The 111,946-nt window shown below is 60.7% G+C and carries 111 protein-coding genes and 1 pseudogene (2 of these 112 only partly in view); 69 read left to right on the top strand and 43 right to left on the bottom strand.

The features are described 5' to 3' along the window. The 3 genes from rsxB to metG all read right to left on the bottom strand — a co-directional run. On the bottom strand, positions 1–274 hold the start of the coding sequence (rsxB, locus tag AC0IYH_RS20780) for an electron transport complex subunit RsxB (protein WP_471835990.1). 692 nt of this gene lie to the left of the window's left edge; only the first 274 of its 966 coding nucleotides appear in the window; the start codon lies at positions 272–274; its stop codon lies off the left edge, out of view. Then, the gene (locus tag AC0IYH_RS20775) at positions 271–540 is read right to left on the bottom strand and encodes a hypothetical protein (protein ID WP_471835988.1); all 270 of its coding nucleotides are present in this window, start codon (positions 538–540) and stop codon (positions 271–273) included. The genes rsxB and AC0IYH_RS20775 overlap by 4 nt, the downstream gene beginning before the upstream one ends. A gap of 103 nt (positions 541–643) precedes the next feature. Next, positions 644–2,695 (bottom strand): methionine--tRNA ligase, encoded by a 2,052-nt coding sequence (metG, locus tag AC0IYH_RS20770; protein ID WP_116628466.1) that lies wholly within the window; start codon positions 2,693–2,695, stop codon positions 644–646. Between the two features lie 172 nt (positions 2,696–2,867). Here metG and apbC point away from each other — a divergent pair, with 172 nt between their 5' ends. Continuing rightward, positions 2,868–3,962 (top strand): iron-sulfur cluster carrier protein ApbC, encoded by a 1,095-nt coding sequence (gene apbC, locus AC0IYH_RS20765; protein ID WP_471835986.1) that lies wholly within the window; start codon positions 2,868–2,870, stop codon positions 3,960–3,962. Between the two features lie 488 nt (positions 3,963–4,450). Here the strand turns inward: apbC and fdxA are convergent, their stop codons facing one another. Next, entirely contained in the window at positions 4,451–4,774 is a 324-nt protein-coding gene (fdxA, locus tag AC0IYH_RS20760; RefSeq protein ID WP_116628464.1) for a ferredoxin FdxA, read from the bottom strand. Positions 4,775–4,916: 142 nt separating this feature from the next. After that, a complete protein-coding gene (gene mutS / locus AC0IYH_RS20755; RefSeq protein WP_116628463.1) occupies positions 4,917–7,508 on the bottom strand; it encodes a DNA mismatch repair protein MutS in 2,592 nt (863 codons plus the stop codon). 394 nt (positions 7,509–7,902) lie between these two features. Here mutS and AC0IYH_RS20750 point away from each other — a divergent pair, with 394 nt between their 5' ends. The 24 genes from AC0IYH_RS20750 to recX all read left to right on the top strand — a co-directional run bounded on the left by AC0IYH_RS20750 (position 7,903) and on the right by recX (position 23,640). Beyond that, on the top strand, positions 7,903–8,637 hold the full coding sequence (locus AC0IYH_RS20750) for an XRE family transcriptional regulator (RefSeq protein WP_116628462.1): 735 nt from the start codon (positions 7,903–7,905) through the stop codon (positions 8,635–8,637). A gap of 149 nt (positions 8,638–8,786) precedes the next feature. Further along, on the top strand, positions 8,787–8,942 hold the full coding sequence (locus AC0IYH_RS20745; RefSeq protein WP_163821453.1) for a hypothetical protein: 156 nt from the start codon (positions 8,787–8,789) through the stop codon (positions 8,940–8,942). A 290-nt stretch (positions 8,943–9,232) separates the two neighbouring features. Then, positions 9,233–9,577, top strand: coding sequence for a phage holin family protein (locus AC0IYH_RS20740; RefSeq protein WP_471835984.1), 345 nt, complete (start codon positions 9,233–9,235; stop codon positions 9,575–9,577). 21 nt (positions 9,578–9,598) lie between these two features. Beyond that, positions 9,599–10,114: a hypothetical protein gene (locus AC0IYH_RS20735; protein WP_116628460.1), complete on the top strand. Its 516-nt coding sequence runs from the start codon at positions 9,599–9,601 to the stop codon at positions 10,112–10,114. A gap of 3 nt (positions 10,115–10,117) precedes the next feature. Beyond that, positions 10,118–10,729 carry a phage baseplate assembly protein V gene (locus AC0IYH_RS20730; protein WP_471835983.1) on the top strand — a complete coding sequence of 204 codons (612 nt, stop codon included), beginning with the start codon at positions 10,118–10,120 and terminating at the stop codon, positions 10,727–10,729. Positions 10,730–10,738: 9 nt separating this feature from the next. After that, positions 10,739–11,071 carry a phage baseplate protein gene (locus tag AC0IYH_RS20725; RefSeq protein ID WP_116628458.1) on the top strand — a complete coding sequence of 111 codons (333 nt, stop codon included), beginning with the start codon at positions 10,739–10,741 and terminating at the stop codon, positions 11,069–11,071. Beyond that, complete coding sequence (locus tag AC0IYH_RS20720) at positions 11,068–12,063, top strand: baseplate J/gp47 family protein (RefSeq protein WP_122774064.1); 996 nt, start codon at positions 11,068–11,070, stop codon at positions 12,061–12,063. Before AC0IYH_RS20725 ends, AC0IYH_RS20720 begins: the two co-directional genes overlap by 4 nt. Next, entirely contained in the window at positions 12,060–12,689 is a 630-nt protein-coding gene (locus tag AC0IYH_RS20715) for a phage tail protein I (protein ID WP_471835981.1), read from the top strand. The genes AC0IYH_RS20720 and AC0IYH_RS20715 overlap by 4 nt, the downstream gene beginning before the upstream one ends. Then, positions 12,690–14,105: a phage tail-collar fiber domain-containing protein gene (locus AC0IYH_RS20710; protein ID WP_471835979.1), complete on the top strand. Its 1,416-nt coding sequence runs from the start codon at positions 12,690–12,692 to the stop codon at positions 14,103–14,105. Between the two features lie 9 nt (positions 14,106–14,114). Further along, positions 14,115–14,546: a phage tail assembly chaperone gene (locus tag AC0IYH_RS20705; protein WP_471835977.1), complete on the top strand. Its 432-nt coding sequence runs from the start codon at positions 14,115–14,117 to the stop codon at positions 14,544–14,546. A gap of 71 nt (positions 14,547–14,617) precedes the next feature. Next, complete coding sequence (locus AC0IYH_RS20700) at positions 14,618–14,809, top strand: hypothetical protein (protein WP_122774061.1); 192 nt, start codon at positions 14,618–14,620, stop codon at positions 14,807–14,809. Positions 14,810–14,811: 2 nt separating this feature from the next. Next, complete coding sequence (locus tag AC0IYH_RS20695) at positions 14,812–15,978, top strand: phage tail sheath protein (protein WP_471835975.1); 1,167 nt, start codon at positions 14,812–14,814, stop codon at positions 15,976–15,978. Beyond that, entirely contained in the window at positions 15,978–16,484 is a 507-nt protein-coding gene (locus AC0IYH_RS20690) for a phage major tail tube protein (protein WP_116628451.1), read from the top strand. Before AC0IYH_RS20695 ends, AC0IYH_RS20690 begins: the two co-directional genes overlap by 1 nt. Positions 16,485–16,665: 181 nt before the next feature. Next, complete coding sequence (locus tag AC0IYH_RS20685) at positions 16,666–17,238, top strand: phage tail assembly protein (RefSeq protein WP_471835973.1); 573 nt, start codon at positions 16,666–16,668, stop codon at positions 17,236–17,238. Next, positions 17,235–17,360 (top strand): hypothetical protein, encoded by a 126-nt coding sequence (locus tag AC0IYH_RS20680; protein WP_277420878.1) that lies wholly within the window; start codon positions 17,235–17,237, stop codon positions 17,358–17,360. The genes AC0IYH_RS20685 and AC0IYH_RS20680 overlap by 4 nt, the downstream gene beginning before the upstream one ends. A 6-nt stretch (positions 17,361–17,366) precedes the next feature. Further along, a complete protein-coding gene (locus AC0IYH_RS20675) occupies positions 17,367–18,785 on the top strand; it encodes a tail tape measure protein (RefSeq protein WP_471835972.1) in 1,419 nt (472 codons plus the stop codon). Beyond that, positions 18,785–19,168, top strand: coding sequence for a phage tail protein (locus AC0IYH_RS20670; protein WP_471835970.1), 384 nt, complete (start codon positions 18,785–18,787; stop codon positions 19,166–19,168). Before AC0IYH_RS20675 ends, AC0IYH_RS20670 begins: the two co-directional genes overlap by 1 nt. Continuing rightward, positions 19,161–19,373 carry a tail protein X gene (locus AC0IYH_RS20665; RefSeq protein WP_116628447.1) on the top strand — a complete coding sequence of 71 codons (213 nt, stop codon included), beginning with the start codon at positions 19,161–19,163 and terminating at the stop codon, positions 19,371–19,373. The genes AC0IYH_RS20670 and AC0IYH_RS20665 overlap by 8 nt, the downstream gene beginning before the upstream one ends. Before the next feature lie 9 nt (positions 19,374–19,382). Beyond that, complete coding sequence (locus AC0IYH_RS20660) at positions 19,383–20,393, top strand: contractile injection system protein, VgrG/Pvc8 family (protein WP_122774057.1); 1,011 nt, start codon at positions 19,383–19,385, stop codon at positions 20,391–20,393. 21 nt (positions 20,394–20,414) lie between these two features. After that, complete coding sequence (locus AC0IYH_RS20655) at positions 20,415–20,975, top strand: glycoside hydrolase family 19 protein (protein WP_471835968.1); 561 nt, start codon at positions 20,415–20,417, stop codon at positions 20,973–20,975. After that, entirely contained in the window at positions 20,960–21,439 is a 480-nt protein-coding gene (locus AC0IYH_RS20650; RefSeq protein ID WP_471835966.1) for a lysis system i-spanin subunit Rz, read from the top strand. The genes AC0IYH_RS20655 and AC0IYH_RS20650 overlap by 16 nt, the downstream gene beginning before the upstream one ends. An 81-nt stretch (positions 21,440–21,520) precedes the next feature. After that, positions 21,521–22,021, top strand: coding sequence for a nicotinamide-nucleotide amidohydrolase family protein (locus tag AC0IYH_RS20645; protein ID WP_116628443.1), 501 nt, complete (start codon positions 21,521–21,523; stop codon positions 22,019–22,021). A gap of 84 nt (positions 22,022–22,105) precedes the next feature. Continuing rightward, on the top strand, positions 22,106–23,164 hold the full coding sequence (gene recA, locus AC0IYH_RS20640) for a recombinase RecA (protein WP_003189042.1): 1,059 nt from the start codon (positions 22,106–22,108) through the stop codon (positions 23,162–23,164). Positions 23,165–23,172: 8 nt separating this feature from the next. Continuing rightward, a complete protein-coding gene (gene recX, locus AC0IYH_RS20635) occupies positions 23,173–23,640 on the top strand; it encodes a recombination regulator RecX (RefSeq protein WP_116628442.1) in 468 nt (155 codons plus the stop codon). 138 nt (positions 23,641–23,778) lie between these two features. Here the strand turns inward: recX and AC0IYH_RS20630 are convergent, their stop codons facing one another. Both AC0IYH_RS20630 and AC0IYH_RS20625 read right to left on the bottom strand, forming a co-directional pair. Continuing rightward, positions 23,779–24,891 carry an LOG family protein gene (locus AC0IYH_RS20630; RefSeq protein ID WP_116628441.1) on the bottom strand — a complete coding sequence of 371 codons (1,113 nt, stop codon included), beginning with the start codon at positions 24,889–24,891 and terminating at the stop codon, positions 23,779–23,781. A gap of 294 nt (positions 24,892–25,185) precedes the next feature. Beyond that, a complete protein-coding gene (locus AC0IYH_RS20625) occupies positions 25,186–25,626 on the bottom strand; it encodes a PA3611 family quorum-sensing-regulated virulence factor (protein WP_116628440.1) in 441 nt (146 codons plus the stop codon). A gap of 179 nt (positions 25,627–25,805) precedes the next feature. Between AC0IYH_RS20625 and AC0IYH_RS20620 the strand changes: the two genes are divergently transcribed. From AC0IYH_RS20620 to AC0IYH_RS20610, 3 genes are all read left to right on the top strand, one after another. Beyond that, a complete protein-coding gene (locus AC0IYH_RS20620; protein ID WP_122774053.1) occupies positions 25,806–26,525 on the top strand; it encodes a tRNA-uridine aminocarboxypropyltransferase in 720 nt (239 codons plus the stop codon). A 139-nt stretch (positions 26,526–26,664) separates the two neighbouring features. Continuing rightward, entirely contained in the window at positions 26,665–27,315 is a 651-nt protein-coding gene (gene erdR, locus AC0IYH_RS20615; RefSeq protein WP_101267099.1) for a response regulator transcription factor ErdR, read from the top strand. Between the two features lie 75 nt (positions 27,316–27,390). Next, positions 27,391–27,753, top strand: coding sequence for a diacylglycerol kinase (locus AC0IYH_RS20610; protein WP_003172176.1), 363 nt, complete (start codon positions 27,391–27,393; stop codon positions 27,751–27,753). A 3-nt stretch (positions 27,754–27,756) separates the two neighbouring features. Here the strand turns inward: AC0IYH_RS20610 and AC0IYH_RS20605 are convergent, their stop codons facing one another. Further along, complete coding sequence (locus tag AC0IYH_RS20605; RefSeq protein ID WP_163821456.1) at positions 27,757–28,683, bottom strand: LysR family transcriptional regulator; 927 nt, start codon at positions 28,681–28,683, stop codon at positions 27,757–27,759. 124 nt (positions 28,684–28,807) lie between these two features. Here AC0IYH_RS20605 and fpr point away from each other — a divergent pair, with 124 nt between their 5' ends. Next, positions 28,808–29,587 (top strand): ferredoxin-NADP reductase, encoded by a 780-nt coding sequence (gene fpr, locus AC0IYH_RS20600; RefSeq protein WP_003231344.1) that lies wholly within the window; start codon positions 28,808–28,810, stop codon positions 29,585–29,587. A 56-nt stretch (positions 29,588–29,643) separates the two neighbouring features. Here fpr and tsaA read toward each other — a convergent pair whose 3' ends face one another. From tsaA to rimO, 5 genes are all read right to left on the bottom strand, one after another. Further along, positions 29,644–30,339, bottom strand: coding sequence for a tRNA (N6-threonylcarbamoyladenosine(37)-N6)-methyltransferase TrmO (gene tsaA / locus AC0IYH_RS20595; protein WP_122774052.1), 696 nt, complete (start codon positions 30,337–30,339; stop codon positions 29,644–29,646). 3 nt (positions 30,340–30,342) lie between these two features. Next, positions 30,343–30,804, bottom strand: a complete 462-nt coding sequence (locus tag AC0IYH_RS20590; protein ID WP_032893248.1) for a YehS family protein — start codon at positions 30,802–30,804, stop codon at positions 30,343–30,345. A 67-nt stretch (positions 30,805–30,871) separates the two neighbouring features. Then, a complete protein-coding gene (locus AC0IYH_RS20585) occupies positions 30,872–31,582 on the bottom strand; it encodes an rRNA pseudouridine synthase (RefSeq protein ID WP_471835961.1) in 711 nt (236 codons plus the stop codon). Positions 31,583–31,694: 112 nt separating this feature from the next. Continuing rightward, positions 31,695–32,171 (bottom strand): GNAT family N-acetyltransferase, encoded by a 477-nt coding sequence (locus AC0IYH_RS20580; protein ID WP_116628434.1) that lies wholly within the window; start codon positions 32,169–32,171, stop codon positions 31,695–31,697. A 97-nt stretch (positions 32,172–32,268) separates the two neighbouring features. After that, entirely contained in the window at positions 32,269–33,609 is a 1,341-nt protein-coding gene (gene rimO / locus AC0IYH_RS20575) for a 30S ribosomal protein S12 methylthiotransferase RimO (protein WP_471835959.1), read from the bottom strand. Positions 33,610–33,898: 289 nt separating this feature from the next. On the opposite strand from rimO, the gene AC0IYH_RS20570 reads away from it, so the two are divergent. From AC0IYH_RS20570 to AC0IYH_RS20560, 3 genes are all read left to right on the top strand, one after another. Further along, positions 33,899–35,800, top strand: a complete 1,902-nt coding sequence (locus AC0IYH_RS20570) for a potassium transporter Kup (RefSeq protein ID WP_116628427.1) — start codon at positions 33,899–33,901, stop codon at positions 35,798–35,800. A 126-nt stretch (positions 35,801–35,926) separates the two neighbouring features. Continuing rightward, entirely contained in the window at positions 35,927–37,033 is a 1,107-nt protein-coding gene (locus tag AC0IYH_RS20565) for an NADH:flavin oxidoreductase/NADH oxidase (RefSeq protein ID WP_471835957.1), read from the top strand. 247 nt (positions 37,034–37,280) lie between these two features. Beyond that, positions 37,281–37,466 carry a hypothetical protein gene (locus AC0IYH_RS20560; RefSeq protein WP_471835955.1) on the top strand — a complete coding sequence of 62 codons (186 nt, stop codon included), beginning with the start codon at positions 37,281–37,283 and terminating at the stop codon, positions 37,464–37,466. Positions 37,467–37,610: 144 nt separating this feature from the next. On the opposite strand, the gene AC0IYH_RS20555 is transcribed toward AC0IYH_RS20560, so the two are convergent. From AC0IYH_RS20555 to AC0IYH_RS20515, 9 genes are all read right to left on the bottom strand, one after another. Next, entirely contained in the window at positions 37,611–39,236 is a 1,626-nt protein-coding gene (locus AC0IYH_RS20555) for a glucan biosynthesis protein D (RefSeq protein ID WP_122774049.1), read from the bottom strand. 309 nt (positions 39,237–39,545) lie between these two features. After that, positions 39,546–41,408 (bottom strand): NAD(P)-binding protein, encoded by a 1,863-nt coding sequence (locus AC0IYH_RS20550; RefSeq protein ID WP_471835954.1) that lies wholly within the window; start codon positions 41,406–41,408, stop codon positions 39,546–39,548. Between the two features lie 63 nt (positions 41,409–41,471). After that, positions 41,472–42,896, bottom strand: coding sequence for a gamma-aminobutyraldehyde dehydrogenase (locus AC0IYH_RS20545; RefSeq protein WP_471835953.1), 1,425 nt, complete (start codon positions 42,894–42,896; stop codon positions 41,472–41,474). Between the two features lie 44 nt (positions 42,897–42,940). After that, complete coding sequence (locus tag AC0IYH_RS20540) at positions 42,941–43,750, bottom strand: ABC transporter permease (protein ID WP_025856826.1); 810 nt, start codon at positions 43,748–43,750, stop codon at positions 42,941–42,943. Beyond that, positions 43,740–44,669, bottom strand: a complete 930-nt coding sequence (locus AC0IYH_RS20535) for an ABC transporter permease (RefSeq protein WP_122774041.1) — start codon at positions 44,667–44,669, stop codon at positions 43,740–43,742. The genes AC0IYH_RS20540 and AC0IYH_RS20535 overlap by 11 nt, the downstream gene beginning before the upstream one ends. A gap of 1 nt (position 44,670) precedes the next feature. Next, entirely contained in the window at positions 44,671–45,705 is a 1,035-nt protein-coding gene (locus AC0IYH_RS20530; protein WP_122774039.1) for an ABC transporter ATP-binding protein, read from the bottom strand. A gap of 143 nt (positions 45,706–45,848) precedes the next feature. Further along, complete coding sequence (ydcS, locus tag AC0IYH_RS20525) at positions 45,849–47,000, bottom strand: putative ABC transporter substrate-binding protein YdcS (protein ID WP_122774037.1); 1,152 nt, start codon at positions 46,998–47,000, stop codon at positions 45,849–45,851. Positions 47,001–47,071: 71 nt separating this feature from the next. Then, positions 47,072–48,529 (bottom strand): gamma-aminobutyraldehyde dehydrogenase, encoded by a 1,458-nt coding sequence (locus AC0IYH_RS20520; protein ID WP_177411962.1) that lies wholly within the window; start codon positions 48,527–48,529, stop codon positions 47,072–47,074. A 132-nt stretch (positions 48,530–48,661) separates the two neighbouring features. Continuing rightward, positions 48,662–49,573: a LysR family transcriptional regulator gene (locus tag AC0IYH_RS20515; RefSeq protein ID WP_012722545.1), complete on the bottom strand. Its 912-nt coding sequence runs from the start codon at positions 49,571–49,573 to the stop codon at positions 48,662–48,664. Positions 49,574–49,740: 167 nt separating this feature from the next. On the opposite strand from AC0IYH_RS20515, the gene AC0IYH_RS20510 reads away from it, so the two are divergent. From AC0IYH_RS20510 to AC0IYH_RS20435, 16 genes are all read left to right on the top strand, one after another. Further along, positions 49,741–50,448 carry a tellurite resistance TerB family protein gene (locus tag AC0IYH_RS20510; RefSeq protein WP_116628418.1) on the top strand — a complete coding sequence of 236 codons (708 nt, stop codon included), beginning with the start codon at positions 49,741–49,743 and terminating at the stop codon, positions 50,446–50,448. Positions 50,449–50,620: 172 nt separating this feature from the next. After that, positions 50,621–52,243 carry a HAMP domain-containing methyl-accepting chemotaxis protein gene (locus AC0IYH_RS20505; protein ID WP_116628417.1) on the top strand — a complete coding sequence of 541 codons (1,623 nt, stop codon included), beginning with the start codon at positions 50,621–50,623 and terminating at the stop codon, positions 52,241–52,243. Further along, on the top strand, positions 52,243–52,755 hold the full coding sequence (locus AC0IYH_RS20500; protein ID WP_471835949.1) for a chemotaxis protein CheW: 513 nt from the start codon (positions 52,243–52,245) through the stop codon (positions 52,753–52,755). Before AC0IYH_RS20505 ends, AC0IYH_RS20500 begins: the two co-directional genes overlap by 1 nt. Next, positions 52,752–54,008 carry a CheR family methyltransferase gene (locus tag AC0IYH_RS20495; RefSeq protein ID WP_471835947.1) on the top strand — a complete coding sequence of 419 codons (1,257 nt, stop codon included), beginning with the start codon at positions 52,752–52,754 and terminating at the stop codon, positions 54,006–54,008. Before AC0IYH_RS20500 ends, AC0IYH_RS20495 begins: the two co-directional genes overlap by 4 nt. Further along, entirely contained in the window at positions 54,005–54,706 is a 702-nt protein-coding gene (locus AC0IYH_RS20490; protein WP_116628414.1) for a chemotaxis protein CheW, read from the top strand. The genes AC0IYH_RS20495 and AC0IYH_RS20490 overlap by 4 nt, the downstream gene beginning before the upstream one ends. Next, positions 54,703–56,973, top strand: a complete 2,271-nt coding sequence (locus tag AC0IYH_RS20485; RefSeq protein ID WP_471835945.1) for a response regulator — start codon at positions 54,703–54,705, stop codon at positions 56,971–56,973. The genes AC0IYH_RS20490 and AC0IYH_RS20485 overlap by 4 nt, the downstream gene beginning before the upstream one ends. Then, positions 56,970–57,980 carry a chemotaxis response regulator protein-glutamate methylesterase gene (gene cheB, locus AC0IYH_RS20480; RefSeq protein WP_122774022.1) on the top strand — a complete coding sequence of 337 codons (1,011 nt, stop codon included), beginning with the start codon at positions 56,970–56,972 and terminating at the stop codon, positions 57,978–57,980. Before AC0IYH_RS20485 ends, cheB begins: the two co-directional genes overlap by 4 nt. A 51-nt stretch (positions 57,981–58,031) precedes the next feature. Then, positions 58,032–59,033 carry a diguanylate cyclase gene (locus AC0IYH_RS20475; protein ID WP_122774020.1) on the top strand — a complete coding sequence of 334 codons (1,002 nt, stop codon included), beginning with the start codon at positions 58,032–58,034 and terminating at the stop codon, positions 59,031–59,033. A 917-nt stretch (positions 59,034–59,950) separates the two neighbouring features. Continuing rightward, positions 59,951–61,046, top strand: a protein-coding gene (gene prfB / locus AC0IYH_RS20470) for a peptide chain release factor 2 (RefSeq protein WP_101267159.1) whose coding sequence is annotated in 2 segments (ribosomal slippage) — positions 59,951–60,022 and positions 60,024–61,046 — 1,095 coding nt in all. Because the reading frame shifts where the segments join, the coding sequence is not laid out codon by codon here. A 63-nt stretch (positions 61,047–61,109) separates the two neighbouring features. Beyond that, positions 61,110–62,612 (top strand): lysine--tRNA ligase, encoded by a 1,503-nt coding sequence (gene lysS / locus AC0IYH_RS20465; protein ID WP_116628410.1) that lies wholly within the window; start codon positions 61,110–61,112, stop codon positions 62,610–62,612. A gap of 106 nt (positions 62,613–62,718) precedes the next feature. Then, positions 62,719–63,435 carry a TetR family transcriptional regulator gene (locus AC0IYH_RS20460; RefSeq protein WP_116628409.1) on the top strand — a complete coding sequence of 239 codons (717 nt, stop codon included), beginning with the start codon at positions 62,719–62,721 and terminating at the stop codon, positions 63,433–63,435. A gap of 16 nt (positions 63,436–63,451) precedes the next feature. Continuing rightward, the gene (locus tag AC0IYH_RS20455) at positions 63,452–64,000 is read left to right on the top strand and encodes a hypothetical protein (protein WP_471835942.1); all 549 of its coding nucleotides are present in this window, start codon (positions 63,452–63,454) and stop codon (positions 63,998–64,000) included. Positions 64,001–64,021: 21 nt separating this feature from the next. After that, positions 64,022–65,299 (top strand): flavohemoglobin expression-modulating QEGLA motif protein, encoded by a 1,278-nt coding sequence (locus AC0IYH_RS20450; protein WP_116628407.1) that lies wholly within the window; start codon positions 64,022–64,024, stop codon positions 65,297–65,299. A 188-nt stretch (positions 65,300–65,487) separates the two neighbouring features. After that, positions 65,488–66,390, top strand: a complete 903-nt coding sequence (locus AC0IYH_RS20445) for an alpha/beta hydrolase (protein ID WP_471835940.1) — start codon at positions 65,488–65,490, stop codon at positions 66,388–66,390. Next, entirely contained in the window at positions 66,387–66,713 is a 327-nt protein-coding gene (locus AC0IYH_RS20440; RefSeq protein WP_471835938.1) for a hypothetical protein, read from the top strand. The genes AC0IYH_RS20445 and AC0IYH_RS20440 overlap by 4 nt, the downstream gene beginning before the upstream one ends. A gap of 125 nt (positions 66,714–66,838) precedes the next feature. Beyond that, positions 66,839–67,090: a hypothetical protein gene (locus AC0IYH_RS20435; RefSeq protein ID WP_241092332.1), complete on the top strand. Its 252-nt coding sequence runs from the start codon at positions 66,839–66,841 to the stop codon at positions 67,088–67,090. 50 nt (positions 67,091–67,140) lie between these two features. Here the strand turns inward: AC0IYH_RS20435 and lptF are convergent, their stop codons facing one another. The 3 genes and pseudogenes from lptF to AC0IYH_RS20420 all read right to left on the bottom strand — a co-directional run. Then, complete coding sequence (gene lptF, locus AC0IYH_RS20430) at positions 67,141–67,926, bottom strand: lipotoxin F family OmpA-related lipoprotein LptF (RefSeq protein WP_116628404.1); 786 nt, start codon at positions 67,924–67,926, stop codon at positions 67,141–67,143. A 55-nt stretch (positions 67,927–67,981) separates the two neighbouring features. Further along, on the bottom strand, positions 67,982–68,407 hold the full coding sequence (locus tag AC0IYH_RS20425; protein ID WP_116628403.1) for a DUF4398 domain-containing protein: 426 nt from the start codon (positions 68,405–68,407) through the stop codon (positions 67,982–67,984). Between the two features lie 284 nt (positions 68,408–68,691). After that, positions 68,692–68,790, bottom strand: a pseudogene (locus AC0IYH_RS20420) (pilin assembly protein); the annotation flags it as partial. 231 nt (positions 68,791–69,021) lie between these two features. Between AC0IYH_RS20420 and AC0IYH_RS20415 the strand changes: the two are divergent. Both AC0IYH_RS20415 and AC0IYH_RS20410 read left to right on the top strand, forming a co-directional pair. After that, entirely contained in the window at positions 69,022–70,611 is a 1,590-nt protein-coding gene (locus AC0IYH_RS20415) for a hypothetical protein (RefSeq protein WP_471835935.1), read from the top strand. Positions 70,612–70,643: 32 nt separating this feature from the next. Beyond that, a complete protein-coding gene (locus tag AC0IYH_RS20410; RefSeq protein ID WP_471835934.1) occupies positions 70,644–72,413 on the top strand; it encodes a hypothetical protein in 1,770 nt (589 codons plus the stop codon). Between the two features lie 34 nt (positions 72,414–72,447). On the opposite strand, the gene AC0IYH_RS20405 is transcribed toward AC0IYH_RS20410, so the two are convergent. Both AC0IYH_RS20405 and AC0IYH_RS20400 read right to left on the bottom strand, forming a co-directional pair. Beyond that, complete coding sequence (locus AC0IYH_RS20405) at positions 72,448–72,768, bottom strand: hypothetical protein (protein ID WP_471835932.1); 321 nt, start codon at positions 72,766–72,768, stop codon at positions 72,448–72,450. Positions 72,769–72,856: 88 nt separating this feature from the next. Next, entirely contained in the window at positions 72,857–73,165 is a 309-nt protein-coding gene (locus tag AC0IYH_RS20400; RefSeq protein ID WP_471835930.1) for a hypothetical protein, read from the bottom strand. A 183-nt stretch (positions 73,166–73,348) separates the two neighbouring features. Between AC0IYH_RS20400 and ppc the strand changes: the two genes are divergently transcribed. The 7 genes from ppc to AC0IYH_RS20365 all read left to right on the top strand — a co-directional run bounded on the left by ppc (position 73,349) and on the right by AC0IYH_RS20365 (position 80,567). Further along, complete coding sequence (gene ppc / locus AC0IYH_RS20395) at positions 73,349–75,994, top strand: phosphoenolpyruvate carboxylase (RefSeq protein WP_471835929.1); 2,646 nt, start codon at positions 73,349–73,351, stop codon at positions 75,992–75,994. Positions 75,995–76,276: 282 nt separating this feature from the next. Beyond that, positions 76,277–76,924, top strand: coding sequence for an adenylate kinase (adk, locus tag AC0IYH_RS20390; RefSeq protein WP_116628400.1), 648 nt, complete (start codon positions 76,277–76,279; stop codon positions 76,922–76,924). An 89-nt stretch (positions 76,925–77,013) separates the two neighbouring features. After that, positions 77,014–77,700, top strand: a complete 687-nt coding sequence (gene tsaB / locus AC0IYH_RS20385; RefSeq protein ID WP_122774013.1) for a tRNA (adenosine(37)-N6)-threonylcarbamoyltransferase complex dimerization subunit type 1 TsaB — start codon at positions 77,014–77,016, stop codon at positions 77,698–77,700. Positions 77,701–77,859: 159 nt separating this feature from the next. After that, a complete protein-coding gene (locus AC0IYH_RS20380; RefSeq protein WP_116628398.1) occupies positions 77,860–78,150 on the top strand; it encodes a hypothetical protein in 291 nt (96 codons plus the stop codon). Beyond that, complete coding sequence (locus tag AC0IYH_RS20375; RefSeq protein WP_116628397.1) at positions 78,150–79,010, top strand: DUF72 domain-containing protein; 861 nt, start codon at positions 78,150–78,152, stop codon at positions 79,008–79,010. The genes AC0IYH_RS20380 and AC0IYH_RS20375 overlap by 1 nt, the downstream gene beginning before the upstream one ends. A gap of 27 nt (positions 79,011–79,037) precedes the next feature. Then, positions 79,038–79,865, top strand: a complete 828-nt coding sequence (locus AC0IYH_RS20370; protein ID WP_471835926.1) for an isocitrate lyase/PEP mutase family protein — start codon at positions 79,038–79,040, stop codon at positions 79,863–79,865. Positions 79,866–79,868: 3 nt separating this feature from the next. Beyond that, positions 79,869–80,567: an extensin-like domain-containing protein gene (locus AC0IYH_RS20365; protein WP_471835924.1), complete on the top strand. Its 699-nt coding sequence runs from the start codon at positions 79,869–79,871 to the stop codon at positions 80,565–80,567. A 3-nt stretch (positions 80,568–80,570) separates the two neighbouring features. Here AC0IYH_RS20365 and AC0IYH_RS20360 read toward each other — a convergent pair whose 3' ends face one another. Further along, the gene (locus AC0IYH_RS20360; RefSeq protein WP_116628394.1) at positions 80,571–81,191 is read right to left on the bottom strand and encodes an energy transducer TonB; all 621 of its coding nucleotides are present in this window, start codon (positions 81,189–81,191) and stop codon (positions 80,571–80,573) included. A 96-nt stretch (positions 81,192–81,287) separates the two neighbouring features. On the opposite strand from AC0IYH_RS20360, the gene AC0IYH_RS20355 reads away from it, so the two are divergent. Then, a complete protein-coding gene (locus AC0IYH_RS20355; protein WP_116628393.1) occupies positions 81,288–82,070 on the top strand; it encodes a class I SAM-dependent methyltransferase in 783 nt (260 codons plus the stop codon). A 3-nt stretch (positions 82,071–82,073) separates the two neighbouring features. On the opposite strand, the gene AC0IYH_RS20350 is transcribed toward AC0IYH_RS20355, so the two are convergent. Beyond that, on the bottom strand, positions 82,074–82,709 hold the full coding sequence (locus tag AC0IYH_RS20350) for a TetR/AcrR family transcriptional regulator (RefSeq protein ID WP_116628392.1): 636 nt from the start codon (positions 82,707–82,709) through the stop codon (positions 82,074–82,076). Positions 82,710–82,802: 93 nt separating this feature from the next. Between AC0IYH_RS20350 and AC0IYH_RS20345 the strand changes: the two genes are divergently transcribed. From AC0IYH_RS20345 to AC0IYH_RS20330, 4 genes are all read left to right on the top strand, one after another. After that, a complete protein-coding gene (locus AC0IYH_RS20345) occupies positions 82,803–83,903 on the top strand; it encodes an efflux RND transporter periplasmic adaptor subunit (protein WP_471835921.1) in 1,101 nt (366 codons plus the stop codon). A 6-nt stretch (positions 83,904–83,909) separates the two neighbouring features. Beyond that, on the top strand, positions 83,910–86,975 hold the full coding sequence (locus AC0IYH_RS20340; RefSeq protein WP_122774003.1) for an efflux RND transporter permease subunit: 3,066 nt from the start codon (positions 83,910–83,912) through the stop codon (positions 86,973–86,975). 2 nt (positions 86,976–86,977) lie between these two features. Continuing rightward, a complete protein-coding gene (locus AC0IYH_RS20335) occupies positions 86,978–87,571 on the top strand; it encodes a LysE family translocator (RefSeq protein ID WP_471835919.1) in 594 nt (197 codons plus the stop codon). A 145-nt stretch (positions 87,572–87,716) separates the two neighbouring features. Then, complete coding sequence (locus AC0IYH_RS20330) at positions 87,717–87,983, top strand: hypothetical protein (RefSeq protein WP_163821455.1); 267 nt, start codon at positions 87,717–87,719, stop codon at positions 87,981–87,983. A 58-nt stretch (positions 87,984–88,041) separates the two neighbouring features. On the opposite strand, the gene AC0IYH_RS20325 is transcribed toward AC0IYH_RS20330, so the two are convergent. Genes AC0IYH_RS20325 through plsB form a run of 3 tightly spaced genes read right to left on the bottom strand, consistent with a single transcriptional unit; the run spans position 88,042 to position 91,716 of the window. After that, positions 88,042–88,731 (bottom strand): DUF4197 domain-containing protein, encoded by a 690-nt coding sequence (locus tag AC0IYH_RS20325; protein WP_116628388.1) that lies wholly within the window; start codon positions 88,729–88,731, stop codon positions 88,042–88,044. Between the two features lie 27 nt (positions 88,732–88,758). Continuing rightward, on the bottom strand, positions 88,759–89,160 hold the full coding sequence (locus AC0IYH_RS20320) for a YbaY family lipoprotein (RefSeq protein ID WP_471835917.1): 402 nt from the start codon (positions 89,158–89,160) through the stop codon (positions 88,759–88,761). Between the two features lie 51 nt (positions 89,161–89,211). Next, entirely contained in the window at positions 89,212–91,716 is a 2,505-nt protein-coding gene (gene plsB / locus AC0IYH_RS20315) for a glycerol-3-phosphate 1-O-acyltransferase PlsB (RefSeq protein WP_116628386.1), read from the bottom strand. A 182-nt stretch (positions 91,717–91,898) separates the two neighbouring features. Between plsB and AC0IYH_RS20310 the strand changes: the two genes are divergently transcribed. Then, entirely contained in the window at positions 91,899–92,108 is a 210-nt protein-coding gene (locus AC0IYH_RS20310; protein ID WP_065886074.1) for a cold-shock protein, read from the top strand. A 69-nt stretch (positions 92,109–92,177) separates the two neighbouring features. On the opposite strand, the gene AC0IYH_RS20305 is transcribed toward AC0IYH_RS20310, so the two are convergent. The 4 genes from AC0IYH_RS20305 to AC0IYH_RS20290 all read right to left on the bottom strand — a co-directional run bounded on the left by AC0IYH_RS20305 (position 92,178) and on the right by AC0IYH_RS20290 (position 97,396). Further along, positions 92,178–92,555 carry a hypothetical protein gene (locus AC0IYH_RS20305; RefSeq protein ID WP_012722582.1) on the bottom strand — a complete coding sequence of 126 codons (378 nt, stop codon included), beginning with the start codon at positions 92,553–92,555 and terminating at the stop codon, positions 92,178–92,180. 50 nt (positions 92,556–92,605) lie between these two features. Next, the gene (locus tag AC0IYH_RS20300) at positions 92,606–93,415 is read right to left on the bottom strand and encodes a putative RNA methyltransferase (RefSeq protein WP_471835916.1); all 810 of its coding nucleotides are present in this window, start codon (positions 93,413–93,415) and stop codon (positions 92,606–92,608) included. Further along, positions 93,415–94,566 (bottom strand): succinyl-diaminopimelate desuccinylase, encoded by a 1,152-nt coding sequence (gene dapE / locus AC0IYH_RS20295; protein ID WP_471835915.1) that lies wholly within the window; start codon positions 94,564–94,566, stop codon positions 93,415–93,417. Before dapE ends, AC0IYH_RS20300 begins: the two co-directional genes overlap by 1 nt. A 238-nt stretch (positions 94,567–94,804) precedes the next feature. Next, positions 94,805–97,396, bottom strand: a complete 2,592-nt coding sequence (locus AC0IYH_RS20290) for a glycosyltransferase (protein ID WP_471835914.1) — start codon at positions 97,394–97,396, stop codon at positions 94,805–94,807. Positions 97,397–97,613: 217 nt separating this feature from the next. Between AC0IYH_RS20290 and tcdA the strand changes: the two genes are divergently transcribed. Next, positions 97,614–98,423 (top strand): tRNA cyclic N6-threonylcarbamoyladenosine(37) synthase TcdA, encoded by an 810-nt coding sequence (tcdA, locus tag AC0IYH_RS20285; protein WP_122773994.1) that lies wholly within the window; start codon positions 97,614–97,616, stop codon positions 98,421–98,423. 67 nt (positions 98,424–98,490) lie between these two features. Here tcdA and AC0IYH_RS20280 read toward each other — a convergent pair whose 3' ends face one another. The 4 genes from AC0IYH_RS20280 to AC0IYH_RS20265 form a co-directional block, all read right to left on the bottom strand. Then, the gene (locus AC0IYH_RS20280) at positions 98,491–98,934 is read right to left on the bottom strand and encodes a SufE family protein (protein WP_116628380.1); all 444 of its coding nucleotides are present in this window, start codon (positions 98,932–98,934) and stop codon (positions 98,491–98,493) included. Beyond that, positions 98,931–100,136 carry an aminotransferase class V-fold PLP-dependent enzyme gene (locus AC0IYH_RS20275; RefSeq protein ID WP_471835912.1) on the bottom strand — a complete coding sequence of 402 codons (1,206 nt, stop codon included), beginning with the start codon at positions 100,134–100,136 and terminating at the stop codon, positions 98,931–98,933. The genes AC0IYH_RS20280 and AC0IYH_RS20275 overlap by 4 nt, the downstream gene beginning before the upstream one ends. Positions 100,137–100,206: 70 nt before the next feature. Further along, on the bottom strand, positions 100,207–101,241 hold the full coding sequence (gene dapD, locus AC0IYH_RS20270) for a 2,3,4,5-tetrahydropyridine-2,6-dicarboxylate N-succinyltransferase (RefSeq protein ID WP_122773989.1): 1,035 nt from the start codon (positions 101,239–101,241) through the stop codon (positions 100,207–100,209). 32 nt (positions 101,242–101,273) lie between these two features. Beyond that, complete coding sequence (locus AC0IYH_RS20265) at positions 101,274–101,582, bottom strand: arsenate reductase (RefSeq protein ID WP_231982825.1); 309 nt, start codon at positions 101,580–101,582, stop codon at positions 101,274–101,276. A gap of 269 nt (positions 101,583–101,851) precedes the next feature. Between AC0IYH_RS20265 and AC0IYH_RS20260 the strand changes: the two genes are divergently transcribed. Continuing rightward, positions 101,852–103,495 (top strand): Na+/H+ antiporter, encoded by a 1,644-nt coding sequence (locus AC0IYH_RS20260; protein ID WP_471835911.1) that lies wholly within the window; start codon positions 101,852–101,854, stop codon positions 103,493–103,495. A 12-nt stretch (positions 103,496–103,507) separates the two neighbouring features. On the opposite strand, the gene dapC is transcribed toward AC0IYH_RS20260, so the two are convergent. The 3 genes from dapC to map all read right to left on the bottom strand — a co-directional run bounded on the left by dapC (position 103,508) and on the right by map (position 108,411). Continuing rightward, entirely contained in the window at positions 103,508–104,707 is a 1,200-nt protein-coding gene (gene dapC, locus AC0IYH_RS20255) for a succinyldiaminopimelate transaminase (protein ID WP_471835909.1), read from the bottom strand. Between the two features lie 156 nt (positions 104,708–104,863). Further along, complete coding sequence (locus AC0IYH_RS20250; protein ID WP_471835908.1) at positions 104,864–107,560, bottom strand: [protein-PII] uridylyltransferase; 2,697 nt, start codon at positions 107,558–107,560, stop codon at positions 104,864–104,866. 68 nt (positions 107,561–107,628) lie between these two features. Continuing rightward, entirely contained in the window at positions 107,629–108,411 is a 783-nt protein-coding gene (gene map, locus AC0IYH_RS20245; protein WP_122773984.1) for a type I methionyl aminopeptidase, read from the bottom strand. 387 nt (positions 108,412–108,798) lie between these two features. Between map and rpsB the strand changes: the two genes are divergently transcribed. The 4 genes from rpsB to frr all read left to right on the top strand — a co-directional run. After that, positions 108,799–109,536 carry a 30S ribosomal protein S2 gene (gene rpsB, locus AC0IYH_RS20240; RefSeq protein WP_003189158.1) on the top strand — a complete coding sequence of 246 codons (738 nt, stop codon included), beginning with the start codon at positions 108,799–108,801 and terminating at the stop codon, positions 109,534–109,536. Positions 109,537–109,727: 191 nt separating this feature from the next. Beyond that, complete coding sequence (tsf, locus tag AC0IYH_RS20235) at positions 109,728–110,591, top strand: translation elongation factor Ts (protein WP_017137141.1); 864 nt, start codon at positions 109,728–109,730, stop codon at positions 110,589–110,591. Between the two features lie 209 nt (positions 110,592–110,800). Beyond that, on the top strand, positions 110,801–111,544 hold the full coding sequence (pyrH, locus tag AC0IYH_RS20230) for a UMP kinase (RefSeq protein WP_003189161.1): 744 nt from the start codon (positions 110,801–110,803) through the stop codon (positions 111,542–111,544). Continuing rightward, positions 111,541–111,946, top strand: the 5' portion of a protein-coding gene (gene frr / locus AC0IYH_RS20225; RefSeq protein WP_116628371.1) for a ribosome recycling factor. It continues 152 nt past the right edge of the window; the window shows 406 of its 558 coding nt (coding positions 1–406); its start codon is at positions 111,541–111,543; its stop codon lies beyond the right edge, outside the window. The genes pyrH and frr overlap by 4 nt, the downstream gene beginning before the upstream one ends.

The following is a 111,946-nucleotide window of genomic DNA, read 5'->3' as shown; positions in this document are numbered from 1 at the left end:
GGCATGCCTGGATGCATTTGGTGCAACCGATGCATTCGGCCTCGCGGATATACGCAACCTGTGCCGGCGCCTCGCCCCGGCTGGTATCCAGGGCCAGCACCGGCACGTTCAGCAAGTGCGCGAGCCCAGCGATGGTCTCCTGCCCTCCCGGCGGGCACTTGTTGATCGCCTCGCCACGGGCAATACCCTCGGCGTAAGGCTTGCAGCCCGGGTGCCCGCACTTGCCGCATTGGGTCTGCGGCAGCAGTGCGTCGATATGTTGAATCAGGCTCATGCTTTGATCATTGCGTTGAAACCAAGAAAAGCCAGCAGCACCTGCAGGCCGCTGCCAAGACTCAGTGCGGTCATCTGGCTCAATGCCTGATTATCCTGAGTTCCCAGCAGCAACAACCACAGCCTTCCCACTGCATGGCCGGGCCCCAGGGCACGCACCCGTTGGCGAGCACGCGCGGCCAACATCGGGTCGACCGCCAGCGGCATCTGCAACACGAGGTTGCTGATCAAAGCGACGCTGAAGAGAGTGAGGACGATAGCGGTCATGGTCACGCCGGGTTAAGCGAACAGGGCCTGATTATCCGGCAAGCAAGAAGGGGGTACTAGCTGAAAAGCCCTGTCGCCGAAACGACAGGGCTATTTTACACGCTTACTTGATCCGCTGACCCGGCTTGGCGCCGCTGTCAGGGCTCAGCAGGTAGATCTCTTCGCCGCCAGGGCCGGCCGCCATCACCATGCCTTCGGAAATACCGAACTTCATTTTCCGTGGCTTGAGGTTGGCGATCATCATGGTCAGGCGCCCATCGAGCTTGGACGGGTCCGGATACGCGCTCTTGATCCCGGAGAACACGTTGCGTTGCTCGCCGCCCAGATCCAGGGTCAGGCGCAGCAGCTTGTCTGCGCCTTCCACCGCTTCGGCCTTGACGATCAGCGCGACGCGCAGGTCCACGGCAGCAAACGCGTCGAACTCGATTTCTGCAGAGATCGGGTCCTTGGCCAGCTCGCCATTGCCCGCTGGCGCAGCTGAACCGGTGTCGGTCTGGCTGGCGACCAGGTCTTCTTTCGAAGCGTCGGTCATGGCCTGGACTTTCACCGGGTCGATACGCGTCATCAGCGGCTTGAACTCGTTCAGCTGATGGTTGCTGAGCAGTGTGGCGTGGTCATTCCAGGTCAGCGGCGCAACGTTGAGGAACGCTTCGGCATCGGCGGCCAGCAACGGCAGCACCGGCTTGAGGAAGATCACCAACTGGCGGAACAGGTTGACGCCGGTGGCGCAGATCGCCTGGACTTCCGCCTGCTTGCCTTCCTGCTTGTTCAGCGACCACGGCGCCTTGTCGGCGATCCAGGCGTTGGCGCGGTCGGCCAGCCCCATGATCTCGCGCATGGCGCGGGAGAAGTCACGGGCTTCATAGGCGTCGGCAATGCTTGGCGCGGCGGCCAGGAAAGCCTCGGTCAGTTCTGGTGCAGCATTTTCTGCCACCAGCAGCCCGGCGTTGCCTTTTTGGATAAACCCGGCGCAACGGCTGGCGATGTTGACGACTTTGCCTACGAGGTCCGAGTTGACCTTCTGTACGAAGTCTTCCAGGTTCAGATCCAGGTCATCGACGCCACGGCCCAGCTTGGAGGCGTAGTAGTAGCGCAGGTATTCCGGCGACAGGTGGTCCAGGTAGGTGCGCGCCTTGATAAAGGTGCCACGGGACTTGGACATTTTCTGGCCGTTGACGGTGAGGTACCCGTGCACGGCGATGCCGGTTGGCTTGCGGTAGCCCGAACCTTCGAGCATCGCCGGCCAGAACAGCGCGTGGAAGTTGACGATGTCCTTGCCGATGAAGTGGTACAGCTCGGCAGTGGAATCCTTGTTCCAGAACGCGTCGAAGTCCAGCTCCGGCGTGCGGTCACACAGGTTCTTGAAGCTGGCCATGTAGCCGATCGGCGCGTCCAGCCACACGTAGAAATACTTGCCCGGCTCGCCCGGGATCTCGAAGCCGAAGTACGGCGCATCGCGGGAGATGTCCCACTGTTGCAGGCCGGCATCCAGCCACTCGGCGATCTTGTTGGCCACGGCGTCCTGCAGGGTGCCGCTGCGCGTCCAGGTTTGCAGCATCTGCTGGAAATCCGGGAGCTTGAAGAAGAAGTGCTGGGAATCCTTGAGCACCGGAGTGGCGCCGGAGATTGCCGACTTCGGGTCCTTCAAGTCAGTCGGTGCATAGGTTGCACCGCATTTTTCGCAGTTGTCGCCGTACTGGTCTTCGGTGCCGCATTTCGGGCAGGTGCCCTTGATGAAACGGTCGGCCAGGAACATTTTCTTTTCCGGGTCGAAGTACTGGGTGATCGAACGCTGGTCGATATGCCCGGCGTCCTTCAACCGCAGGTAGATCTGGCTCGACAGCTCGCGGTTTTCTTCGGAGTGGGTCGAGTGGAAGTTGTCGAAATCCACCAGGAACTCGGCAAAGTCGGCGCTGTGTTCAGCCTGCACATTGGCGATCAGTTGTTCCGGGGTGATGCCTTCCTTCTCGGCGCGCAGCATGATGGCCGAACCATGGGCGTCGTCCGCGCAGACATAAATGCATTGATTGCCGCGATGCTTCTGGAAGCGCACCCACATATCGGTCTGGATGTACTCAAGCATATGGCCAAGATGGATGGAACCATTGGCATAGGGCAGGGCGCTGGTGACGAGGATCTTGCGTGGCTCGGACATGGGGCTCGGCTACTTGATGAAACGGAGGTCGGCCACTATAAAGCGCCGGGGAATTTATTTCACCCCGTGGTGCTGTATCAGCATCTTCCAACGCTGCGAAAGCATGCCGCAACGCGGCTGGAACGGTTAGGATAGCCGCCTGTTTCAGTCAGTCTTTTTTCGGGAGTAGCCCATGAGCGCCGTCAATCGCGCAGCGGTGGAAGCCGTTCTTCGCCAGTACACCGACCCCTATTTGAACCAGGACCCGGTCAGTGCCGGCTGTGTACGCGCCATCGAGGTCCAGGGCGACCAGGTGTCGGTGCAGATGCAACTGGGCTATGCCGCCGGCTTGTTCAAGAGCGGTTGGGCGCAGATGCTGCAAATGGCCATCGAAGGCCTCGACGGCGTAGGTTCGGCCAAGGTCGACATTCAGTGCGTGATCGCACCGCACAAGGCCCAGGCGCAAATCCCCGGCCTTGCCAACGTCAAGAACGTGGTTGCCGTGGCGTCCGGCAAGGGTGGGGTGGGCAAATCCACCACCGCCGCCAACCTGGCCCTGGCGCTGGCCCGTGAAGGCGCGCGGGTGGGGATTCTCGACGCGGATATCTACGGACCCAGCCAAGGCGTGATGTTCGGCATCGCCGAAGGCACGCGGCCCAAGGTCAAGGACCAGAAGTGGTTCGTGCCGATCGAGTCCCTGGGCGTGGAAGTGATGTCCATGGCCTTTCTCACTGACGACAACACGCCGATGGTCTGGCGTGGGCCGATGGTGTCCGGCGCCTTGTTGCAACTGGTCACCCAGACCGCCTGGGGCGACCTGGATTACCTGGTGATCGACATGCCGCCAGGCACCGGCGATATCCAGTTGACCCTGGCGCAGAAAGTCCCGGTGGCCGGTTCGGTTATCGTGACCACGCCCCAAGACCTGGCGCTGCTCGATGCGCGCAAGGGCGTGGAGATGTTCCGCAAGGTCAACATCCCGGTGCTGGGCGTCGTGGAAAACATGGCGGTGCACATCTGCTCCAACTGTGGCCATGCCGAGCATCTGTTCGGTGAAGGCGGGGGCGAGAAGCTGGCGACCCAGTACGGCGTCGAAGTGTTGGCCTCGTTGCCGCTGTCGATGGCGATTCGTGAACAAGCCGACGGCGGCAAGCCCACGGTGGCGGCGGAGCCCGATGGCCAGATCGCGATGATCTATCAGGAGTTGGCCCGCCATGTTGGCGCGCGCATCGTCCTGCAGGAAGCCGCTGCGCCGGCGATGCCGACAATCACCGTCAGCGACGACTGATACGGCTGCAGGAAAACAAGCCTCGACAGTGTCGGGGCTTTTTCTTGTCAGGAAACGATCTCATTTACGCTTTACGTAATTGCGCGTGTAAGCATTTGCTTACTTTTTCGTAAGTGATTGGTTTTTTTACCCGGTGTGGACGTCCCAAACTGGCGAGAGCGTTTTCTAACTAATTGAAATATAACAATTATTTATATCGTTCTGATGGCCGATGTCTGGCTGGCGCGCCGTTGGATCCCATTGAACTTCCCTTGGAACTCTCTAACATCAGCCCTGTGTCCACGGATTGGCACAGCCATCAAGGAACGATGGTTTGAAGGAACGTCGCAGGATGCGATTCATCAGGATGATGAAAAGGAATACAGGGACTAGGGAAAAAATGTGGGCGGGTCATACCGCCCCTTTTTTCGCCTGCAGAAAAGTGAACGCCTGCCCCAAAACGCAAAAAAGGCCCGCAAGGGGCCTTTTTCATGAGGGCGGCGGCGCTGTTAGCGCACCAGGTCTTTAATCTTGCCTTTTACGCCATCAAATTCCGCTGCGTCTGGCAGCGAGTCTTTCTTCTCAGTGATGTTCGGCCAGATTTCCGCCAGCTCGACGTTCAACTGAATAAATTCCTGCATCTCTGCCGGGACTTCGTCCTCGGAGAAAATAGCGACGGCCGGGCATTCTGGTTCACACAGGGCGCAGTCAATGCACTCATCCGGGTGGATAACCAGGAAATTCGGGCCTTCGTAGAAGCAGTCCACCGGACACACTTCGACGCAGTCGGTGTACTTGCACTTGATGCAGTTGTCGGTAACGACGAAGGTCATTTCTAATTCTCTCCTCAGGCGGCGGCAGCGAAACCCTTTGTGGCAGGGCTCGCGAGGTTCGGGAGCGATAGTCTGCAGGCCAGGCTAAGAGCCTGCAGCATCCCAAACCGCGCGAGAGTCTACCAGCTTGCAAGCCTCTGCGTTATATCCGAACTTGCAGTGCATATAACATTTCGAGCGCTTTACGCGGGGTCAACCCGTCCAGGTCAAGCTTTGCCAGCTCATCCAGCACCGGATGGGGCAGGCTGGCAAACATATCGCTCTGGTGCGGCGCCGCCGGTTTGCTCGAAGCTTTGGCTGGGCTTGCGACCACGGTTTCGTGGGGCAGGGCCGTGGTTTCCAGGCGGCTGAGGTGCTCGCGGGCGCGGGTGATCACATCGTTCGGCACCCCGGCCAATTGCGCCACGGCCAGGCCGTAACTCTGGCTGGCAGGGCCGGGCAGTACGTGGTGCAGGAACACGATGCGTTCGTTGTGCTCGGTGGCGTTGAGGTGCACGTTGGCCACCAGCGGCTCGCTTTCCGGCAGTACCGTCAGCTCGAAGTAGTGGGTGGCAAACAGCGTATAGGCACGCAAGTGCGCCAGGCGCTCGGCCGCTGCCCAGGCCAGGGACAGCCCGTCGAAGGTGCTGGTGCCGCGACCGACTTCGTCCATCAGCACCAGGCTGCGGTCGGTGGCGTTGTGCAGGATGTTGGCGGTTTCGCTCATTTCCACCATAAAGGTCGAACGGCCGCCGGCCAGGTCATCGCTGGAACCGATCCGCGTGAAAATGCGGTCCACCAGCGACAATTCGCAACTGGCCGCCGGCACAAAGCTGCCGATATGCGCGAGCAAAACGATCAACGCGGTCTGACGCATGTAGGTGGATTTACCGCCCATGTTCGGACCGGTGATCACCAGCATGCGGGTATCGTCGTCCAGCGACAGGTCATTGGCCACGAACGGCGTGGTCAACACCTGCTCCACCACCGGGTGGCGGCCCTGCACGATGCGCATGCACGGCTCGCTGACAAACCGCGGGCAGTTCAAGTCAAGGTTCAGCGCGCGCTCGGCGAGGTTGCTCAGTACATCCAGTTCCGCCAGGGCGGCGGCGGTGTCCTGCAGCGGCGCCAGTTGGCTGATCAGGTCTTCGAGCAAGGCCTCATAGAGCATTTTTTCCCGCGCCAGGGCGCGGCTTTTGGCCGACAGCGCCTTGTCTTCGAACTCTTTGAGTTCCGGCGTGATAAAGCGCTCGGCACCTTTAAGGGTCTGGCGGCGCTGGTAATCAATAGGCGCCGACTCGGCCTGCTTGCTCGGCAACTCGATAAAGTAGCCATGCACACGGTTGTAGCCGACTTTCAGGTTGGCCAGGCCGGTGCGGGCTTTTTCGCGGGCTTCGAGGTCGATCAGGAATTGCCCGGCGTTTTCGCTCAGGGCCTGTAGTTCGTCCAGCTCGCTGTCGTAACCGGTCTTGAGTACGCCGCCGTCGCGGATGATCGCGGGCGGGTTGTCGATAATGGCTTTTTCCAGCAACGCCGCCAGTTCCGGGTAGGTGCCGGCGGTTTGCGCAAGCTGCTGCAGGTGCGGCGTGTCCAGTTCGGTCATCGCCACTTGCAGTTGCGGCAGCGCGCTCAAGGCATCGCGCAGACGCGCCAGGTCGCGGGGACGAGCATTGCGCAGGCCGATCCGCGCCAGGATGCGTTCGATATCGCCGATTTCTTTCAGTTGCGGTTGCAGCTTTTCAAAGCGATAGCCGTCGAGCAGGCAGGTAATCGAGGTTTGACGCGCTTGCAGCACCGTCAGATCGCGCAGCGGGCGATTCAGCCAGCGGGTCAGCAAGCGGCTGCCCATGGCGGTCTGGCAGCGGTCGACCACCGACTGCAACGTGTTGTCACGCCCGCCGGCCAGGTTGGTGTCCAGCTCCAGGTTGCGACGGCTCGCGCCATCAAGCACCACAGTGTCGTCCAGGCGCTCATGGCGCAGGCTGCGTAAATGCGGCAGGGCGGTGCGCTGGGTTTCCTTCGCATAGCTGAGCAGGCAACCGGCGGCGCCAATGGCCAGGGTCAGGGTTTCACAGCCGAAGCCTTTAAGGTCCTGCACCGAGAACTGCTGGCACAGACTTTTCAGCGCCGAATCCCGCTCGAAATCCCACGGTGCACGACGCTTGGTCCCACGGCGTTTTTCCGCCGGCAGATCCTTTGGCCAATCATCCGGAATCAACAACTCCACCGGATTGATGCGCTCCAGTTCCGCCAGCAGGTTCTCCCAGCCCTTGATCTCCAGCACGCTGAAATTGCCACTGGTGATATCCAGCACCGACAGCCCGAACAAGCGCTCATCACCCAACACAGCAGCGATCAAGTTATCGCGACGCTCATCCAGCAACGCCTCATCACTCACCGTGCCCGGCGTGATAATGCGCACCACCTGACGTTCCACCGGCCCTTTGCTGGTGGCCGGGTCGCCGATCTGCTCACAGATCACCACCGACTCGCCCAGCTTCACCAGCTTGACCAGGTAGCCTTCCAACGAATGGTAAGGAATCCCACACATCGGAATCGACTGCCCAGCCGACTGCCCACGCGCGGTCAGGGTGATATCCAGCAACTTGGCGGCCTTCTTCGCATCTTCATAGAAGATCTCGTAGAAGTCGCCCATGCGATAGAACATCAACTGATCAGGGTGCTGGTTTTTCAAGCGCCAGTACTGCTGCATCATCGGGGTGTGGGAGGACAGGTCGGAGGTGTTTTTACTCATCAGATAGTTAGCAAATTCGTTAAAAGGAGTGGGGCAAAGATGGGGCACTTGGCCCTGCTAATTTTGCGATGGCGGCAAGGTTAACACGCGAGGTTGGGAGGGCGCAGGTCACAAACGGCTAGGTAAAACCTAAAAAGGGCGCAGCGCCTAATGGCCACCACTCTTAAGGACGAGCACCACACTTGTGGCGAGGGAGCTTGCTCGCGCTGGACTGCGCATTAGTCCCATTTTTGGGGCCGCTTCGCGCCCCAGCGGGAGCAAGCTCCCTCGCCACGGGTTAGTGGTTGATCGCTCTGTCACGTGAGGCTCGGATGTATGAATGGTGCATGAAAAATGCATAGAAAATGCGAATCAGCATTTGCCAACCCCAAAATCCCCCGTCATTATCCCCGTTATGCAAAAACGCAACGTTTCAACCGTCTTAAGAGAACTGCTGGACCGCGACCGGATCTCCCCCACGGAGCTTCACCGGCGTACCGGCGTGCCTCAATCCACGTTGTCCCGGATCCTCAGCGGCAAGATCGTTGATCCGTCGGACAAGCACATTTCCCGCATCGCCGAGTACTTTCGGGTGAGCACCGACCAGCTGCGCGGCCGCGTGGCGGTGGGTGCTTTGCGCGATGACGGGCGTGACCCGATGCATTCGGAACTCAAGGACATAAGCCTGTGGGACGACGACACGCCCGTTAATGATGACGAGGTGTCGATCCCCTTTCTGCGCGAGGTTGAATTGGCTGCTGGATCAGGAAGATTCGTCATCGAGGAAAGCGAGAAGGCCAGCCTGCGGTTCGGCAAGCGCAGCCTGCGGCATAACGGTGTGCAGTTCGACCAGGCCAAGTGTGTGACGGTGCGCGGCAACAGCATGTTGCCGGTGCTGCGGGATGGCGCGACGGTTGGGGTCAACGCCGGCAAAAGCGCGATTGGCGATATCGTCGATGGCGACTTGTATGCCATCAATCACAACGGTCAGCTGCGAGTTAAACAGCTCTACCGCCTGCCTTCCGGGATTCGCCTGCGCAGTTTCAACCGTGATGAACACCCGGATGAAGACTACAGCTTCCAGGATATCCAGGATGAGCAGATCAGCATCCTTGGTCATGTGTTCTGGTGGGGCATGTACGCCCGTTAACCGCCCTGTGTAAGACAGAGCCCGCCAATGCGCGGGCTTTTTTTCGCCCTTAGAAAATCCCCAAAGCCTTGGCCTGCAAGGGCTTAAATGCATAAGCGCATTGAGCGCTTAAAAATAAATGCATTTATGCATTGACTGTATATGCATACATGCATATTCTCGATCTCAAGCCAGCCAACAAGGTGGTGGAGGCGGCAAGGATGCTGCCAGGAAAGACAAGGAAGGCACGCAACACCGGCAAGGACGCCATCCGAGCGATGGCAGGGACGCCAGGCAACACCGGCAAGGATGCCGACGCTCTTTAGTTTCAACACTTTGCAAGAACAGGCAGCGATGAACCGGCCTCAACGGTTCAGAGGGTTGGCAACTGACCCGGGTGTGCAGCGTAAAGCACCAGAAGCAGTTATCCGGCAGACAGGGATCGTGGTCGGAAAAACATCTTAGGAAAAATCCGTACCGCGCCAGTAGCGCCGAAGGATTGAGGACCGCATTACTGAAAAGCCCGGGCAGCCGGGCTTTTTGGAATGCCTACCTACACATGGATTTACCCAACCAGCCGGCAGGATGCCGGGAATGCTCAGCCAGGAGGCGTGACATGACAAACGAGCAGCAAGTGTTAGCGGAAATGCCTATCTGGCTGGTGATCGTACTGGCCCTGGTCGGCGGTGTATCCGGCGAAATGTGGCGCGCCGACAAGGAGGGCGCCCGCGGTTGGTCGCTGGTTCGGCGCCTGGCGCTGCGGTCTGGAGCGTGCATGGTCTGCGGAGTGTCGGCATTGATGCTGTGCTACGCCGCCGGTATGTCGATCTGGACCGCCGGCGCCATTGGCTGCCTCACCGCCATGGCCGGCGCGGATGTGGCCATCGGCCTTTATGAACGTTGGGCGGCTAAGCGCATCGGGGTCGATGAGGCCCCGACCTCGCGCCAGGATCAGCCGTAACCGCTGCAAGGATGCAACTCAATGACACTTATCGAAAAACCTTCCCAACTGCCCGAGGCAATAGGGGCGGCGCTGAAGGGCGCCTTCCCACAATTGCGTGTAGGCAATCACCAGGATTTCAGCGGCGCCGGCGATAAAACCGGCGTACTGATCAGCGTGGAGCGCAACGGCCCCGGCACTCGCTCTTTTGAAGGGCGCAAGGCACATGCCTTGTCGGTATCACTGCGGGTCACAGTCCCCAGTGAGGCTGCGCCCTTTGATGCCTGCGACCTGGCCAGCCAATTGATGGACCTTGCCCTGGATAACCGCTGGGGCCTGCCGCCCGATCAATGCGACCTGCCCACCACCATCGTCGCGGCGCCCTCGCCACTCACCAGCACCGAAACGGACTACGACACCTGGACGGTGTCCTTCACCCAAAACCTCTATATCGGCCCTCTGCTGCTCGAAGATCCTACGGGCATTCCGCTGTTTGCCCGCACCTGGGAAGTCGCAAATATCGACGACCCGGGCCAATATCGCCCGCTGCAGGAGTAGTCCATGTTCGACGCATTGCTACGCATGCAGCTGGGTCCGATTGTCGAGCGCCTGGCAGAAATGGAGGCCCAGCTCGAGGACCTGTATCGACGCGCCGAAAGCTTCTGCCGGATTGGCGTGTGCCAGGAGGTCGATGCCGCCAGCAATACCTGCAAGGTCAGCCACGGTGATTTGCTCAGCCCGGCCATTCGGTTTTTCAACCCCAGCGCCGGTGCACAAACTGAAACGCGCATTCCCTCAGTGGGCGAGCAGTGCCTGTTGCTCAACTACGGCGGTGGGGAAGGCGGAACGCAGTCTGTGGCTTTGTTCGGCCTCAACAGTAGTCTGTTTCCGCCGGTTTCCAGCGAAGCGTCGTTGACCCGACGTCGCCATCAGGACGGCACCCAAAGCGATTACGACGACGCCAGCCACCTCTTCAATTGGGTCAACGGCCCTACCACCGTCAGCGGCTCCCGTGAACAGGTCGACATCAAGGTCGGCGCCGCCAGCCTGACGCTGACCGCCCAGAGCATCACCCTGCAACTCGGCGCCACCGGCCTGCTGCTGGATGCCGCCGGCGTGCATTTGAGCGGCCCGGTGGTGGATCACCAAGGCCGCGTGATCAGCAGCGCATAAGGATTTGCCATGCTCGGAATCGATAGAAACACCGGGGCAGCCGTGGATGACTGGCTGCAATTCGTACAGCGCGCCACCCGAGCGCTGACCACCCCCGTGGGCACTCGCCAAAAGCGCCCGTTGTACGGCTCGAGTATCCCGCAATTGCTCGGCCAGAACCTTGGCGACGACCTGCTGATCCTCGCCCAAAGCCACGCTGCACAGGCGTTTTACAACGCGCAGAACGGCATCACCGACTTCCATCCCCAGGTCATCGTCGCCAGCCGCCAGGGCGCAGGTTTGTTGCTGCGGTTTGCCGGCACCTGGAAAAACCGCCAACAATCTTTCGAGGTCTCGACATGAGCATGCTGATCCCCGGCCAGAACCAACTGGCGGAACCGGCGATTATCGCGGTGGATGAGTTCGAGCCGTTGTTGGCCGAATTCAAGGCGTTTGTGGTCGATTACGTCGCCACCCGCGCGCCGCAAAACGCGGTAAAACTCAAGGCCAGCCTCGACAATGAAAGCGAGCTGCTGACCCTGGCCCTGGAAGCCTTTTGCGTGCGTCTGCAAACCCACGAACGCAAATACAATGCGCGCATCAAGCAGATGCTGGCGTGGTGGGCCACCGGCAGCAACCTGGATGCGCGCCTGGCGGACATGGGCCTGGAGCGCCAGGTGCTGGACCCCGGCGACCCGGCCGCCTTCCCGCCGGTGCCGCCGGTTCTGGAGAGTGACGATGATGCGCGTCTGCGTTACTACCTCGCGCCCCATGCGCCGGCGGCGGGCTCGCGCATGCAGTATCGCCGCGAGGTGTTCACCCTGGGCGAGCGGCCGTCGGTCAAAGTGCAAAGCGCCACTGCGGGCGTGGTCACCGTCAGTTACACCTTCGACCCGGACGGCTACGCAGCCCAGGTCAAGGACGGCAACGGACGGCGCACGGCACCTGGCGAAGTGATGGTGACCGTGTTGTCGAGGGAGGGCGATGGCAGTGCGTCCGCCGATTTGCTTGACGGCGTACGACGACATTTCGCACGGCCCGACGTACGACCGGAAACGGATCTGGTCACCGTCCAAGGCGCGCAAATTCAGCGTTACAAAATTCGCGTGGTGGCCAAGATCAATGCCGGCCCGGACTCCGGCCTGACCCAGGTGGCGGCGCAACAACTGCTGCAAACCTACGCCGACTCCTGCCATCGCCTGGAAGGGCGCGTTGACCCGAGCTGGATCGACTACGCGATCCACAGCGCCGGCGCCGCGCAACTGCAGATCCTCGAACCGTTGGCGCCGATTATCAGCACGGCGTTCCAGGCCCCGTATTGCACAGGCGTCGAGGTGGAGGTGCGCACGCTATGAGTGAACTCAAAAAAAGCCTGTTGCCCGCCAACAGCTCACCGCTGGAAAAGGCCCTGGACCTGGGTTTTGGCCATTTGCTGGACAGGGTCACGCCACCTTTCCCGCAATTGATGAATCCGGATCTGACACCGGCGGCGTTCCTGCCCTACCTGGCGGCGGACCGCGCGGTGAACGAATGGAGCACCACGGCCCCCGAGGCCGAAAAGCGCCTGACCGTCAAACTCGCCTGGCCTACCGCCCGCCAGGCCGGCACCCGCCAAGCTTTGGAAAATGCTGCCAAGGGCTTGCAACTGAGCCCCGAGGTGCGTGCCTGGTACGAACAGAAACCGCCGGGTGTGCCCTACAGCTTTGCCGTACGTGCCTGGACCGAATTGCCCTACAGCGAAACCGTCGACGCCCGACTCGACCGCCGCCTGGCCGACGCCAAAAGCGAGCGCGACATCCTCTCGATCTCCGTAGGCCTGAGCGCCTTCGGCCACCACAGCATCGGCGCCGCCACGCTGTGCGGCGAACTGACCACGATCTACCCCAACGTGCTGGCAGGGGTCGGGGCCACGGGCCGCGCCTTTATGGCGGCTGGCTTCTACACCGTCGAAACCACCACCCTTTATCCACAGGAGCACTAAATGGCTGACTATTACACCCTGCTCACCGACGCGGGGATCGCCTACGAAACCGCCTGCAAGGCCGCAGGCGTACCGATCAAACTCGCGCAAATTTCCGTCGGCGACGGCAACGGCGCCGTCTATAACCCCGACGCCAGCGCAAAAGCGCTGAAACGCGAAGTGTGGCGCGGGCCGTTGAACGCGTTGTTTCAAGATGAAAAAAACGCCAACTGGCTGATGGCCGAAGTCACCATCCCCTCTGATGTTGGCGGCTGGTATGTACGCGAGGCCGGGCTGTGGACAGACACCGGGATTTTGTATGCCGTGGTTAAGTACCCGGAGTCGTATAAGCCGGTGTTGGCGACGTCGGGGTCGGGGAAAGAGTTTTATATTCGCTCGATATTCGAGACGAGTAACGCCGCGATTGTGACGTTGTTGATCGATGACACGGTGGTGAAGGCGACTCGGGCTTGGGTGATGGATTATCTGGGCAAGGGGACGTATTCGAAGGCTGAGATTGAGGGGTTGATTGCCAAGGCTTCGGCGTTGCCGGTTGGGGTGATGGTGCCGTTTCCGCTGGGGAATGTGCCGCCGGGGTATTTGGAGGTGGATAACAGTCTGTTTAAGGATGATGTTTATCCGGATTTGGCTGCTTATCTGGCGAAGAAATTCAACTTGGCGGGTGATGCGGCGGGGTATACGCGGTTGCCTGAGTCGCGAGGGGAGTTCTTTCGTGGATGGGATCATGGGCGGGGTGTCGATGCTGGTCGGATGTTAGCGAGTTACCAAACTGACGCTTTCAAGAGCCACACCCATACACCACCAAACCAGACAGGCATCAACTCGGCGCAAGGCCCAGTCGGCGTTAAAGCAATCGGTGGCTCTAATTTCGATGCCCTTGCTAACGTCGGATTCACAGGCGATACCGAAACCCGCCCGCGAAATCTGGCAGTGATGTGGTGCATCAAAGCCTGGAACGCCCCCATTAATCAGGGAAGCATTGATATTGCCGCGCTGGCCGCATTGGCAGCTCAAGGCACGGAGATCAATCAAGGCACGGCCAAGATCGCAACACAGCCGATGACGGACGCGGGGCTTGATGACGCCACTATCGTAACGCCGAAGAAACTGCGCTTCGGCTTTCAGTTCATCAAGGGGGTCAATGGAGCGATTATTTTCCCAACCTGGTTAGGAGGATGGATTATCCAATGGGGATCCACCCCCGATATCCCTAACGCTACGGCGGCTACATTTAATTACACCGTACCTTTCCCAACGGCCGCGATCTGCCCAGGAGCTTTTCGTCGCGCCCAAGGTAACAACTCGGCCACCGTATCCACAACGCTAAGTCAGATCACTATCAACAACCGCCCGCACTACACGCCGGATACTTCGGGAACACCAAATCCTTACTATTTCTTTTGCTTCGGTTACTGAGGGGGCGTTATGCGTAAATACCTAGCTTTGAATGACGCTCGAGAAGTAATTGCGCACTTGATTGAGGGCGTGCATGAAATCCCATCACGCGCCGTCTTGATTGATGCCGAGCGCTGGTATGAAGTCACACAGAACATTGGCTATACATGGCACTTGAGCGATGACGGGGTGCTGTCCAAACAGCCCAAAATTATTCCTCTGGAGGACCCCGCAAGGTTCGAGCGTCAGAGGCGTGATGCTGAGTTGGCCGCTGTCATATGGTTACGCGAGCGCCACCGTGACCAGAAGGAAATTGGCTTTGATGCCGCGTTGTCCGATGCACAGTTCGAAGAGTTGTTGTTGTACATGCAATCTCTGCGCGACTGGCCGCAATCGCCGGATTTCCCGGATATTGAACATCGGCCCGTAGCCCCGGCCTGGATCGCCAACCAAACTGAATAACGCCCCGCACCGCCGGGGCGTTTTCATACCTGCCGCCTTGAGCGGTTTTTTTTCGCCTGGAGTTTACCCACATGCCCACCCGCCAAACCTACACCGTCCTCATCCCATTCCCCACCGGCGCCGGCCATTGGTCCTCCGCCGGCCAGCAACTGGACCTGCTGGACGTCGAAGCCTGCGCCCTGCGCACCGCCGGCCGCCTGGAACTCACCAGCGTCCTCAACTCCACCCCGGCCAAAAAGGCCACCACCAAGAAGGCTGACTAACCATGGCTGAGGTTTTGAACTTCGAGCACAACGGCATCACCGTGAATGCCACCGAATCCCCCGAGGCCATGGGTGGCCTGGGGGACAACGTGATCGGCCTGGTCGGCACTGCGCCGAATGCCCATGCGTCGATCCCGAAAAACGCGCCGTTTCGCATCAACAGCTTCACCACCCAGGCACTGCTGGACCCAACCGGTGCCGAGACCGGCACGCTGTTCCATGCGGTGTACCAGATCCTCAAAGTGGTGAAAGTGCCTGTCTACGTGGTGATCGTGGAAGAGGGCGCGACCCCGGCGGACACGCTCAACAATGTGATCGGTGGCGACGAGCCGATCACCGGCCGCAAATTGGGCCTGGCGGCGCTGGCCAGTGTGCCGGAAGACCTGACCATCATCGGCGCGCCGGGCTTCACCGGCGTCAAAGCCGTGGCCGGCGAATTCGCCGCCTTCGGCAAACGCATCAAGGCCCGTGTGGTGTTGGATGGCAAAGATGCAAGCGTCGCCGACCAAGTGACCTACAGCGGCGAGCTGGGCGGTGCCGACCTCGGTTTCGACCGCTGCCTGCTGGTGCACAACATGCCGTCGGTGTACTCCAAGGCGGCGAAGAAAAACGTGTTCCTGTCGCCATCGTCCCTGGCCATCGCCGCCTTGGCCAAGGTCAAGCAGTGGGAAAGCCCGGGTAATCAGGTGACGTTCGCCGAGGACGTTTCCCGCGTGGTTGAGTACAACATCCTCGACACCTCCACCGAAGGCGACCTGCTCAACCGCTACGGCGTGAGCTACTACGCGCGCACCATCCTCGGCGGTTTTTCACTGCTGGGTAACCGCTCCATCACCGGCAAGTTCATCAGCTATGTCGGCCTGGAAGATGCTATCAGCCGCAAGCTGGTCAAGGCCGGGCAGAAAGCCATGGCCAAGAACCTCACCAAATCCTTCATGGACCAGGAGGTCAAGCGCATCAACGACTGGCTGCAAACCCTGGTCGCCGACGAAACCATCCCCGGCGGTAGTGTGTACCTGCACCCGGAATTGAACAGTGTCGAGAAGTACAAGAACGGCACCTGGTACATCGTCATCGACTACGGCCGCTACGCGCCAAACGAACACATGATTTATCAACTCAACGCCCGTGATGAAATCATCGAGCAGTTCCTGGAGGACGTTCTCTAATGTTTACCAACCGAGTCAGACAGGCCATCGCGGCCACCCTTCAAGGCCTGCCGTTGTCGGCGACCGTGGAGGAATTCAATCCGCCGAAGATCGAGTTCGACATGGAGGCCATGTCCGGCGGGCGCTTTATTGCCGAGGAAATGGCCAAGAGCGGCAAGGTGCTGAGCGCCAAGCTGATCCTGCAAGGCGCCGGCGCGGAAGTCATGCTGGCCCTGGGCGTGCGCCTGGGCGACGACATCCTGCTGAACGTGCGTGAAGCCGGGCAGGACCAGGACGGCAAGACGTATTTCACCTACCACACCGTCGGCGGCAAGCTCAAATCCCTGGAGGAAGGGAAAGTGAAGATGGGCGAGAAGGCGCTCACCACGCTGGATCTGTCCTGCCGCACTTACAAACGTCAGGAAAACGGTATTGCGGTGATCGACATCGACGTACGCACCCAAAAGTTCGTGCTCAACGGCGTCGACATCCTCGGCGATGCCCGCCGCGCGGTGCTGATGCCCTAAGAACAACCGTGTTCTGAAGTGGGCACAGTCAATGTGGGAGCCGGGCTTGCCCGCGATGCAGGCGACTCGGTTTGTCAGTGTCACCGAGTTGATGCAATCGCAGGCAAGCCAGCTCCCACCCTGACCGCGTTCGCACCGGAACACTGCGACGCTTTTCAAACGTTATACAAGGAATTGCCCCATGGCCTGGATGCCGCCGCTGCACCGCCTGCTGTCCCCGATCACCGCCGACACCGGCGCTGCGATTGAGCAGGTGCAACTCAAACCGCTGTACTACGCCGCGCAAAAAGACGCGCTGGCCCGGGCCGGTGAGGACGAGGACGACCAGTTCTTCGAACTGGCCAAACTCGCCACCGGCCTGTCGGAAAAAGAACTCGACCAACTCAAGCGCCCGGACTACGTAACCATCGCCCAGTACGTACATGAGATGTCGACGCGTCCTACCTCATTCTTCCTCGGCGAACCCCAGCACCCCGCCCACGACCAGCCCGTGCAACTGTTGCTGCCCCTCGACGCGGCCGGCCGCAGCCACACCGAACTGCCGCTGGAAATGCCCGCCCTGCGCGCCACCAAAGTGATGAAAAAACTCGCCACCAATAAAGAGCGCGCCGAGTTCATCACCGCCCACTGCACCGGCCTGATGATCCCCGACCTCGCCGGCCTCACCGTGCCCGACTGGACCGCGCTGCAGGAGCGCATCGACGATTTTTTAAATCAACCGGCGGCCTTCTTTCGCAACGCGACATCGACGTGATCCTCGATGTGGTGCCGCTGGTTTACCGGGTAAATGAAGCGGAGATCCTCGACTGGGACGCCGCAAAAGCATTGCGCCGCTACGACATCGCGATCACTCGCCTTGGCGTTAAACAGGAGTAGAGCGGGATGCAAGAGACTCAATATGGGCTCAGGCAAGCTCAGGAAGACTATCGCTGGATGGTTGGCGAGGCGGATCTCGGCAATGTGCTGACACCGTTTTCCACAAGCGCCGTGGCACCTGTAAGTCTGGAGGCTGCATCGCAGCCGCAGTTGGAACTGCGCTCTGCGCTGGTCACGCTCAGTGTGGATATCAACGCCTTGGCCCAAGAGCAAGTGCGGCTGCGCGAAACGCTGGAGACGCTCAACAGCACGTTGCCCCTCGCTGGAAAAACGCTGGCAACCAAGACGGCCGATGTCGACGCTGGAACCTCGGGAAGCGATCAGGAAAAGCCTTGGAGCGACAAGGCCCAGGAGATGGGGAAGGATGCCGTTAAGTTTGTCGGCAAGGAAGTGCTCACCAGTTTATGGGATACGGCCAAGGAGCGAGTTTCAGGCAAGGCCCTCGATGCGGTGGCCGACAAGTTTCCAACTGCGGCTAAATGGCTTAAGGACGATAAAGCCAAGGCCGGTAACAAAGGTACGGAGTGTTGCTGCACGGGAGCGCTGCCTGCCGATATCCGTGGTTCACTGGGGACGGTGACGGCGCAGTTACCCGAGAATATCGGTGAGACCGTCAGGAGCGAAGGCAAAGCGCGACCCACAGGCAGACGTAACAAGACCCGCCAATCAAGAACACGCGTGGTCAAATCCAGCGTAGTCAGAAAATCAGCAGATCTTAAACCCCAACGTAATGCACCGGCAGCGCCACTACTCAATGCCATGGGCGTGCCGCCGCTGCCGTTCGACAGCAGCCGGGTGAGCCACGCCTCGACTCGTCTTCCCGGTAATGGGTTTGCCTCCTCGGCTGCGCCTACGCCTGCCCGCGCCTCGGCTCGTGGTACGAGCAAAGGCCTGGCGCAGGGATTGTCGGGTGTGTTGGGCAAACTGGAGTCCGCCGGTGCCCGCCGCCTTGGCCCGATGAAATATGTCGACACAGCCATGGATGTCGTCCAAGGCGTGCGCAACGGCGACGCCAAAGCCATCGGTTCTGGCCTCAGCACCGCCGGCGGTGCATGGGCGGGCGCCTCAGCGGGTGCAGCCGTCGGCACCCTGATCTTTCCAGGTGTCGGTACCGCTGTCGGCGGCGCAATCGGCGGCTTGCTGGGCAGTGAAGCAGGCTCATGGCTAGGTGACAAATTGTTCGGATCAAGTGATCTCCTGCCCGCGCCCAACGCCGTGAGCAAGCAGCTCAACAATGCCCGCACGGATAACGTGCAAGTCACTCTCGCCCCAAGCATCCAGATCACCGGCGTCAACCCGGCGGACTCGCAACAGGTCGTCAACCAGGTGATCCGGGCCCTGCAATTTCAATGCATGCCGATGGTCACCGACACTCTGGGGCTCCGGCGCAACGCGGCACTGGCCGATCCTTCAGGAGGTGATTGATGCGACAACAAATGGTATTGGGCGACTTTGTTTTTGGCTTGTCCCGAGGGTTTGCCTATGCCTCGCTGGTCCGCAACAGTGACGGTGGATGGACTGACCTGGCGATTATCGCCAGCAAGTCCCAATCACGGCAGAGCGGGCAGAAGCTGGAAAAACTCACGTTCACCGGCACGGCGATGTACGGCACTGGCATGCAACGCCTGGACGAATTGCGCGCCTTACAAAACAGACGGGCACCGCTGCCTCTGGTCGATGGTGTCGGCCGTAACTGGGGCTTGTGGCGGATCAATTCGGTGGTGGAAACGCAAAGCAACGTGATCGATGACGGCACCGCCATGGTCATGAGCTGGAGCCTTGAACTGGAGGAGTTTACCAATGCGTAGAGTGCGAAGTATTGCCGGTGATTCGGTCAACCTGCTGCTCTACCGCGAGCTCGGGCGTTGCGATGACGTAGCGGAGGAAACCCTCTGGGGGCTGAATCCAGCGCTTGCCGAATATGGCGCGGTGCTGCCGGCCGGTGTGTGGGTGATCGTGCCTGAGCTGCAAGCGCGGCCGAGTGCCGTGAAACCCGTTTTGGCCTGGGATTAAGGAGGCGGCATGGCACAGGGATTTACGCCTATCGTGGAGTTTTACGGCGCCAACGCGGCGCTGCTCAACCAACGCCTGATGCGCTGGAGCCACACCGATGCTACGGGTATTCAAGCCGACCGGCTGGAGCTGACCCTCAATATCGAAGGGCTGGAGGGCTTGCCCAGCTTGAGTGGCAAGATCGGTTTGCGCGTCGGATATCAGGAATCGGGTTTGGTGGAGAAGGGCGAGTTTGTTGTCAGCCAGCGAACCCCGGTGTTGTTTCCCATGCGCTTGATGATTGTGGCCACTGCGGCGCCCTTCAGCATGGTGGACGCCAGCGGCTATCGTCAGCGCCGATCCGCCAGCTATGGGCCCACTACCCTGGGGGCATTGTTTCGCCAACTGGTCAGCCGTCACGGTTTTTCGCCGCGTGTGGCGCCGGCGCTGGACGGGATAGAGATCGCGCATATCGACCAGTCCAATGAAAGTGACATGGCGTTCATCACCCGCCTCGCCCTGCGCTACAACGCGGTCACCAAGCCCTACAACGAGCTGTATGTGCTGGCGGAAGCCGGCAAGGTCAAGTCGCTTACCGACAAGCTATTGCCGGCGGTGCAGTTGTCCGTGACCCAGGACAATCGCCCCGGCGACCAAGCCTTTATCACCGCCACGCTTGACGAAAAATCCCGTTCGAAATACATGGGCAGTCGTGTCACCTGGTGGGATGCCGCAGCCTGCAAGCAGCGTGTCGTCCAGGTCGGGATTGCGCCGTTCAAAACCCTGCGCCAACGCTGCCAGAATGAAGCCGAAGCCCGCACCGTGGCCGAAGGAGAACTTCGCCGCGTGGGGCGCGAAGGGTTGAAGCTGGTGATCGATTGCCCAGGCAACCCGCTGCTGGCGGCCGAAGGGCTGCTGCTGCTCGATGAGACGTGGCCGTCATACATGCAGGGGCAATGGTCGATGACGCAAGTGGTTCATGTTGGCGACCCGGTGACGGGCTATCGCAGCACGATTACGGCGGGTGGGTTGTCGGCGTAAACACTTTCAAGAGTAAGACCCATGCTAATAACGCTGCCGCAACTGCTTCAAATCATGCCTGGCGCCCGCCTTAGAGCGGGCATTTTTTTGACCGCGCTAAATGCGGCGTTCGTTCGGTACGCGATCAACACCCCAATACGCACCGCCGCCTTCCTCGCCCAAATCGCCCATGAATCCGGCGAACTGCGCTACGTCCGCGAACTGGGCAGCGATCAATATCTGAGCAAATACGACACCGGCACCCTGGCCGCCCGCCTGGGTAACAGCCCCGAAGCGGACGGCGACGGGCAGCGGTACCGGGGCAGGGGGCTGATCCAGATTACCGGGCGTCGCAACTACCTGGCCTGCAGCCAGGCGTTGTTTGGTGACGATCGCCTGCTGCACCAGCCCGAACTGCTCGAGCAACCGCAATGGGCAGCGGAATCTGCCGCCTGGTTCTGGCAAAGCAACGGCCTGAATGAGCTGGCGGACAACGACCAGTTCACCCGCATTACGCGGCGTATCAACGGCGGGCTCAATGGCCTGGAAGAGCGCTTGCGCTTGTGGGCGCGGGCGAAGGCGGTGTTATGCGTTACCACGTGATCGCGGTATGCCTGCTCATGGCCGTGACTTGGCAGGTGCAGGCCTGGCGCTATGGCGCGCAGCTTGAGCGGCAATCGGCCCTGCAGGCGCAAGCGCTGAGCGAGCAACGCCAGCTGGCCTTGCGTCAACAGCAGGTCGAGCAGGACAAACGGCTGGCCCTGGAGCAACAGCTCAGCGCCAGCGATCAACAACACACTCGGGAGTTGAAAGATGCCCAACGTCATCAGGCTGCTCTGCGTGACCGGCTGGCTACTGCCGATGTGCGGTTGTCAGTCCTTCTCGACCCCGCCGGCGGCTGCCCAATGCCAACCGCTACCGCCACCGGCAGCGTGGTTCATGCAGCCGCGCGAGCCCGACTTGACCCGGCGCATGCTCAGCGAATTATCGGCATCACCGATGCCGGCGACGACGGACTGATCGCATTGCGTGCGTGCCAGGCCTACGTGCGTGCCGTCGCCCGTTAGCATCTTGTTCCAGTCTGGCGCTTGCGTGTGCGTTTTGCTCCTGTAGGGTAGGCGAACCCCTGCCCACGTCTGGAGACGACCGTGAAGGAAATCACTCAACTTGCCGCTGATCTGGGCCGCCGTCTACAGGTGCTCAATGCGCACGTCACCACCGCCGAATCCTGTACCGGCGGCGGTATTGCCGAAGCCATCACGCGGATTCCAGGGAGTTCGGCCTGGTTCGAGGCGGGGTATGTCACTTATTCCAATCGGCAGAAGACCCGCCAGTTGAATGTGCCGGAGGGGTTGTTCGCCAAGGTCGGCGCTGTCAGCCAGGAAGTGGTGGAGGCGATGGTGCGTGGCGCGCAGGAAAAAAGCCTGGCGCACTTTGCCGTGGCGGTCAGCGGTGTAGCCGGTCCGGATGGCGGTTCGCCGGACAAACCGGTGGGCACCGTGTGGCTTGCTTTCGGCGTTGGCGACGAGGTGACGGCCGAGCTTGCGCACTTCACTGGCAACCGTGATGAGGTCCGCCGACAAACGGTTAAGGCCGCGCTAGAGGGCTTGTTGCGACGAGCTGCAGCAGAAATAGAAAATCAGGGGTAGGCGATCTCCGATCTTTGTGGAACAATACTGTCTACTTATACAGGTGTTGGCCGCCCCGGCCTTATTGATTACGTGAGGACTTTAATGGACGACAACAAGAAGAAAGCCTTGGCTGCGGCCCTGGGTCAGATCGAACGTCAATTCGGCAAGGGTGCCGTAATGCGTATGGGCGATCACGACCGTCAGGCGATCCCGGCTATTTCCACTGGCTCTCTGGGTCTGGACATCGCGCTCGGCATTGGCGGCCTGCCAAAAGGCCGTATCGTTGAAATCTACGGTCCTGAATCTTCCGGTAAAACCACGCTGACCCTGTCGGTGATTGCCCAGGCACAAAAAATGGGCGCCACCTGCGCGTTCGTCGATGCCGAGCACGCCCTCGACCCTGAGTACGCCGGCAAGCTGGGCGTCAACGTTGACGACCTGCTGGTGTCCCAGCCGGACACCGGTGAGCAGGCCCTGGAAATCACCGACATGCTGGTGCGCTCCAACGCCATCGACGTGATCGTGGTCGACTCCGTGGCTGCCCTGGTACCGAAGGCTGAAATCGAAGGCGAAATGGGTGACATGCACGTGGGCCTGCAAGCCCGTCTGATGTCCCAGGCGCTGCGTAAAATCACCGGTAACATCAAGAACGCGAACTGCCTGGTGATCTTCATCAACCAGATCCGTATGAAGATCGGTGTGATGTTCGGTAGCCCGGAAACCACCACCGGTGGTAACGCGCTCAAGTTCTACGCTTCGGTCCGTCTGGACATCCGCCGTACCGGCGCAGTGAAGGAAGGTGACGAGGTTGTCGGTAGCGAAACCCGCGTTAAAGTCGTCAAGAACAAAGTGGCCCCGCCTTTCCGTCAGGCCGAGTTCCAGATTCTCTACGGCAAGGGTATCTACCTGAACGGCGAGATGATCGACCTGGGCGTGCTGCACGGCTTCGTCGAGAAGTCCGGTGCCTGGTATGCCTACAACGGCAGCAAGATCGGCCAAGGCAAGGCGAACTCGGCCAAGTTCCTGGCGGACAACCCGGATATCGCTGCCACGCTTGAGAAGCAGATTCGCGACAAGCTGCTGACCGCAGCCCCCGACGTGAAAGCTGCCGCCAACCGTGAACCGGTTGAAGAAGTTGAAGAAGCCGACACTGACATCTGAAGCAAACGATGACAGTTGTACTGGATACACTCGTCGCCGTTCGGCGCACTGCGATGGACCTGCTTGCTCGCCGCGAGCATGGTCGAGTCGAGCTGACGCGTAAACTGCGTCAGCGCGGCGCAGAGCCTGAGATGATCGACACGGCCCTCGACCGTTTGACGGAAGAGGGGCTGTTGTCGGAAGCCCGTTACCTCGAAAGTTTTGTCTCCTACCGAGCCCGTTCCGGCTATGGGCCCGCGCGAATTCGCGAGGAGTTGAGCCAGCGTGGTCTGCAGCGCGCCGATATCGACCTTGCCCTGCGTGAGTGCGGTATCAGCTGGCAGTCGCAGCTGGAAGATACCTGGCGTCGCAAGTTCTCTGGCCATCTGCCTATCGATGCCAAAGAGCGTGCGAAGCAGGGGCGCTTCTTGAGCTATCGCGGGTTTTCGATGGAGATGATCAGTCGCTTGTTCAGCGGTCGGAGTATGGACGACTGAATCACGGCGATTGGCGAGTTATTGTGGCGAGGGAGCTTGCTCCCGCCGAGCTGCGAAGCAGCCCCAAATTCCCAAATGCCTGACCACAAAAAAGACCCACTATGAAAATAGTGGGTCTTTTTTTTTGCCCTCAAAAAATCACGCCGGCTCTGGCGCCACCCGCTGCTGCGCCTTCCCCTGAGCCTGTGCCCAGTTCTCCGGCAAATTGATGTAGTCCACCAACTCTCGCAGTCGGCCCTGATCGCGCCCATTGAAGTTGAACACCAACCGCGTCAAATGGCTGAACCTCGGTTCATCATGTTCCTCTCCCGTATAGGCGAGCTGCTGGAAATCTCCACTCAATCGCAGGCTGGCGAACTCGCTTTGCAAATGGGCCAGCGCCCGGTCACTGAGCGGGTGATGCATGCGCACCACAAACTCGCGTTTCAACCAGCGCGTGGAATGGAAGTTGGCATAAAACTGATTGATCTCTTCCACCGCTTCTTCAGCGCTGTAGACCAACCGCACCAACTTGAGGTCGGTAGGCAGGATATAGCGATTGGCTTCCAGTTGGCTGCGGATAAAGTCCAGCGCGCCTTGCCAGAAACCGCCGCCGGGTGCATCCAGCAATACCACCGGCACCAGTGGGCTCTTGCCGGTCTGGATCAGGGTCAGTACCTCCAGGGCTTCATCCAGGGTGCCGAAACCGCCCGGGCATAACACCAGCGCGTCGGCTTCCTTGACGAAGAACAGCTTGCGGGTAAAGAAGAAGTGGAAGGACAGCAGGTTCTCGGTGCCATCAATGGTCGGGTTGGCGTGCTGTTCAAACGGCAGGGTGATGTTGAACCCGAGGCTGTGTTCCAGGCCGGCTCCTTCGTGGGCGGCCGCCATGATGCCGCCACCGCCGCCGGTGATTACCATCAGGTCAGACTGCGCCAACAGCGCGCCAACCTCGCGGGCCAAGGCGTACAGCGGGCTTTCTGCCGGCGTGCGTGCCGAGCCAAATACGGTGACCTTGCGTCGGCCCTTGAACTGTTCCAGCACGCGAAAAGCGTGGTCCAGTTCGCGGATGGCGCGCAGGGTGATTTTGGCGTTCCAGCGGTCACGGTCGTCCTGGGCCATGCGCAGCACGGTGAGGATCATGTCGCGATACAGGGGGATATTCGGGCTGCTGGGGGCGATCAGCTGGAGTTGAGCTTCGACCTGTTGCGTGAGGTCGGTCCCGTTTATTTCAAATTCATGGAGCAGGAGGTCATTCGATTCATCAGGCATTCAACTTCTCCTTCTTTACAGGGCCTGGGTAGCCGACAAGCGATCGTCGGGGCCACGACACTGCATGTGTCGTTGCATGCCGCAGGAGGGCATGCCTCTTTTGCCCTGAAATTGTTACAGAACAGCAGTGAAAACGACTGAGCGTGGACAGATGGGATGGCCTGATCATGGGCCGAAAAACCCTTGGCTGGCAACCGCTTATTCGTCACTCAGTGGGGAGTTTTGCTGCCTGCGGGGAGTTGAAGCGGGGGAGTGCGCGCCACCGGGCGGCAGCGCGCGAAGGTCAAGCTGCGCTTACTTTTTCTTCTTCGCCGCAGCCGGTGCCGGGCAGTCTGCTTCTACAAACTTGACCGACGCCACGGGGCGATTGGTCTTGTTCTCGGTGATTTCGTAGCGCATCACGGCGCCTTTGGCCATCAGCTCGCGATAACCCTTGTTCAGGCACACGCTTTGCCCCAGCTGGAAGTACACAGCTTTGGGGTTGGCACGCATCTGTTCGGCGCGATCAGGCATGACGCTCAGGTGGTCGATCAGTTGCATGCCTTCAACGGTGTAGGCCACTTCCAGGGTTTTCTCGTCGATTTCCCGGGGCAGGTCCTTGTTGCTTTCCGCCGCGACGCTTTGCAGCTTCCGGTTCATTTGGGCCTCCAGCAACGAGGCCGCCTGGGCGCCCACGGGCAGGACCAGCGCAAGCGCGACGGTTGGGACAACAAGGCGCAGCATGGAACGCAGCATGAAACTCTCCTGATTCGGTTACTGGTGCATAGACCAGCCACTGCGCTGTGCGTTCAGTGGCGCGCGATTATAGGTGACGCCTTGCCACTACAGCCAGGCGTATCGCTGGTAAACTGCGGCCACTTTTGTCTGCAACGAGTTTTTTCCGTGCTGATTTACCCCGCCCTGCGGCACCTGCGATGAGCCACGCCGTCTCCCGGCTGCGTACCCAGCGCCTGGCACGCGCCATTAAGCCCTTCGTCAATCGAGGTTCCCGTGCAGAGCGTTGCCCTGGCTGCCGGGTAATTCCCGAGTATTGCCTGTGTGCCTGGCGCCCCAAGGTCGAAGCCAGGTCGGCCATGTGCCTGCTGATGGCTGACGTCGAACCGATGAAACCCAGCAACACCGGCTGGCTGATCGCTGACGTGATCGACGACACCCACGCATTCGCCTGGGCGCGCACCGAAGTCGACCCGGATTTGCTCGCCTTGCTGGCTGACCCGCAATGGCAACCCTACATTGTATTCCCTGGCGAATTCGTGGCGCCTGAGCGAGTGGTCAGCGAGGTCAAGGTGGAGGAGGGCAAGCGCCCGCTGTTCATTCTGCTGGACGGCACCTGGAGCGAAGCGCGCAAGATGTTCCGCAAAAGCCCGTATCTGGAGCATCTGCCGGTATTGAGCCTGGCCCCCGAGCAGCTTTCGCGTTACAAACTGCGCCGCTCCAAGCGCGATGACCATTTCTGCACCGCCGAGGTCGCGGCCCTGTGCCTGGAACTGGCCGGCGATGGTGCCGCCAGCGAGGTGCTGGACGCCTACCTCGATGTTTTCAGCAGCCATTACCTGGGCGCCAAGTTCCTGTTGCCGCTGGACCCGACGGACGCTGTCCACACACGGCTTGCGCCCTATATCCCTGCGGTATAAACAGACGACGTTTGCATGATGGCACCGTATCCCTGCAACCCGCTAAAATGCCCACGGGCGTAGTGCTTGACCCCCCAGGCTGCGCTGGGCATGCTGGGCGCCGATCAGGGCACCCCTAAAAAACAGGATCATTTAATCAATGGCCACATACGAAATCCTGATAGCCGATGACCACCCGCTCTTTCGCAGCGCGCTGCATCAAGCCGTAACCCTGGGCCTTGGTCCGGATGTACGCCTGGTCGAAGTGGCCAGCATTGCCGAACTGGAAGCCCGCCTTACCGAAAAATCCGACTGGGACCTGGTGCTGCTCGACCTGAACATGCCCGGCGCCTATGGTTTCTCGGGGTTGGTGCTATTGCGTGGGCAATACCCGCAGATCCCGGTGGTTATGGTCTCGGCCCAGGAAGAAGCCGACGTGGTGGTGCGCTCCAAGGAGTTTGGCGCCAGCGGCTTCATTCCCAAGTCCAGCGCGATAGAAGATATCCAGAAGGCCGTACGCACGGTACTGGATGGCGACGTGTCCTGGCCGCCGCAGGCGTTTGAAGAAATCAACGTGTCCGACGAAGCCAAGGCCGCCCGTGATGGCCTTGCCAGCCTGACGCCCCAGCAGTTCCGGGTGCTCACCATGGTCTGCGAAGGGTTGTTGAACAAGCAGATTGCCTACGAGCTGAGCGTGTCGGAAGCGACCATCAAGGCCCATGTGACGGCGATCTTCCGCAAGCTGGGCGTGCGGACACGCACCCAGGCGGCGCTACTGTTGCAACAACTTGAGTCAATTTCGCAGCATTAAGCTGTCAGCGGTTCACGCTTTTTTGACTTGGCGTGAACTAGTTTCCCCACTCCTTCAGTTCAGTTGCCTACGTCTATGTCGCCTTTCAAGGGTCAAACCGGTATCAAACGTATTTTCAATGCAGGGGGTTACTCCCTGGATGGCCTGCGCGCGGCGTTCACGGGCGAGGCGGCCTTCCGTCAGTTGGTGTTGCTCAACGTTATCCTGATCCCGCTGAGCTTTTTCCTGAATGTCAGCCGGGTCGAGCGCGCGCTGCTGATCGCGGTATGCCTGTTGGCGCTGATCGTGGAGTTGCTCAATTCGGCGGTAGAAGCCGCCATTGACCGCATCTCCCTGGACCGCCACCCCCTGTCGAAAAACGCCAAGGACATGGGCAGCGCTGCGCAATTCGTGGCACTGACCATGATTACCCTGGTGTGGGCCGTGATCCTTATCTAAGGCTCAGGCAATGCTCGGCAGCACGATTTCATCGCTGCGCTGAACCCCCGCGGTAAAGGCGCGGCACAGTTCCAGGAACTCGCGCATCGCCGAGGTCTGGTACTTCTGTTTATGCCAGATGAAGTAGAACTGCCGGGCCAGGTCCAGGTCCGGGGTTTCCACCGGTACCAGGCTGCCGCGGCGGAACGCGTCGCGCAGCGCCAGCCGCGAGATGCAGCCAATCCCCAACCCCGACTCCACCGCCCGCTTGATCGCCTCGGTGTGTTCCAGTTCCAGGCGGATATTCAGCGAGCTACGGTGATGGCGCATGGCTTGGTCAAACGTCAGGCGCGTGCCCGAACCTTGTTCCCGCAGGATCCACGCTTCGTGGGTCAGCTCCTCCAGCGTCGCCACGCCGCGCTTGGCCAGGTGATGCTGCGGCGCGCAGAACACTACCAATTCATCCTCGACCCAGGTTTGCACCTCGATGTCCGGGTGGCTGCAGTCGCCTTCGATTAGACCCAGGTCAATTTCGTAGTGCGCAACCTGGTGCACGATATTGGCCGTGTTCTGCACATGCAGCTTCACCTGGCTCTCGGGATGTTGCTGCATGAAGCTGCCGATCAGCAAAGTGGCCAGGTAATTGCCGATGGTCAGCGTGGCACCCACCGCCAGGGAGCCGAAGCCGGACTTGCCGTTGAGCAGGTCTTCGATCTCCTTGGCCTGGTCCAGCAGCGCCACCGCTTGGGGCAATAGCTGATGGCCGAGGGCGTTGAGGCTCAGGCGTTTGCCGGCGCGGTCGAATAATTGGCAGCTGGATTGACGCTCCAGCTCGGTGATCGAGGTGCTGGCGGCGGATTGAGATAAGGCCAGAAGGCCAGCAGCGCGCGAGACGCTTTCCTGCTGGGCGACGGCGACGAAGACTTGCAGTTGACGGAGAGTAAATCGCATATCGATATAACCGATAACCCTTATCTTAATAATCCAGTTAACAGATATTGTCGCCGCCATTAGAATACTGTGCAATTGCGCATCTCATCTTTGGCGCAGACCCATTTCCAGGAGTTCCCCGTACATGAGCAACATGAACCACGAGCGTGTCCTCAGTGTTCATCACTGGAACGACACTCTGTTCAGCTTCAAGTGCACCCGCGATCCGGGCCTGCGCTTCGAGAACGGTCAGTTCGTGATGATCGGCCTGCAACAGCCTAACGGCCGCCCGCTCATGCGCGCCTACTCCATTGCCAGCCCGAACTGGGAAGAGCATCTGGAGTTCTTCAGCATCAAGGTGCCCGATGGCCCGCTGACTTCCCAATTGCAGCACTTGAAGGAAGGCGACGAGATCATCATCAGCAAAAAACCGACAGGCACCCTGGTGCTTGACGATTTGAAGCCGGGCAAACACCTGTACCTGCTCAGCACCGGTACTGGCCTTGCTCCGTTCATGAGCGTGATCCAGGACCCGGAAACCTACGAGCGTTTCGAAAAAGTGATCCTGTGCCACGGCGTGCGTTACGTCAACGAAGTCGCCTACCGCGAATTCATCACCGAGCACCTGCCGCAGAACGAGTTCTTCGGCGAGGCCCTGCGTGACAAGTTGATCTACTACCCGACCGTGACCCGCGAGCCGTTCGAAAACGAAGGCCGCCTGACCGACCTGATGCGCAGCGGCAAGCTGTTCACAGACATCGGCCTGCCTCCGATCAACCCCGAGGACGACCGCGCCATGCTGTGCGGCAGCCCAAGCATGTTGGACGAGACAAGCGAAGTGCTGAACAGCTTCGGCCTGAAAGTTTCGCCACGCATGCGTGAGCCGGGTGATTACCTGATCGAGCGTGCGTTCGTCGAAAAATAAACGCGGTCAAAAAAATGTGGGAGGTGGCTTGCCCCCTCCCACATTTTGTTTCCGGTTTATTCAGCTGGAAGGATTTCCAACACACAAATCATCCCAGCCTCTGGATAGTGCCAACGCACATCCACATCCCAAAACTGCGCACCATATTCCCGTTCCGGCCCAGGCGTCTGATACGCCGGCCGTGGGTCTTGCGCCAAACACTGCTCGATCAACGCCACCAACGGCTCGCCAAGGCGCTGGGCATGGTCTTGTGCCTGATGCAACGCAGTCTTTAACCACTGCACCGGAATCAGCTGTGGCGCGCCGCTGGCCATGCTGTTGGTGGCCGTGTCGATAATGTCGGCGTAGGGCACATACGGCTTGATATCCAGCACCGGCGTGCCATCGAGCAAATCAATCCCGGAAATCCACAGCCGCCCCGGCTCGACCTTGTCCAGCTTGACCACCGACTGGCCAATGCCATTGGGCCGATGAGTCGCGCGGGTGGCGAACACGCCCATGGACGTATTGCCGCCCAGGCGCGGCGGTCGCACTTTGAGGCGTGGCTTGTCTTCCAGGGCCTGGTGGAACAGAAACAGCAGCCACACATGGCTGACCTGCTCCAGGCCCTGCACCGCCTCACCCCCATCGAACGGTGCTACCAGCTCCAGCACACCACGGGCGGCCGGCGCCAGTTGCGGCTGGCGCGGGATGGCGAACTTCTCCTTGAAGCAGGAGCGCACGAAGCCGACGGGGGAGACGTTGTAGCTCATGGCTTACGCGCGAACCCGCAGGGTCAGGCCCTTGAGGAAGTTGCGCAGCAACTGGTCACCACAGGTGCGGTAGTTGGTGTGGCCGAACTTGCGGAACAGCGCGCTCAGCTCAGGCTTGGACACCGGGAACTCGGCCGCCTTGAGGATGGCGTGCATGTCGTCTTCCTTGAGTTCGAAGGCCACGCGCAGCTTTTTCAGGATGATGTTGTTGGTCACCGGGGTTTCGATCGGCTGCGGCGGGCGGCTTTCGTCCTTGCCACGCTTGAAGATCACCAGGCCATCGAGGAAATGCGCCATCACCTCGTCCGGGCAGAACACAAAGCCTTCTTCCTCGTCTTTCTTGAGGTAGGTCAGCAGGTCATCCTTGGTCACGTCCATGCCGCCGAGCTTGATGATCTCGACCATCTTGTTGTCGCTGATGTCGAGCATGTAGCGAACGCTGCGCAGTACGTCGTTGTGAATCATGGTGGGCAATCCTGGTATTCAACTGAGGACACCGCCCATCAGGCGGTGTCGAGAAAGGGGCAGCGGCTTAGAACTTCTCTTTGCCGGACAGGTAGCGCCATTGGCCGACCGGCACTTTGCCGATGGACACGCCGCCAATGCGAATGCGGCGGATGGCAATGACTTTCAAGCCAACGGCTTCGCAGAACAGTGCGATGACGCCGGGCTGGGGGTTTTTCAGCGCAAAGCGCAGACGGTTTTCGTTCTGCCAGCTGGCTTTTACCGCCGGCAGCTCTTTGCCTTTGTAAGTCAGGCCGTGGTTCAAGCGGTTGAGGCCATGGGCAACCATTTCACCTTCGACCTCTACCACGTATTCCTGCTCGATCTTGGCGGCATCGGCGGTCAACTTGCGCAGGATTTTCCAATCCTGGGTAAATACCAACAGGCCGCTGGCCTTGGCTTGCAGGTCGGCGCTGGCGGTCAGGCGCAGGAAATGCCCCTTGAGCGGGCGCTTGCTGAAGCGGTGTTCTTCGGAGAGGGTCTCGGCGCTGATCGACGCCATGGCCGTCTCGGCATCCACGCCAACCGGCGCGTGCAACAGGATGGTTACCGGCTCCGGCACGGTGGCCTTGGCGTCGGGGTCCAGTTCGACCTTTTGCGTGGTGACCTTGAACTGCGGCTCGTCGATCACTTCACCGTCCACCGAGACCCAGCCGCCTTCGATAAACAGCTCAGCCTCCCGACGGGAGCAGCCGACCAGTTCGATAAGGCGTTTGGAGAGGCGTATGGGGTCAGTCATGACAAGGGCCGTAACAAAAGGGGGCGGCTATTGTACCTTTGTGGGAGCGGGCTTGCTCGCGATAGGATCACCTCGGTCCCAATTAAAACCCAAATGCTCGTATCGCCGCGATCTAACTCAGACCTCCAGCGGCCTGCTGCACCTGGCGCAGACGCATATGCAGCAACGGATAAGGCTGCCCCAGCCCGTCATGCTCCGTGCGTCCGATCACTTCGAAGCCTTGCTTGAAATAGAACTCCAGCGCCTGCGGGTTTTGCTCATTCACATCCAGTCTTTCGGCGTTCAGGCACTCGATCGCGTAACGCAGCAATTGCCGGCCCAGGCCCAGGCCCCGGTGCTGCGGGTCGATGTACAACATCTCGACCTTGCCTGCGGCCACACCGGCAAACCCGGTAATGCGTTGGTGTGAGTCTTTGGTGCAAATCAGCATCACCGTGTCCAGATAGTGCGTCAGCAGCAGGTTCCTCAGCCGTTCGATGTAGCTGTCCGGTAGAAAATCATGGGTGGCCCGTACTGAGGCCTCCCAGAGCTCAGTCAATTTCTGATAATCGCTGGTGTTGGGTGTATGGATAACCGAATGCCGACGCATGCTCTCTGCCCTGCCTGATGATTGGCGATGGGCAAACGATAGACGTAAAAAAGCCCCAAATCTTGATCAGATCCAGGGCTTTTCAGAGGTACGGCAATCAGTCGCGCTTTTGCGCCCACAAGTCGTATTCGTCGGCGTCGGTCACGGTGCACCAGACCTTGTCGCCCGGCTTCAAGCCGCTGGCATCGTCGATAAACACGTTGCCGTCGATTTCCGGCGCGTCGAAGAAGCAGCGGCCAACCGCGCCTTGCTCGTCGACTTCATCGATCAACACTTCGATTTCCTTGCCGATGCGCAGTTGCAGGCGCGCCGAGCTGATCGCCTGTTGGTGCGCCATGAAACGCTCCCAACGGTCCTGCTTGACGTCGTCCGGCACCACGGCCAGGTCCAGCAGGTTGGCCGGGGCACCTTCCACTGGCGAGTACTGGAAGCAACCGACGCGGTCCAGCTGCGCTTCGGTCAGCCAGTCCAGCAGGTACTGGAAGTCTTCTTCGGTTTCGCCAGGGAAACCGACGATGAAGGTGGAACGGATGATCAGCTCCGGGCAGATCTCGCGCCAGTTCTTGATGCGCGCCAGGGTCTTGTCTTCGAAGGCCGGGCGTTTCATGGCCTTGAGCACTTTAGGGCTGGCGTGCTGGAACGGGATGTCCAGGTACGGCAGGATCTTGCCGGCGGCCATCAACGGGATCAGCTCGTCCACGTGCGGGTACGGGTAGACGTAGTGCAGGCGCACCCACACACCCAGGCTGCTGAGGGCTTCGCACAGCTCGGTCATGCGGGTTTTCACCGGCGCGCCGTTCCAGAAACCGGTGCGGTATTTCACGTCCACGCCATAGGCGCTGGTGTCCTGGGAGATCACCAACAGCTCCTTGACGCCGGATTTGACCAGGCGCTGGGCCTCGTCCAGCACATCACCGACCGGGCGGCTGACCAGCTTGCCGCGCATCGACGGGATGATGCAGAAGCTGCAGCTGTGGTTGCAGCCTTCGGAAATCTTCAGGTACGCATAGTGGCGCGGGGTCAGCTTGATGCCTTGCGGCGGCACCAGGTCGATCAGCGGGTTGTGATCCTGACGCGGCGGCACCACCTGGTGCACGGCATTCACCACCTGCTCGTACTGCTGCGGGCCGGTCACGGCCAGCACGCTTGGGTGCACCTTGCGGATATTGCCTTCTTCCACGCCCATGCAGCCGGTCACGATGACCTTGCCGTTTTCCTTGATTGCTTCGCCGATCACTTCCAGCGACTCTGCCTTGGCCGAGTCAATGAAGCCACAGGTGTTGACCACCACCACGTCAGCGTCCTGGTAGGTGGACACGACGTCATAGCCTTCCATACGCAGTTGCGTAAGGATGCGTTCGGAGTCGACCAGGGCCTTCGGGCAACCCAGGGAAACAAAGCCAACCTTGGGGTTGGCCTTTGCGATGGTGGTGGACATGTCTAACCTCGGTATTGAATGACGCCGCCAGTCGGGCACGACACGGCGGTAGACGGGCACTTGGTGTGCCTCTGATCAAAAAGTGCGCAATTCTAGCGACGGGCAGCGCACTTGACCAGCTTTATGCAGGGAAATGCGACGAGTGCTGCGCTATGCTTCGCGCCGTTGCCCACAGGTGAAACCCCGGGGTCAATAAAACGTCTGTTACGAGAAGTAAAACAGCGCATGCTAGGGTCAGCTTAGACGCGTTGTTTATAAAAGACCGCAGGTCAAAGGGCAGGAGTGGTTGATGGGTCACGCGAGTAGTCAGGCAGCAGGTGCCGAACAGTCCAATGCCAAGCCTATCGGCATGCTGGTGGCGGCGGTCGGGGTGGTTTATGGCGATATCGGCACCAGCCCGCTCTACACCCTTAAAGAGGTGTTCAACGGCGGTTATGGGGTGCAGGTCAACCATGACGGCGTATTGGGGATCCTGGCGCTGATTTTCTGGTCGCTGATCTGGGTGGTGTCGATCAAGTACATGCTGTTTGTGCTGCGCGCCGACAACCAGGGCGAGGGCGGCATCATGGCTCTGACGGCGCTGGCGCGACGGGCGGCGGGGGAGCGCAAGAAGTTGCGCAGTTTCCTGGTGGTCTGTGGCCTGTGCGGCGCGGCGCTGTTCTACGGCGACAGCATGATCACCCCGGCGATTTCCGTCTTGTCGGCCGTGGAAGGCCTGGAGCTGGCGTTCGACGGCCTGGAAAAATGGGTGGTGCCCATCGCCCTGGTGGTGCTGGTGGCGCTGTTCCTGATCCAGAAACACGGCACCGACCGCATCGGCAAGCTCTTCGGGCCGGTGATGGTCACCTGGTTTCTGGTGCTGGGCGGCCTCGGCGTGTATGGCATCACCCTGCATCCTGAAGTGCTCCAGGCGATGAACCCTATGTGGGCCGTGCGTTTCTTCGAAGCGCACCCCGGCATCGGCGTGGCGATTCTTGGCGCGGTGGTGCTGGCACTGACCGGCGCCGAAGCGCTGTATGCCGACATGGGCCACTTCGGCCGCAAACCCATCGCTCGCGCCTGGTTTATCCTGGTGCTGCCGGCGCTGGTGCTCAACTATTTCGGCCAGGGCGCCATGCTGCTGGGTGATCCGGAAGCCGCGCGCAACCCGTTCTACCTGCTGGCGCCGAGCTGGGCGCTGATCCCGCTGGTGGTGTTGTCCACCCTGGCCACGGTGATTGCGTCCCAGGCGGTGATTTCCGGTGCGTTCTCGTTGACGCGCCAGGCGATCCAGCTGGGTTACATCCCGCGCATGCACATCCAGCACACCTCCAGCGCCGAGCAGGGCCAGATCTACATTGGCGCGGTGAACTGGTCGCTGATGGTCGGCGTGATCCTGCTGGTGCTGGGCTTCGAGTCCTCCAATGCGCTGGCCTCGGCCTACGGCGTGGCGGTGACCGGCACCATGTTGATGACCACCATCCTGGTCTCGGCGGTGATGCTGCTGCTGTGGAAATGGCCACCGGTGCTGGCCGTGCCGGTGCTGGTCTGCTGCCTGTTGGTGGACGGCCTGTACTTTGCCGCCAACGTGCCGAAGATCATCCAGGGCGGCGCCTTCCCGGTGCTGGCCGGGATCGTGCTGTTTGTGCTGATGACCACCTGGAAACGCGGCAAGCAATTGCTGGTGGAACGCCTCGACGAGGGCGGCCTGCCGCTGCCGATCTTTATCAGCAGCATCCGCGTGCAGCCGCCTCATCGGGTGCAGGGTACCGCGGTATTCCTCACCGCGCGGCCCGACGCCGTTCCCCACGCGCTGTTGCACAACCTGCTGCATAACCAGGTGCTGCACGAGCAAGTGGTGTTGCTCACGGTGGTCTATGAAGACATCCCGCGCGTACCCGCCGCGCGGCGCTTCGAGGTGGATGCCTACGGTGAAGGGTTCTTCCGCGTAATCCTGCACTTCGGCTTTACCGATGAGCCGGACGTGCCCGAAGCCTTGAAGCTGTGCCATCTGGACGACCTGGATTTCAGCCCGATGCGCACCACCTACTTCCTCAGCCGCGAAACGGTGATCGCCTCGCGCATCAAGGGCATGGCGCGTTGGCGCGAAGGCCTGTTTGCGTTCATGTTGAAGAACGCCAACGGCAACCTGCGCTTCTTCAAGCTCCCGGTAAACCGGGTGATCGAGCTGGGTACCCAGGTCGAAATGTAAGCTGCTGCTGCACGGGAGCCGGCAATCGGCTCCCGCTTTGCGTCTGAACCCTGTGCAATCCACTGTTGTCGACTAGGCTCTAAGCACTGTTTGAATAGTGCCCACAGAACCCAGAAGAGGTGCGCCATGAGTCAGCTGCTCGAACCCTATACCCTGCGCCAATTGACCCTGCTCAACCGCATTGCAGTGTCGCCGATGTGCCAGTACTCCAGTGTCGATGGCCTGGCCAATGACTGGCACCTGGTCCACCTCGGCAGCCGCGCCGTCGGGGGCGCCGGCCTGATCTTCACCGAAGCCACCGCCGTGACCGCCGACGGCCGCATCACCGCCGAAGACCTCGGTTTGTGGAACGACGCACAGATCGAACCGCTGCAACGCATCACCCGCTTTATTGCCGCCCAGGGCGCGGTGGCGGGCATCCAGCTGGCCCACGCCGGGCGCAAGGCCAGCACCCATCGGCCGTGGCTCGGCAAGCACGGCAGCGTCAAGCCGGCCGATGGCGGCTGGGTGCCGGTAGGCCCATCGCCGATTGCCTTTGACCCGCAGCACACCCAGCCCAAGCCGCTGGACGAAGGGCAGATCCAGCAGGTGATCGCCGACTTTGTCGCCGCCGCCAAGCGCGCGTTGACCGCCGGTTTTGAAGTGGTGGAAATCCACGCCGCCCACGGTTACCTGCTGCATCAATTCCTTTCGCCCATCAGCAATCAGCGCCAGGACCAGTACGGCGGCTCCTTTGAAAACCGTATCCGCCTGGTGCTGCAAGTGACCGAGGCGGTGCGTGAGGTGTGGCCACAAGAGCTGCCGCTGTTTGTGCGGGTGTCGGCCACCGACTGGGTGGAGGATGGCTGGAACCCCGATGAAACCGTAGAACTGGCCCACCGCCTCAAGGCGCTGGGCGTGGACCTGATCGACGTGTCCTCGGGTGGCACCGCCGCCAACGCCGAAATCCCCACCGGCCCCGGCTACCAGACGCGCTTCGCCGAGCGTGTGCGCAAAGAGTCGGGCATCGCCACCGGCACCGTAGGGATGATTACCGAACCGGCCCAGGCCGAGCACATCCTGCGCACCTGCCAGGCCGACATCATCTTCCTCGCCCGTGAGCTGCTGCGTGACCCGTACTGGCCGCTGCATGCCGACGATGACCTGGGCGGGCGCAAGGCCACCTGGCCGGCGCAGTACCAGCGAGCGACTCATCGCGATCAACCGATTCATGAGTCTGACCTTAGGGATTGACGCCTACGGCCTATCAAAAACCCACCCTGATCCGGTGGGTTTTTTTATGGGTGATGCTGTGGGACAAGACTGTAGGTCTTTGTTACCTAATCAGTTTTTTAAGTGAATACTCTAAAAAAATCCCACGCGTGGTGAGATTGTTTCTACGCTTAGGGTAAGTCTGATTTCTGGCCCAGGGAGTCAGGATCTTCACGGGATGCAGGTGATGGGCACCAGGAGTTTTGATCGATATCAGGAGAAGCAGTCCATGGCCAAGTCATATGGTGTTGCGGGTGTGGTGGCGTCTTTTCTGGCGCGCAGCGGGGTCTTGCGGGGTAGCCGGTTGAGTTCGGATGAGGCCGAATTGCTCGCGCAGTATCGCGCCCTGACCGAGAGTGACCAGGTGGCGATGCGGTATCTGATTGGGGCGATGAAGAGTGTGTCGCGGTTCTAGAACCGATGCAGAACAAATGTGGGAGGGGCGGTGCGACGATTCGACTTGCCCCCGATAGCGGTGTGTCAGCCAGCACATCTGTCACTGGCCCACCGCCATCGGGAGCAAGCCCCCTCCCACACAAGCTCATTCCTACCTTTAGCGTCAGGTGTACTTACGCAGCTGCGGCGCAGGCGGGAAGTACTGGTACAACCAGGTCTCACTCAAGGTGCGGTCCTGGGTGCGGATAAACAGCCGCAGTTCCACCGGCTCCACGCTGTCGCTGGTCGGGTACCAGTCGAACAGGATGCGGTAGCCCTTGATGTTGTCGAGCACCAGCACGCTGAAGTCTTTGACTTCGCCGTGGGAGCAGGTCACCACCGGCTCGATCCCGGTGCCTTCCGGCAGGCGGTCCAGGCCGCCGCCCTTGAAGTCCACGGCAAAACGCCGTGCCCATACCTCAGGGTAATGCTCGCCCGGTGCCCAGCCTTCGGTGAAACCGCCCATGCCGGAACGGGTCGCGTCGACCTGCGCCAACGGCGTGCTCACCGGCGGCAGGGCGCTCCAGTAGAGCTTGTAGCCATAGTTGAGCGAGTCGCCGGCGGCCACCGGTTTTTTCGGGGTCCAGAAGGCCACGATGTTGTCCAGGGTTTCGCCGGTGGTGGGGATTTCCAGCAGGTCTATCGAGCCTTCGCCCCAGGCGGTGGTCGGTTCTACCCACAGGCTTGGGCGCTTGCTGTACCAGTCCACGGTGTCCTGGTAGCTGGCGAATTCATGGTCGGTCTGCACCAGGCCGAAGCCTTTCGGGTCGGTGTCGGCAAACGCGTTGAACTGCAGCTTGGCCGGGTTGTTCAGCGGGCGGCAGATCCACTCGCCGTTGCCGCGCCACATGGCCAGGCGGTCCGAGTCGTGGATTTGCGGATGGATGGTGTCGCACATGCGGCGCTCGTGGGTGCCGCAGCTGAACATGCTGGTCATCGGCGCGATGCCCAGTTGCTCGATGGTGGTACGCGCATTGATGTGGGCGTCGATGGCCATCACCACCTGGTTGGCCTGGCAGTCGATATCGAAGCGGTAGGCACCGGTGGCGCTCGGCGAGTCGAGCAAGGCGTAGACCACAAAGCGCGTGGCGTTCTTGTCCGGGGTTTCGAACCAGAACTGCGTGAAGTCGGGGAATTCCTCGCGCTTTTTCGCGTAGGTATCAATCGCCAGGCCACGTGCGGAAAGGCCGTACTGGCCGGTGGAATCCACCGCGCGGAAGTAGCTGGCGCCGAGAAACGACAGCACGTCGTGGCGGTCCAGTTCCGGCGCCTTGAACAGCTTGAAGCCGGAGAAACCCAGGTCGCCGGTCAGCTGTTTGGTGTCGACCGTGGTTTTTTCATAGTTGAACAGCGAAGGGCGGAAATGCACCTCGCGGGCTTCACGGGTCTTGGGGTCGACGCTGTGCATGCGCACCGGCGTCTTGAAACCCATGCCGACGTGGAAGAACTGCACGTCCAGCTGGCCGTTCAATTCCTTCCACAGCGAATGCTTGCCGTCGTAGCCGATGGCGTTGAAATTCTGTGGGGTCATGGTCGCCAAGGTTGGCGGCAACACCTGTTTGGTATCTTTGTACGCGGTGCCGGCGAGCTGCTTGGCCTGGGCTTTCAGCGCGTCAAAATCGAAGGCCACGGCCTTGCCATCGGCGGCACGGTTCCCGGCCCAGGCCTGCGCGGCGAGCAGGCCGCTGGCCGACAAACCGGTGTAAGCCGCAATGGCCATGGACGCTTTGAGTAAATTCCTGCGGTGCATAGAGACAACCTGTCGTGAGCAAATCCCGCGCCGTTCCTGGCACGTGCTGGATCAGAAATTACGGTTCGGACATGCCTTCGGCCAAACGCAACGGACATTAAACAGACGCCGGATAGCTTAAGCGGTTCGATGCTGTAGGAAAAATGATTGATAGCGGGGTGATGGCGTTGCAAATGCGACAAGACATTTCCGGGCCTGAGGATCAGCACTTTACTCAAGAATTATGAAGATCAAATGTGGGAGGGGCGGTGCGACGATTCGACTTGCCCCCTCCCACATTTGGTTTTGTATTGCCTGTTAAACCTTATTTCAGGCTACTTCACCCACTGCCCTGTAAGCCTCATCAATCGCTGCATGCGCATACGCACTCCAGGCCGCATCCGAGTTGGCGATGCTCACGTGCCCCACCGGCTTGCGCGCCAGGTTCATCAGCGCTTCGCTTTCGTCAGCATTATCAAACAGGCTGTTGGAAAAATACGCATAACCATGGGACCAGCGGTTCACGGTGATCCCGAGGATATCGGTTTCATGGTTGAACCCGCCCGGGCCGAGCATACGTTGCAGCTGGTCACGCAACTGCGCTTCAAGCTGCTCGAACGTCTGCCCATACAACTTGCCACGCCCGGCGCGGGCCTGGTCGCGGGCGTTCATGCCGCTGTTGGGGCTGGTGGGCACGTAGACCATGTGCAAGCCAATCGGCTGCGTCGGGTCGCGCGGGTGGTCGTAGCCGCCCATGCTCACCGGGTAGTCCAGCTTGATGCGGCTGTACGGCTGGGTGGCGGCGTAAATCTCATGCACCCCCAGTTTCTGGAACGACTGCCAGTTGCGGATCACCACCTTGGTGTACACCAGCGGGAATTTCACGTTCTGGCTCAACGCATGAGCCTGGGGCGCCGGCAGGTCTTTGAGCAGGTACGGGATCATCATGTTGTAGCAGGCGAGGATGCAGCGTTTGCCGCGCACTTGTGCGAGTTGCCCACCACGGCTGTAGCCGATGTGCACGCCGTCGCCCACATTGCGCACGCTGACCGCCGTGCTGTTCAAGCGCACGCGCACCGGGGCCTTGGGTTGGTCGAGCCTGGCATAGTCAAAGGCCGCCAGCACGATATCGTCCATGGTGTGCCCCGGCGCCACGCCCGGGACCAGGCTGCGCACCAGCAGGCGCGCGAGCGACGCGTTGCCATCCGGGAAGTGGTAGATGTAGGGCTCTTCCATTTCTGCAGCGGCCTCTTCGCTGATCGGCGCCAGGTTCATCCCGCCGAAGCCTGGGAAACCCACGCTGTAGGCATCGGAAGACGCCACCGCGTCAATGCTCAGGGCCATGAAGTCATTGGTGCGACTCTGGAAGTACTTCACCGCACCTTGCGACAACCCTACGTTTTTCAGCAGGAAATCGCGGTAGCTGGTGGCCGCCAGGTAGTCGGCCTTTTCCTCGGCGGTTTTACCGGGCAGGTAGTCCTTGGGCGCCATGTGCAGGTCGATCAACGCCTGGCGGTCGGCCGCTGGCAATGGGAAGTCATTGATAAAGTCGCTGATGGAGCGCGCATGCAACTGGTCCGGGGCGATGTCGTCGGCCACCATCGGCGTCGGGTCGCCGGTCACCAGTTTGTCTTCGCCGAAGTTTTCCTTGTCGAAAAACACCCCGCGCGACAGCCCCAGGCCGGGGTAGAACTGGCGGTCAAAGGCGGTCTCGAAACGCTTGATATTCACCCCGAGCTTTTTCAGCAGGCCGTTCACTTGCTTGCTGTACAGATGGTTTGGCGACTGGAATGCCTCGCTGCCGCCGTAGCCGATGATCATGCGGCCACCGGCCTGGAATTCATTGCGCTTGGCGTGGCCGCCGAAGTCGTCGTGGTTTTCCAGGATCAGGATCTTCGCCTTCGGGTGCTTCTCGCGGTAGAACCACGCCGCCGACAAACCGCTCAAGCCGCCGCCGACCACCACCAGGTCATAGTCCTCGGTGATCGGCAGCTTCTCGGTGTCGAAGACCTTCTTTTCCCACCCCATCTGGTGCGCCACTTCGAACGAGCCGACATGGCTGCCGCGCAGGCCGGTGAGGGCGGGTGGGTAGTAGCTGCCGTCGGGCGCGGCCTGGAGGATTTGCAGCGGGGTCATGCCGGCGGCGATAGTGATGGCGACGCCGTTGAGGAAGTCGCGGCGGGTGATGTCCATGGGGGATCCTGAATTATTGTTATAGGTTCCCGGCACCCAGGGCGGATGCCGGGATGTGCAGCCTCAGTGCTTGAACATCACATGCCGAACGGTGGTGTAGTCCTCCAGCCCGTACATGGACATATCCTTGCCATAGCCCGACAGTTTCTGACCGCCGTGGGGCATTTCGCTGACAAGCATGAAGTGCGTGTTCACCCAGGTGCAGCCGTACTGCAAGCGCGCGGCCAGGCGGTGGGCACGGCCTACATCGGCGGTCCATACGGACGAAGCCAGGCCGTAGTCCGAATCATTGGCCCAGCCGAGTACCTGTGCCTCGTCGTTGAACTTGGTCACCGACACCACCGGCCCGAACACTTCGCGGCGTACGATTTCGTCGTCTTGCTGCGCGTCGGCCAGTACGGTCGGTTCAAAGAAGAAGCCATTGCCTTCCACCGCTTTGCCACCCGTGACCAGGCGGATATGCGGCTGGGCCACTGCGCGTTCGACAAACCCGGCCACGCGGTCGCGGTGTTGTGCGGTGATCAGCGGGCCCAACTCGGTGGCGGGGTCATCCTGCAAGCCGTACTTGATGCTGGCCACGGCGGCGCCGAGCTTCTCGACAAACGCATCGTAGATATCTGCCTGGGCGTAAATGCGACACGCAGCGGTGCAGTCCTGGCCGGCGTTATAGAAGCCGAAGGTACGAATGCCTTCCACGGCCGCGTCGATATCCGCGTCGTTGAAGATGATCACCGGCGCCTTGCCGCCCAGTTCCATGTGCATGCGCTTCACGCTGTCGGCGGTGCTGGAGATGATATTCGCGCCGGTGGCGATGGAACCGGTCAGCGACACCATGCGTACTTTCGGGTGGTTCACCAACGGGCTGCCTACGGTTGGCCCACGCCCGAACACCAGGTTGAGTACACCGGCGGGGAAAATTTCCGATGCCAATTCGACCATGCGCAGCGCGGTCAGCGGGGTTTGCTCCGACGGCTTGAGCACCACGGTATTACCGGCGGCCAGGGCCGGGGCGATTTTCCAGGCGACCATCATCAGCGGGTAGTTCCACGGCGCGATGGAGGCGATCACACCCACCGGGTCGCGGCGAATCATCGACGTGTGGCCGGGCAGGTATTCACCGCCGGCCGAACCGCTCATGCAACGGCTGGCGCCGGCGAAGAAGCGGAACACATCGGCAATCGCCGGGATCTCGTCGTTCAGCGCGGCGCTGTAGGGCTTGCCGCAGTTGTCGGATTCAAGCTTGGCCAGCTCCTCGCCATGGGCTTCGATTGCGTCCGCGAGTTTGAGCAGCAGCAGCGAGCGATCCTTGGGCGCGGTTTGCGACCAGCTTTCAAACGCCGCGTCGGCGGCGCGCACGGCGGCGTCGACCTGGGCTTCGCTGGCTTCGTTGATTTCCACCAGCACGCGGCCGAGCGCCGGGTTGAATACGGCCTGGGCCGGGCCTTCGCCTTCGACCAGTTGGCCATTGATCAAGAGTTTGGTTTGCATGGTTCAGTCCTCCAGAAACAATTGTTCTTTCTTCAGTGACAAAGTTATTTACCGCCACTCCCCGCCACGCTTTCACCGCCGCGGGTCAGGTAATAGGCACCGAGAATCGGGAACATCGTCACCAGCATCACCAGCATCGCCACCACGTTGGTCACCGGCACATCCCGTGGGCGGCTGAGCTGGTTGAGCAGCCACAGCGGCAACGTGCGTTCGTGGCCGGCGGTGAAGGTGGTGACGATGATTTCGTCAAACGACAGCGCAAACGCCAGCATGCCGCCGGCCAGCAGCGCCGAGCCGAGGTTGGGCATGATGATGTAGCGGAAGGTCTGCCAGCCGTCGGCGCCCAGGTCCATCGAGGCTTCGATCAGGCTGTGGGAAGTACGGCGCAGGCGGGCGATCACGTTGTTGTAGACGATCACCACGCAGAACGTGGCGTGGCCGACGATGATGGTGAACATTCCAGGCTCGATGCCCAGGGTCTTGAAGGTCGCCAGCAGCGCGATACCGGTGATGATCCCCGGCAACGCAATCGGCAAGATCAACATCAGCGACACGCCTTGCTTGCCAAAGAACTCACGCCGATACAGCGCCGCCGAGGCCAGCGTGCCGAGCACCATGGCGATCAGCGTGGCAATGGCCGCAATCTGCAGCGACAGCTTGATCGCTTCAAGCACATCGGGCCGGGCGAAGGCCACGCTGAACCACTTCAGGGTGAAACCCTGGGGCGGAAAGCTGAACGCGGCTTCTTCGGTGTTGAAGGCGTAAAGGAAGATGATCAGGATCGGGAAGTGCAAAAACACCAACCCGCCCCAGGCTGCGATCTTCAGACCCAGCGATGATTTTTCAGAGTGCATCGAAGGCCCCCAGGCGTTTGACGATGGACAGGTAAACCGCGATCAGCACGATTGGCACCAGGGTGAACGCCGCGGCCATGGGCATGTTGCCGATGGCGCCTTGCTGCGCGTAGACCATGCCGCCGACGAAGTAGCCCGGCGGGCCCACCAGTTGCGGCACGATGAAATCGCCCAGGGTCAGCGAGAACGTAAAGATCGACCCGGCGGCAATCCCCGGAATCGACAGCGGCAGAATCACCTGCATAAAGGTCTGGCGCGGCTTGGCGCCCAGGTCGGCGGAGGCTTGCAGCAACGACGGCGGCAAACGCTCCAGCGATGCCTGGATCGGCAGGATCATGAACGGCAGCCAGATGTAGACGAACACCATGAAGCGCCCCAGGTGCGAGGTGCTCAAGGTGCTGCCGCCCACGCCGGGAATGCCCAGCACGAACTGCAACACCGGCTCCAGGCCCAGGTGCTGCACGAACCACTGCGCCACGCCGCCCTTGGCCAGCAGCAAGGTCCAGGCATAGGCCTTGACGATATAGCTGGCCCACATCGGCATCATCACCGCGATGTAGAAAAACGCCTTGGTCTTGCCCGTGGTGTAGCGCGCCATGTAGTAGGCGATGGGGAAGGCCACCACGGCGCTGGCGATCGACACCACAATCGCCATGCTCAGGGTGCGCAGGATGATGTCGAAGTTCGACGGCTGGAACAGCGCGGCGAAGTTGGCCAGGGTCAGGTCCGGGGTGACCGCCATGGTGAAGTCGTCGAAGGTATAGAAACCTTGCCACAGCAGGGTCAGCAGCGAGCCGAGGTAGATCGCGCCGAACCAGATCAGCGGCGGTATCAGCAGCATCGCCAGGTAGAGGTTGGGCTTCTTGTACAACAGGTTGGAAAACCTGCGCATCGGCGGTTGGGAAAGGGCCAGGCTCATGTCACACCTCGCCTGCGCTGTCGGTGAGGGTGGTCATGGCTTCGCGCGCCCAGCGTGCGGTGATCGGCTGGCCCACCGCATGGCCGCTGCTGATGTCCAGCCACTGGTTGTTGGCCTGGCTGATATTCAGCGCCTGGCCGTTGTCCAGTTTGAGTTCATAGCGGGTGGCGCTGCCCTGGTACTGGATGTCGTGCAGCACGCCGGTCACTTCCACTTGGTCGGCGCCCAGCGGGCCTTCGGCAAAACGTACGTGTTCCGGGCGAATCGAGAAGGGCTGCGGGCTGCCGCTGAGGCGTTGGGCCAGTTCGCCGCGAATCACATTGGAGGTGCCGACGAATTCGGCGACAAAGGCGGTGGCGGGCTTCATATATAAGTTGCGCGGCGTATCGACCTGCTCGATGCGGCCCTTGTTGAATACGGCCACGCGGTCGGACATCGACAGCGCTTCGGTCTGGTCGTGGGTCACGAAGATAAAGGTGATGCCGAGCTGGCGTTGCAGCTTTTTCAGCTCGCTTTGCATCTGCTCGCGCAGCTTCAGGTCGAGGGCGCCGAGGGGCTCATCCAGCAGCAACACGCGCGGGCGATTGACCAGCGCGCGGGCCAGGGCAACCCGTTGGCGTTGGCCGCCGGAAAGCTGCACCGGCTTGCGGTCGCCGTAGCCGCCGAGGGCGACCATGCCCAGCGCCTCTTCGGCGCGGTTGAGGCGTTCGGCCTTGCCCACGCCCTTGACCTTGAGGCCGTAGGCCACGTTGTCACGCACATTCATGTGGGGGAACAGCGCGTAATCCTGAAACACGGTGTTCACGTCGCGCTGGTACGGCGGCAAGCCGGCGGCTTCCTCGCCATGGATACGGATCGAGCCTGCGCTCGGTTGCTCGAACCCGGCGATCAGGCGCAGGCACGTGGTTTTGCCCGAGCCGGAAGGGCCGAGCATGGAAAAGAACTCGCCGTCCTGGATATCGATGGAAACCCGGTCAACGGCTTTCACTTCGCCGAACTGACGGGAAACGTGGGTGAATTGGACTGCAAGCGTCATGGTGCGGTGCTCCAAAAAGGCGCGGGTCGTCGCAGCGGCCCGGCCTGGACTTCTGAAAAATCAATACGTTACTGAGTTCGACTCGGACCAAATATGGGAGGGGGCAAGCCCCCTCCCACAGGGTTCTCTGTAGTCTGGGAGAGCTATCTGCCGCCCATAATCGCGATGTAATCCTGGGTCCAGCGGCTGTACGGCACGAACTTGCCGCCTTCAGCCTGCGGGGTTTTCCAGAAGGCGATCTTCTCGAACTGGTCGAACCCGTTGGTCTTGCAGCCTTCGGCGCCGAGCAATTCGCTTTCCTTACAGGCCGCAGGCACTGCCGGCAGCGAACCGAACCAGGCGGCGACGTCGCCCTGAACCTTCGGCTGCAGCGACCAGTCCATCCACTTGTAGGCGCAGTTGGGGTGCTTGGCCTCGCTGTGCAGCATGGTGGTGTCGGCCCAGCCGGTGGCGCCTTCTTTCGGGATAGTCGAGGCAATCGGCTGCTTCTCGTTGACCAGGCCGTTGACCTGGTACGGCCACGCGCTGGACGCCACCACGCCTTCGTTCTTGAAGTCACTCATTTGCACGGTGGTGTCGTGCCAGTAGCGGTGGATCAGCGGTTGCTGGGCGCGCAGCAGCTCAAGTACGGCCTTGTACTGGGTTTCGGTCAGCTCGTACGGGCTTTGAATGCCCAGTTCCGGCTTGGTGCTCTTGAGGTACAACGCCGCGTCGGCGATGTAGATCGGGCCGTCGTAGGCTTGTACGCGGCCTTTGTTCGGCTTGCCGTCGGGCAGGTTCTGCGGGTTGAACAACACGTCCCAGCTGGTGGGCGCGGTCTTGAACACGTTGGTGTTGTACATCAACACGTTCGGGCCCCACTGGTACGGGGTGCCGTAGGTTTGCTGGCCGACCACATACCACGGCGCATCTTTCAGGCGCGGGTCGATGTTCTTCCAGTTGGGGATCAACGCGGTGTTGATCGGCTGCACACGCTTGCCGACAATCAACCGCAGCGACGCATCGCCGGAGGCGGTGACCAGGTCATAGCCGCCCTTGGCCATCAGGCTGACCATTTCGTCAGACGTGGCGGCGGTTTTCACATTGACCTTGCAGCCGGTTTCCTTCTCGAAACCGCTGACCCAGTCGTAGGCCTTGTCGCTTTCGCCACGTTCGATATAGCCGGGCCAGGCGACGATATCCAGCTGGCCTTCACCGGCGCCCACCGCCTTGAGCGGTTCGGCGGCCTGAATGCTGACGCTGGCCAGCAGCGCGGTGGTCAAAGCGCTGAGCAATGCGGTCTTGTGCGCAGACATGGGGGTTCCCTCTTCTTTAATTATGGTCGGGGCAGTGTGTGAAGCCGTAACGCATGAGCTTAGTTGTTGTTTTAAAGATGCTGGCCGTGGCGCGCCATGATGTGACGCACCACGCTGTAGTCCTGTAGCGAGTCGCTGGACAGATCTTTCCCATACCCCGAGCGCTTCAAGCCGCCGTGGGGCATTTCGCTGACCAGCATGAAATGGCTGTTGATCCAGGTGCAGCCGTATTGCAGGCGCGCGGCCACTTGCATGGCCTTGTCCAGGTTCTGCGTCCACACCGAGGAGGCCAGGCCGTATTCGGAGTCGTTGGCCCAGTCCACCGCCTGTTCCAGTTCATCGAAGCGGGTCACGGTGACGACCGGGCCGAACACTTCGCGCTGCACGATTTCATCATTCTGTTTGCAGCCGGCGAGCAGGGTCGGCTGGTAATAGAAGCCGGCGCCGGAATGCACGGCGGCGCCGGTGACCCGTTCGATATGCGGCTGGCCGAGGGCGCGCTCGACAAAACTGGCGACGCGGTCGCGCTGGCGGGTGCTGATCAGCGGGCCGAGCTCGTTGTCGGCATCGCGCTTGCCGGCAAAACGCAGGCTGCTGACCGCCGCGCCCAGCTCGGCGACCAACTTGTCGTGAATGCCGGCCTGGGCGTAAATGCGGCAGGCGGCGGTGCAGTCCTGGCCGGCGTTGTAGTAGCCATAGGCGCGCACGCCGTCGACCACGGCTTGCAGGTCGGCGTCGTTGCAGACGATCACCGGCGCCTTGCCGCCGAGTTCCAGGTGCGTTCGTTTGAGGGTTTTGGCGGCGGCCTGGAGGATTTTTTGCCCGGTGACGATATCGCCGGTCAGCGACACCATGCGCACCTTGGCATGGCTGACCAGGTGGCTGCCGACGCCTTCACCGCCGCCACACAGGATGTTGATCACGCCGCGCGGTAACAAGTCTTTCAGCACTGGGGCCAAGGCGAGGATCGACAACGGCGTATGTTCCGACGGCTTGAACACCAGGGTATTACCGGCGGCCAGGGCCGGGGCGATTTTCCACGCGGCCATCATCAGCGGGTAATTCCACGGCGCAATCGAGGCCACTACTCCGATAGGGTCGCGCCGCACCATGCTGGTGTAGCCCGGCAGGTACTCACCGCTGAGCTGCCCGGTCTGGCAGCGCACGGCGCCGGCGAAGAAGCGGAACACGTCGACAGTGGCGCTCAAGTCATCCTGGCGCGCCAGATGCAGCGGCTTGCCGCAGTTCAGCGATTCCAGGCGGGCGAGGTAGTCGGCTTGTTTTTCGATGGCATCGGCGATGCCCAACAGGATGTTCGAGCGCTGCTGCGGGGTGGTCCGTGACCAGCCGGCAAACGCGCGATGGGCGGCGAGGATCGCGCTTTCGACCTGCTCGGTGCTGGCTTCGGCGATCTGGGTGAGTACTTCACCGGTTGCCGGGTTGAGGATCGGCTCGGCAAAACCCTGGCCCTGGACCAGTTCGCCGTCGATCAGCAACGCAGTGAGCAGCGGGGTGGGCGCGCCGGACATTTTTCGCGATCTCTTTTCTTGTGTGGCCATGGGCGTTCTCTTACAAGGCGCCTGACCTTCTCTTATGGATGAACTGAGAGTAGAGGTCGGGCGCGAGGTCAACAAATACTAAATACTGAATGCAGCATTCGATTAAATAGATGGCTTGCGTGGGTGCGGCTGTTCGCGGGCCACGGTCAGGAACGGGTCGACCAGTGCCGGGCGCGCGGTACCGCGGCGCCAGGCCAGGCCTACGTCGAGGGTCTGGCTGAGGTCGGCAATCGGCCGCGCTTCAATAATGTCGCCCTCCAGGGACCAGGGGCGGTAGGTCATGTCGGGTTGGATCGATACGCCCAGGCCCGCCGCCACCAGGCTTCGGACCGCTTCCGTTGATGCCGTGCGTAACGTGACACGCGGTTGTAGTCCCGCCCCGGCCCACAGGCGCTGGGCGTTGTGGCCCATTTCGTCGACGTTAAGCTGGATCAGCGGCTCGCGCGCCACGTCGGCGAGGTTGATGCTGTCGTGTTCCAGCAGCGGGTGTTGCGCCGGCAGCCACAGGCGGTGGGGCGAGTGAGTGAGGACTTCGGTCTGCAAGGCGTGGCGGTCTTCGAGGTTGGAGAGGATCAGCACGCCCACATCGATCTCGCCGCTGACCAGCAAATGCTCGATATACGGGCGCTCATCCTCCATCACGCGGATTTCCACATTGGGATAGGCACGCTGGAAGCGCGTGAGCAAATCCGCCAGGTAATAACCGGCCACCAGGCTGGTGACGCCGATGATCAACTGCCCGGCCACCTGGTCGGTGCTCTGTTGCAGGCTGCGCTTGGCGTTGTCGACGGTGGCCAGGATCAAGTGCGCCTGGCGCAGGAACTGGTGGCCCTGGTGGGTCAGGGTCATGCCCTTGGCATGGCGGTTGAACAGGTTGACGCCGATTTCCTGCTCCAATTGCTGGATCGCCAGGGTCAGCGTGGACTGGGAAATGAATGCGGTCTGCGCGGCGGCGGAGATCGAGCCGGTCTCGGCTACGGCGATGAAATGCCGGATTTGACGCAAGGTCATCATGCTGGAATTACCAGTGGGGTGTTTTTATAGATTTGTTCGAGTGTATATCGATTTAAGCGAAGGGCAGCGGAGTTACATCTGGAAGCACTCTAGATCGTGGTTTTTTGGCACTTAGTTTTACGCTGGGGGCCTATTGGTCCTACGAACCCAGTGTCTGGAGGCTACGAATGAATACCCGTGGATTGCTCGATCAGTTGCTTAAATCCGGTCAGGACATGCTGCAGAACAAGGCTGGTGGCCAGCGTAAAGGCGAAGACAAGGGCGCCCTTGGCGGTCTGCTCGGCGGCGGCGGCCTTGGCAGCCTGCTGGGCGGTGCGGGCGGCGGTGCGCTGGCGGCGGGCGCCATGGGCCTGCTGCTGGGCAATAAAAAGGCACGCAAATTCGGCGGCAAGGCGCTGACCTATGGCGGCCTGGCTGCATTGGGCGTCATCGCCTACAAAGCCTATGGCAACTGGCAGGCCAACCAGGCCAGCGCGCCCCAGGGCGAGCCGCAAACCATCGACCGCCTGCCGCCGGCGCAGGTTGAGCAACACAGCCAGGGCATCCTCAAGGCACTGGTAGCGGCGGCAAAAGCCGACGGGCATGTGGATGAGCGCGAGCGAGAGTTGATCGAGGGCGAGTTCACCAAGCTGGACAACGACCGCGAGCTGCAGCAATGGCTGCATGCCGAGCTGAACAAACCCCTGGACCCGGCCGATGTCGCCCGCGCCGCCAGCACGCCGGAACTGGCCGCCGAGATGTACATCGCCAGCGTGATGCTGGTGGATGAGGAAAACTTTATGGAGAAGTCCTATCTGGATGAGTTGGCGCGCCAACTCAAACTGGAGCCCGGCTTGAAGGCCGAGCTGGAAAAGCAGGTGCGCCTGAGCCAGTAATTACCGGTTTTACATAAATCCAATGTGGGAGGGGGCTTGCCCCCTCCCACTTTTAGTATGTGAACATTGAGCATTTTGCATTCTGTGAGCGCTACATCAAAACCCGTTGATTAATGAGGGCTTCTGCTCAGCTATACTCCCCTCCATTTGAATGGCACTTCGAGGAATTACTGTGAAGAACTGGACCTTGCGCCAACGGATCCTGGCTAGTTTTGCGGTCATTATCGCCATCATGCTGTTAATGGTTGTGGTCTCTTACTCACGGTTATTGAAAATCGAAACCAGCCAGGAAGCGGTGCGTGACGACGCAGTGCCCGGGGTTTACCTCAGTTCGATGATCCGCAGCGCATGGGTCGACAGTTACTTGCAGACCATCGATATCATTGGTCTGCGCGAGGATAAAACCTTCACCAATGCCGACAAGGCTGACTACCGTACCTTCGAAGCGCGCATTGAACAGCAGATGGCCAATTACGAAAGAACCGTGCGCACCCAGGCTGATCGCATGGAATTCGATAACTTCAAGGCCGCACACACCAACTACAACAAAGTCCTCGAGCAAGTGCTGGACCGCGTCCAGAACAACGACCTCCCCGCCGCGCGCGTGCTGCTTGAAGAGCAGCTGACGCCGATCTGGACCGAAGGTCGCATGAAGCTCAATGACATCATCACGGAGAACAAGAACGTCTCCGACCGTGCCACCGCGGCCATCGATGATGCCGTCTCCGCCGCTAAAATCAGTATGTTCGTGTCCCTCGCCGTGGCCATCCTCGCCGCCGGCCTGTGCGGGCTGCTGCTGATGCGCGCGATCATGGCGCCGATGCAGCGCATCGTTGAAATCCTCGACACCATGCGCACCGGTGACCTCAGCAAGCGCCTGAACCTTGCGCGCAAGGACGAGTTCAACGCGGTGGAAACCGGCTTCAACGACATGATGACCGAGCTCACCGCCCTGGTGTCCCAGGCCCAGCGTTCGTCGGTGCAGGTGACCACCTCGGTCACCGAGATTGCCGCCACCTCCAAGCAGCAACAGGCCACTGCCACCGAAACCGCCGCGACCACCACCGAAATCGGTGCCACCTCGCGAGAAATCGCCGCCACGTCCAAGGACCTGGTGCGCACCATGACCGAAGTGTCCACCGCCGCCGACCAGGCCTCGGTGGCCGCCGGCTCCGGCCAGCAAGGCCTGGCGCGCATGGAAGAAACCATGCACTCGGTGATGGGCGCTGCCGACCTGGTGAACGCCAAGCTGGCGATCCTCAATGAGAAGGCCGGCAACATCAACCAGGTGGTGGTGACCATCGTCAAGGTCGCCGACCAGACCAACCTGCTGTCGCTCAACGCGGCTATCGAGGCCGAGAAGGCCGGTGAATACGGGCGTGGCTTTGCCGTGGTCGCCACCGAAGTGCGGCGCCTGGCCGACCAGACCGCCGTGGCCACCTACGACATCGAGCAGATGGTCCGCGAGATCCAGTCGGCGGTGTCGGCGGGCGTGATGGGCATGGACAAGTTCTCCGAAGAAGTACGCCGCGGCATGTTCGAGGTGCAGCAGGTCGGCGAGCAGCTGTCGCAGATCATCCACCAGGTGCAGGCGCTGGCGCCGCGGGTGTTGATGGTCAACGAAGGCATGCAGGCCCAGGCCACAGGCGCCGAGCAGATCAACCACGCGCTGGTGCAGTTGGGCGATGCCAGCAGCCAGACGGTGGAGTCGCTGCGCCAGGCCAGCTTTGCCATTGATGAACTGAGCCAGGTTGCGGTCGGTCTGCGCAGCGGCGTGTCGCGTTTCAAAGTCTGATGAGCGACCTCGCGGCTAAACGCGGCGCCGTCCCGGCAGCGAAAAAGGCGTTGTTTCTGGTGTTCAGCATCGGCGCCGAACGCTTTGCCCTCAAGGCCACGGAAGTGGCCGAGGTGCTGCCGCGCCTGCCCCTCAAGCCTATCGCCCAGGCGCCGGTGTGGGTGGCGGGGATCTTCGCCCATCGCGGCGCGCTGGTGCCGGTCATTGACCTGAGCGCGCTGACCTTCGGCAAGCCGGCCCTGGCCCGTACCAGCACTCGGCTGGTGCTGGTCAATTACCAGCCGCAGCCGTGGGTGGAGGCGCGCTGGCTGGGGCTGATCCTGGAACAGGCCACCGACACCCTGCGCTGTGAGCTGGGCGAGTTCAAACCCTACGGCCTCGACAACCGCGCCGCGCCTTATTTGGGGTTGGTGCGCGAGGATGCCTTGGGGTTGATGCAGTGGATCGGCGTGAATGACCTGCTCACCGATGACGTGCGCGCCCTGTTGTTTGCTGCCGAGTTGAGCCTATGAGCAACGACCCACGCTTCTTTGCTTTCTTGAAGGAACGCATCGGCCTGGATGTGGCGTCGGTTGGCGAGGCGATCATCGAACGCGCCATACGCCAGCGCACCCAGGCCATCCAGGCAGCCACGGCGGACGCTTACTGGCAACACCTGCAAAGCTCCCAGGATGAGCAGCAGGCGCTGATCGAGGCGGTGATCGTCCCCGAAACCTGGTTTTTTCGTTACCCCGAATCCTTCGCGACCCTGGCCCGCCTGGCCACCGCGCGCCTGGTTGAGATCAAGCAGATGCGTGCGCTGCGCATCCTCAGCCTGCCGTGTTCTACCGGCGAAGAACCTTATTCGATTGCCATGGCGCTGCTGGATGCGGGCCTTGCGCCGCACCAGTTCAAGGTGCAGGGCATGGACGTCAGCCCGCTGTCGGTGGAACGCGCGCGGCGCGGGGTGTATGGCAAGAACTCGTTTCGCGGCGGCGATATCGCCTTTCGCGACCGCCATTTTATTGAGTACGGCGACGGCTTCCACATCGCCGACCGCGTGCGAGAGCAGGTGCGCCTGCAAGTCGGCAACCTGCTCGATCCGCGCCTGCTCGCCAGTGAAGCCGCCTATGATTTTGTGTTTTGCCGCAACCTGCTGATCTACTTTGACCAGCCGACCCAAAAGCAAGTCTTCGACGTACTCAAGGGCCTGACCCACGTGGACGGCGTGCTGTTTATCGGCCCGGCCGAGGGCAGCCTGTTGGGCCGCCATGGCATGCGTTCGATTGGTGTGCCGCAGTCGTTTGCCTTCAGCCGGCATGCCGAACCGCTGCCGCCTGAGCCGGTATTCGCGCCGCTGCCGCTGGTGCCGCCGCGCAGCGCCGCGCCGATTGCGCTCAAGCCAAGGCCCTTCAGCACGGCCAGCGCGCAGGTGGTGCCGATCAAGGTGCCAGCCTCCGACGCCGAGACCTTGCTCAGCCGCATCGCCACCCTGGCCAATGAAGGCAAAAGTGCCGAGGCCCGGGCTGCGTGCGAACAGTATTTGAACAACCACCCGCCGGCCGCCCAGGTGTTTTACTGGCTGGGGCTGCTCAGCGATGTGGCCGGCAGCGCCCTGGAAGCCCAGGGTTTTTACCGTAAAGCCTTGTACCTGGAACCCCAGCACGCGCAGGCCCTGATGCACCTGGCCGCCTTGCTCGAGGCCCAGGGCGACAGCGCGGGGGCGCGCCGCTTGCAGGCGCGGGCCGCGCGTAGCGAGCGAGCTGACAGTGAGCACAAACGATGAGTAGCCCCGACGCGCTCGACACCACCGGCCTCGACCTGACCCTGGCCGACACCCAAGCCATCGACGATTGCTGGAACCGCATCGGCATCCATGGCGACAAATCCTGCCCGCTGCTGGTGGACCATATCCACTGCCGCAACTGCTCGGTGTACTCCGCCGCCGCCACGCGCCTGCTGGACCGCTACGCGTTGCAGCAGGACGACCGTCGTCCGCAGGCCGCTGCCGAAATCAGCGAAGACGTGGTCACCCGCTCGCTGCTGATGTTCCGCCTCGGCGAAGAATGGCTGGGCATCGCCACCCGTTGCCTGGTGGAAGTCGCGCCGCTGCAGCCGATCCACTCGCTGCCGCACCAGCGCTCGCGGGCCTTGCTCGGCGTGGCGAATGTACGCGGCGCGCTGGTGGCGTGCCTGTCGCTGGTGGAACTGCTCGGCCTGGACAGCACCGGCAATGGCGCGACGGGCGGGCGGATCATGCCGCGCATGTTGATCATCGCCGCCCAGGACGGCCCGGTGGTGGTGCCGGTGGACGAGGTGGACGGCATCCATGCCATCGATGAACGCACGTTGAAGGCCGCATCGGCCTCCGGCACCCAGGCCAGCGGGCGTTTCACCCAGGGTGTATTGCAGTGGAAAGGCCGCAGCCTGCGTTGGCTGGACGAGGCGCAATTGTTGTCCGCCGTGACCCGGAGCCTCACATGACCCCCGACCAGATGCGCGATGCCTCGCTGCTGGAACTGTTCAGCCTGGAAGCCGACGCGCAGACCCAGGTATTGAGCGCCGGCCTGCTGGCCCTGGAGCGCAACCCGACCCAGGCCGACCAGCTCGAAGCCTGCATGCGCGCGGCCCACTCGCTCAAGGGCGCGGCGCGCATTGTCGGGGTGGACGCCGGGGTCAGCGTGTCCCATGTGATGGAGGATTGCCTGGTCAGCGCCCAGGAAGGCCGCCTGTACCTGCAACCCGAACATATCGACGCGCTGCTGCAAGGCACCGACCTGCTGATGCGCATCGCCACGCCGGGCAACGACGTGGGCCCGGCCGACATCGAGGCCTATGTGGCGCTGATGGAGCGCTTGCTCGATCCGTCGCAGCCCACCGCCAAGGTCGCGCCGCCCCCGCCAGCGCCTGCGCCGGTTATCGAAGCATTGCCACCGGAGCCCGAGCCTGCGCCGCCGGTTTCCAGCGAACTGCCGCGCCAGAACAAACGCATGACCGAAGGCGGCGAACGCGTGCTGCGGGTCACCGCCGAGCGCCTGAACAGCCTGCTCGACCTGTCGAGCAAATCCCTGGTCGAAACCCAGCGGCTCAAGCCGTACCTGGCCAGCCTGCAACGTCTCAAGCGCATTCAAAGCCAGAGCGTACGGGCCCTGGACACCTTGGACGGCCAACTCAAAACCCTGGACCTGAACCTCGAGGCCCAGGAAGCCCTGGCCGACACGCGCCGCCTGCTGGCCGAAGCCCAGGCCCTGCTGGCGGAAAAACACGCCGAGCTGGATGAGTTTGGCTGGCAGGCCGGGCAGCGTGCGCAGGTGCTCTACGACACCGCCCTGGCCTGCCGCATGCGCCCGTTTGCCGACGTGCTGGCCGGGCAGGTGCGCATGGTGCGCGACCTCGGCCGCAGCCTGGGCAAGCAGGTGCGCCTGGAAATCGAAGGCGAAAAAACCCAGGTCGACCGCGATGTGCTGGAAAAGCTCGAAGCGCCGCTCACCCATTTGCTGCGCAATGCCGTCGACCACGGCATCGAGATGCCCGAGCAGCGCGTGCTCGCCGGCAAACCCGCCGAAGGCCTGATCCGCCTGCGCGCCTCCCATCAGGCCGGTTTGCTGGTGCTGGAGTTGAGCGACGACGGCAATGGCGTCGACCTCGAGCGCCTGCGCGGCACCATCGTCGACCGGCATTTGTCACCGCTGGAAACCGCGCTGCGCCTGAGCGAGGAGGAACTGCTGACGTTCCTGTTCCTGCCGGGTTTCAGCCTGCGCGACAAGGTCACCGAAGTGTCCGGGCGCGGCGTCGGCCTGGATGCGGTGCAGCATATGGTCCGCCAACTGCGCGGCGCGGTGGTGCTGGAGCAGACGGCGGGGCAGGGCAGCCGCTTTCACCTGGAAGTGCCGCTGACCCTGTCGGTGGTGCGCAGCCTGGTGGTGGAAGTCGGCGAAGAAGCCTATGCGTTCCCGCTGGCGCATATAGAACGCATGTGCGACCTGGCGCCCGAGGACATCGTGCAACTGGAAGGCCGCCAGCATTTCTGGCATGAGGGCCGGCATGTCGGCCTGGTCGCCGCCAGCCAGCTGTTGCAGCGCCCGGCGGGGCAGAATGCTCAGGAAACCCTGAAAGTCGTGGTGATCCGCGAGCGCGATGCCGTGTACGGAATCGCCGTGGAGCGCTTTATCGGCGAACGCACTTTGGTGGTGTTGCCGCTGGATGATCGGCTGGGCAAGGTGCAGGATATTTCCGCCGGCGCCTTGCTCGATGATGGCTCGGTGGTGTTGATCGTCGATGTCGAAGACATGCTGCGTTCGGTGGATAAATTGCTCAACACCGGCCGCCTGGAACGCATCGCCCGGCGTAGCCAGCAGGCCACCGAAGCGCCGCGCAAACGGGTACTGGTGGTGGACGACTCGCTCACCGTGCGTGAGCTGCAGCGCAAATTGCTGCTCAATCGTGGTTATGAAGTGGCCGTGGCGGTCGATGGCATGGACGGCTGGAACGCCTTGCGTTCCGAAGACTTTGACCTGTTGATCACAGATATTGATATGCCCCGTATGGACGGTATTGAATTGGTCACACTCTTGCGCCGAGATACGCGCCTGCAATCGTTGCCGGTGATGGTGGTGTCCTACAAGGATCGCGAAGAAGATCGACGTCGTGGACTGGACGCCGGCGCCGACTATTATTTAGCCAAAGCCAGTTTCCATGACGACGCCCTGCTGGACGCCGTGATGGAACTGATTGGAGGCGCGCGGGCATGAGGATTGCGATCGTCAATGACATGCCCCTGGCGGTGGAGGCCCTGCGCCGCGCCTTGAGTTTCGAGCCTGCGCACGAACTAGTCTGGGTGGCCGGCAATGGCCTGGAAGCCGTGCAGCGCTGCGCCGAACTGACTCCGGACCTGATCCTGATGGACCTGATCATGCCGGTGATGGACGGCGTGGAGGCCACCCGCCAGATCATGGCCGAGACCCCGTGCGCGATCCTGCTGGTGACCGTCGACCGCCAGGCCAACATGAGCCGGGTGTTCGAAGCCATGGGCCATGGCGCCCTGGATGTGGTCGACACCCCGGCGCTGGGGGTGGGCAACCCCAAGGACGCGGCGGCGCCGCTGTTGCGCAAGATCCTCAATATCGGCTGGCTGATCGGCCAACGCGGCAGCCGTGTACGTACCGAAACCGCGCCCGAGCGCAACACCGGCAAACGCCAGAGCCTGGTGGCCATCGGCTCCTCGGCGGGCGGCCCGGCTGCCCTGGAAATCCTGCTCAAGGGTTTGCCCCGGGACTTTCCCGCCGCCATTGTGCTGGTGCAGCATGTGGACCAGGTGTTCGCCGCCGGCATGGCTGAATGGCTGAGCAGCGCCTCCGGCCTGCCGGTGCGCCTGGCCCGCGAAGGCGAGCCACCGCAAAGCGGCGTGGTGCTGCTGGCGGGCACCAACCACCACATTCGTCTATTGAAGGATGGCACGCTAGCCTATACCGCAGAGCCGGTGAACGAGATTTACCGGCCTTCGATCGACGTGTTTTTCGAAAGTGTGGCCAGCCACTGGAATGGCGATGCCGTCGGCGTACTGCTGACCGGCATGGGGCGCGACGGGGCCCAGGGCCTCAAGTTACTGCGTGAACAAGGTTATTTGACCATCGCCCAGGATCAGCAAAGCTCGGCGGTGTATGGCATGCCCAAAGCGGCGGCGGCGATTGATGCTGCTGTTGAAATTCGCCCACTGGATAGAATTGCGCCCCGATTGCTGGAGGTCTTCGCAAAATGATCATGACCTTCAGCGATGCTGGCTTGCAGGTAGTAATTCAGGTGACTGCACATGAATGATTTACAGATCGACGACATCAAGACCGACGAAAATGCCGCCATGGTGTTGCTGGTCGACGACCAGGCCATGATCGGCGAAGCGGTGCGACGCGGCCTGGCCCACGAAGAAAACATCGACTTCCACTTCTGCGCCGACCCGCACCAGGCGATTGCCCAGGCGATCCGCATCAAGCCCACGGTGATCCTGCAGGATTTGGTGATGCCCGGTCTTGATGGCCTGACGCTGGTGCGTGAATACCGCAACCATCCGGCCACGGCGAATATCCCGATCATTGTGCTATCGACCAAGGAAGACCCGCTGATCAAGAGCGCGGCGTTTTCGGCGGGGGCCAATGATTACCTGGTCAAGCTGCCGGACAACATCGAGCTGGTGGCGCGTATCCGCTATCACTCGCGCTCGTATATGACGCTGTTGCAGCGGGATGCGGCGTATCGGGCGTTGCGGGTCAGCCAGCAGCAATTGCTCGACACTAATTTGGTGCTGCAGCGCTTGATGAACTCTGATGGTTTGACCGGGCTGTCCAATCGCCGGCACTTTGATGAGTACCTAGAGCTGGAATGGCGACGTGCCATGCGCGATCAGACGCAGTTGTCGTTGTTGATGATTGATGTGGATTTCTTCAAGACCTACAACGACAGCTTTGGGCACGTTGAAGGGGATGAGGCGTTGCGCAAGGTGGCTGCGACTATTCGTGATGCCAGCAGCCGGCCATCGGATTTGCCGGCGCGTTATGGGGGAGAGGAGTTTGCCCTGGTGCTGCCCAACACGTCGCCCGGTGGTGCGCGGTTGGTGGCCGAGAAATTGCGCATGGCTGTGGCTGCGTTGAAGATTCCGCATATTGCGCCGGCTGAGGGGTCTAGCCTGACGATCAGCATCGGGTTGTCGACCATGACGCCGCAGCAGGGGACGGATTGTCGGCAGCTGATTCTGGCGGCGGACAAGGGGTTGTATATGGCCAAGCACAACGGGCGTAATCAGGTGGGTATCGAATAGCCTGAGGGTCGCTGCAGATCTAAATGTGGGAGGGGGCTTGCCTGGGTCTGAGTACATATCCGTTGTTTTTGTAACTGCGGCCTATGGTTCCGCTCTTACAGCGGGTCACTTTTGGCAAACGCCCCAAAAGTAACCAAAAGGTCTTCGCCCCAACACTCGGTGCCTCGCCTAGGCTCGGCATGCCCGAACGCAGGCTTGAATCCGTGGGCCGCCGCGATGGGCCCTCCTTGGCCCAGCGCGGCTAACCCGGCGTCCTGCCGGGTTACCCACGGATTCAAGCCTGCGTTCGGCCAGCGTGTTTGACGGGGCGATTCGAGATCAAAAGCCAAAGCGCGGCGGCCTTAGAGCCCGACCGGTATTGTATGTTGGAATTCGGTTAAAAATGTGGGAGGGGGCTTGCCCCCGATGAGGGTGTGTCAGTTGATAAATCCTTAGCTGACCCACTGCCATCGGGGGCAAGCCCCCTCCCACATTTTGATCTCCACAGGTCAGATGCACCGCAGCCGGCTTTTGATCTGCTTTGCTTTGGCTTTTGATTTTGATCTCAGGCGCCCCGTTAACCACGCTGGCCGAAAACAGGTAGTACGGAGCGGGTAAACCGGCAGGACGCCGGTTTAGCCGCGACGGGGCAGGGACGCCCCGTCGCGGCGGCCCGCTGCGTAGTACCTGTTTTCGGGCACACCGAGCCTAAGCGAGGTGCCGAGTGGTGGGGCAAGAGCCCTTTGCTTACTTTGGGGCTTTTCCAAAGTGAGTCGCCGTAAGGGCGAAACCATAGGTAGCCGTTACCAAAAAAAACGGATATGTACTCGGCGTTCGTAAACAGCGCCCCCGGCTTTTCGCCAAGCGGGCTGCCGCTCCCCCCCATTTGCCGTTATACTCGCCGGCTTTCAAAAGTTCGCCAACGAGTGCTGCCCGCCATGGAAATCAACCCGATCCTTAACACCATCAAGGACCTGTCCGAGCGCTCCGAAACTATTCGGGGGTATCTTTGACTACGATCAAAAGCATGAGCGTCTGACCGAAGTCAATCGCGAGCTTGAAGATCCGGCTGTCTGGAACAAACCTGAATACGCCCAAGAGCTGGGCCGCGAGCGTTCTGCGCTGGCGCAGATCGTCGACACCCTCGACGAGCTGAACACCGGCCTGGCCGACTGTCGTGACCTGCTGGACATGGCCGTCGAAGAAAACGACGAAGGCGCAGTGGGCGATGTCGTCGCCGAGCTGGCCCGTCTCGAGGAAAACCTCGCCAAACTCGAATTCCGCCGCATGTTCAGCCATGAAATGGACCCGAACAACGCCTACCTGGACATCCAGGCCGGCTCCGGCGGTACCGAAGCCCAGGATTGGGCCAACATCCTGTTGCGCATGTACCTGCGCTGGGCCGACAAACGCGGTTTCGACGCGACCATCATGGAGCTGTCCGCCGGTGAAGTCGCCGGTATCAAGGGCGCCACCGTGCATATCAAGGGTGAATACGCCTTTGGCTGGCTGCGTACGGAAATCGGCGTACACCGTCTGGTGCGCAAGAGCCCGTTCGACTCCGGCAACCGTCGCCACACCTCGTTCAGCGCGGTGTTCGTCTCGCCAGAAATCGACGACAAGGTCGAAATCGAGATCAACCCGGCCGACCTGCGTATCGACACCTACCGCTCCTCGGGTGCCGGTGGTCAGCACGTAAACACCACCGACTCGGCCGTACGTATCACCCACGTACCGACCAACACCGTGGTCAGCTGCCAGAACGAACGTTCCCAGCACGCCAACAAGGACACCGCCATGAAAATGCTGCGGGCCAAGTTGTACGAGCAGGAAATGCAGAAACGCAACGCCGCGTCCCAGGCGCTGGAAGACACCAAGTCGGATATCGGCTGGGGTCACCAGATCCGTTCGTACGTGCTCGATGCCTCGCGGATCAAGGATCTGCGCACTAACATCGAACGCAGCGACTGCGACAAGGTGCTCGACGGCGATATCGACGAATACCTGGAAGCCAGCCTGAAATCCGGCCTGTAAAAAGACGATAGGCGATCCCCGGCCTAAGTCGGGGACAACGAACCTGATGGAAAATTTAAAGACATGAGCGACCAACAACTCGACCCGCAAGCCCTGCAACAGGAAGAAAACTCCCTGATCGCCCTGCGCAAGGAAAAGCTGGCTGCCGAGCGCGCCAAGGGCAATGCCTTCCCCAACGACTTCCGTCGCGAAAACTACTGCGAAGATCTGCAGAAGCAATACGCGGACAAGACCAAGGAAGAGCTGGCAGAGGCTGCGATCCCGGTCAAGGTGGCAGGTCGCATCATGCTCAACCGTGGCTCGTTCATGGTGATCCAGGACATGACCGGTCGCATCCAGGTCTACGTCAACCGCAAGACCCTGCCGGAAGAAACCCTGGCCTCGGTGAAAACCTGGGACATGGGCGACATCATCGCAGCCGAAGGCACCCTGGCCCGCTCCGGCAAGGGCGACCTGTATGTCGAGATGACCAACGTGCGCCTGCTGACCAAGTCGCTGCGCCCGCTGCCGGACAAGCACCACGGCCTCACCGACACCGAGCAGCGCTACCGCCAGCGCTACGTTGACCTGATCGTCAACGAAGACGTGCGCCAGACTTTCCGCGTACGTTCGCAAGTGATTGCGCACATCCGCAGCTTCCTGATGGCGCGGGACTTCCTTGAAGTCGAAACCCCGATGCTGCAAACCATCCCGGGTGGCGCTGCAGCCAAGCCGTTCGAAACCCACCACAACGCGCTGGACCTGGAAATGTTCTTGCGCATTGCGCCTGAGCTGTACCTCAAGCGGCTTGTTGTTGGCGGCTTCGAGAAGGTGTTCGAGATCAACCGCAACTTCCGTAACGAAGGCGTCTCGACCCGTCACAACCCTGAATTCACCATGTTGGAGTTCTACCAGGCGTACGCCGACTACGAAGACAACATGGACCTCACCGAAGAACTGTTCCGCGAGCTGGCGCAGCTGGTGCTGGGCAGCACCGACGTGCCGTACGGCGACAAGGTGTTCCACTTCGGCGAACCGTTTGTGCGTCTGTCGGTGTTCGACTCGATTCTCAAGTACAACCCTGAGCTGACTGCCGACGACCTCAACGACATCGACAAGGCCCGCGCCATCGCCAAGAAGGCCGGCGCCAAGGTGCTGGGCTTCGAAGGCCTGGGCAAGCTGCAGGTGATGATTTTCGAAGAGCTGGTGGAGCACAAGCTGGAACAGCCGCACTTCATCACCCAGTACCCGTTCGAAGTGTCGCCGCTGGCGCGTCGCAACGACGACAACCCGAACGTCACCGACCGTTTCGAGCTGTTCATCGGCGGCCGCGAAATCGCCAACGCTTATTCCGAGCTTAACGACGCGGAAGACCAGGCCGAGCGCTTCATGGCCCAGGTGGCCGACAAGGACGCCGGTGACGACGAAGCCATGCACTACGATGCCGACTTCGTGCGTGCCCTGGAATACGGCATGCCGCCAACCGCCGGTGAAGGTATCGGCATCGACCGCTTGGTGATGCTGTTGACCAACTCGCCGTCGATCCGCGACGTGATCTTGTTCCCGCACATGCGGCCACAAGCGTAACCGTAGCGAAATCCGAAGCCGCCTTTTATAAGGCGGCTTTTTTATGTGGCGTCTTTAAGCGTCAAGCAAACAGCGCCAGGTTTTGATCTATTCAAGGATGTGTGTCGTGAACCGCGTAATCGCTCAAGAAGGCGCCGCCGGCATTGCCGCTGCCGTGGCTGAAAGCGTCCAGTACCAGGGCCGCAAGGCCAGTCGTCGGGGCAGCGAGCAACGCAGGCAAGACATTCTCGATGCGGCCATGCGCATCGTGGTGCGTGACGGCGTGCGGGCCGTGCGCCATCGGGCCGTGGCGGCCGAGGCAGGGGTGCCGTTGTCGGCCACCACCTACTATTTCAAGGATATCGATGACCTGCTCACCGATACCTTCGCGCAATACGTGGAGCGCAGCGCCGCCTTCATGGGCAAGCTGTGGGTGCGCAACGAAGGCCTGCTGCGCGAGATGGTCGCCTATGGCGATGGCAGCGCGGCGTCGCGCTCGCAACTGGCCGATGATATTGCGCGGCTCACTGCCGACTACGTGCAGCGCCAACTGGCCAACCGTCGCGACTACCTGATGGCCGAGCAGGCCTTTCGCCAAGAGGCGTTGCTCAACCCGCGCCTGGCCGAACTGGTGCGCTCCCACCAGCAGATCCTGTTGCAGGGCACGGGGCAGTTTTTCCAGGTATTGGGCTCCCGCGAGCCGCAACAGGATGCCAAAGTGTTGACGGCGATAATCGGTCGGATGGAATATCAGGGCCTGTTGGGCGGCGCAGAGCCGCTCACCGCTGACGAGATGCTTGAAATCCTCAAGCGTTACATGCATTTGGTGTTGGCCTCGGTCTGACACCGGGGGATGTCCGATGAAAACCTGGCGTGTCATGGCAATCGCCTTGTCGTTTCTGCTGTTGAGCGGTTGCCTGGTGACCTTCAAGGACCCGCTGCCGGCCCGGGAAGCGGCGCCGGATGAATTGCTGGGAAAATGGGCCAGCAAAAATGCCTGGGGTGAGCCGCTCAACCTGCAGATTACCCATGCGGGTAAAAACCAATATAAAGCCGTGAGCTACCCTACAGCCAAGCCGGGCCAGCGCGACGAGTACCTGTTTACCGTCTCGCGCCATGGCAGCCGCTGGTACCTGTCGGCGCCGTTGCCGGCCAAGCTTGGCGGGCATTTCATCCTTGCCGGGTTTGAGTTTGATGAAAAGCACGAATTGGTGGTCTACAACCTCGAGCTCGAGCAGGTCCATCAAGCTATCGGCCACAAGGCCTTGCAGGGCCATACCGTGGAAACCGTCGAAGGCGACGGCGTGCTGGTGGACAGCCCCATGAGCCAGGTGTTTGCCTACCTGGATGACCCGGCCAATGCCGATGTGTTCGTTGAAGCCGTGCGCTACCAGCGCGCGGGCAAATAACGTTTAAAGAGGAAGCACCGGGTGGACGATTACCAGCAGACGATACGCACCTTGTCTGATCGCATTGTGCTGGCGCAAACACCGATTCGCGTCCTCGACGCCGTGAAGTGGGACGAGAACATTCGCCAGGGATTCCTCAAGGCCAAGGGCAAGGAAATGCCCGCCGTGAGCCGTGACTACTACCTGAACCGCCCGCTGGCGTTCGACTCCAGCGCGGTGAAGCTGGAGTTCCAGAACATCGAACGCGACATCACCCGCCGCCTCGGCCAGTTCAGCCCGGTGGGGCAGATCATGCGCCGCATGTGCCGCGAGTACCGCATGGTGGTGCGCATGCTCGAAGCGCGCGGCACCGAGGATTTCGGCCTGATCTCCCAGGAGCTGTACGGCGCCGCCTCCGATGCGTTCCACGCCGGCGACCCGACGCTGGCCGACCTGGGCCTGATGCTCTCCGACTACCTCAACAACATCGACGGCCGTGGCGACCTCAAGGACGAAGCCAAGACCCTCACCGCCAAGGACGCCGTGGCGCTGCTGCAGACTCGCCTGAACAAGGTGTTTGGCGAGGCCGAAGAAACCATCCGCGTGTTCGAGTCCGACGGCATCGTCGCCGACGCGGCGGCGGGCGCCGACTACATCAAGATCCGCGCCGACGCGATGTTCAACGACCGCGACGTGCGCGCCCTCGAAGTGCATGAAGGCCTGGTCCACGTGGGCACCACCCTCAACGGCCAGAACCAACCAATCTGCACCTTCCTGTCCAAGGGCCCGCCGTCGTCCACCGTGACCCAGGAAGGCCTGGCGATTCTGATGGAGATCATCACGTTTGCCTCCTACCCCAGCCGCCTGCGCAAGTTGACCAACCGCACCCGCGCCATCCATATGGTGGAGGAGGGCGCTGACTTCCTGCAGGTGTTCGAGTTCTTCCGCGAGCAAGGCTTCGAGATGGCCGAGAGCTACGGCAATGCCAGCCGGGTATTCCGTGGCTCGGTGCCGAACGGTCTGCCGTTCACCAAGGATTTGTCCTACCTCAAGGGCTTTATCATGGTCTACAACTACATCCAGCTGGCCGTGCGCAAAGGCAAGCTGGAGCAGGTGCCGCTGCTGTTCTGCGGCAAGACCACCCTGGAAGACATGCGCACCCTGCGCCAACTGGTGGATGAAGGCCTGGTGGTGCCGCCCAAGTACCTGCCGGAGCAGTTTCGCGACATGAACGCATTGGCGGCGTGGATGTGTTTCTCCAACTTCCTCAACCACCTGAGCCTGGACCGGATCGAGGCGGATTACTCGAATATCCTGTAAAGAATATAACTGACGAAACCGGCTGAAAATGTGGGAGGGGGCTTGCCCCCGATGGCGGTGTGTCAGCCACCTATGTGTACCTGATTCACCGCTATCGGGGGCAAGCCCCCTCCCACATTTAAATCTCCACACGTCAGTAGATCTGCACAAGTTTGGCAATTTCATCTCAATCGCGAGGCTTTCAACGGATGAGAATCCTCGGCATTCTGTGCCTGCTACTCACATTGAACGGCTGCAGCTCGCTGCTGTTCTACCCCGAGCCCGGCTTGCCGTTTACGCCGGAAAAAGCCCACCTGGCCTACCGCGACGTCACCCTCACCACCCGCGATGGCGTGAAGCTGCACGCCTGGTGGCTGCCGGCCAAACCCGGCGTGCCGCTCAAGGGCACGGTGCTGCACCTGCATGGCAATGGCGGCAACCTGGCCTGGCACCTCGGCGGCAGTTGGTGGTTGCCGGAGCAGGGCTATCAAGTGCTGCTGCTGGACTATCGCGGCTATGGGCTGTCGGAAGGCAAACCGTCATTGCCGGCGATCTACCAGGATGTGGACGCAGCGTTCAACTGGCTCGACAAGGCACCCGAAACCCAGGGCCAGCCGCTTATCGTGCTCGGCCAAAGCCTGGGCGGCGCGCTGGCGGTGCATTACCTGGCAGAGCACCCGGAGCGCCAGGCGCAACTCAAGGCCCTGGTATTGGACGGCGTGCCCGCCAGTTACCGTGACGTAGGACAATTCGCCCTGAGTACCTCCTGGTTAACATGGCCGTTGCAGGTGCCGTTGTCCTGGCTGGTGCCGGATGCCGACAGTGCGATCCATGCCATGCCCCGGCTGACCGGCGTGCCCAAGCTGTTGTTCCACAGCCTGGATGACCCGATCGTGCCGGTGGCCAACGGCATCCGCCTGTACCAGGCGGCGCCGCCGCCCCGTGTGCTGCAGTTGACCCGAGGTGGTCACGTGCAGACCTTCGCCGACAAGACCTGGCAAACCGTGATGCTGCGTTATCTGGACGACCCCCAGCACTTCAACGGCTTGCGCCGCCTGGGTGAAATCCCGAATTACCCCATTTCCAACGTTGACTCAGAGAGCCCGCAATGAGCGAAGAACGCAACATGATCCCGCTGATCCTCACCGGCATCGGCACCATCATCGGTACCGTCGGTTGCCTGTGGTACTACGGCTACCTGCACTTCGCCAAACCCGAGGACGCGTTGCTGCTCAGCGACTTCACCCTGCTCAAGACCGTGCCCGGTGAGGACTACAAAATTTCCCTGACCCCTGCCGCCCAAGTGGCCCAGTGCGTGGATGGCGTGCTGGTAATGTTCGATACCGAGCAGAAAGGCCTCAGCGGTGTCTTGGTGAACAACAAGAAGCAGGCCGTGCGCTGCATGGGCCAGGAAACGCTGCAGTTGCAGCAATAGTTCTGCCTTCAGCCACAGGGTCGCACTCAGGAAATATTTGGAACCGTATTGCGTAAGACGCCACTGACTGGGTTGTCAGCGTTGCTGGCATCTAACTTACGCATAGCGAACCTGGGAGTTGAATAATGGATCCGATGAGTGGCATTGGTGCCATTGGCAAGATGATGGAAATGATGAAAGGCATGCAAAGCCTGGGGCAGCAAGCGGGTGGGCAGCAAGGTGCCGAAGGCGCGGAAGGCGGGCAGGGCGCTGAGAAAGGCGGCAACGACCCGTTGAAGATGCTGGAAATGATGCTGGGTGGAGGCGACAAGGCGGGCGCTAAAGACATGGCATCGATGATGCCGGAGAGCGACAACGGCCGGAAAGTCGAGGTCTGAAAATAAAAAAACCCACCGTGAGGTGGGTTTTTTCATGGTGCATCAATCAATCAGTTAGCAACGGAAGAGCGCGGCTTGACTGGCTGGTTGTCGTTGGAGATGGTCACTTCAACGCGGCGGTTCATGGCACGGCCCGAGACGCTGCCGTTATCGGCAACCGGGTATTCCTTGCCGTAACCCTGGGTCACGATGCGCGAGATATCCACGCCTTGCTGCGCCAGTGCACGTTGTACGGAAGCGGCACGGCGCTCCGACAGGCTCTGGTTGTACGAGTCGGAACCGGTGCTGTCGGTGTAGCCTTCAACGATCACTTTACGGTCTGGGTTGTCGCGCAGGAACTGCGCCAGCTTGGTGATGTTCACCAGGCCGCTGGATTTCAGGTCGGACTTGTTGGTGGCGAACAGCACGTCACCGAAGGTCACCAGCGTACCGCGATCGGTCTGCTTGGCGTTCAGGCTGTCTTGCAACTGCTTGATCTGCGCATCACGTGCATCCAGCAGGGCACGGGCACGATCGTCGCCGGCGTTTTTCAGCTTGGCTTCGGATTCACGCAGCACGATGGTGTCTTTGGCCACTTCAACGCGCTGGTTGGTCAGGTAAGCCAACTGATCAACTTTCTTTTCGTTTTCGTTATCGCGGAAGGCTTTGTCAGCCTTGTCCAGCCATTCGCTGGCGTCCTTGGTTTCCAGCGCCGCGAGCTTGGTGGCTTGCGGGTTGGTTTGCAGGGCCGAGAAATTGGTCCGTGCATTTTCCAGGTTCGCGTTCGGCGGGGTGGAGCAGGCCGCCAGTGCAACGCTCATCGCCAGCAGGGCAGGGATCATCAATTGTTTACGCATAGTCGTGTCGTCCTTTCAATTCGATATCAGGTGCGATGCAGTCACAGGAAGTGTCTTACTTCTGCTGGATAGCAGCCGGGCGCATGCCTTCCCTGCGCAGATCGTCGACGGCCTTCTGGGAGTCCGCTACAGCCTGTTCAGCCTTGGTAGCCTGGGCTTTACGCTCAGCGACGCGCGCGTCCCACTCGGCTTGTTCAGCCAGGCGACGGGCTTCGTCGTAGTTCTTGTCGTGCATGGCGATTTCGGCTTGCTTGAGCTTGTCCTGGGCCGACTTCATTTCCACGGCTGCGTACTCGGTGCCGCCGGCGCTGACCGCGCTGTTTACTGCCGATTGGGTCACGGCGTATTGCTCGGTCGGTGGGTTGCCGGCGCAGCCAGCCAAAACGAAGCTGGTGCCGATTGCCAGCGCGGCCAATTTGAGCCCGCGCAGGTGGTTAAACGAGGATTTGGCAGTGCTGGTCTTCATCGTCTTCAACTCCATTGGATTACTCCTGAGAAACATCAAAATCCATCGCAGGTGGTCAGCGGCGGCGGGCCCGGCGGTTAAGCCTGTGGCACCTATTCAAACGGCTGTTCCAAGTGATGGCTTACTGGCTGTGACCGGAGGCTTTTTTGAATAGTTCAGAGAAGATGGCGATTTGCCTAAAAAAATATCTGACTGAATGGTCAGTGTTTAAAAGTTGGAACTTTCGCACCGTGCAGCGGTACGCCGGGCCTCTGAGAGGCCCGGAATACAAGGGGTTTTCCGGGGTTTATGCGTGTTTATCAGTGCTTCGGTTCGTCGGCGCTGGCCGACAAATCATGCAGATAACGGCGTGACAAGGTGAGAAAGCGCGGGGTAGGGCCGACGTCTTCGTACAGCGGGCAGAGCAATAGAGAATTTTGTGGGCGAGCTGATCCATTAAAGGCAAGCGTAGCCCAATTTTGTCATGAGATTTGGTCGTTTCCGGGTGTCGATACCAGCACCATTTCTTGGTGTGCCCCAGCGTTCGATGTTAAAACGCCTGTACAAGATTCCACCTACACGATTGCGAGTTACCAACGATGGCCCCACGGAAGACCAGAGCACCAAAGGTTGTTGATGAAGGGGCCAGCGTGAGCACCCGTGACGACTTCTCAGAAACGACCAAGTATGAGCTATGTGTGAGAGCGGCTAATCTCTGTTCGCGTTGTCGTGTCTTCACGATTGGCTCCACGGATGCAGGGGACAGGAAAAATAGCATTGGTGTCGCCGCACATATTTGTGCTGCTGCGAGCGGGCCGGGTGCGAAGCGGTGGGACGCAACCCAAACTAGAGCAGAAAGAAAACATTTCGATAACGGTATCTGGATGTGCTATTCGTGCTCCAAGCTGATTGACAATGAGGAAGTATTTCATACCGTAGCTCATTTGAAACAAATGAAGGCTGTTCATCAATCCTACGTTTCTTCGCTGGTTGGTGTGATTCCGATGGCACCATTTGAGGCTGAGAACAAAATTCGTGCGGGGATTCTTGAAGCAACTATTTCCCTAATTACGAAGTCAGGTAGTCCGGCAAATTTCGATGTCTCGGCGGTTGTTGAAGGCTATGAACAGTCAGTAAACAGTATCGATCCAAACTTTAAGGTTGTCGTCACTGCTACAAGCGGTTCTGTCGTGCATGAGCTGATTCCCATCACTGACCCTGCACCAGAAATTCAGATAGTTTTTAATGATGATGAAGCCAATGCTTCTGCTGATCAGGCATGGCAAAACATGACTGAAATGGGGGAGCCGGTTCATATACCTACTAAGGATTTCAAATTCGTAGGTTCCAAACTATTTGAACATCTTAATAAAGTCATCGTTGGCGGAACTCTTACGCTCACGCCGAGTAAGCGACGACTAGAAACCTGTATCTATTTTGTAAGTGATGAAGCTGAATTTGAACTGGCTGAAACTGAATCATTAATGGGGAAGGGGTCAAAACAATTCGCTATTGAAGGTTCTGCATTAAATGGATTCTTTACCTATCGTTATTTTATTCATGATCGCTACAAGGTAGACGCAACCTATACTTTCGACGTTGCTGGCTGGTTAGGGCAGTCGCTTGATAATTTACGGCATTATCACCGTATTAAAAGAGCCTATGACTTCGTTGTAAAATATCCAAAGTCTAGGATTTCAGTTGAAATAGTTCTTAACGGTGAACCTATGCGTCTCTGGGATGGGACGTATGGTGACTACACTGAGATATTTGATCGATTGAAAAAAATCGTAGAGGTCGCTGAGTGCTCTAGAATTATTGCCTCCAAAATTCCTAAGCAGCTCAGATTGAAAACCTTAGATTTGACGCTGCAGGATGAACGATACATCGAACTATACGCCCAGCTTTTCAAGGGTGATGTGATTCGCAAGCTTGATTATGGAGAGAAAATTTTCACTGCACGGATTGATGATAAAGAAAGCAAAGCTATTAAAGTTTTCTCTTCAGAAGAACAAGCTGAGGTTGTGATTGCGAAATCTCCCACGATTGATTTTTTTGGTAATATCATCCAGTTACCGAGGATGTCTAAAAAAGTTAGATGTTTCGATATTGTCTTTTTTTCAAGTATTAGAGAAGAAGACTGGCAGTCTCTGTGGTGTATAGGAAGAGCGAATCATTCTAGTGATTCGGTGATTTCCGTTGTTCCTGATGAGATTCCGCTGCTTTGCGATGATAGGTAGTCATAAATGAATAAGGTCAAGGGAGTGCGTTAATGTCCGTTAAAAAGGTCAAGTTAGCCCTTGTAGATTTCGTCAAAGGCGAAAAGGATAGGGCAATTGTTCTGAAAGGGGATTGGGGGACGGGTAAGACCCACCTTTGGAAACAAGTCGTGCTTGAAAGCCGGGATTCGTTCCATAAACGTAATTACTCTTACGTTTCTCTCTTTGGGCTGAATAGCCTGAAAGACTTGAAGAAATCAATCTATGAAAACAAGGTTTATCGGGAGCGTGCTCATATCGCTTCTGATGAAAGCTCGTTTGAAGAGAACCTTAAAGACATTTCAGGTCGATTCGCGGGGTGGATGCGTAAAGGTTCATCCCTGTTCAATGATGTATCAGCGATGGGAGTTAAAGGTATTGGCCCAATAGTCGAGAGTCTTCAGTTCCTCCGCGTTACTGATACGCTGGTCTGTCTCGATGATTTCGAGCGGAAAGGTTCAGGGCTACACGATAGAGAAGTATTAGGTCTAATCTCTCTGTTGATTGAAAGCAAAAACTGCCGCGTTGTAATGCTGCTCAACGATGGAACGCTAAAATCTGGCGATGATTTTTTCTCGTATCATGAGAAAGTCTTTGACTATGAGGTGACTTTCAATCCTTCTGTAGAAGAATCGGTGAAGCTCGTTTTTTCTACCAATAGTAAATTACATGAGATTCTTACAAAGAATGTCAGTAGGCTGGATATTAACAATATTCGGTTGCTCAAGAAGATTGATTATTTTGCTGGCCTTCTCAAAAAGACATTAGAGGGTGCTAACGATCATGTCATTGAGCAGGCTCTTCATGTTTTGCCGTTAGCAATTTTGTCTAAATATGGCGGTGATACTGCGAAGGTTGATCTCGATTTTATTCTGAATTATGGGGGAGGGTATATTGATACTGACCTTCCCGGCGATGAAGTGAATGAAGTCGAAGCCAAGCTGAAAAAATCTATCGAGGAAAAGACTAGTTACCTTGACGACTATGGCTTTACTCGGTGCGATGAATTTGATGTTGCTATCATTGATTTGGTGAAGAAGGGGTATGCTGACGAAGAATCTTTGAAGGAGGTTATCAAAGCTCTGGAAGCTAAAATCAAGCATGAGTCAGAAATCGCTTTGCTGCAGGATGCTTGGAATATCTATCATGCGTCTTTTCTTGATAATGACGATAAAGTATTTGAAGCTTTCGATTTGGCGATTGAAAAGTCTCTTGTCAACTTTGAAGTTAGTAATTTGGATGGTGTCGCTTGTGTTTACACTGAAGCCGGACGTGATGATAAAATCAAACCAGTTATTGACAAATACTTTGATACTATAATAGTTAATAAAAATATCCAGAAGAAGAGTGATTTGTTTCGTTGGCCGGAACACGACTACGTTCAGCAAAAACTTGACGAATACTTTGATGGTTTGGTAGTTGAGAAAAGCCTAGCTGAGCTTATTGAGCATGCCTACAAGGTGTCTGGATTTAATAGTACAGATGTCAGAAACAGTGCCGCAAAAAAAACCGAGGCTGAATATTATGATTATTTCAGCTCGCTTGATGATTACAATCTCACTCACTACGTCAGAATGTGTCTGAAATGTGGTCAGGTCAGTTCGCCTGAGCAACACATTCAGAATTCATACAGCGAAATTTTCGTTAAGACTTATCGTTGTCTGATGAAATTGTCTGAGGTTTCTCTGCTGAACAAGTCAAGAATGGGCAAATTCAAAGGTTACGAAAAATTATTTGCTCAGGCAGAGGAAGAATTGCGGCTTCAACAAGATCAAACTGAATAGCCCCTTGCGAGGCTAGTGTTTCGTCTCTAAGACCCTATCCCCGTAGGGTCTTTGAAATTGCTTGTTCAGCTTCGACGTAGGCGGGTGTCTTACCAGCGTCGGCAAAAATCTCTTCACCTTCTTCCACTCGGATCACCTTAGTCCCTTTGACGTAGGGCATGGCTGTTTCCGCTTCTTTTATAGCAGAGTGAATCAGACCTTCCGTGATGATGCTTTGATCTAGTCCATAGGCTTCCGCAAACGCCTTGATTTTCACTAGGTCTTGTTGGCGAATGGTCAGGGTGATTTCAACAAGCTTCGAGGTTTCGTGAGCTTTGTTTTCCCAGTTACTGAGCATCGTTTTGAAGGTGTCCATGGGGTATCTCCGGCGTGGCTACATGTGTCGTAAATCTAGGACTGTCTTTATCACTCATCGTTCTCTGAAATGATCGCGAAGCCATGTTCTACGCGGCTTTCAAGAGATATTGAGTTTTTCCTATTGCGTGCTCGCTTTCTTCGTACAGCGGGTCGCCCTCTTCGTCAGTGGCGATCACGTGCTGGCCCTTGATGTACGGGAAGCTGGCTTCCAGCTCTTCAAGGGCGGCGCCGATCAGCTCGCCGAGCAGCTCTTCGGTGTTGCGTTTGGGGTACATCTCGGCGATGGCCGCCAGCCTGGCGGCGGCCTCTACATCCAGATGAATCGCGTATTCGGTCGCTGTCAGGCGACCCTTGGCGTTTTCTTCCCAATGCTGGGCCAGTTCTCGAATTTTCATGGCAACCTCAATAAAACCCGCGGTCGCGGGCGGTGATGAGTGTCCAGCCGCCTGCGTGGATAAACGCGGCGACTAAGGTTGAGACTAGCTGCAACTCACAAGGTTTAAAGTCTTGTCATAAAACGATGCTGGCGGCACTCTGGCAGACCTTCGCGTCCCGGATTTCTGGCTGGAGATTGGCTGATGAGTGATATCGATGCACGCTTGCGTGAGGATGTTCACCTGCTGGGTGAGCTGTTGGGCAATACCATTCGAGAGCAGTACGGCGATGATTTTCTCGACAAGATCGAGCAGATCCGCAAAGGCGCCAAGGCCGACCGGCGTGGCGCCGACTCGGAAAAAGCCGCTGGCGATGAACTGAGCGCCAGCCTCAACCAGTTGCAGGAAGATGAACTGCTGCCGGTGGCCCGGGCGTTCAACCAGTTCCTCAACCTGGCGAATATCGCCGAGCAATACCAGCTGATTCACCGGCGCGACGAGTCGCAGCCGGCGCCGTTCGAGTCCCGCGTGTTGCCGGAGTTGCTCGCCCGCCTGCAAAGCGAAGGCCACAGCAATGAATCCCTGGCCCGCCAGCTGGGGCGCCTGGAGATCGAGCTGGTCCTCACCGCGCACCCCACCGAAGTGGCGCGCCGCACCCTGATCCAGAAATACGACGCGATCGCCGCGCAACTGGCGCTGCAGGATCACCGCGACCTCACCACCGCTGAGCGCGAGCAGATCCGCCAGCGCCTGCAACGGCTGATCGCCGAAGCCTGGCACACCGAAGAAATCCGCCGCACCCGGCCCACCCCGGTGGACGAAGCCAAATGGGGCTTTGCGGTGATCGAGCATTCGCTGTGGCACGCCATCCCCAATTACCTGCGCAAGGCCGACCAGGCCTTGCACGCCGCCACCGGCCTGCGCCTACCGCTGGAGGCGGCGCCGATTCGCTTCGCCTCCTGGATGGGCGGCGACCGCGACGGCAACCCCAACGTCACCGCGCCGGTCACCCGCGAGGTACTGTTGCTGGCACGCTGGATGGCCGCGGATCTGTACCTGCGCGATATCGATCACCTGGCTTCCGAGCTGTCGATGCAGCAGGCCAACAAGGCGTTGCAGGCCCAAGTGGGTGACAGCGTTGAACCCTACCGCGCACTGCTCAAGCAACTGCGCGAACGCCTGCGCGCCACGCGCCAGTGGGCCCACACCTCGTTGACCGCCAGCACCCCGGCGCCGGCGGCGGTGTTGCAGAACAACCGCGACCTGCTCGACCCGCTGGAGCTGTGCTACCAGTCGCTGCACGAATGCGGCATGGGCGTGATCGCCGATGGCCCGCTGCTCGATTGCCTGCGTCGCGCGGTGACCTTTGGCCTGTTCCTGGTGCGCCTGGATGTGCGTCAGGATTCCAGTCGCCATTCGGCGGCCATGACCGAAATCACCGACTACCTGGGCCTGGGTCGTTACGAAGAGTGGGACGAAGACGCGCGCATCAGCTTCCTGATGAAGGAACTCGCCAACCGTCGACCATTGCTGCCCGGCTATTTCAAGCCGTCGGCTGATACTGCCGAAGTGCTTAACACCTGTAAGGAAGTCGCCGCCGCCCCGGCAGCGTCGCTTGGCTCGTATGTCATTTCGATGGCCGGCGCCGCGTCGGACGTGCTCGCGGTGCAACTGCTGCTTAAAGAGTCGGGCGTGCAACGGCCGATGCGCGTGGTGCCGCTGTTCGAAACCCTGGCCGACCTGGATAACGCCGGCCCGGTCATTGAACAACTGCTGCTGTTGCCGGGTTATCGCACGCGGCTGCAGGGCCCGCAGGAAGTGATGATCGGCTATTCGGACTCGGCCAAGGACGCCGGCACCACCGCCGCCGCCTGGGCGCAGTACCGCGCGCAGGAGCGCTTGGTGGATATCTGCCGCGAGCAGCAAGTGGAGCTGCTGTTGTTCCACGGTCGTGGCGGCACCGTCGGGCGTGGCGGCGGCCCGGCCCACGCGGCGATCCTGTCGCAGCCACCGGGCTCGGTGGCGGGGCGTTTCCGTACCACCGAACAGGGCGAGATGATCCGCTTCAAGTTCGGCCTGCCGGACATCGCCGAACAGAACCTCAACCTTTACCTGGCCGCGGTGCTGGAGGCGACGCTGTTGCCGCCGCCACCGCCCGAGCCGGCCTGGCGCCATTTGATGGACGAATTGGCGGCAGATGGTGTCAGCGCTTACCGCGCCGTGGTGCGGGAAAATCCGCAGTTCGTCGAGTACTTCCGCCAATCCACGCCGGAGCAGGAACTGGGCCGCTTGCCTCTGGGCAGTCGTCCGGCCAAGCGCCGTGCGGGTGGTATCGAAAGTTTGCGCGCGATTCCGTGGATCTTCGGCTGGACCCAGACCCGCCTGATGCTGCCGGCCTGGCTGGGCTGGGAAGCCGCATTGAGCAAGGCGCTGGAACGCGGAGAAGGCGAACTGCTGGGGCAGATGCGCGAGCAATGGCCGTTCTTCCGTACGCGCATCGACATGCTGGAAATGGTGCTGGCCAAGGCCGATGCCGACATCGCCCGCCTGTATGACGAGCGCCTGGTGCAGCCGGACCTGTTGCCATTGGGCGCGCACTTACGCGACCTATTGTCGCAGGCATGCAGCGTGGTGCTTGGCCTGACCGGCCAGTCGCAGCTGCTGGCGCATAGCCCGGACACCCTGGAGTTCATTCGCCTGCGCAACACCTACCTCGACCCGTTGCACCGGTTGCAGGCCGAGTTGCTGGCGCGCTCGCGTCAACAGGACGCAGCACAGGGCAGCCCTCTGGAACAGGCGCTGCTGGTGTCCGTGGCCGGTATTGCCGCCGGTTTGCGCAACACCGGCTGAGATTTTTTGCGTGTTCTCAAAGGCTTGCAGTTAAACCACAGCGGCCGTCCCGAAACGGGCGGCCGCCGTTTGTACGGCCAGGTTGCACTCAGGCACACCCTACCTGTGACGTAAGCGCCGCGCGGGTTCCTGCGACTTTCGGCGGCTTGTGTGCGGGGGGCCTGCTGTGTATCTTGATCAGCCTTTGGCCGTTTGTGCGGCCTGAAAAGCCATATTTGTACGAGATTGGCCCCACGCGGCGAATCCGAGCGTCATCTCTATAAAAAATTGAGGAGCACATCGATGCGCGTCATTCTGCTGGGAGCTCCCGGGGCCGGTAAAGGTACTCAGGCAAAGTTCATCACTGAAAAATTCGGCATTCCACAAATCTCCACCGGTGACATGCTGCGCGCTGCGGTAAAAGCAGGCACCGAGCTGGGCGTTCAAGCCAAAAGCATCATGGATGCCGGTGGCCTGGTGTCCGATGACCTGATCATCGCCCTGGTCCAGGACCGTATTGCACAGCCTGACTGCGCCAACGGTTTCCTGTTCGACGGCTTCCCGCGCACCATTCCCCAGGCTGAAGCCCTGGTGACTGCCGGTGTTGAGCTGGATGCCGTGGTTGAAATCGCCGTTGAAGACGAAGAAATCGTTCAGCGTATTGCCGGCCGTCGTGTTCACGAAGGCTCGGGCCGCGTTTACCACGTGGTCTACAACCCGCCGAAGGTTGAAGGCAAGGACGATGTGACCGGTGAAGAACTGGTACAGCGTAAGGACGACACTGAAGAAACCGTGCGTCATCGCCTGTCGGTCTACCATTCGCAGACCAAGCCGCTGGTGGATTTCTACCAGAAGCTGTCCGCTGCACAGGGCAAGCCGAAGTACAGCCATATCCCTGGCGTTGGCTCGGTAGAAGCCATCACCGCCAAGGTGTTGCAGGCACTGAGCTGATCCAGCCCACTGCTTCACGCTAACGGCCCGCTTGCGGGCCGTTGTTGTTTATACTGGCGCACTTTTTTTCAACTTGGACACCCACACCGATGAGCACCCTGCTGGCCCTGGACACCGCGACTGAAGCTTGCTCCGTTGCCTTGCTGCACGATGGCAAGGTAACCAGCCACTACGAGGTGATCCCGCGCCTGCACGCGCAGAAGCTGTTGCCGATGATCAAGCAACTGCTGGAAGACGCCGGCACCACCCTGGCGGCCGTCGATGCCATCGCCTTCGGCCGCGGCCCGGGCGCGTTTACCGGCGTGCGTATCGCCATCGGCGTGGTCCAGGGCCTGGCCTTTGCGCTGGAGCGCCCGGTGCTGCCGGTGTCCAACCTGGCGGTGCTGGCCCAGCGCGCGCTGCGTGAACACGGCGCTACGCAAGTGGCGGCGGCGATTGATGCGCGCATGGATGAGGTGTACTGGGGTTGCTACCGCGAAACCGCCGGCGAAATGCGCTTGGTGGGTGTGGAGGCCGTGCAGCCACCGCAAGCATCGGCATTGCCTGCCGACGCCAGCGGTGACTGGTTCGGTGCTGGCACCGGCTGGGGTTACGGCGAGCGCATCGCCGTGCCGCTGGTGGGCCAGGATGCTGCAATGTTGCCCCACGCCGAAGACTTGTTGACCCTGGCACGCTTCGCGTTTGAACGTGGCGAGGCGATTCCTGCTGACGAGGCTGCGCCGGTATACCTGCGCGATAAAGTGGCGCAGACCAAGGCGGAACGCGGGATTATTTGACGGCAAAATAGTGGCAGTTGGCGGCAAAAGTCGCCAATCGTCAGAATTTGACCCTGTTTTTAAACCTTTTTCAAATTATGTGTTCTAGTTATCACCAGAGCATTTGCGCGCTAGGGATAGTGCTGCCAAAATGCCATTACTGATAGCGAGTTCGCGCCCATGCGTATTGATGGCTTTTCCTCACAGTCGTACCCAATCAAGCGCAAGCCGCGTAAGGCAAACGCCACGGTGGACGATTCCGTCGAGGATTCGCCGGACTTCATCGAAGTCCAAGCCGACGCGCAACACAATTCCCAAGCACGTATCAGCGGTCTTCCTGCACGTCAGCAAGACATGGTCTTCCCGCGCTCCATGAGCAAAAGCGTCGCCACCGCCCTGGCCAGCTACCTGACTACTGCCGGCTTTGTCGAATGGGATATGGAAGTGCTGGGCCTCGATATCCACATCTGATGCGTTTGCCTTACTTCATCGGCTGCCCGTCCTGGAGTGAAAACGCCTGGCGCGAGTACCTGTACCCCGCCGATGCGCGTTCCAGCGATTACCTCGCGCTCTATTCCCATGTCTTCAACGCCGTTGAAGGCAACACCACCTTTTATGCCCGACCCTCAGCCGCCACCGTGCAGCGCTGGGCTGAAATCATGCCCGAGGATTTTCGCTTCACGGCCAAATTCCCCGGGGATATCAGCCACGGCGGCGACCTGCGTGAGCAACTGCCGGCCGCAGAGAGCTTCGTGGGCTTGATGAGCCCATTGGGCGCGCGGGTTTCGCCGTTATGGCTGCAGCTCTCGGCGAATTTCTCACCGCAACGCCTGGGTGAGTTGGCCGGTTTTATCGATGGGCTGGAGCGGCCCCTGGCGGTGGAAGTGCGTCACCTGGAGTTCTTCGCCAAGGGCGATGCCGAGCGCAGGCTTAATCGTTTGTTGCGCGACCGTGGCGTCGAACGCATCTGCCTCGACTCGCGGCCCCTGTTCAGTTGCACCTCCACCTCGGCCGCCGTGCTGCATGCCCAATCGAAGAAACCCAAGGTGCCACCGCGCCCGGCCGCGTTGACTCTGTTTCCTCAGGTGCGATTCATCGGCCACCCGGAGCTGGAAGCCAACGACCCGTTCCTGATCCCGTGGGTGGAGAAAGTCGCCGGCTGGATCGAAGAGGGGCGCACGCCCTACGTGTTCCTGCACACCTCCGACAACCGCCTCGCCGCGCAACTGGCCCTGCGCTTTCACGCCAAGTTGATGGTGCGTCTGCCCGGTCTGCCGCCCTTGCCGACCCTGCATCGGGAGCCCGCAGTGGAGCAACTGGGGTTACTCTAGGGTTCCTTTCCCCGCCTGGAGTCAGTCATGGATGCCCAAACCCTTCGCGCCGAAACCTTCAAGGCCCTGCATGAGCGTGATCGCGCCTTCGTGATGCCCAACCCGTGGGACGCAGGCTCGGCGATCATGCTCGCCAGCCTCGGTTTCGAAGCCCTGGCTACCACCAGCGCGGGATACGCGTTCAGCCTGGGGCGCCCGGATGCGGAAGGGGCGTTGTCGCTGGAAGACACCTTGGCCAATGCGGGTTCGATTGTTCGAGCGACTGCATTGCCGGTGGCCGCTGACCTGGAAAACGGTTTCAGCGACACCCCCGAAGGCTGCGCCCAGACCATCCTGCGCGCTGCCGCCACGGGCATCGTCGGCGGCTCCATCGAAGATGCCACCGGCATTGCTGCCGACCCGATCTATCCCTTTGACCTCTCGGTTGAGCGCGTGGAAGCCGCCGTTGCCGCCGCGCGCAGCCTGCCATTTGCGTTCATGCTCACAGCCCGTGCGGAAAACCTCCTGCATGGCCGCCTGGATTTGCCCGACACCATCCGCCGCCTGCAGGCCTACGCTGAAGCCGGTGCCGACGTGCTCTACGCGCCGGCTTTGCGCAGTGCCGAGGAAGTGCTGGCGGTGGTCAAGGCAGTCGCACCCAAACCGGTGAATGTGTTGATGTCCGGCGGCTTGAACCTCAGCGTGGCGCAATTGAGCGCGATGGGCGTGCGGCGCATCAGCGTCGGCTCAGCCTTGGCCTTGGCGGCGTATGGCGAGTTCTACCGGGCGGCGCAGGAAGTGTATGAGTTGGGCACGTTTACCTTCACCGAACGCAAGATGCCGTTCAGCCAGGCCAACCAGTTCTTCAAGGTCTAAGCGGTGGGTTTTTTCAAAGTGATTGGGGTGTTGCTGGTGCTTGGCGGCGCGTTTGTCGTCGGGGTATGGCGCGGCTGGGTGCCGTTGCCGGCCGATTGGAACCCCTGGGCGCCGCTGGATGTGCGCGCCAGCCCGAACCTGTTGACGCGTTTCAAGCTCGGGCGTTTACAGGATGATCCGGCGCTGTGCGACCAGGTGCTGGAAACCTCTGGTTTGCGCGTCAGCCGTCAAGCGGACTCAGCGGCCGATGCCGCGTGCCCGTTGCGCAATGTGTTGCGCGTGCAGGGCGCGCAGGTAGGCTTGAGCAGCAGCTTTCTCGCCAGTTGCCCGCTGGCGGTCGCATTTGCCCTGTTCGAGCGCCACAGCTTGCAGCCTGCGGCCCAGGCGGTGTTTGGCCAAGCGGTGACGCGGGTCGAGCACTTGGGCAGCTTTGCGTGTCGCAATATCTACAACCGCGCCGAAGGGCGACTCAGCCAGCACGCCTCGGCGAACGCCTTGGATATCGCCGGCTTTCGCCTCGCGGACGGGCGTAGCATCAGTGTGCTCAAGGATTGGCCGGGGCAGGGCGATAAGGCGCGGTTCCTGCGTCAGGTGCGCGACGATGCCTGTGATGATTTCAACGTGGTGTTGAGCCCGGACTATAACGCCGCGCACCGCAACCATTTCCATCTGGACATGGGCCGCTGGTGGGTGTGTCGCTGAGGCTTACGCGGCGATGCGCAGGTTGTTGGCGATCAGTGGGCGTGCCCAGTAGTAGTCGAAGTCCAGGGCCTTTTGTTGTGCCACCAGTTCTTCGGCTGGGTACGGCGTAGCGGCGGGCGGCAGCAGGTCGAGTTCGAACTCGGCAATCGGCAAGTGCAGCGGGCGTGGTTGCGGCGCCGGGCCTGGCTCGGGTACTGGCTGGCCGGCGGTCAGCACGATGGGGCGAACCCAACCGCTTTCGAAATTCTGCTGGCGCTGTTGGGCAACGATTTCTTCCTCAGGGAACGGCGTGGCGGCCGGTGGCAGCAGCTCGGTCTCAAACTCGGCAATCGGCAGGAACAGCGGCTCAGGCGGGGCGATCTCGGTGTCTTTGACGTCGCATTCACGCTGGGTGAGGATCTGCGACAACAGGTCAGCGCCTTCGCTCGGCTCTACCGTCGGGTCTGCCGGCGCAGGCGCCTTGGCGGCGAGCGCGTCCGGCGTTTCGCCGAGCTGGTCGGCCAGCGCCCGGGCGAAGAAGTCCTGCCACACATGACTCACCCCGGCCAGCGCTTGAGTATTGCGCAGGCCGTAGTGGTTGTGGGTCGGCAGTACACCGATGGTTAGGGGGAGAATGTCTGACATTTTTCTCGGTCGACGCTCAGCTCTGGCAAAATACCTGACTATGATTTTTATCGGCCGCTGTTTGCCGATCCTTAATATTTTTGAGTGCAGTGATTGATGAGCGAACAACCCGCGGCCAGCCGCATCCAGGTCGAGGCCATGGCCGACAGTTTCAAGGCCCGCGCCGAGCAGTGGGCGGCACTGCTTGGCTTGCCTTTGCAGCTCGCGGATGCGGACTTTTCCCTGCAAGTTGGCGAGCATGGCTTACAGCTGCAGCAGCTTGGGCCTGACGCACCGGGGCCGGTGCGCGTGGATTTTGTCGAAGGCGGCGCGGCGCACCGGCGTTTGTATGGCGGCGGTAGCGGGCAGATGATCGCCAAGGCGGTGGGTGTGGCCCAAGGCGTGCGCCCGCGAGTGCTGGACGCCACGGCCGGCCTGGGCAAGGACGCATTTGTGCTGGCCAGCCTGGGCTGCGAGATGAGCCTGATCGAACGCCAGCCGCTGATCGGCGCCTTGCTGGAAGACGGCCTGGCGCGTGCGGCGGAGGATTTCGAAGTGGCGCCGATTGTGGCGCGCATGCAGTTGCTCAAGGGCAACTCCATCGACGTGATGCGCAATTGGGAGGGCGAGCCGCCGCAGGTGATCTACCTGGACCCGATGTTTCCTCATCGTGAGAAAACTGCCCTGGTGAAGAAGGAAATGCGCCTGTTCCGCCCCCTGGTGGGCGATGATCCGGACGCCCCGGCCTTGCTCGCCGCAGCATTGGCCCTGGCCAGCCACCGCGTGGTGGTCAAGCGCCCGCGCAAGGCACCGTGCATTGAAGGGCCCAAGCCGAGCCATGCGCTGGATGGTAAATCCAGCCGTTATGACATCTACCCCAAGAAGGCGCTCAAGCCCTGAGCATCAGGGTCGATAGGCCCGCATAAACAACCCCACCACCTCCTGCACATGCGCCTCGGCGGCTTCTTCACTCAGTTGCCCGCCGCAGCCATACAGCAGGCAGAAATTCGCCGTGCCCTTGAGCAGGCAGAAGAAGTGTTCCGCCGCCGTAAACGGTTTGTCGATGCTCAGCGCGCCGCTCTGGTCGATCTTGCACAGCAGGCGCTCCATGCCTTGCAGCATGCGCATCGGCCCGGCTTCGAAGAAGATCTGCGAGAGTTTCACGTCCTGGTTGCCGGTGGTCATCATCAAGCGATGCAGGTTGACCGACTCTTGGCTGTTGATCAGGCGATGGAACCCCCGCGCGATATTCAACAACACAGTCTCCACCGGCATGCCCGCAGGCAGCTCGAAATACATCACCGGTAACTGCTCTTCACACGTGGCCACCACGGCTGCGGTGAACAGGGTTTCCTTGTCGGTGAAGTGGCTATAGACGGTCAGTTTCGACACGCCGGCCTCCAGGGCCACGGCATCCATGCTGGTGCTGGCATAACCATTACTCAGAAACAGGACTTTGGCTGCTTCGAGGATAGCCTGGCGTTTTGCCATGTCCTTTGGACGCCCGGGGCTATTGGTGTTTACACGATTGTCGGACATTTTCACCTTTAATACTGGACTGGCGAGTTTGGTATTAATACCATAACGGCCAGTATAATTATTCCTAGCTACATTTGCGAAAGGTCCTACAGCATGCGCAGTTCGTTCCTGCCCCTTGCTTTGCCTGTCAGCCTGGTCTTTCTCTTGTCCGCTTGCGGTCATGAAGAAGCTGCGCAGATTACCATCCGCCCGGCCATGGTGGTGCAGCCACAACCGTCGGCGCAGGCGATGGACAGTTTCCCAGGCGAAGTAAGGGCGCGTTACGAGCCGGACCTGGCCTTTCGCATCGGTGGCAAAGTCAGCAAGCGTTTGGTGGAGGAAGGCGAGCGCGTCAAGGCCAACCAGCCGCTGGCGGAACTGGACCCCCAGGACGTGCGCCTGCAATTGGAAGCCACCCGCGCGCAGGTAGCCGCCGCCGCAGCCAACCTGAGCCTGGTGCGCGCCGAGCGCGATCGCTACAAGACCCTGATGGACCGTCAGATGGTCAGCCGTTCCCAGTACGACAATTCCGAAAACCTCTACCGATCGGGCGAAGCACGCCTGAAGCAGATCAAGGCCGAGTTCGACGTATCCAGCAATCAGGCCGGTTACGCCGTGCTGCGTGCGCCTCAGGACGGTGTGGTGGCCAAGCGTGCGGTGGAAGTCGGGCAGGTGGTGTCCGCTGGGCAAACCGTGTTCACCCTGGCCACCGATGGCGAACGTGAAGTGCTGATCAGCCTGCCGGAGCAAGGTTTTGGCCGCTTCAAGATCGGCCAGCCGGTCGCCGTCGAGTTGTGGAGCCAACCGGACCAGCGCTTCGCCGGGCGCATCCGTGAGCTGTCGCCGGCAGCCGACCCCAAGTCCCGCACCTTTGCCGCCCGCGTGGCCTTCACCGGCGGTAAAGTTCCGGCGGAGCTGGGCCAGAGCGCGCGCGTATTCATACAGGCCGCCGGCGTAATTGCGCTGTCGGTGCCGCTGTCTGCCCTCAGCGCGGAGAACGGCGCGTCCTACGTCTGGCGCGTGCAGCCGGACAACACCCTCAAACGCACCCCGGTGCGTGTCGGCGCCTTCGGCGAAAAGAGCGTGCCGGTGCTGGAAGGCCTGAACCCTACCGATTGGGTGATTGCCGCCGGTGTGCATGTGCTCCACGAGGGCCAGCAAGTGCGCCCGGTAGATCGCGCCAACCGTGTGGTGAATCTGGCGGCCAAGGAGTAGTCCCCGATGGGTTTCAATCTTTCCGAATGGGCGTTGCGTAATCGCCAGATCGTACTGTTCCTGATGATCCTGCTGGCAGTCGTCGGCACCTTGTCCTACACCAAGCTGGGGCAAAGCGAAGACCCGCCGTTCACGTTCAAGGCCATGGTCATCAAGACCAACTGGCCCGGGGCCACGGCCCAGGAAGTCTCGCGCCAGGTCACCGAGCGCATCGAGAAAAAACTCATGGAAACCGGCGAGTACGAGCGCATTGTCTCGTTCTCGCGGCCCGGTGAATCCCAGGTCACCTTTATGGCCCGCGATTCCATGCACTCGGCGCAGATTCCCGAGCTGTGGTACCAGGTGCGCAAGAAGATCAGCGACATCCGCCAGACCTTGCCGCCGGATATTCAGGGGCCGTTTTTCAATGATGAATTCGGCACCACCTTCGGCAACATCTACGCGCTGACCGGCGACGGCTTCGACTACGCAGTGCTCAAGGACTACGCCGACCGCATCCAAATTCAGCTGCAACGGGTGCCGGATGTGGGCAAGGTCGAGCTGCTTGGCCTACAGGACGAGAAGATCTGGATCGAGCTGTCCAACCTCAAGCTCGCCACCCTAGGCTTGCCGTTGGCTGCCGTGCAACAGGCGTTGCAGGAACAGAACGCGGTGTCCACCGCCGGCTTCTTTGAAACCCCGAGCGAACGTGTGCAACTGCGCGTGTCGGGTAACTTCAAGACGGTGGAAGAGATCCGCAACTTCCCGATTCGTGTGGGTGATCGCACCTTCCGTATTGGCGATGTCGCCGACATCCACCGCGGCTTCAACGACCCACCGGCGCCGCGCATGCGCTACATGGGCGCCGACGCCATCGGCCTGGCCGTGGCCATGCGCGACGGTGGCGACATCCTGGTGTTGGGCAAGGCGCTGGAAGGTGAATTCGCACGCCTGCAAAAGAACCTTCCGGCCGGCATGGAGTTGCGCAAGGTGTCGGACCAACCGGCAGCGGTGAAAACCAGCGTCGGCGAATTCGTCCAGGTGTTGGCGGAAGCCTTGGCAATTGTGTTGCTGGTGAGCTTCTTCTCCCTTGGCGTACGCACCGGCATGGTAGTGGCCCTGGCGATCCCGCTGGTGCTGGCGATGACCTTTGCCAGCATGTATTACCTCGGCATCGGCCTGCACAAGATTTCCCTCGGTGCGCTGGTACTGGCGCTGGGCTTGCTGGTGGATGACGCAATCATCGCCGTGGAAATGATGGCGATCAAAATGGAACAGGGTTACGACCGGCTTAAAGCTGCGAGTTTCGCCTGGACCAGCACCGCGTTCCCGATGCTCACCGGCACTTTGATTACGGCGGCGGGCTTCCTGCCGATTGCCACCGCGCAGTCGAGCACCGGTGAATACACCCGTTCGATCTTTCAGGTGGTGACCATCGCGTTGCTGGCCTCGTGGGTCGCGGCAGTGGTGTTTGTGCCTTACCTGGGGGAAAAACTCCTGCCGGACCTGGCGAAAATTCACGCAGCCAAACACGGCACCGATGGCCCGGATCCCTACGGCACGCCGTTCTACCAGCGTGTAAGACGTTTGGTGGAGTGGTGCGTGCGTCGGCGCAAAACCGTGATCGTGCTGACCCTGCTGCTGTTTATCGGTTCGGTCGCGCTGTTCCGCTTTGTGCCCCAGCAGTTCTTCCCGGCTTCCGGCCGCCTGGAGCTGATGGTGGACCTGAAGCTGGCCGAAGGCGTGTCCTTGAGCAACACGGCCGATCAGGTCAAACGCCTGGAAGCCTTGCTCAAGGAGCACGCCGGCATCGACAACTATGTGGCCTACGTCGGCACTGGTTCGCCGCGCTTCTACCTGCCGCTGGACCAGCAACTGCCGGCCGCCAGCTTCGCGCAATTTGTGGTGCTGGCCAAAACCATCGAGGAGCGCGAAAACCTGCGCACCTGGCTGATCGAAACCCTCAACGAACAATTCCCCGACTTGCGTTCACGGGTCACGCGCCTGGAGAACGGCCCGCCCGTGGGCTACCCGGTGCAGTTCCGCGTCACCGGCGAGCACATCGAAGAAGTCCGCGCCCTGGCGCGGAAAGTGGCGGCCAAGGTTCGCGAAAATACCCACGTGGTCAACGTGCACCTGGACTGGGAAGAACCGAGCAAAGTCGTGTACCTGAATATCGACCAGGACCGCGCCCGCGCCCTCGGCGTCAGCACCGCCAACCTGTCGAAATTCCTGCAAAGCTCCCTCACCGGCTCCAGCGTCAGCCAGTACCGGGAGGACAACGAGTTGATCGAAATCCTCCTGCGCGGCACCGTGCATGAACGCACCGAGTTGTCGCTGCTGCCAAGCCTGGCAGTGCCGACCGACAACGGCAAAAGTGTGGCGCTGTCGCAAATCGCCACCCTGGAGTATGGGTTCGAAGAAGGCATTATCTGGCACCGCAACCGCCTGCCGACCGTGACCGTGCGTGCCGACATCTACGGCAAGGAACAGCCGGCGACGCTGGTGCAGCAGATCCTGCCGACGCTCGAAGGCGTGCGCGCAGAGTTGCCGGATGGCTACCTGCTGGACGTCGGCGGCACGGTTGAGGACTCCGCCCGTGGGCAGAACTCGGTGAAGGCCGGTGTGCCGCTGTTTATCGTGGTAGTGCTGACTTTGCTGATGCTGCAGCTACGCAGCTTCTCACGCACGGCGATGGTGTTTCTGACCGCGCCGCTGGGGCTGATTGGCGTGACGCTGTTCCTGCTGGTGTTCCGCCAGCCCTTCGGCTTCGTGGCGATGCTGGGCACCATCGCGTTGTCGGGCATGATCATGCGTAACTCGGTGATCCTGGTGGACCAGATCGAGCAAGACATCAAGGCCGGCCTGGCGCCGTGGCAGGCGATTATCGAAGCCACCGTCCGACGCTTCCGGCCGATTGTGCTGACAGCGCTGGCGGCGGTTCTGGCAATGATCCCGCTGTCGCGCAGTGTGTTCTTCGGCCCGATGGCGGTGGCGATCATGGGCGGGTTGATTGTGGCGACGGCATTGACCCTATTGTTCCTGCCGGCCCTGTATGCTGCGTGGTTCCGAGTGAGGAAGGACGTCGCGTAACCATGTTGGCCACCGTTTCAGCCCTGATGTTGTTGCTGCTTGCCCCCGGCCCGACCAACACCCTGCTATTGCGCGCAGGTGTGTTGTTCGGGTTCCGGGCGTCATGGCAGCTGGCGTTTGTCGAATGCCTCGCGTACCTGCTGCAAGTGTCGGTGTGGGGCGTGGCCTTGCTGTACCTGGCGGCCTATTCGCCGTGGGCGTTGAAGGCCATCCAATTGGTGGCCGCCTGCTACCTGTTGCATGTCTCGTTCAAGCTGTGGCGGCGAAAAAACAGTGATGTCCATACGGCCGGGGATCGTTTCTCCGGCCTGTATTTTTTCTGGCTCACGGTGATGAACCCCAAGGGTTTGCTGATCGTTTCGTTTATCGCACCGCTCAACACGTTTGCCTCGCTGCAGGGCTATGCCACGTTCATGGCCATCCTGGCGACGGTGGTGATACCGGTGGGGTCTGCCTGGATCTGGCTGGGCAGCCGTTTCGAAGGGTTCCAGAAGGCGTGGCTCACGCCGTTGAAGATCAACCGGGCCACCTCCGTGGCGATCTGCTGTTTTGCCACGCTGATGATGGGCCGGCTGGCAGACTCGGTGATTCATTGATTTACATGCCGATGCAACCCGGCTGCGGGGCAGGTGGAACGTTCGGGTTTTTCACTCCACTCAGATTTGCCTGATGGACAGGCACAGGTCCTGGCGCCCTCAGTGGGCGTCCGGGGCCAATTTCAATGAGTAACCGGAGTGTCATATGTCTTTTTTCAACACGATTATTGCTTTTAAAGGCGCGCTGCTGGGGGCCTTGCTGGGCAATCATTTAACTCGCGATGAGTCTGCGTCCAGGCACCCCCAGGGGCCGGCGCATGCAAGCCACTGTCATCGCCCTCACGTAACCGAGCCGGATATTGGCCATACGCCTGTTGCCACGCCGTCATACGGTAAGCCGCACGTTCATGTGGTCGATGAGTATCAGCAGCCCTGCCGACCGTCGATTCCGCTGTTTTCGCTGAGTCGTTAAGAGGCTTGGCCTGAGGCAGCTGTGCCCAGAGTCGACCTGGGCACAGTGAGGGAGGGGGTTACAGCGCGCCAAACACCTTCTTGGCCAGGCTGGTGGCTGCCGCCGCCGGGTTCTTGCGAATGGTTTCTTCCTGCTGCGCGATCATTTTGAACAGGCCGTCCAGCGCTTGTTCGGTCACGTAGTTTTCGACGTTGGCGCTCTTGGCGTCCACTGCGCCAAACGCCGCAGCCTTGCCGGCCAGGGCGTTGTACTGCTGGGCCACGCCGACCTTGTCGGTAGCGGCCTTGACGATCGGCAGGAACTTGGCGCGGATCTCTTCGCGGCTGCTTTTGTTCAGGTATTGCGTCGCCGAGTCCTGGCCACCGCTGAGGATGCCCTTGGCGTCGGTCACACTCATGTTCTTCACCGCGTTGACCAGGATCGGTTGGGCCTGGGTCACGGCGGTTTCAGCGGCCTTGTTCATGCTGGTTTCCAGCTGGGTGACCTGGTCGCCCATGCCGAACATTTTCAGCTTGTCGGCGACTTTGCCGAGCTTGCCCGGCAGGCCGATCTTCACTTCAGGGTTGTTGCTGAAACCACCGGGTACGCCCAGTTGTTTCACGGCGATTTGCGCGCCTTGGGTCAGGGCGTCCTTGAGGCCGCCGCTGGCGTCGCCCTGGGACAGGCTGCCAAGGTCCAGCGCCATGGCGTTGGCACCGAGCAGCAGGCCGGCACACAGGGCAGTAAAGCGAAGGGAGTTACGGAGCATGGGCGCTTCCTTAGGGTCTGGAAAATATCAGTGTGCAACGGCATCGACGCGCAGGCGCAATGGCTGTGGGTCCTGGCCATTGAGCTGCACGGTGTGCCGTTCGGTGGTGATAAACAGTAGCTTGCCATCCAGTTCGATGCGAGCGCTCACCGAATAACGGTGGCCTGGCTTGACCTGGGCCGGGTCGTAGCTCAGGTGAAACGGCAGTGGCACCTGGCCTTTGACCGGGCCTTTCTGCTCGGCAAGGGTCACGGCCGGTGCGTCCATCAGCGAGACGTCCTGCAGGCTCACGCTCAAGGTGGCGGTGGGCGGCAGGGCGATGCGTTGCAGGTAGAACACTTCGCCGTCGAGGCTGGCCTTGGGGGCGGGGCTCATGGATTGGCAGGCTCCGAGCAGGGCGGTGAGGCCCAGGAGGATGATCTTTTTCATGGTACAGCTCCTTGTCAACGGCGCCGGAAACCGCCCGGCGCCTGATTCAATCTAGCGGCTTTCTTCAGGTCCAGCCGGTGCTTCTGCTGCACCGTCCACGCGGTGCAAGGCCACCTGGCGGATCGACAAGCGAATCTCCGCCGGCAACACGCGCTTGGCCGCGCCTTCGGCCAACTCGCCCAACAGGTCGTGGTAGCTCAACTTGCCGGCCTCGTCGCGGCGCAGCACATCTTGTTCCAGCAACGTCTGGATAAAATGTCGGAAAAGGCTCTTGTCGAAGAACTCCGGTGCGTTGAGGCCATGCAGGATCGACAGGCGCTGGGCCATGATCGTGCACAGGTCTTCCAACTCTTCGGCGCTGATGCTGTTCTGGCCGCTGTTGAGCAGCAGCGAGATCGCCATGTAGAAGCGTTGCAGGGTCTGGGCGATGCTCTTGGACAGCAGCGTCAGCAGCACAAAGTGCCGCGAACTCGGGGCCGGGCGCAGGTACACGTTGTTCTCGAAGCGCAGCAGGCCCTGCTCGACAAATGCCTCCAGCCACTGGTCGATGACCGGGTCCAGCTCCTCCAGCGACCAGCGGATAAACAGCTCCGATTGCAGGTACGGATACAGCGCGTGGGTGTAGCGCAGGATCTGTTCGCGGCTCATGCGCGAGCTGCTCTGGAAGAAACTCGCGAGCAGCGCCGGCAGGGCGAAGATGTGCAGCACGTTGTTGCGGTAGTAGGTCATCAGGACCGCGTGTTGCTCGTCCAGATACAGGATCTTGCCGAGGGCATCGCTCTGCTCCGAGAGCAGGTCCATGTCCTTGACGTGCTTGATCAGCGCCAGGCCGTCGCCTTCCGGCAAGGTGGTGTGCGGCGAGTACGGCACGCGGCGCAGCAGCGCCAGGTACAAGTCGAGCTGACGGGCCATGGCTTGTTCGTCGAGGGCCAGGCGGGTGGTCGACAGCAACGCCAGCGCCACCAGGTTCACCGGGTTGACCGCCGCCGCTTCGTTCAAGTGGCGCGCCACCTGTTCGCCGAGGCGGTTGGTGGTTTCGTTGAGCCACGCCGGTTTGTAGTTGGGCCCCAGCTCCTGGGTGCGCCAGTCGGGTTGTTCGCTGTCGAGGAATTCGGCCAGTTTGATCGGCTCGCCAAAGTTGACCGCGACCTGGCCAAAACGCTGCTTGAGCGCGCCGACCACTTTGAAAATATCGAAGATCGATTCTTTCTTCTTGCTCGCGCCACGCAGTTCGCCGAGGTAGGTGCGGCCTTCAAGCACGCGCTCATAGCCGATATACACCGGCACAAACACGATCGGCATGCGCGAAGAGCGCAAGAAGCTGCGCAGGGTGATCGCCAGCATCCCGGTCTTCGGCTGCAGCATGCGCCCGGTGCGCGAGCGGCCGCCTTCGACGAAGTACTCCACCGGGAAACCCTTGGTGAACAGGGTGTGCAGGTATTCGTTGAACACCGAGGTGTACAGCGGGTTGCCCTTGAAGGTGCGGCGCATGAAAAACGCACCGCCACGGCGCAGCAGGCTGCCGATCACCGGCATGTTCAGGTTGATGCCGGCGGCGATGTGCGGCGGGGTCAGGCCATTCTTGAACAGCAGGTACGACAGCAGCAGGTAGTCGATATGGCTGCGGTGGCAGGGCACGTAGATCACCTCGTAACCCTGGGCAACCTTTTGCACACCCTCGATGTTGTTGACCTTGATGCCGTCGTAGATCTTGTTCCAGAACCAGCTCAACACCACTTCCAGAAAGCGGATGGCGGTGTAGGTGTAGTCCGAGGCGATCTCGTTGCCGTAGCGCAGGGCCTGGGCCTTGGCTTTTTCCGGGCTGATCTTTTCGCGCTCGGCTTCGTCCAGGATAGCCTGGCGCACCAGCGGCATATTCACCAGGCCTTTGACCAGGTTGCGCCGGTGCGACAGGTCGGGGCCGATGACTGCGGTTTTCAGGTTACGAAAGTGCACACGCAAGATGCGTTGGGCCATGCGTACGGTGCGTTCGTGGCCTTTATTGTGCTCGATCAATTCACGCAGGTTGATGGGCGCGGAGAATTGCACGCGGGTCTTGCGCCCCAGGATCAGGATGCTCAGCAAGCGGCGCAGACGCCCGGTGACCGCCCAGCTGTCGGCAAACAGCAGTTTCCATGGGCTGGATTCGCTCGCCGGGGTTTGCCCCCAGAACACGCTGACCGGAATGATTTGTGCATTCTCTTCGGCGTGTTCGGTGAGGGTGTTGACCAGGCGGGTCAGGGTCGGCGGCGCGCCGCGCTTGTCTTGGCGGCCGAGCCAGTCGGGCTCGGGCGTGAGGTAGAAGAACGCCGCCGGTTCCATCAGCGGGCCCACCGATACCGGCAGCACCGGGCGCGGCAGGCCGGCCTTGGTGCACTCGGCATCGACCACGGCCAATTCGGTGAGGGAGGGCGATTGCAGGACGTAGAACACCGGCCGGCTGCGGTCCAGGTTAAGGGTGAGGGACGACTGGTTGATCGTCTCCGAGCGAACCCAGAGGTACAACAGTCGGCGCAAGGTGCCAAACACCAGACGGCGGAACGGGGAGCGGGTCATAGGCGAGCTGCTTCAAGTGGAAAAAACCGAGCAGGCGCTCGGGCGGGTAGTGTGCCGTATTCGCCGAAAATCGGCAAAAAAGCAGCGATGTAAACTTGAGTTGATCGTTTTTGAGCCTGTCATATACTCGGCAGTTCAATGCGACCAGCTCAACAATAAAAATGCATGTGGGAGTAAAACAGATGACAACGCGCGAAACCGGCAATGTGAAGTGGTTCAACGATGCAAAGGGCTATGGCTTTATTCAGCGTGAAGACGGCAAGGATGTGTTCGTGCACTACCGCGCCATTCGCGGTGATGGCCACCGCTCGTTGGCCGAAGGCCAGCAGGTGGAATACGCCGTGGTGACCGGCGAGAAGGGGTTGCAGGCGGAGGATGTGGTGGGGCTCTAAAACCACTGCAAATCAAAATGTGGGAGGGGGCAAGCCCCCTCCCACATTTTTTTGCATTTGCAATTCAGGTTATGCAGTTTTCCAGGTGATCTGCTCTTCACCGTCTTCACTGATACGAATCCAGGTGTCAGCGCTTTCCTCGCCCTCTTCCTCGACCCACGTGCCCGGCGCGCAGCGCACTTCAACGTTCAATGCGGCAAAGGCGGCGCGGGCGCAGGCGATGTCGTCGTCCCACGGGGTCTGGTCGCTTTCCAGGTACAGGCTGTTCCATTTTCCTACAGCTTTGGGCAGCCAGGTCACGGGCACGTTGCCGGCCTTGCACTTGTAGGTCTGGCCCTTCTGGACCCAGTCGGTGCACGGGCCCAAAGCGGCCCCGAGCCAGGCGGCAATGGCCTTGTAGTCGACGTCGGCGTCCTTGAGGTAGATCTCGATATCAGGTTGGCGCATGGATGTTCCTCGTTGCGGGATTCGAAAATCCATTCGCGGAAAAAAGTCGGTTATTGAAGCACGAAATAATCGTAGCGCATCGATACGGTGACCAGCAGCGGCTCGGCGGCCTCGATCACCTCGGCACGGCGCTCGGCACTCGCGCGCCAGCCGTGGGGCGTCATGGCCAGCAGGTTGGCGCGGTCCTGGGGCTCGGCCAGGCTCAGGGTGAACTCCAGGGTTTCGCTGTGCGCCAGGTGCATGCCGTCCGGCACCAGGGCCAAATGCTTGTCGTCGGTGTACTCGCGCACTTCATCGTACAAACGCTCGCGCAGTTCCATCAGGTGGCCACTGGTAGGACCGACCTTCATCAGGCCGCCGCCAGGGCTGAGCAGGCGCTTGGCTTCTTCCCAATCGAGCGGGCTGAATACGCTGGCGAGAAACTGGCAACTGCCTGACGCCAGCGGCACACGGGCCATGCTGGCGATCAACCAGGTGACGGCCGGGTTGCGCCTGCACGCGCGCTTGACGGCTTCCTTGGAAATATCCAGGGCGTAGCCGTCGGTGTGGGGCAGGGCGTCGGCGATCTGCGCGGTGTAGTAACCCTCGCCACAACCGATGTCGACCCAGCGCTGCGGCGCGCGCTCGGCGGCCAGTTCGGCCAGGCGCTTAGCCACCGGGGCGTAGTGCCCGGCGTTGAGGAAGTCACGGCGCGCCTCGACCATGGCGAGGTTGTCGCCCGGGTCGCGGCTGTTCTTGTGCTGCACCGGCAACAGGTTCAGGTAACCCTGGCGCGCGCGGTCGAACCGGTGCCCGGCCGGGCACGCCACGCCATTGTCCACCGCATTGAGCGGGGCGCTGCAAAGGGGGCAGGCGAGCATCAGGCGAGCAACTTGATCAGGGTCTGGTAGTAGATTTCGGTCAGCACATCGAGGTCACTGGCCAGGATGCGCTCGTTGACCTGGTGGATCGTCGCGTTGACCGGGCCCAGCTCCACAACCTGGGTGCCGAGGGTCGCAATGAAACGCCCATCGGAGGTGCCGCCGCTGGTCGACGCCTGGGTCTCGCGACCAGTGATCGCCTTGATGCTGGCCGACACGGCATCGAGCAACGCACCCGGTTCGGTGAGGAACGGCAGGCCCGACAGCGCCCACTCCACGTGCCAGTCCAGGCCGTGCTTATCCAGGATCGCCGCGACCCGCTGTTGCAGGCCTTCGACGGTGGACTCGGTGGAGAAACGGAAGTTGAACACCGCCGTCAGGTCACCCGGAATCACGTTGGTGGCGCCGGTGCCGGAGTTGAGGTTGGAGATCTGGAAGCTGGTCGGCGGGAAGAAGGTGTTGCCGTCGTCCCAATGCTCGGCGGCCAATTCGGACAGGGCCGGGGCGGCCAGGTGGATCGGGTTCTTCGCCAGGTGCGGGTAGGCCACGTGGCCCTGCACGCCGCGTACGGTCAGGGTGGCGCCGAGGGAGCCGCGACGGCCGTTCTTGACCACGTCGCCCACCAGGGTGGTGCTCGACGGCTCGCCGACGATGCACCAGTCCAGGCGCTCCTTGCGCGCGGCCAGGCGTTCGATCACGGCCTTGGTGCCGTGGTGCGCCGGGCCTTCTTCATCGCTGGTGATCAGAAAGGCCACCGAACCCTTGTGGTCCGGGTAGTCCGTGACGAAACGCTCGGAGGCTACCAGCATCGCGGCCAGGCTGCCTTTCATGTCGGCTGCGCCACGCCCGCAGAGCATGCCGTTTTCGTCGATCAACGCGTCGAACGGGTCGTTCTGCCAGGCCTGTACCGGGCCGGTCGGCACCACGTCGGTGTGGCCGGCGAAGCACAGCACCGGGCCGTCGTGTTTGCCGTGGGTGGCCCAGAAGTTGTCCACGTCTTCGATGCGCATCGGCTCCAGCGCAAAACCGGCGTCGCCCAGGCGCTGCATCATCAGCTTCTGGCAGTCAGCGTCGATCGGCGTGACCGAGGGGCGACGGATCAGGTCGATGGCAAGTTGAAGGGTCGGCGAGAGGTCGGCATGGGCCGTCATGAAAAACTCCGGAAGCGTGTAATGGGCGCAGGACGCAGGGTGGTGCAGATTCAGTGTGGGAGGGGGCTTGCCCCCGATTGCAGAGTGTCAGTCACTGTAGCTGTTGACTGGCCCACCGCCATCGGGGGCAAGCCCCCTCCCACACAAAGCATTGGCCGACGCCAAGGCTAGCAAAACGGCCGTTATCTTATAGCAAAACGGCGGCCAGAGGCCGCCGTTTAGTGCATTGCGCAAGTTTTTACGCGGCGGGCGCGGGTTCCGGCGCCGGCGCGGGTTTAGGCAGCGACGACAGGAACGCCATGATCAACGCCGCCACATACGGCAGCGATTGCACCAGCAGCATCACCACCCAGAAGCGGATGTCATTGCTCGGCAAGCCCTGCACCAGGTAGATCCCCAGTGCCGCGCCCCACAACAGCAGCATGATGAACATCTCTTCGCGCGCTTCGGAAATCGCCACCCAGAAGCCGTGGTTATCGGCGTTTTTCGGTGTACGAAAGAACGGAATGCTGGTGGTGAAGAAGCCATACAGCACCGCCTTGGCGATGGTGTGCGACAACGCCAGCCCGGCCAGCGCCGCGCAGAACGCATCCTTGAGGTTAACGCCCACGGCGCGGCGGTACAGGAAGATGATCTTGCCGACCTTGAACACGAACAACGCCAACGGCGGGATTGCGAAAATCAGCAACGGCGGGTCGACCCGCGTTGGCACGATGATCATCGCCGCCGACCACAACAAGGCGCCGACGGTGAAGAAGATGTTCATGCCGTCCGCCACCCACGGCAACCAGCCCGCGAGGAAGTGATAGCGCTGGCCACGGGTCAGCTCGGTGTCCTTGCCGCGCAGCAGGCTGGCGGTGTGACGCTTGATGATCTGGATCGCACCGTAGGCCCAGCGGAAACGCTGTTTCTTGAAGTCGATAAAGGTATCCGGCATCAGGCCTTTGCCGTAGCTGTCGTGGTAATACGCGGCCGACAGGCCTTTCTCGAATACCCGTAGGCCCAGTTCGGCGTCTTCGCAGATGCACCAGTCAGCCCAGCCCAGTTCTTCGAGCACCGAGCGGCGGGTCATGGTCATGGTGCCGTGCTGGATGATCGCGTCGCGGTCGTTGCGGGTGACCATGCCGATATGGAAGAAGCCTTTGTATTCGGCGTAGCAGAGCTTCTTGAAGGTGCTTTCGTTCTGGTCGCGGTAATCCTGCGGCGACTGCACCACGGCGATTTTCGGGTCGGCGAAGTGCGGCACCATGTGCTTGAGCCAGTTGGGCGACACGCAGTAGTCCGAGTCGATCACCGCGATCACTTCGGCATCCTTGGCGGTGTGCGGGATCAGGTAGTTCAGCGCGCCGCCCTTGAAACCGGCCAGGGGCGCGACGTGGAAGAACTTGAAGCGCGGGCCGAGGGTTTCGCAGTAGTCGCGTACCGGCTCCCACACCGCAGGGTCCTTGGTGTTGTTGTCGATGATCAGGACTTCATAGTCCGGGTAATCGAGGGCGGCCAGGGCGTCGAGGGTCTGTTTGACCATCTCTGGCGGCTCGTTGTAGCACGGCACATGGATCGACACTTTCGGGCGGTAGTCCGAATCCCCTTCAACCGGCAGGAATTCACGCCGGCGCTTGTGGGTCCAGACCGCTTCGGCCAATTCGTGGGCTTCGGTCAGTAACACGATAAACACGCCCAACGCGCCGAGTGCCAGCAGGATCCCCACGGTCACGCTGAACCAGGTGCTGTATTGCTGGCTGTAGTCGTAGCCGATCCACACCAATACCGAGCCGCAGAGGAATGCGATAAAGGTCAGGAAGGTACGGCCACGCTGGCGCAGGGCCGAGCCGTCGATCATCAGCAGGGTCAGGGACAGCAGCGCCAGCACCACCGAGCCGATCGCCAGCACGCGCCATTGCGGGATCGCGACTACCGGGCCTTCGAAGTTGAATTTCTGCTGGCGTGCGCCGTTGAATACACCCCAGTAAGCGCCTGCCGAACCTTCGTCACTGACTTTCCACGGCTGGTCGAACGCTTCGATCACGAAGTAGTTGTAGCCCTGACGGTTGAGCTTGTTGACCAGCGTGCGCAGGTAAATCGCCTGGTCTGCCGGCGACGTTTCATTACCCCCGCGCATACGTCCGTTGCTCGGCCAGCCAACTTCCGACAGCAACAGCGGCTTTTTCGGGAACAGTTTTTTCAGATCCTTGGCGCGGTCGAGTACGTACTGGCCGGCCTTGTCCATCGGAATATATTCCCAGAACGGCAGGATGTGCGCGGCGATCAGGTCGACGTGCTTGGCCAGTTGTGGGTTCTTTTCCCAGATGTCCCATTGCTCGGATGTCGTTACCGGCACTTTCACGGCGGCGCGCACGCGGTCCAGCAGCACGATCAGTGCTTCAGGCGTGATGTCCTTACGGAACACGGCTTCGTTCCCGACCACCACCCGCACCACACTGCGCGAGTTGTTGGCGATTTCGATGGCGCGCTGGATTTCACGCTCGTTGCGCTCCAGGTCCGGGCTGATCCAGATCCCCAGGGTCACCCGCAGGCCGAACTCTTCCGCCAGCTTGGGGATATCGCCCAGTGTGCCGTCGACCGAGTAGGTACGGATGTTGTCCGTCAGCTTGCTCATGATCGCCAGGTCCTGGCGCATCTGCTCGTCAGTCGGGAACTGGTTTTTCTGCGGGTACTGGCCCTGCTGGAACGGTGAGTAGGAAAAACCGGAGATCTGCTCGGGCCAGTTGGGGGTGGTGACCGGGCGGTTGATCAGCGCCCAGAAGCCGGTGAACAGCGCGGCAATTGCCAGCACTACCACCAGGTTGAGTCCAAATTTACGCGATGACATGGCTATTTCGGGTTCCAAAGGGTGTGGAACGAACAGAGGTGTCGGCCTACGCCGAACGGCGCGCATCCTACACCGGCCCTTCCCTGAGCGTACAGCAGACAGAGAAAAGCCGGACGTTAGTCAGCGAAAGGCCATCTAAGTTCTTTACTTGTAGCTGGAAGCTTCGAACTTGTCGCTGCGTAGTCCATAATGCGCGCCGGTTTTTGGGGTATTGGTCATGAGCACAGAAGATCCGCGGTTTGCAGGCGTCGCCCGCTTGTATGGCATTGAAGGCCTGGAACGCTTGAAAGCGGCGCATGTGGCGATCGTCGGCGTCGGCGGCGTAGGCTCGTGGGCGGCGGAAGCCATCGCCCGCTGCGGGGTGGGCGAAATTTCACTGTTTGACCTGGACGATGTCTGCGTCAGCAACAGCAACCGCCAACTGCACGCTCTGGACAGCACCGTGGGCAAGCCCAAGGTCGAAGTGATGGCCGAGCGCCTGCGCGGCATCAACCCGGACTGCACGGTGCATGCCGTGGCCGACTTCGTGACCCGCGACACCATGGCCGAATACATCACGCCCAACATCGATTGCGTGATCGACTGCATCGACGCGGTTAACGCCAAGGCCGCGCTGATCGCCTGGTGCAAGCGCCGCAAGATCCAGATCATCACCACCGGTGGCGCAGGCGGGCAGATCGACCCGACGCTGATCCAGGTCTGCGATCTGAACCGCACCTTCAATGACCCGCTGGCCTCGAAAGTGCGCTCCACCTTGCGCCGCGACTACAACTTCTCCCGCACCGTGACCCGTCATTACAGCGTGCCGTGCGTGTTTTCCACCGAGCAACTGCGCTATCCCAAGCCGGACGGCAGCATCTGCTTGCAGAAGAGTTTTGTAGGGGATGGGGTCAAGCTGGACTGCGCCGGCGGGTTTGGCGCGGTGATGATGGTGACCGCCACCTTCGGCATGGTGGCGGCGACCAAGGCAGTGGACAAGATAGTGGCCGGGGTGCGCAGGCCCTCCGATCGGGTCAAGCCCACCTAGATCTCACTGCCGAACATAGATCCAAATGTGGGAGGGGGCTTGCCCCCGATAGCGGTGTATCAGTCAGCTAATTTGTTGCTGATCCAACGCCATCGGGGGCAAGCCCCCTCCCACATAGGTCTTGCATGCGCTGCAAGACGGCATTCAGGCCATTGCTGCGCGACGGTGATAGTTGGCGGGAAAGCCCCAACTGATTGAACCACTCCGGCAAATCCACTGCCTGCAACTGGGCCGCCGACAACCCATTGACCCGCGCCAGCAGCAACGCCACCAGCCCACGAATCATCCGCGCCTCGCTGCTGGCGGCAAACTGCCAATGGCCGTCGTGCAAACGCCCCACCAGCCACACCAGGCTCTCGCAGCCCTGCACCAGGTTGGCGTCGACCTTCTCGTCATCGGCCAACACCGGCAGCCGTTCGCCCCATTGCATCAGCATCCGCGCGCGTTGCTCCCAGCTACCGACAGCCTGGAAGGCTTCCAGCGCGGCGGCTGCATCTACCGGCAGGCTCATCGCAGCATATCCAGTGCCTGGTCCAGCGCTTCAAAAAAACGCTCCAAGTCATCGGAATCGTTGTACAGCGCCAGGGACACACGGATTGCCCCCGACAGATTCATCGCCTTTAACAGCGGCATCGCGCAGTGATGGCCGGCGCGCACGGCAATGCCTTGCTCGGTCAGCAGGTGCGCGAGGTCGGCGTTGTGCACGCCCTCGACCACAAAACTGACCAGCGCCACCTGCGGCGAACCCAGCACGTGCACGCCATTGCGCGCTTTGAGCCCGCGCAGCAGGTAGTCATGCAACGCCGCCTCATGGGCAACCACCGCGTGCTGATCCAGCGAACTCAGGTAATCCAGGCTGGCGCCCAGGCCGATCACGCTGGCAATCGGCGGCGTGCCGGCCTCGAAACCCAGCGGCGCCGGGCGAAAGCTCGCGCTGTGGTAGTCGGCCTGCTGCACCATCTCGCCGCCGAACTGCCAGTGGCGCAGGTGGTGCAGGGCTTCGTTGCGGCCAAACAGCACGCCCACGCCGTCCGGGCCGTAGAGTTTGTGGCTGGAAAACACGTAAAAGTCGCAGCCCAGCGCCTGCACATCGTGGCGGCCATGCACGATGCCTTGGGCGCCATCCACCACCGTCAGGGCGCCGTGTGCCCGGGCCATCGCCAGCAAGGCCTCCAGCGGTTGCCAGGCGCCCAGCACGTTGGACAACTGGCTCACCGCCAGCAGGCGCGTGCGTGGGCCGATCAGCTCGGCGGCGGCGTGCAGGTCGATCACGCCGTCGTCACCCAGTGGCAATACCACCAGCGTCAGCGCGCGACGTTTGGCCAGTTGCTGCCAGGGCAGCAGGTTGGCGTGGTGTTCCAGGGCGCTGATGGCAATCTCATCGCCCGCATTGAATAAGTGCTCAAGGCCATAGGCCAGGAGGTTCAGCGCAGAGGTTGCGCCGTGGGTAAACACGATCTGCCCGCTGTCACCTGCATTCAACCACTGCGCGACCTTGCTGCGACTGTCTTCAAACGCCTGGGTCGCATGGGCGCCCGGCAGATGCTGGGCACGGTGCACATTGGCTGCGCCATTGGCGTAGTAATGGCTGATTGCGTCCAGCAGAGCTTGAGGTTTTTGCGTGGTGGCGGCGTTGTCCAGGTAGGTCTGGTCTTGCCGTTGCAGGGTGGCGATGGCCGGAAAATCGGCGCGCCAGGGAGAGGGCACAAGCATGGTGATCAAGACTCGTATAAGCGGGCCGCACCCCGGAAGGCACGGCCCGCTAGTGGCATCGAGTGGCTGCTTAGTTGTGAGCGTGCAGCGCTTCGTTCAGTTCGATGGCCGATTTGTGGGTTTTGCACTCCACGGCACCGGTCTCGGAGTTACGACGGAACAGCAGGTCCGGTTGGCCGGCCAGTTCACGCGCCTTGACCACTTTGACCAGCTGGTTTTTCTCGTCCAGCAGCGCAACCTTGGTCCCCGCGGTGACGTACAGGCCCGATTCCACGGTGTTGCGGTCGCCCAACGGGATGCCGATACCGGCATTGGCGCCGATCAGGCAGCCTTCGCCGACCTTGATCACGATGTTGCCGCCGCCCGACAGGGTGCCCATGGTGGAGCAACCGCCGCCCAGGTCCGAGCCCTTGCCCACGAACACGCCAGCCGACACACGGCCTTCGATCATGCCCGGGCCTTCGGTGCCGGCGTTGAAGTTGACGAAGCCTTCGTGCATCACGGTGGTGCCTTCGCCAACATAAGCACCCAGGCGCAGACGTGCGGCGTCAGCGATGCGCACGCCGGCCGGGACCACGTAGTCGGTCATTTTCGGGAACTTGTCCACCGAGAACACTTCCAGCAGCTCGCCACGCAGGCGGGCTTCCAGCTGGCGTTCGGCCAGTTCGCTGATGTCGATTGCGCCCTGGCTGGTCCAGGCCACGTTCGGCAGCTGTGGGAACACACCGGCCAGGCTCAGGCCGTGCGGCTTGACCAGGCGATGGGAGAGCAGGTGCAGCTTGAGGTAGGCCTCAGGCGTGGAAGTCAGTGCGGCGTCTTCGGCCAGCAGGGTCGCGACCAGCGGCGTGTGGCTTTCGGCCAGGCGGCTCAGCAGCGCGGCTTGGGCGGCGTCGACACCTTTAAGTGCGTCAGCCAGTTGCAGGGCCTGGGTCACGGTGAAAGTGATGGCCTGGTTGCCTTCGCTGTAACCGAGGATCGGCGCGATGGCTGCGACGATTTCAGCCGACGGGTTGAGCAACGGTTGTGCGTAAAACACTTCCAGCCAAGCACCTTGGCGGTTCTGAGTGCCGACGCCGAAGCCCAGGCTGAACAGGGAATTGGACATGCTGTTACCTCTACAAAAATGGAATGGCTGGCCTACTTGAGGGCCGCCGAATAACTATCTGGCTTGAAGCCAATCAGGGTTCTGTCACCGAGATCAAGCACCGGGCGCTTGATCATCGAAGGTTGCGCGAGCATCAATTCAATGGCTTTCGACTGATCGAGATCGGCTTTGCGTTCGTCTTCGAGTTTGCGAAAGGTGGTGCCCGCACGGTTCAAAACCACCTGCCAACCGTGCTCGTTGCACCATTGGGTCAAGTGTTCGCGGTCGATACCGGCCGTTTTGTAGTCGTGGAACTCATAGCTCACTGCGTGCTCATCGAGCCAGGTGCGCGCCTTTTTCATGGTGTCGCAGGCTTTGATGCCGAAAAGGTGCAAGGTTTTGCTTGAAGCGGTCAAGGAATTGCCCCCCTTTGGACGAATGAAAGTTAAAGGTCACGGATTATGCCACGACCAGCGGCCTCTGGTGCCGCATCGTCATGCTGTCGTGCGACTTATGTGCAAAAGCCCGCTGGCAGCCAGGCAGGTAACATAGCCGGGTAATATGGCACTTCAACGGCGAGTTGTTGCCAGATGTGTGTCGTAGCAAGTCGATTGTCCGGGAAACCCGCTTTATGCAAACCGCCTATACCGTTCTTATCCTGCTGATGCTGGTCAGCGTTTCGCGTCTGGTAGGGCGTGTCATTCCTCTGCCGTTACCGCTGGTGCAGATCGCCGCCGGCGCCTTGCTGGCCTGGCCCACGCTGGGGCTGCACGTGGCGCTGGATCCGGAGCTGTTTCTGTTTCTGTTCCTGCCGCCGCTGCTGTTTTCCGATGGCTGGCGCATGCCCAAGCGTGAGTTGTGGAAGCTGCGCGGGCCGATCCTCACCCTGGCCGTAGGGCTGGTGCTGTTCACCGTGGTGGGCGCCGGTTACTTCATTCATTGGATATTGCCTACGATCCCGCTGCCGGTGGCCTTCGCCCTTGCGGCCGTGTTGTCGCCGACGGATGCCGTGGCGGTGTCGGCGATTTCCCAGAACCGCTTGCCGACGCCGCTGATGCATATGCTCCAGGGTGAGGCCTTGATGAACGATGCATCGGGCCTGGTAACGTTCAAGTTCGCCCTGGCGGCGGCGTTGACCGGGGTGTTTTCCCTGGCAGACGCCAGCCTGACCTTTGTGCTGGTGGCCGTGGGTGGCCTGGCGGTGGGCGTGGCCCTGAGCTGGCTGGTGGGCCGCCTGCGGGCCTGGATGATCGCGCGGGGTTGGGACGACCCGGCCACCCACGTGGTGTTCATGTTGCTGCTGCCGTTTGCCGCGTACGTATTGGCTGAGCGCTTGGGCGCCTCGGGCATTTTGTCGGCGGTGGCCGCCGGCATGATGCAGAGTTGGCTCGACCTGCTGCCCCGCCAGACCAGCACTCGATTGCTCAACCGTAGCGTGTGGGGATTGCTGGAATTTGCCTTCAATGGCCTGATTTTCCTGCTGCTGGGCCTGCAATTGCCGGACATCATCAAGGCCGTGGTCAGCCATGAACCGACGTTGTGGCCGACCCTGTTGTACCGCTGCCTGGATGTCGTGGCGATCTTCCTGGTGCTGGTGGTGTTGCGCTTTATCTGGGTGCAAAGCATCTGGCGGCTGTCGGGTTTGTTACGCCGGATTCGTGGGAAAAGTGAGCTGACCCTGGTGCCGACGGCACGCTCCTGCTGGCTGCTGACGGTGGGCGGTGTACGCGGGGCGGTGACCCTGGCGGGTGTGATGTCGGTGCCTTTGCTGCTGGCGCCTGGCCAGGACTTCCCCGAGCGCGACTTGCTGATCTTCATTGCGGCCGGCGTGATTCTGTTGTCGTTGATCGCCGCCTGTATCGCGCTGCCGTTGCTGTTGCGGGGCATCGAAAAAAGCCCGGATGAGAAACGCCATAACGAAGTGCGCGAAGCCTGGAAAAAAACCGCCGTGGCGGCCATCCACGCCCTTGAAACCGAGGAGCCTGCAGGCGCCGAAACCCCGGACGCCGCCCAGGCCGCGCTGGCCGCCGAGCTGAAAGCGCGGTTGATGTCGGAATATCGCCATCAGTTGGACGTGTTCAACGACTCCGCCGAAGCCCAGGCCCTGGCGCAGCAGATGGACCTGCTTGAACGCAAATTGCGGCTCAAGGCCTTGCGCGCGCAGCGCCTGGAGTTGTACAGCTTGAGCCGTCATCACCAGATTGGTGATGACGTATTGAGGGAGGTGTTGGCGGAGTTGGATATGACTGAGGCCAACTTGGGTCACTTGAAGTGACCCGTTTGGCCGTCAACGGCGACGCTGGATGAAATCCCGAATCCGCTCAGCCGCTTCCACGCATTCAGCCAACGGCGCAACCAGTGCCAGGCGCACGCGACCGGCGCCAGGGTTGACCCCATCGACATCGCGCGACAGGTACGAACCCGGCACCACGGTCACGTGTTCTTCCACGAACAGGTCGCGGCAGAAGGCGGCGTCGTCGCCCTTCACGTTCGGCCACAGGTAGAAGCCGCCGTCGGGGGCTTGCACGTCCAGCACCGGCTTGAGAATCGCCAGCACCGCGTCGAATTTCTCGCGATACAGGTCACGGTTGGCCAGTACGTGGGCCTCGTCCTGCCAGGCGGCAATGCTTGCAAGCTGGGTTTGTACCGGCATCGCGCAGCCGTGGTAGGTGCGGTACAGCAGGAAGCCCTTGAGGATGTCGGCGTCGCCGGCCACGAAGCCGGAACGCAGGCCTGGCAGGTTGGAGCGCTTGGACAGGCTGTGGAAGACCACGCAGCGCTTGAAGTCCTGGCGGCCCAGCTCCACGCAGGCGCTGAGCAGGCCCGGCGGCGGGGTTTGTTCGTCGAAATAGAGTTCGCTGTAGCACTCGTCCGCGGCGATCACGAAGTCGTATTCGTCGGCCAGGGCGATGAGTTTTTTCAGGGTGTCGACCGGGATCAGTGCGCCGGTCGGGTTGCCTGGGGAGCACAGGAACAGGATCTGGCAGCGTTTCCAGATGTCTGGCGACACGGCGTCGAAGTCCGGGTTGAAGCCGTTTTCATCCAGGCACGGCAGGTAGTGCGGCTTGGCCCCGGCCAGGAACGCAGCGCCTTCGTAGATTTGGTAGAACGGGTTCGGGCTGACCACCAGGGCGTCGTCGCCGCGATTGACCACGGTTTGGGTGAAGGCGAACAGCGCTTCACGGGTGCCGTTGACCGGCAGGATATTGCGCGCCGGGTCCAGCCAGCCCTTGGGCACGTTGAAGCGGCGCTCGCACCAGGCGCCAATGGCCTCGCGCAGGGCAGGGATACCCAGGGTTGTCGGGTACACGGCCATCTGGTCGAGGTTGTTGCTCAGTGCGTCGGCAACGAATTGTGGCGATTTATGCTTGGGCTCGCCGATGGACAGCGCAATCGGGCGTTTGTCCGGGTTCGGCGTAACGCTGCCGAGCAGGGCGCGCAGTTTCTCGAACGGGTAGGGCTGCAGCTGGTTCAGGGCGTTGTTCATCGCAAATCTCGCTCAATTCGTATGTAGGCACGCGGCCTGCCGGGCAAAAAAAATCAATGTGGGAGGGAGCTTGCTCCCGATGGCAGTCGATCAGGGACACAATAATTGACCGACCCGCCGCAATCGGGGGCAAGCCCCCTCCCACATAAGCTCCACTCAAATGGTCAGGCGCGTCAGCTCGGGTTCCTGGGTTACGCTCAATTGCTGCACGATGGCTTCCTGCAAGCGGCGGCACAGTTCCGGGTCGGACAGCGGCTGGTTGTCGGCGTCGGTAATGAAGAACACGTCTTCCACGCGCTCGCCGAGGGTCGCAATCTTGGCGTTCTGCAGCGACAGGTCGAACTCCAGGAAGATTCCGCCGATGCGTGCCAGCAACCCTGGGCGATCCGGTGCGCTGAGTTCCAGTAGCGTCACCGGGCGCTGGGCGTCGTTGGAGATGGTCACCTGGGGCGCAAAGGCAAAGTGCTTGAGCTGGCGCGGCACCCGGCGCTGGATGATGGTCGGGTAGTCGTCCGGGTTGCGCAGGGCTTCGGTCAGGCCTTCGCGGATCTTTTTCACCCGCACCGGGTTATCTCCGATGGACTCGCCTTCGGTGTCGAGCACGATGTAGGTGTCGAGGGTGAACTGGCTGCTGGAGGTGATCACGCGGGCGTCATGGATGTTCAGGTTGAGCTGGTCCATGGCCGCCACGGTCACGGCGAAGAAGTCGTGCTGGTCGGGGGCGTAGATGAAAATCTGCGTACCGCCCTCGAATTCGCGCTGGGTGGTTTCCTTGATCAGCACCAGCGGGCCGCCATCGGCGGGCTGCTGCAGGATCGCGTCACTGTGCCAGGCCACGTCGCCGGCGGTATGCCGCAGAAAGTAGTCGTCGCCCAGTTGCGACCACAGTTGCTCGACGTCGTCCGGGTCGTTGCCGCCGCGCACCAGGATATCCAGGGCCGCGCTTTGGGTGCGGCGGATCTGCTCTTCGCGGTCCACCGGGTTTTCCAGGCCGCGGCGCAAGGCGCGCTTGGTTTCGGTGTAGAGCTGGCGCAACAGGCTGGCGCGCCAGGAGTTCCACAGCGTCGGGTTGGTGGCGTTGATGTCGGAGACGGTCAGCACGTACAGGTAGTCGAGACGGGTTTCATCACCCACGATGCCGGCGAAGTCGTGGATCACCTGCGGGTCGGACAAGTCCTTGCGCTGGGCGGTGGTCGACATCACCAGGTGGTTCTGCACCAGCCAGACGATCAGGCGGCTGTCCCACAGCGGCAACTGGTGGCGCTGGCAGAAGGCCTCGGCATCCACCGCGCCGACTTCCGAGTGGTCGCCGTGCCGGCCCTTGCCGATGTCGTGGTACAGGCCAGCCAGGTAGATCAGCTCCGGCTTGGGCAACTTGGTCATCAGCTTACTGGCCAGCGGGAATTTCTCTGACACCTGGGTGTACTGCAGCTTACGCAGGTGCTTGATCAGGTTCAGGGTGTGGGCGTCCACGGTATAGATGTGGAACAAGTCATGCTGCATCTGCCCGACGATAAAGCCGAACTCCGGCAGGTAGCGCCCGAGAATGCCGTAACGGTTCATGCGCCGCAGGTTGCGGTGGATGCCGAATTTGCATTTGAACAGCTCGATAAACAGGCTGGTGTTACGGATGTCGTTGCGAAAATCATCGTCGATCAGGTGACGGTTTTCCCGCAGCAGGCGGATGGTGTCGGCGCGCACGCCTTTGATTTCCGGCTGCTGGGCCATCAGCACGAAGATTTCCAGCATGGCGAACGGTGTGCGGCTGAACACGTTGTCGTTGCGTGCTTCGATATAGCCATCGTGCAGCTGGAAGCGCGAATTGATCGGCTGCGGCGGCGCTTCGTCTTCGGGCGCCAGGATCACTTCTTCGAAGTGCTGGATGATCAAGTCGCTGAGCTGGGCAATGCTCATGACCACCCGGTAGTACTGTTGCATGAAGCTTTCGATGCTGGTCTTCGCGTCCTCGCCTTCAAAGCCCAGCAGGGTGGCGATGGAGCGCTGGTGGTCGAACAGCAGGCGGTCTTCGGAGCGCCCGGCGAGCATGTGCAGGGCGTAGCGCACCTTCCACAAAAATTCCTGGGACGAGGCCAGCAGGGCGTTTTCGCTCTCCACCAAAAAGCCTTCGCCGGCCAGGGCGCGCAGGTTCAGGGTGCCGTACTGGCGACGCGCTACCCACAAAATCGTCTGGATGTCCCGCAGCCCGCCCGGCGAGCCTTTGACGTTGGGTTCCAGGTTGTATTCGGTGTCGTTGTACTTGTGGTGCCGGGCCTTCTGCTCGGCGCGCTTGGCCAGGAAGAACTCCTTGCTCGGCCACATGTGCGCGGTGCTGGTGACTTCAAGCATGCGCTGGCGCAGACGCTCGGGGCCGGCGATGGTGCGGCTTTCCATCAGGTTGGTGATCACGGTGAGGTCGGCGCGTGCCTCTTCGGCGCATTCGTCCACCGAGCGCACGCTCTGGCCAACCTCCAGGCCGATGTCCCACAACAGCGTCAGAAAGCGCTCGATGGAATCGCGAAAGATCTCATGATCGGCGCTGTCCAGCAGAATCAGCAGGTCGATGTCGGAGTAGGGGTGCAGTTCGCCACGGCCGTAGCCGCCGACCGCCACCAGGGCGATATCGGCGTCTTCGCTCCAGCTGAACTGTTCCCAGGCCTTTTGGAGGATGTTATCGACGAACCAGGCGCGGTCCTCGATCAGCCGGCGGATGTCCCGGCCGCTGCGAAAGCGCGCGTCGAGCACCTCGCGGGCCTGACGGATAGCCTTCTTGAAAGCGGCGATGGGGCTCGCCTTCAGGGCCAGTTCGGCCTGGAACTGGCCACGGTCGAAGAGTTCGGGATCCACCTGGGGCATCGATCGGCTTTCCTTTCTATCTATCAGTCAGTCACAACACAATTTGGGAAAACCTGGGCAACCCTTTATTACGCCGAAATGCGTGGAATCGTGTCGTCGGCGCGCAGGGTGAAGATCTCGTAGCCGGTGTCGGTGACCAGCAGGGTGTGTTCCCACTGGGCCGAGAGCTTGCGGTCCTTGGTGATGGCGGTCCAGCCGTCGCCCAGCACCTTGGTGTCGGCCTTGCCCTGGTTGATCATCGGCTCGATGGTGAAGGTCATGCCAGCCTTGAGCTCCATGCCGGTGCCGGCGCGGCCGTAGTGCAGGATCTGCGGTTCTTCGTGGAACACGGTGCCGATGCCGTGGCCGCAGAATTCGCGGACCACCGAGAAGCCATTCTTTTCAGCGTGCTTCTGGATCACTTCACCGATGTCGCCCAGGCGGCAGCCGGGCTTGACGATCTCGATGGCCTTGTACATGCATTCCTGGGTGACCTGGGACAGGCGCTCGGCCCAGACCGGCACGGTGCCGACGTGGAACATGCGGCTGGTATCGCCGAAGTAGCGGTCCTTGATCACGGTGACGTCGATGTTCAGGGTGTCGCCGTCCTTCAACGGCTTGTCGCCCGGGATCCCGTGGCAGACCACGTGGTTGACCGAGGTGCAGATCGACTTGGGGAAGCCTTTGTAGTTCAGCGGCGCAGGGATGGCGCCCTGCACGTTGACTATATAGTCGTGGCAGATCTGGTTCAGGGTTTCGGTAGTAACACCGGGCTTTACGTGCTCGGCGATCATTTCCAGCACGTCGGCAGCCAGTTTGCCAGCAATGCGCATGCCGGCGATGTCTTCGGCGGTTTTCAAACTAACGGTCATACAGGCTCTCTCTAGCGCGACGCGCTGAAATCAATACGGTTTACGGGCGTGCGACAAAAGGTTACAGAATTCGCACAAGCCACAGAAAACGCGATTCTATCAGACGATGGCGTCAAATCATGAGCCCCTGATGATCGCTTCTCTCTATAAGGTGGGGCTATGTTGGCTCTATTCAAAGGGTTGCGTGAACATCGCGCACGGCAACTGTGATTGTGGGTTTCGTTTTCGCCCTTCGTGTGGTATAAAATGCGCCGCTTTCCGGGGATACCCCGCAAAGCTTAAATCCACACACGTGTCGACACGATGACCTGGGTGCCGGAGGCCTTGATGCCGCTGGTTGGTCATTGGGATACGTGGAGGCCAAACCCGACTTATTAAGGAACTATCATGTCCCAAGTCAACATGCGCGATATGCTGAAGGCCGGTGTGCACTTCGGTCACCAGACCCGTTACTGGAACCCGAAAATGGGTAAATACATTTTCGGCGCGCGTAACAAGATTCACATTATCAACCTTGAAAAAACCCTGCCAATGTTCAACGAAGCTCTGACTTTCGTAGAACGTCTGGCCCAGGGCAAAAACAAGATCCTGTTCGTCGGCACCAAGCGTTCCGCTGGCAAGATCGTTGCTGAAGAAGCAGCACGTTGCGGTTCGCCGTACGTCGACCACCGCTGGTTGGGCGGCATGCTGACCAACTTCAAAACCATCCGTGCTTCCATCAAGCGTCTGCGTGACCTTGAAGTGCAAGCCGAAGACGGTACTTTCGCCAAGCTGACCAAGAAAGAAGCGCTGATGCGCTCCCGTGACCTGGAAAAGCTCGATCGTTCCCTGGGTGGTATCAAGGACATGGGCGGTCTGCCTGACGCACTGTTCGTTATCGACGTTGATCACGAGCGCATCGCGATCACCGAAGCCAACAAGCTGGGCATCCCTGTTATCGGCGTAGTCGATACCAACAGCAGCCCGGAAGGCGTTGACTACATTATCCCAGGCAACGATGACGCAATCCGCGCTATCCAGCTGTACATGGGTTCGATGGCTGACGCTGTAATCCGTGGTCGCAACCACGTTGCTGGTGGTACCGAGCAGTTCGTTGAAGAAGCTCCGGTAGCTGCCGCTGAGTAATTGACGCCCTGGCGTTGACTCAGTAAGCAAAAAGGGGGCTTGGCCCCCTTTTTGCCACCTCGAAAACCGTTTGTCGGTAGCGCAGCTACATCATTTGTAACGTGCAGCGGCCTACAACGGTGATTCGGGAAGAATTGATCGCCCGTTTGATCGGGTGGAATGGTTGAAAACCTATCCAAGAGGATTTTGAAATGGCAGAGATTACTGCAGCGTTGGTTAAAGAACTGCGTGAGCGCACCGGCGAAGGCATGATGGATTGCAAAAAGGCCTTGACCAAGGCCGGCGGCGACATCGAAAAAGCCATCGACGACATGCGTGCTTCGGGCGCCATCAAGGCTGCCAAGAAAGCCGGTAACGTAGCTGCTGAAGGCGCTATCGCTCTGGTTGAAGACGGTAAAGCTGCCGTTCTGCTTGAAGTGAACTCCCAGACCGACTTCCTGGCTCTGCAGGACGACTTCAAGGCGTTCGTTGCTGCCAGCGTCAAGAAAGCATTCGACGACAAGCTGACCACCGTTGAGCCGCTGATCGAAGCTCAAGAAGCTGATCGTCTGGTTCTGGTCGGCAAGGTTGGCGAAAACGTCAACATCCGTCGCCTGGCTCGCGTTGAAGGTGATGTGGTTGGTGGTTACCTGCACGGTAACAAGATCGGCGTTGTGGTTGCCCTTAAAGGCGGCGACGTTGAACTGGCCAAAGACATCGCTATGCACGTAGCGGCCAGCAACCCTGAATTCCTGCTGCCATCGGAAGTGTCCGCTGACGCAATCGAACGCGAAAAAGCCGTGTTCCTGAGCCTCAATGCTGACAAGATCGCCGGCAAGCCAGAAAACATCGTTGAAAACATGATCAAAGGCCGTATCAGCAAGTTCCTGGCTGAAGCGAGCCTGGTTGAGCAGGCGTTCGTCAAGAACCCTGAAATCAAGGTTGGCGAACTGGCCAAGAAAGCCGGTGCTGAAATCGTTTCCTTCACTTACTACAAAGTAGGCGAAGGCATCGAGAAGCCGGTCGACAACTTCGCTGAAGAAGTTGCTGCCCAGCTGGCTGCCGCCAAGCAATAAGACAGTTTCAACTGTCGCCCGAAAGAGGCTGCCCGCTCACGCGCGCAGCCTCTTTTCAAATGGGTAGGCCGATTTTAATTGGCTTACCCTCGGAACTGGCTTACAAAGCCGTGTTCCGATGGCGCTGTGACAGCGTCCAGCTAGAGTGAACGCAAGCCGTAAACGGCTCGCCAAGAATTTTTAAAAATACGCCGCAGGAGAGATTCGCAATGGCTCAGCAGGGCAGTGGTTATCAGGCTCGCTATAAACGCATTCTACTCAAGCTCAGCGGCGAGGCCCTGATGGGCTCGGAAGAGTTCGGGATCGATCCCAAGGTGCTCGACCGCATGGCGCTGGAAGTCGGCCAATTGGTCGGTATCGGCGTACAAGTCGGCCTGGTAATCGGCGGTGGCAACCTGTTTCGTGGCGCGGCACTGAGTGCAGCCGGCATGGATCGGGTCACTGGCGACCACATGGGCATGCTGGCCACTGTGATGAACGCCCTGGCCATGCGTGACGCCCTGGAGCGTGCCAATATCTCGGCTATCGTGATGTCGGCTATTTCCATGGTCGGCGTGACCGATCACTATGATCGTCGCAAAGCCATGCGCCACCTGAATTCCAAAGAGGTGGTGATCTTTGCCGCCGGTACCGGCAACCCGTTCTTCACCACTGATTCGGCTGCTTGCCTGCGCGCCATCGAAATCGATGCCGACGTAGTGCTTAAAGCCACCAAGGTGGATGGCGTGTATACCGCAGACCCATTCAAAGACCCGCATGCCGAGAAGTTCGATCATCTGACCTACGATGAAGTACTGGATCGCAAGCTGGGTGTGATGGACCTGACGGCTATTTGCCTGTGCCGCGACCACAAGATGCCGCTGCGCGTATTTAACATGAACAAGCCCGGCGCCCTGCTCAATATCGTACACGGCGGCGCAGAAGGGACTCTGATCGAGGAAGGCCAACAATGATCAACGAAATCAAGAAAGACGCCCAAGCGCGTATGCACAAATCCCTGGAGTCTCTGAGCCACGCATTCGGCCAGATTCGTACCGGTAAAGCCCACCCAAGCATCCTGGGCAGCGTGATGGTGCCTTACTACGGCTCCGACACCCCGCTGAGCGGCGTGGCCAACGTTACCGTGAAAGACTCGCGCACTCTGCAAGTCGTGGCCTTCGAGCGCAACATGCTCGCCGCCGTCGACAAGGCTATCCAGAGTGCCGGCCTGAACCTCAACCCGACCAACCTGGGTGAGCTGCTGCTGATCTCCATGCCGGCCCTGACCGAAGAAACCCGCAAGGGCTTCACCAAGCAGGCGCGCAGCGCGGCTGAAGACGCGCGTGTTGCCGTACGCAACATCCGTCGTGACGCTT

This window comes from Pseudomonas sp. AC463, assembly GCF_979253585.1.
Note: the sequence above shows the minus strand (reverse complement) of the source record. Positions and strands in the feature narration are given on the sequence as shown.

What these genes read in the sequence shown, in the direction of transcription:
- AC0IYH_RS20590 (WP_032893248.1), bottom strand. Translation starts at nt 30,804, where the DNA reads ATGATTCACAACGACGTACTGCGCAGCGTTCGCTACATGCTCGACATC.
- rpsB (WP_003189158.1), top strand. Translation starts at nt 108,799, where the DNA reads ATGTCCCAAGTCAACATGCGCGATATGCTGAAGGCCGGTGTGCACTTC.
- AC0IYH_RS20695 (WP_471835975.1), top strand. Translation starts at nt 14,812, where the DNA reads ATGGCTGAGGTTTTGAACTTCGAGCACAACGGCATCACCGTGAATGCC.
- AC0IYH_RS20660 (WP_122774057.1), top strand. Translation starts at nt 19,383, where the DNA reads ATGGCACAGGGATTTACGCCTATCGTGGAGTTTTACGGCGCCAACGCG.
- erdR (WP_101267099.1), top strand. Translation starts at nt 26,665, where the DNA reads ATGGCCACATACGAAATCCTGATAGCCGATGACCACCCGCTCTTTCGC.
- AC0IYH_RS20410 (WP_471835934.1), top strand. Translation starts at nt 70,644, where the DNA reads ATGTCCGTTAAAAAGGTCAAGTTAGCCCTTGTAGATTTCGTCAAAGGC.
- AC0IYH_RS20425 (WP_116628403.1), bottom strand. Translation starts at nt 68,407, where the DNA reads ATGGAGTTGAAGACGATGAAGACCAGCACTGCCAAATCCTCGTTTAAC.
- AC0IYH_RS20775 (WP_471835988.1), bottom strand. Translation starts at nt 540, where the DNA reads ATGACCGCTATCGTCCTCACTCTCTTCAGCGTCGCTTTGATCAGCAAC.
- rimO (WP_471835959.1), bottom strand. Translation starts at nt 33,609, where the DNA reads ATGTCCACCACCATCGCAAAGGCCAACCCCAAGGTTGGCTTTGTTTCC.
- lptF (WP_116628404.1), bottom strand. Translation starts at nt 67,926, where the DNA reads ATGCGTAAACAATTGATGATCCCTGCCCTGCTGGCGATGAGCGTTGCA.
- lysS (WP_116628410.1), top strand. Translation starts at nt 61,110, where the DNA reads ATGAGCGACCAACAACTCGACCCGCAAGCCCTGCAACAGGAAGAAAAC.
- AC0IYH_RS20500 (WP_471835949.1), top strand. Translation starts at nt 52,243, where the DNA reads ATGAGCGACCTCGCGGCTAAACGCGGCGCCGTCCCGGCAGCGAAAAAG.
- AC0IYH_RS20455 (WP_471835942.1), top strand. Translation starts at nt 63,452, where the DNA reads ATGAAAACCTGGCGTGTCATGGCAATCGCCTTGTCGTTTCTGCTGTTG.
- AC0IYH_RS20710 (WP_471835979.1), top strand. Translation starts at nt 12,690, where the DNA reads ATGGCTGACTATTACACCCTGCTCACCGACGCGGGGATCGCCTACGAA.
- AC0IYH_RS20475 (WP_122774020.1), top strand. Translation starts at nt 58,032, where the DNA reads ATGAATGATTTACAGATCGACGACATCAAGACCGACGAAAATGCCGCC.
- AC0IYH_RS20275 (WP_471835912.1), bottom strand. Translation starts at nt 100,136, where the DNA reads ATGCTTGTGCCCTCTCCCTGGCGCGCCGATTTTCCGGCCATCGCCACC.
- AC0IYH_RS20340 (WP_122774003.1), top strand. Translation starts at nt 83,910, where the DNA reads ATGGGTTTCAATCTTTCCGAATGGGCGTTGCGTAATCGCCAGATCGTA.
- AC0IYH_RS20280 (WP_116628380.1), bottom strand. Translation starts at nt 98,934, where the DNA reads ATGAGCCTGCCGGTAGATGCAGCCGCCGCGCTGGAAGCCTTCCAGGCT.
- AC0IYH_RS20400 (WP_471835930.1), bottom strand. Translation starts at nt 73,165, where the DNA reads ATGAAAATTCGAGAACTGGCCCAGCATTGGGAAGAAAACGCCAAGGGT.
- AC0IYH_RS20540 (WP_025856826.1), bottom strand. Translation starts at nt 43,750, where the DNA reads ATGCACTCTGAAAAATCATCGCTGGGTCTGAAGATCGCAGCCTGGGGC.
- AC0IYH_RS20735 (WP_116628460.1), top strand. Translation starts at nt 9,599, where the DNA reads ATGACACTTATCGAAAAACCTTCCCAACTGCCCGAGGCAATAGGGGCG.
- AC0IYH_RS20510 (WP_116628418.1), top strand. Translation starts at nt 49,741, where the DNA reads ATGAATACCCGTGGATTGCTCGATCAGTTGCTTAAATCCGGTCAGGAC.
- AC0IYH_RS20555 (WP_122774049.1), bottom strand. Translation starts at nt 39,236, where the DNA reads ATGCACCGCAGGAATTTACTCAAAGCGTCCATGGCCATTGCGGCTTAC.
- AC0IYH_RS20515 (WP_012722545.1), bottom strand. Translation starts at nt 49,573, where the DNA reads ATGATGACCTTGCGTCAAATCCGGCATTTCATCGCCGTAGCCGAGACC.
- AC0IYH_RS20300 (WP_471835916.1), bottom strand. Translation starts at nt 93,415, where the DNA reads ATGCTCGCCTGCCCCCTTTGCAGCGCCCCGCTCAATGCGGTGGACAAT.
- AC0IYH_RS20625 (WP_116628440.1), bottom strand. Translation starts at nt 25,626, where the DNA reads ATGCTGCGTTCCATGCTGCGCCTTGTTGTCCCAACCGTCGCGCTTGCG.
- AC0IYH_RS20750 (WP_116628462.1), top strand. Translation starts at nt 7,903, where the DNA reads ATGCAAAAACGCAACGTTTCAACCGTCTTAAGAGAACTGCTGGACCGC.
- AC0IYH_RS20345 (WP_471835921.1), top strand. Translation starts at nt 82,803, where the DNA reads ATGCGCAGTTCGTTCCTGCCCCTTGCTTTGCCTGTCAGCCTGGTCTTT.
- AC0IYH_RS20290 (WP_471835914.1), bottom strand. Translation starts at nt 97,396, where the DNA reads ATGTCATCGCGTAAATTTGGACTCAACCTGGTGGTAGTGCTGGCAATT.
- AC0IYH_RS20585 (WP_471835961.1), bottom strand. Translation starts at nt 31,582, where the DNA reads ATGACTGACCCCATACGCCTCTCCAAACGCCTTATCGAACTGGTCGGC.
- AC0IYH_RS20265 (WP_231982825.1), bottom strand. Translation starts at nt 101,582, where the DNA reads ATGAAAAAGGCGCGCACCTGGCTCGATGAGCACGCAGTGAGCTATGAG.
- ydcS (WP_122774037.1), bottom strand. Translation starts at nt 47,000, where the DNA reads ATGTCTGCGCACAAGACCGCATTGCTCAGCGCTTTGACCACCGCGCTG.
- AC0IYH_RS20250 (WP_471835908.1), bottom strand. Translation starts at nt 107,560, where the DNA reads ATGCCCCAGGTGGATCCCGAACTCTTCGACCGTGGCCAGTTCCAGGCC.
- AC0IYH_RS20605 (WP_163821456.1), bottom strand. Translation starts at nt 28,683, where the DNA reads ATGCGATTTACTCTCCGTCAACTGCAAGTCTTCGTCGCCGTCGCCCAG.
- AC0IYH_RS20630 (WP_116628441.1), bottom strand. Translation starts at nt 24,891, where the DNA reads ATGCCTGATGAATCGAATGACCTCCTGCTCCATGAATTTGAAATAAAC.
- AC0IYH_RS20535 (WP_122774041.1), bottom strand. Translation starts at nt 44,669, where the DNA reads ATGAGCCTGGCCCTTTCCCAACCGCCGATGCGCAGGTTTTCCAACCTG.
- AC0IYH_RS20310 (WP_065886074.1), top strand. Translation starts at nt 91,899, where the DNA reads ATGACAACGCGCGAAACCGGCAATGTGAAGTGGTTCAACGATGCAAAG.
- AC0IYH_RS20740 (WP_471835984.1), top strand. Translation starts at nt 9,233, where the DNA reads ATGACAAACGAGCAGCAAGTGTTAGCGGAAATGCCTATCTGGCTGGTG.
- tsf (WP_017137141.1), top strand. Translation starts at nt 109,728, where the DNA reads ATGGCAGAGATTACTGCAGCGTTGGTTAAAGAACTGCGTGAGCGCACC.
- AC0IYH_RS20675 (WP_471835972.1), top strand. Translation starts at nt 17,367, where the DNA reads ATGCAAGAGACTCAATATGGGCTCAGGCAAGCTCAGGAAGACTATCGC.
- AC0IYH_RS20355 (WP_116628393.1), top strand. Translation starts at nt 81,288, where the DNA reads ATGAGCGAACAACCCGCGGCCAGCCGCATCCAGGTCGAGGCCATGGCC.
- AC0IYH_RS20715 (WP_471835981.1), top strand. Translation starts at nt 12,060, where the DNA reads ATGAGTGAACTCAAAAAAAGCCTGTTGCCCGCCAACAGCTCACCGCTG.
- dapE (WP_471835915.1), bottom strand. Translation starts at nt 94,566, where the DNA reads ATGACGGCCCATGCCGACCTCTCGCCGACCCTTCAACTTGCCATCGAC.
- AC0IYH_RS20545 (WP_471835953.1), bottom strand. Translation starts at nt 42,896, where the DNA reads ATGCAAACCAAACTCTTGATCAATGGCCAACTGGTCGAAGGCGAAGGC.
- cheB (WP_122774022.1), top strand. Translation starts at nt 56,970, where the DNA reads ATGAGGATTGCGATCGTCAATGACATGCCCCTGGCGGTGGAGGCCCTG.
- dapD (WP_122773989.1), bottom strand. Translation starts at nt 101,241, where the DNA reads ATGTCCAATTCCCTGTTCAGCCTGGGCTTCGGCGTCGGCACTCAGAAC.
- AC0IYH_RS20260 (WP_471835911.1), top strand. Translation starts at nt 101,852, where the DNA reads ATGCAAACCGCCTATACCGTTCTTATCCTGCTGATGCTGGTCAGCGTT.
- AC0IYH_RS20440 (WP_471835938.1), top strand. Translation starts at nt 66,387, where the DNA reads ATGAGCGAAGAACGCAACATGATCCCGCTGATCCTCACCGGCATCGGC.
- pyrH (WP_003189161.1), top strand. Translation starts at nt 110,801, where the DNA reads ATGGCTCAGCAGGGCAGTGGTTATCAGGCTCGCTATAAACGCATTCTA.
- AC0IYH_RS20720 (WP_122774064.1), top strand. Translation starts at nt 11,068, where the DNA reads ATGAGCATGCTGATCCCCGGCCAGAACCAACTGGCGGAACCGGCGATT.
- tsaA (WP_122774052.1), bottom strand. Translation starts at nt 30,339, where the DNA reads ATGAGCTACAACGTCTCCCCCGTCGGCTTCGTGCGCTCCTGCTTCAAG.
- tcdA (WP_122773994.1), top strand. Translation starts at nt 97,614, where the DNA reads ATGAGCACAGAAGATCCGCGGTTTGCAGGCGTCGCCCGCTTGTATGGC.
- AC0IYH_RS20670 (WP_471835970.1), top strand. Translation starts at nt 18,785, where the DNA reads ATGCGACAACAAATGGTATTGGGCGACTTTGTTTTTGGCTTGTCCCGA.
- AC0IYH_RS20560 (WP_471835955.1), top strand. Translation starts at nt 37,281, where the DNA reads ATGGCCAAGTCATATGGTGTTGCGGGTGTGGTGGCGTCTTTTCTGGCG.
- recA (WP_003189042.1), top strand. Translation starts at nt 22,106, where the DNA reads ATGGACGACAACAAGAAGAAAGCCTTGGCTGCGGCCCTGGGTCAGATC.
- AC0IYH_RS20435 (WP_241092332.1), top strand. Translation starts at nt 66,839, where the DNA reads ATGGATCCGATGAGTGGCATTGGTGCCATTGGCAAGATGATGGAAATG.
- AC0IYH_RS20570 (WP_116628427.1), top strand. Translation starts at nt 33,899, where the DNA reads ATGGGTCACGCGAGTAGTCAGGCAGCAGGTGCCGAACAGTCCAATGCC.
- AC0IYH_RS20730 (WP_471835983.1), top strand. Translation starts at nt 10,118, where the DNA reads ATGTTCGACGCATTGCTACGCATGCAGCTGGGTCCGATTGTCGAGCGC.
- AC0IYH_RS20665 (WP_116628447.1), top strand. Translation starts at nt 19,161, where the DNA reads ATGCGTAGAGTGCGAAGTATTGCCGGTGATTCGGTCAACCTGCTGCTC.
- AC0IYH_RS20490 (WP_116628414.1), top strand. Translation starts at nt 54,005, where the DNA reads ATGAGTAGCCCCGACGCGCTCGACACCACCGGCCTCGACCTGACCCTG.
- AC0IYH_RS20375 (WP_116628397.1), top strand. Translation starts at nt 78,150, where the DNA reads ATGCGTTTGCCTTACTTCATCGGCTGCCCGTCCTGGAGTGAAAACGCC.
- fdxA (WP_116628464.1), bottom strand. Translation starts at nt 4,774, where the DNA reads ATGACCTTCGTCGTTACCGACAACTGCATCAAGTGCAAGTACACCGAC.
- mutS (WP_116628463.1), bottom strand. Translation starts at nt 7,508, where the DNA reads ATGAGTAAAAACACCTCCGACCTGTCCTCCCACACCCCGATGATGCAG.
- AC0IYH_RS20495 (WP_471835947.1), top strand. Translation starts at nt 52,752, where the DNA reads ATGAGCAACGACCCACGCTTCTTTGCTTTCTTGAAGGAACGCATCGGC.
- AC0IYH_RS20485 (WP_471835945.1), top strand. Translation starts at nt 54,703, where the DNA reads ATGACCCCCGACCAGATGCGCGATGCCTCGCTGCTGGAACTGTTCAGC.
- AC0IYH_RS20350 (WP_116628392.1), bottom strand. Translation starts at nt 82,709, where the DNA reads ATGTCCGACAATCGTGTAAACACCAATAGCCCCGGGCGTCCAAAGGAC.
- AC0IYH_RS20725 (WP_116628458.1), top strand. Translation starts at nt 10,739, where the DNA reads ATGCTCGGAATCGATAGAAACACCGGGGCAGCCGTGGATGACTGGCTG.
- tsaB (WP_122774013.1), top strand. Translation starts at nt 77,014, where the DNA reads ATGAGCACCCTGCTGGCCCTGGACACCGCGACTGAAGCTTGCTCCGTT.
- AC0IYH_RS20620 (WP_122774053.1), top strand. Translation starts at nt 25,806, where the DNA reads ATGAGCCACGCCGTCTCCCGGCTGCGTACCCAGCGCCTGGCACGCGCC.
- recX (WP_116628442.1), top strand. Translation starts at nt 23,173, where the DNA reads ATGACAGTTGTACTGGATACACTCGTCGCCGTTCGGCGCACTGCGATG.
- AC0IYH_RS20745 (WP_163821453.1), top strand. Translation starts at nt 8,787, where the DNA reads ATGCATATTCTCGATCTCAAGCCAGCCAACAAGGTGGTGGAGGCGGCA.
- AC0IYH_RS20565 (WP_471835957.1), top strand. Translation starts at nt 35,927, where the DNA reads ATGAGTCAGCTGCTCGAACCCTATACCCTGCGCCAATTGACCCTGCTC.
- AC0IYH_RS20610 (WP_003172176.1), top strand. Translation starts at nt 27,391, where the DNA reads ATGTCGCCTTTCAAGGGTCAAACCGGTATCAAACGTATTTTCAATGCA.
- AC0IYH_RS20325 (WP_116628388.1), bottom strand. Translation starts at nt 88,731, where the DNA reads ATGCTCCGTAACTCCCTTCGCTTTACTGCCCTGTGTGCCGGCCTGCTG.
- AC0IYH_RS20705 (WP_471835977.1), top strand. Translation starts at nt 14,115, where the DNA reads ATGCGTAAATACCTAGCTTTGAATGACGCTCGAGAAGTAATTGCGCAC.
- AC0IYH_RS20655 (WP_471835968.1), top strand. Translation starts at nt 20,415, where the DNA reads ATGCTAATAACGCTGCCGCAACTGCTTCAAATCATGCCTGGCGCCCGC.
- adk (WP_116628400.1), top strand. Translation starts at nt 76,277, where the DNA reads ATGCGCGTCATTCTGCTGGGAGCTCCCGGGGCCGGTAAAGGTACTCAG.
- AC0IYH_RS20380 (WP_116628398.1), top strand. Translation starts at nt 77,860, where the DNA reads ATGCGTATTGATGGCTTTTCCTCACAGTCGTACCCAATCAAGCGCAAG.
- AC0IYH_RS20650 (WP_471835966.1), top strand. Translation starts at nt 20,960, where the DNA reads ATGCGTTACCACGTGATCGCGGTATGCCTGCTCATGGCCGTGACTTGG.
- AC0IYH_RS20305 (WP_012722582.1), bottom strand. Translation starts at nt 92,555, where the DNA reads ATGCGCCAACCTGATATCGAGATCTACCTCAAGGACGCCGACGTCGAC.
- apbC (WP_471835986.1), top strand. Translation starts at nt 2,868, where the DNA reads ATGAGCGCCGTCAATCGCGCAGCGGTGGAAGCCGTTCTTCGCCAGTAC.
- AC0IYH_RS20335 (WP_471835919.1), top strand. Translation starts at nt 86,978, where the DNA reads ATGTTGGCCACCGTTTCAGCCCTGATGTTGTTGCTGCTTGCCCCCGGC.
- fpr (WP_003231344.1), top strand. Translation starts at nt 28,808, where the DNA reads ATGAGCAACATGAACCACGAGCGTGTCCTCAGTGTTCATCACTGGAAC.
- AC0IYH_RS20530 (WP_122774039.1), bottom strand. Translation starts at nt 45,705, where the DNA reads ATGACGCTTGCAGTCCAATTCACCCACGTTTCCCGTCAGTTCGGCGAA.
- AC0IYH_RS20580 (WP_116628434.1), bottom strand. Translation starts at nt 32,171, where the DNA reads ATGCGTCGGCATTCGGTTATCCATACACCCAACACCAGCGATTATCAG.
- AC0IYH_RS20360 (WP_116628394.1), bottom strand. Translation starts at nt 81,191, where the DNA reads ATGTCAGACATTCTCCCCCTAACCATCGGTGTACTGCCGACCCACAAC.
- ppc (WP_471835929.1), top strand. Translation starts at nt 73,349, where the DNA reads ATGAGTGATATCGATGCACGCTTGCGTGAGGATGTTCACCTGCTGGGT.
- AC0IYH_RS20700 (WP_122774061.1), top strand. Translation starts at nt 14,618, where the DNA reads ATGCCCACCCGCCAAACCTACACCGTCCTCATCCCATTCCCCACCGGC.
- AC0IYH_RS20320 (WP_471835917.1), bottom strand. Translation starts at nt 89,160, where the DNA reads ATGAAAAAGATCATCCTCCTGGGCCTCACCGCCCTGCTCGGAGCCTGC.
- AC0IYH_RS20405 (WP_471835932.1), bottom strand. Translation starts at nt 72,768, where the DNA reads ATGGACACCTTCAAAACGATGCTCAGTAACTGGGAAAACAAAGCTCAC.
- metG (WP_116628466.1), bottom strand. Translation starts at nt 2,695, where the DNA reads ATGTCCGAGCCACGCAAGATCCTCGTCACCAGCGCCCTGCCCTATGCC.
- AC0IYH_RS20370 (WP_471835926.1), top strand. Translation starts at nt 79,038, where the DNA reads ATGGATGCCCAAACCCTTCGCGCCGAAACCTTCAAGGCCCTGCATGAG.
- AC0IYH_RS20520 (WP_177411962.1), bottom strand. Translation starts at nt 48,529, where the DNA reads ATGTCCGGCGCGCCCACCCCGCTGCTCACTGCGTTGCTGATCGACGGC.
- map (WP_122773984.1), bottom strand. Translation starts at nt 108,411, where the DNA reads ATGACCGTTAGTTTGAAAACCGCCGAAGACATCGCCGGCATGCGCATT.
- plsB (WP_116628386.1), bottom strand. Translation starts at nt 91,716, where the DNA reads ATGACCCGCTCCCCGTTCCGCCGTCTGGTGTTTGGCACCTTGCGCCGA.
- AC0IYH_RS20550 (WP_471835954.1), bottom strand. Translation starts at nt 41,408, where the DNA reads ATGGACATCACCCGCCGCGACTTCCTCAACGGCGTCGCCATCACTATC.
- AC0IYH_RS20685 (WP_471835973.1), top strand. Translation starts at nt 16,666, where the DNA reads ATGGCCTGGATGCCGCCGCTGCACCGCCTGCTGTCCCCGATCACCGCC.
- AC0IYH_RS20690 (WP_116628451.1), top strand. Translation starts at nt 15,978, where the DNA reads ATGTTTACCAACCGAGTCAGACAGGCCATCGCGGCCACCCTTCAAGGC.
- dapC (WP_471835909.1), bottom strand. Translation starts at nt 104,707, where the DNA reads ATGAACAACGCCCTGAACCAGCTGCAGCCCTACCCGTTCGAGAAACTG.
- AC0IYH_RS20445 (WP_471835940.1), top strand. Translation starts at nt 65,488, where the DNA reads ATGAGAATCCTCGGCATTCTGTGCCTGCTACTCACATTGAACGGCTGC.
- AC0IYH_RS20330 (WP_163821455.1), top strand. Translation starts at nt 87,717, where the DNA reads ATGTCTTTTTTCAACACGATTATTGCTTTTAAAGGCGCGCTGCTGGGG.